Raw genomic sequence first — 111719 nt, 5'->3', positions numbered from 1 at the left:
TGATTTCGATGCCCTGCATGCGCTGCCGGGCATCGGCCGCAGCACCGCCGGCGCAATTCTCAGCCAGGCCTGGAATGATCGGTTCGCGATCCTGGATGGCAACGTCAAACGCGTGCTGACCCGCTATCACGGCATCGAGGGCTTCCCCGGCCTGCCGGCGGTCGAGAAGCAACTGTGGGCGGTCGCCGAGGCGCACGCGGCGCAGGTACCCGCGACCCGCATGGTCGATTACACCCAGGCGCAGATGGACTTGGGCGCCAGCGTCTGCAGCCGCAGCAGGCCTGCCTGCGTGATCTGTCCGCTGCAGGCGACCTGCGTCGCACGGCGCGAAGGCCGTACCGATCAGCTGCCGACACCGAAGCCGGGCAAGACCCTGCCCGAACGCGAGGCGGTGGCGCTGCTGCTGCGCGATGCGCGCGGCCGCGTGCTGCTGCAGAAGCGGCCGGACACCGGCATTTGGGCGCAGCTGTGGACCCTGCCCCAGGCTGACAGCGGCATCGCCCTGCAGGACTGGTTCGATGCGCATATCGAGGGCTCGCTGGACGATGCCGAGCCGCTGCCGGTGCTGGAGCACACCTTCAGCCACTACCGGCTGCATCTGCAGGTACTGGTGGCAACGGTTCAGGGCTTGCGACGCGAGGATGCCGGCGTACGCTGGGTCGCTGCCGAAGAGTTGGCCACGCTGGGCCTGCCCGCACCGATCCGCAAGCTGCTCCAGACCGGTGCACCGCCCGCTCAGCCCAAGCGCCGTACAATGCGGCGCGCAGCAACATCCCAAGACAACGAGTAACGCTATGCCCCGCACCGTTTTCTGCCAGTACGAACAACGCGACGCCGAAGGCCTGGACTTCGTGCCCTACCCCGGCGAGCTGGGCCAGCGCATCTTCAACCACATCGGCAAGCCGGCCTGGGCCGCGTGGCTGGCGCACCAGACCATGCTGATCAACGAGAACCGGCTGTCGCCGCGCGATCCCAAGCACCGTGCGTTCCTGGAAGAGGAACTGGTGAAATATCTGTTCAGCGGTGGCGCGGAGAAGCCGGCCGGGTTCGTTCCGGAGGCGTGACCGGGTCTGATACCGACCAACGGTCGGTATCTACCGCGAGGGTGGGGACCGCGACGTTGTCGGCGGCCGCGAGGTTCTTGGCGGCCGCGAAGTTGTTGGCGATAGCGAGGTTGTTGGCGATCGCCAGGTTGTGGCGACCGCGAGATCGCGGCGCATCCTCCATAGGCCTTGGCCGCGAGCGGCAGGCACTACCGGGTCGGCGACTGCTGGCCATCTTCGCGCTCCTGCACCTGCGCCTGGCGCAGCGCCTGTTCCGAGCTGCGCAGCGCCTTGGTATCGAGCTTGCGGATGCTGCTGATGAAGCACGGCATGTTCATCGGCCCCGGCGTGGGGTCGTGCACCAGCACCTTGTCGAAGCGGGCCGACACACGGCCGACCCGGCTGGTCAGGCCGATCGCCGGGGCGTAGTCCAGCCCCTGGCACGGCCCGGCCAGTTCCAGCAGATAGCCTTCGCTTGGGCGCGTCCACACCGCCAGCGCGCTCTCGCCCAGTTCGGTCCAGCCGGACAACGACCCGTACAACGGCATGTCCTGCTGCGGCGGACCGGCGTGCGCGCGGTACAGATCAAGCTTCTGCGCGGTGGACAGGCGGCCGGTACTGGCGCACGCGGCCAGCCCAAGGCACAGGGCCGCGATGGCAAGGGTCTGCTTCACGACGCCTCCTGCTGGGGAATGTGCGCCGATCATGCGCCGCCCGGCGTGGTCCCGGCGAGAGGAACCCGCCGGGTGTTCAGCGCTCAGGCAGGCAGCGCTGCCTGCTCAGACCTCGCTGTGGGCCAGGCTGTGCAGCCGCCCTTCGCGCAGTTCCAGCACGCGGTCCAGCTTGCGTGCCAGCGAGCGGTCGTGGGTCACCAGCACCAGGCTGGTGTGGTGCGCGCGGTTGAGCTCGAGCATCAGCTCGAACACGGTCGCGGCGGTCTTGTCGTCCAGGTTGCCGGTGGGCTCGTCGCCGAGCACGCAGGCCGGGCGGTTGACCAGGGCGCGGGCCACGGCGGCACGCTGGCGCTCACCGCCGGAGAGCTCGCCCGGCTTGTGGTCCACCCGGTGCCCCAGGCCGACCGATTCCAGCAACGCCTGCGCACGGTTGCGCGCGTCAGCCACTTCTTCGCCCCCAAGCAGCACCGGCATCATCACGTTTTCCAGCGCGGTGAATTCGGGCAGCAGGTGATGGAACTGGTAGACGAAGCCGAGGGCGCGGTTGCGCAGGCGGCCACGCTGGCTGTCGGACAGGCCGGACATGCGCTGGCCGGCCACATAGACCTCGCCCGCCGTCGGCGTATCCAGGCCACCCAGCAGGTGCAGCAGGGTGCTCTTGCCGGCGCCGGAGGCGCCGATGATGGCCACGGTGTCGCCGGCGGCCACGCGCAGGTCCAGCCCGTTGAACACCGGGGTCTGCATGCGGCCTTCGGCATAGGTCTTGGCCAGCGCTTCGGCGCGGATGACTTCCTGGCCCAGGGTGAGTGCTTCATTCATAACGCAGGGCCTCCGCCGGCTGGGTACATGCCGCGCGCCAGGCGGGATACAGGGTGGCAAGGAAGCTCATGACCAGCGCCACGGCGGTGATCATGATGATGTCCGGGGTCTGCATGTCGGTCGGCAGGCCGGTGATGTAGTACACGTCCTCCGGCAGCAGCTTGACGTTGAACAGCGTCTCGATCGCGCCGAGGATGCGCTCCAGGTTCAAGGTCAGGGTGATGCCACCGATCACGCCCAGCACGGTGCCGAAGATGCCGATCAGCGAGCCCTGCACCATGAACACCTGCATCACCCCGCCCGGGGTCAGGCCCAGGGTGCGCAGGATCGCGATGTCGGCCTGCTTGTCGGTGACCAGCATCACCTGCGAGGAGACCAGGTTGAACGCGCCCATGGCGATGATCAGCGAGAGCAGGATGCCCATCACCACCTTCTCCATGCGCAGCGAGTGGTAGAGGTTGGCGTTCTGCTGGGTCCAGTCACTGACGCGGTAGGCACCGGTCAGGTTGTGGGCCAGATCGACGCCAACGTCCAGCGCCTTGTCCATGTCGTGCAGCTTCAGGCGCACACCGGTGACGCCATCGATGCGCAGCACCTTTTCCAGATCGGCCATGTTGGCGTAGGCCACGCCGCGGTCGACCTCGTTGTAACCGGCCTCGAAGATGCCGCTCACGGTGAAGCGCTTCATGCGCGGGATCGCGCCGATCGGCGTGCCCTGCACTTCCGCCAGGGTCACCAGCACCGTATCGCCCACGCCGACGCCGAGGTAGATCGCCAGTTCCTGGCCCACCAGCAGGTTGTAGCTGCCTGCGGTCAGGCTGTCGAAGCTGCCCTTCTTGACCTTCTGGTTGATGACCGAGACGTTCGGCTCCAGCGCCGGGTCGATGCCCTGCACGATGGCGCCCTGCACGCGGGGGCCGCTGAGCATGGCCTGGATTTCGATGTACGGCGCCGCGCCGGCGACACGCGGGTCCTTTTTCGCCACCTCCACCGCATGCGCCCAATCGGCCATCGGGGCGCCGTCGGTGGTGATGGTGGTATGCGCGGTCATCTGCAGCAGCCGGTCGCGGATTTCCTTCTGGAAACCGCTCATGACCGCCAGCGTGGTGATCAGCACGGTCACGCCCAGCGCGATGCCGAGGATCGAGGCCATGGAGATGAAGGAGATGAAGCCGTTGCGGCGTTTGGCGCGCAGGTAGCGCAGGCCAATCGAGACAGGTATGGGTTTGAACATGCAGGTACGCCGGACAATTCAGGCTATGGTGCCACTGCAGGGGGTGAACGGGAAATGCAGTGTGCCCGGACGGCTAGTCGCAGTTCACGTGCCTGCGCCGCCGGAAGGGTATCGGGCCAGAACAGGCGCCAGTGGCGACGCCCTTCATACCGCCAGCGCAGCTGCAGCAGCGGGCCACGGCGACGCATCTGCAGGTCCTCGACCGCCTCGCCATCCACCTGGGCCGGTTCATCATGCAGGGGGATCAGGAAGGCGCAGCCCGGGCCGCGCGCATACCGCCACGCCTCCAGCCACGTGCCCACCATCGCCACCAGGCCCAAGGCCAGGCCCCACGGCGCCGGAAGCTCGGTGGCCCACAGGGCCCAGGGCATCAGCGCGCCCATGGCGATCAGCGCGCGGCACTGCCAGCGCGAGGGGTGCCACTCAAGCTGGCAGGGCGCGGATCCTGGCGATGAGGGCAGCGGGCGCGGCATGCGGGCATTCTTCGTAACCCATGAACCAGCGCCACAACTTATCGTCTTCGCTTTCCAGCAGGAACAGGAAAACCTCGCGCTCGTCTGTCGGTGCCTGCAGCCAGCAGCGGTCCAGGTAACGGCCGAACAGCTGATCCAGCTCGCGCATGCCGCGGCGGCAGCGCCAGCGCAGCTTTTTCAGTTCGGTTGCTTCATCCATTTTCTGCGTTTCCAGATAAGGCAAAGCCACGCATGGCGTGGCTCTACCGTTTCGATCATTTTCTGAGACGCCACGCATGGCGTGGCGCTACCGTTTCGATCCTTTGTTGCGGGGCCACGCATGGCGTGGCTCTACCGGGCACGTCTGGATCAGGCGCGACGCGCCATCATCAGCTTCTTGATCTCGGCAATGGCCAGCGCCGGGTTCAGGCCCTTCGGACAGGTCCGCGAGCAGTTCATGATGGTGTGGCAGCGGTACAGCTTGAACGGGTCTTCCAGCTCGTCCAGGCGCGCACCGGTGTCTTCATCGCGCGAGTCGACGATCCAGCGGTAGGCCTGCAGCAGGATGGCCGGGCCCAGGTAACGCTCGCCGTTCCACCAGTAGCTCGGGCAGCTGGTCGAGCAGCACGCGCACAGGATGCACTCGTACAGGCCGTCCAGCTTCTTGCGGTCTTCCGGCGACTGCAGGCGCTCGCGATCCGGCGGCGGCGGGGTCTGGGTGCGGATCCACGGCTTGATCGAGGCGTACTGCGCGTAGAAGTGGGTCAGGTCCGGCACCAGATCCTTGACCACGCTCATGTGCGGCAGCGGGTAGATCGGCACTTCGGCCTTGCCGCAGTCGGCGATGGCGCGGGTGCAGGCCAGCGTGTTGGTGCCGTCGATGTTCATCGCGCACGAACCGCAGATGCCCTCACGGCACGAACGACGGAAGGTCAGGGTCGGATCGATCTCGTTCTTGATCTTGATCAGCGCGTCCAGAACCATCGGGCCGCAGGCGTCCAGATCGATCTCGTACGTATCGGTGCGCGGGTTGCTGTCGTCGTCGGGACTCCAGCGGTAGATCTTGAAGGTGCGGGTGTTCTTCGCACCGCTCTTGGCGGGGAAGTGCTTGCCCTTTCCGATCTTGGAATTCTTGGGGAGGGAAAACTCGGCCATGGCTGTTCTCGTTGGCTCAGGCGGCTCGCGCTGCGGTGCAGGCGCGGGTAGCACGGAAGATGAGGAAGTCGACACCACCGGCCAGCGGCGCACGCGCCAAGCCACCCTTGCGGGAGACGGCGGTCGCGGGCGCTGCGTGGACGGAGGTCATGCCGCAGGTCTCTTAGTAAACGCGCGGCTTGGGCGGGACGACGTCCACGTCCTTGCTCAGCGTGTACATGTGGACCGGGCGGTAGTCGAACTCGCACTTGCCGTTCTCGTCGACGTTGACCAGCGTGTGCTTCTGCCAGTTGACGTCGTCGCGGTCCGGGAAGTCCTCATGCGCATGCGCGCCGCGGCTTTCCTTGCGCTGTTCGGCCGAGTTGATCGTCGCCACCGCGTTGAGCAGCAGGTTGTTCAGCTCGTAGGTTTCGATCAGGTCCGAGTTCCACACCAGCGAACGGTCGGAGACCTTGACGTCCTGGAAGGAGTCGAAGATCTCGGCCATCTTGGCGCAGCCCTCTTCCAGCGTCTTGCTGGTCCGGAACACCGCCGCGTCGTTCTGCATGGTGCGCTGCATGCGATCGCGGATGACCGAGGTCGGGGTGTCGCCGTTGGCGTAGCGCAGCTTGTCCAGCAGGCCCAGCGCCTTGTCGCACGCATCGGACGGCAGGGTCTTGTGCGGCGCGCCGGACTTGATGGTCTCGGCACAGCGGTTGGCCACCGCACGGCCGAACACGACCAGATCCAGCAGCGAGTTCGAGCCCAGGCGGTTGGCGCCGTGCACGGACACGCAGGCCGCTTCGCCGATGGCGTACAGGCCCGGCACGACCGCATCGGGGTTGTCGCCGACCTTGCGCACGACTTCGCCGTGGTAGTTGGTCGGGATGCCACCCATGTTGTAGTGCACGGTCGGGATGACCGGGATCGGCTGCTTGTGCACGTCCACGCCGGCGAAGATGCGGGCGCTTTCGGCGATGCCCGGCAGCTTGTCGTCGATGACGCCCGGGCCGAGGTGGGTCAGGTCGAGCAGGATGTGATCCTTGTGCTCGCCGACGCCGCGGCCTTCGCGGATCTCGATGGTCATCGAACGCGACACCACGTCGCGCGAGGCCAGATCCTTGTAGTGCGGTGCGTAGCGCTCCATGAAGCGCTCGCCGTTGCTGTTGCGCAGGATGCCGCCTTCGCCGCGCACGCCTTCGGTGATCAGGCAGCCCGCGCCGTAGATACCGGTCGGGTGGAACTGCACGAACTCCATGTCCTGCATCGGCAGGCCGGCACGCATGACCAGACCGCCGCCGTCGCCGGTGCAGGTGTGGGCCGAGGTGGCGCTGAAGTAGGCGCGGCCGTAGCCGCCGGTGGCCAGCACCACGCCGTGGGCGCGGAACAGGTGCAGCGAGCCGTCGGCCATGTCCAGCGCGAGCACGCCGCGGCAGACGCCTTCGTCATCGAAGATCAGGTCGAGCGCGAAGTACTCGATCATGAAGCGCGCGTTGTGCGCCAGCGACTGCTGGTACAGCGTGTGCAGCATGGCGTGGCCGGTACGGTCGGCGGCGGCGCAGGTGCGCTGCGCGGACGGGCCTTCGCCGTACTTGGTGGTCATGCCACCGAACGGGCGCTGGTAGATCTTGCCTTCTTCGGTACGGCTGAACGGCACACCGTAGTGTTCCAGTTCGATGATGGCCGGGATCGCTTCGCGGCACATGTACTCGATGGCGTCCTGGTCACCCAGCCAATCCGAGCCCTTGATGGTGTCGAAGAAGTGGTAGCGCCAGTCGTCTTCGCCCATGTTGCCCAGCGCGGCGGAAATACCGCCCTGCGCGGCCACGGTGTGCGAACGGGTCGGGAAGACCTTGGTCAGGCAGACCGTCTGCAGGCCCTTGGCGGCAAGACCGAACGTGGCGCGCAGGCCAGCGCCACCGGCGCCGACCACGACCATGTCGTACTTGTGTTCCGTAATCTTGTAAGCGGACATCTAATCTGGATTCCTGTCTTGGTGCCTGGACTCAGGCGACGCCGAGCGCGATGCGGGCGACCGCAAAAACACTGACGATCCCGCCGAGCACGGCGATGAACTTCACCGTGGTCTGCAGCGCCAGGGCCAGCAGCGAATTGTGGATGTAGTCTTCCAGCACGACCTGCAGGCCGAGCTGGGCATGCCAGAACATCGCGACCAGGAAGCCGACCAGCAGCACCGCGTTCCACGGCTTGGACACCGCGTCGGTCGCGGTCACGTAATCGGCGCCGATCAGGCTCAGTACGAACACCAGGAACCAGATGGTCAGGCCGACCAGCGCGGTGGCGGTCAGGCGCTGCATCACGAAGTGCTCGGTACCGGTCTTGGCAGCGCCAAGGCCACGCACGTTCTTCAGCGGGGTACGGTACTTGTTCATGCGGCCGCTCCCATGAAGACGTAGGCCCAGACCAGGGCGGTGATCACCAGGCTGGCGAAGACCGAGACCCAGCTGCTGCGCACGAAGGCGGGAATGGAGAAGCCGATCGCGAAGTCCTGCACGATATGGCGGATGCCATTGCACAGGTGGTAGGCGAAGGACCAGGTCCATGCGAACAGGAACAGCTTGCCGTACCAGCTGCCGGCATGGCCGGTGAAGCAGTTCCAGGATTCAGGACCCATCATCAGGGCGAGCAGGCCGCCGGCAATGATCAGGGCTCCAACAGACAGAAAGATGCCGGTGGCTCGATGCAGGATCGAGGTGGCCATCTGAATCTGCCAGCGATACACCTGAAGGTGCGGGGAAAGGGGACGTTCTCTGGCGGCCATTCGCTGGGCTCGTTGTCTCGGCTGGGCGGCGCAATGCCGCGTTGGCTCAATGCTGATCAGAAATCGATGCAGCGTCCGTTTTTCTCCCAATCTCCGTACCGCACCGGATCAAGTCCGCCGCGGCCGCCGATTTCCAAAGGCAATGCCGGGGTCTCGGGAAGCGGTTGCTCCTCGGGTACCAGCGTGCCTTCAGCTTCAGAATCTGGAGAGGGGGTTGTTTGGCCTATCATGGGTGGTCTCGCAACGCACAAATTTTAGACCCCGTTCACGTGCCTGACAACCTGCCCTCCGATTTCGCCGGCTTTTCGCGCCTCCCCGGTCACCAGCTGCTCAGTCTCAGCGGTGCCGATGCGGCCGCGTTCGCCCATGCCCAATTCTCCAGCGATGTCACCGCCCTGCCCCTGCGGCATTGGCAGTGGAGTGCCTGGCTGACGGCCAAGGGCCGCACCATTGCTGTGTTCCAGCTGTTGCGGCTGGACCAGGAGCGCATCGTGCTGGTGCTCGCCGATGGCGACGCCGATGCGATTGCGTCGCAGTTGCAGCGTTTTGTCTTCCGCCGCAAGGTGCGGATCGAGGTCCGCAATGATCTTGCCGTGGCGGCAAGCTTCACCGCGCCGGAATCGGCCTCCGGCGGCGCGATTGCGCAACTTGGCGGTGAAAACATCGAATTGGACCTGGGCAGCGACGCACTCCCGCGCAGCCTGCGCATCGGCGCCGCCGACGCCGTGGCGACCCACGCCGACAGCGCGGATATCGCGCTGGCCTGGCGCCAGGCCGATCTGCGCTACGGCCTGCCGCGCCTGGATGCCGATCAGCGCGAGCAGTGGACGCCGCAGCAGCTGGGCCTGGACCGCCTGAACGGGTACAGCGTCAAGAAAGGCTGCTACCCGGGCCAGGAAATCGTGGCCCGCACCCACTTCCTGGGCAAGGCCAAGCGCGCCTTGCAACTGCTGCGGGTCGTGGAGGGCACGACCAGCGGCACGCAGGTACATCAGAAGGACGCGGCGATCGGCACGGTGGCCTCGGTGGCCGGTGATCTGGCCCTGGCGGTGCTGCCGCTGGAGATCGCGCCGGAGCCGTTGAGCGTCGGCGGGGTCCAGGCCGCCCACCTGCCGTTGCTGGACGGTCTGGCGCGGTAACAGGCATCGACCGTTGGTCGATGCGGCACGCCATGAACGTTGATGGGCGTGCGTGGAGCCGGCCAGCGGCCGGCAACCCCGTAACCGTCCGCGCCTTACGCGTCGTTCAAGCGCTCGCCGGTCTGCGCATCGAAGAAATGCAGGCCCTGCGGATGGATCGCCACGCGGATCGGCTCGCCGACCGACGGCAACCCCTGCGGCGCCACGCGCATCACCAACGGCTGGCCGCCACTGGTCATGTTGACGAAAATCTCGTTGCCGACCGGCTCGATGCCATCGATCATCGCCTCGAACGCCGTCGCATCCCCGGCCGCGGCCGGCTGCAGATGCTCCGGGCGCACGCCCACGGCAATCGCCTTGCCGACCCACGCCTGATCGATCCGGGCCTGGCCCAGCGGCGCGGTCAGCCCGGTGTCCTGCACGGCATAGCCGCTGTCGGTGCGCTGCAGGGTACCGCGCAGCACATTCATCGCCGGGCTGCCGAGGAAGCCGGCCACGAACAGGTTGGCCGGGCGGTCGTACAGCGCCATCGGGGTATCGATCTGCTGGATCACGCCATCCTTGAGCACCACGATGCGCTGGCCCAGGGTCATCGCTTCCACCTGATCGTGGGTCACGTAGATCATGGTGGTGCCCAGCTTGCGGTGCAGCTGCGCGATTTCGGTCCGCACGCTGTGGCGCAGCTTGGCGTCCAGGTTGGACAGCGGCTCATCGAGCAGGAACACCGCCGGCTCGCGCACCAGCGCGCGGCCCAGCGCAACGCGCTGGCGCTGGCCGCCGGACATCGCCTTGGGCAGCTTGTCGAGCATCTCGGTCAGGCCCAGCGTTTGGGCCGCCTCACTGACCCGCTTGCTGATCGTGGCCTTGTCGTGGCCGCGCAGCTTCAGACCGAAGGCCAGGTTCTCGGCCACGGTCATGTGCGGATACAGCGCATAGCTCTGGAACACCATGGCGATGTCACGATCCTTGGGCGCCACGTCGTTGACCACGCGGTCGCCGATCGTCAGCGTGCCGCCACTGATTTCTTCCAGGCCGGCGACCATGCGCAGCAGTGTGGACTTGCCACACCCGGACGGCCCCACCAGCACCATCAATTCACCATCGGCCACTTCGAAGGTCGCGCCCTGCACGGCCACCTGACCGTTGTCGTAGACCTTGCGAACGCCCTGCAACTGCACTTTTGCCATATCACCATTCCAGTCCGCCCGGTCTCCGGGCTGTTATGCGGAACTGCCTTCGGCCCTCCCGATGGCAGGTCGATGGCGTGGTGCCGCATGACGGCGACCACTGCAATCGAATACAGTCTGCGCATTCTGCCATGTAAACGTTTTCACGTGGCACTATCCGATAGTCGGCCGTGACCTGGATGCCGGGGAGGATGCGATATCCCCCACGACACCGGGTTGGCAGGCCATCATGCCGGGCGGAATCCATGGGGCGTGCTGCACCTGCACCAAGCAGACAACGGACCCCGCCCGACCCCCGAGAACATAGACGAGAAGCGATTGACAACGATGTCACCCGGATCTGAAACTCGAGCGATGCACGACACCCTTTTCCTGTTTGGCGCCACAGGTGACCTGGCCCAGCGCTACCTGTTCCCCTCGCTGCTGCGATTGCTGGGCGACGGCCTGCTCCCCGAAGACTTCAAGGTTCGTGCGCTGGCGTTGTCGCCGCACGACACCGACGCCTTCCGCGAGATCCTGCGCCCGCGCCTGCAGCAGGCCATGCCGATGGCCAGCCAGGACGATATCCACTCGCTGCTGCAGCGCATCGATTACCGCTCGGTGGACCTGCGCAATCCCGAGTCCGTGGCCGAATCGGTCCACGACCTGGTCGACCGCAACTGCGTGAGCTACCTGGCGATCCCGCCGGGCCTGTACATCTCCACCTGCGAAGGCCTGGCCAAGGGCGGCGCGCTGGCCGCCCCGCACCGCCTGATGCTGGAAAAGCCGATCGGCAGCGACAGTGCCAGCGCCGAGGAGATCATCTCCACCATCGGCCAGTGGATCGACGAAGACCGCGTGTTCCGCCTGGACCACTACCTGGGCAAGGCCGCGGTGCAGAACCTGATCGCGCTGCGCTTCGGCAATACGCTGCTCGAGGCGGTCTGGAACCGCAACTACATCGAATCGGTGCACATCCTGGTGGCCGAGAGCGAAGGCGTGGATGGCCGCGATGCGTACTACGCCCGCTCCGGCGCGCTGCGCGACATGGTCCAGAGCCACATCCTGCAGCTGCTGTGCCTGGTCGCGATGGAACCGCCGGCGTCGCTGGAAGCCGACCGCATCCGCGACGAAAAGGTCAAAGTGCTGCGCGCCCTGCGCCCGCTCGATGCCAAGCATGCCGCGCGTGACAGCGTGCGGGGCCGCTACACCGCCGGCACCATCAACGGCCAGCCTGCGCAGGCCTACCAGCCGCCGGAAGGCAGCGATGTGGAAACCTTCGCCGGCGTCACCGCGCATATCGACAACTGGCGCTGGTCCGGCGTGCCGTTCCACCTGGTCACCGGCAAGCGCCTGGCCGAGCGCACCACCCGCGTGGTGGTCACGCTCAAGCCGGTCACGCATTGGCTGTTCGAGCGCCCGCACCGCGGCAATGCCACCCCCAACCGCATCACCTTCCAGCTGCAGCCGCAGGAAAACATCGAGCTGGGCCTGATGAGCTCGCTGGCCGGCCCGGAATGGGGCGCGCTGGAACTGCATCCGCTGGAACTGGAACTGTCCGTGCCGACCGGCCTGCACCGCCGCATCGCCTATGAACGCCTGTTCCTGGATGCCTTCAACGGCAACCATGCGCTGTTCGTGCGCGATGACGAAGTGCGCGCGGCCTGGGCGTGGATCGACAGCGTCAGCGATGCGTGGAAGGAAGCCAAGCTGCCGTTGCAGCCCTACCCGGCCGGCCAGTGGGGTCCAGAAGAAGCCGCAGGCTTCCTGCCTGCCGACGCCGATGCCGACGCAACCCGCGGTGGCCAGGCATGACGGTGTTGTCCCAGCCGGTCCTCGTCGCGGATATCGGCGGTACCAATGCACGCTTCGCCCTGGCCGACACCTCGCTCGCCGCGCCGCTGCAGCAGGACAGCATCCGCGAATTCGCGGTCGCTGACTTCCCCTCGCTCGGCGAAGCCGCACGGCACTACCTGGAGCAGATCGGCGCCGAAGCCAAGCGCGGTGTGTTCGCCGTGGCCGGCCGTGTCGACGGTGACGAGGCGCGCATCACCAATCACCCGTGGGTGATCTCGCGCATCCGCACCGCACACATGCTCGGCTTCGACGACCTGCACCTGATCAATGACTTCGCCGCCCAGGCGATGGCGATTTCGCTGCTGCAGCCGCAGGACGTGATCCAGGTCGGCGGCGCGGCGTGGGTGCCGGGCAAGCCGGGCCAGCCGCGCAACTACGCGGTGATCGGCCCGGGCACCGGGCTGGGCGTGGGCGGGCTGATCCTGCGCCATGGCCGCTGCTATCCGCTGGAAACCGAAGGTGGCCACGTCAGCTTCCCGCCGGGTACGCCGGAAGAAATCCGCATCCTGGAGATCCTGTCCGAACAGTTCGGCCGTGTCTCCAACGAACGCCTGATCTGCGGCCCCGGCCTGGTCAACATCCATCGCGCCGTGTGCGAGATGGCCGATATCGACCCGGGCCAGCTGCAGCCGGTGGACGTCACCGCGCGGGCGCTGCATGGCGACCCGCAGGCCATGCGCACCGTGGATGTGTTCTGCGCGGTGTTCGGCGCGATCGCCGGCGATCTGGTGCTGATGCAGGGCGCCTGGGATGGCGTGTTCCTGACCGGCGGGCTGGTGCCGAAGATGCTCGATTCGCTGCAGCACTCCGGTTTCCGCCAGCGCTTTGAACACAAGGGCCGCTTCTCTTCGATCATGTCCAAGGTGCCGTCACTGGCCGTGATGCACCCCAGCCCCGGCCTGCTCGGCGCGGCCGCGTATGCGGCGGATGTGGAACGCGATCTGCCGGGAGGCACTGCATGAATACCCTGGATACGTCCGAACGTTTCACCTTGATCCGGCACGGCGATGCCGATGGCTGGATCGAGGCCGTCGCCGCGGAAATGGCGGCCGAGCTGAACCGCGACATCGCCGAATTCGGCCGCGCGCGCATGCTGCTCTCCGGCGGCACCACGCCGGCACCGGTCTACCAGGCGCTGGCCGAGCTGGACGTGCAATGGGACCGGGTGGAAGTGAGCCTGGTCGATGAGCGCTGGCTGTCGCCGCAGGATCGCGACAGCAATGCCTGGCTGGTGAAGGAGAGCTTCCTGACCCGTGCCGAAGGCGCGCATTTCGATCCGCTGGTGCGGGTCGGCAAGCCGCTGCCCGAGTGCGTCTACAGCGCCAACCTGCAGGCCCAGCACAGCCAGCGGCCCTGCCTGAGCGTGCTCGGCATGGGCAACGACGGCCACACTGCGTCGCTGTTCCCGGGGTCGAAGGACCTGACCCGCGCACTGGAAAGCACCCTGCCCTACGCGGCGCTGGATGCCACCGGCTGCCCCGGTGCCAACCAGTGGCCGCTGCGCATCACCCTCACCCCGCACGGCTTGAAGCAGAGCCGCCAGCGCCTGCTGCTGCTGCGCGGCAAGCAGAAGCTGGAAGTGCTCAAGCACGCGCTGGAAAGCAACAATCCGCAGCTGTATCCCATCCTCAACGCGATCGATCTCGACGGCGCGAAACTGCGCGTCCACTGGTGTGACTGAGTTGCCCCGGTGTTGTTCCGTTCGCCTTCTCATAGCCGGTAGCCAATGAGCCTGCATCCCAAACTCCATGCCATCACCGAGCGCATCGTCCAGCGCAGCGTCGCCTCGCGCGCCGCCTACCTGGCCGGTGTCGACGCGGCGCTGCGCGACGGTCCGTTCCGTTCGCGCCTGAGCTGCGGCAACCTCGCCCACGGGTTCGCCGCGTGCGGCCCGACCGACAAGTCGCGCCTGCGCGGCGGCGTGACGCCCAACCTGGGCATCATCACCGCGTACAACGACATGCTCTCGGCGCACCAGCCGTTCGAGCACTACCCGGAGATCCTGCGCGAAACCGCGCGCGAACTCGGCGCGACCGCACAGGTGGCCGGTGGCGTGCCGGCGATGTGCGACGGCGTCACCCAGGGCCGCGGCGGCATGGAGCTGTCGCTGTTCTCGCGCGATGTGATCGCCCAGTCCACCGCGATCGGCCTGAGCCATGACATGTTCGACGCCAGCGTCTACCTCGGCGTCTGCGACAAGATCGTGCCCGGCCTGCTGATCGGCGCGCTGGCCTTCGGCCACCTGCCGGCGATCTTCCTGCCGGCCGGCCCGATGACCCCGGGCATCCCGAACAAGCAGAAGGCCGAAGTGCGCGAGCGCTATGCGGCCGGCCAGGCAACCCGCGAGGAACTGCTGGAGGCCGAGGCCGCCTCGTACCACGGCGCCGGTACCTGCACCTTCTACGGCACCGCCAACTCCAACCAGACCCTGCTCGAAGCGATGGGCGTGCAGTTGCCGGGCGCCTCGTTCGTCAACCCCGATACGCCGCTGCGCGATGCGCTGACCCGCCAGGCAGCGGTGCGTGCGCTGGAAATCAGCGCACTGGGCGATGACTTCCGTCCGCTCGGCCGGCTGATCGACGAGCGCGCGATCGTCAATGCGGTGGTCACGCTGATGGCCACCGGCGGCTCGACCAACCACACCATCCACTGGATCGCGGTGGCGCGTGCGGCCGGCATCGTGCTGACCTGGGACGACATGGACCAGCTCTCGCAGCTGATCCCGCTGCTGGCCCGCGTCTATCCGAACGGCGAAGCCGACGTGAACCGCTTCGCCGCCGCCGGTGGCACCGCGTTCGTGTTCCGCGAGTTGATGGAGGCCGGGCTGATGCACGCCGACCTGCAGACCGTGGCCGAAGGCGGCATGCACCAGTACGGCCAGGAACCGGCGCTGCGCGACGGCAAGCTGACCTACATCGATGGCGTGCGCAAGAGCGCCGATCCGGACGTGGTGCGTGGCGTGGCCGATCCGTTCGAAGCCCAGGGTGGCCTGCGCCTGCTGCGCGGCAACCTTGGCCGATCGCTGATCAAGCTGTCAGCGGTGAAGCCGCAGTTCCGCACGATCGAAGCGCCGGCCGTGGTGGTCGATGCACCGCAGGTGCTGAACAAGCTGCATGCCGCCGGTGTGCTGCCGCACGATTTCGTGGCGGTGGTGCGTTACCAGGGCCCGCGCGCCAACGGCATGCCGGAGCTGCATTCGCTGGCGCCGCTGCTGGGCCTGCTGCAGAACCAGGGCCGCCGCGTGGCGCTGGTCACCGATGGTCGCCTGTCCGGTGCCTCGGGCAAGTTCCCGGCCGCGATCCACATGACGCCGGAAGCCTCGCGCGGCGGTCCGCTGGCGCGGGTGCGCGAGGGCGACATCATCCGCCTGGATGGTGAGGCCGGCACGCTGGAACTGCTGGTGGATGCGGCGGAGTTCGCCGCACGCGAGCCGGCGCCGAACACGGCACCGGCCGCGCACGATCTGGGCCGCAATCTGTTCGCGATGAGCCGCCGCCTGGTGGGCCCGGCCGACCAGGGCGCGATGTCGATTTCGTGTGGGCCGGCCGCCGATGACGGCAGCATCTGGAATTACGATGCGGAATACGAGCTTGGGCATGATGCGGCGGCGGCGGATGCGCCGCATGAGGCGAAGGACGCCTGAGCTGACGCAAAAGCGGCGGCTGGGTGTCCTGGTTGAGGCAGCGGGATAGCCCCAACCAGGACGCGCCGTTAACCCATCCATGGGGGCTCGTCAGCGCCATCCATGGCGCTGTAACGGTCCTGGTTGGGGCTATCCCGCTGCCTCCGGACACATTTCGGCGCGTTGTGGCGTCGCACTTATTGGAAGAAGGATTGGAAACGCATGAGCATCGCCGAACATCAGAAACGCGCTGAAACCCTGTTGAAGGCTGCCGGCATTCTGCCGGTGGTGACCGTGCATACGCTGGACCAGGCCCGTGCGGTCAGTGCGGCGTTGCTGGAGGGCGGGCTGCCGGCGATCGAGCTGACGCTGCGTACGCCGGTGGCGATGGAAGCACTCGCCATGCTCAAGCGCGAGCTGCCGGATGTGGTGGTGGGTGCGGGCACGGTGTTGACCGTGGAGCAGATGCAGCAGTCCATCGATGCGGGCGCCGATTTCCTGGTCACGCCGGGTACGCCGGTGCACATGGCCGATGCGCTGGCGCAGGCGCCGCTGCCGGTGGTGCCGGGTGCGGCGTCGCCGACGGAGATGCTGGCGCTGTATGCGCGCGGCTTCCGGGTGTGCAAATTGTTCCCGGCCTCGGCCGTGGGCGGGCTGGCGATGATCAAGGGCCTGGCCGGTCCGATTCCGGATCTGAAGCTGTGCCCGACCGGCGGCATCACCGAAGACACCGCCGCCGAATACCTGGAGCAGAAGAACGTGGTCTGCATCGGTGGTTCGTGGATGGTGCCGGGGGGCTGGATCGAGCGTGGCGAGTGGGACAAGGTGCGCGAAAGCGCGGCCCAGGCCGCGAAGATCGTGGCGCGGGTCCGCGCGCACTGAACGAAAACGCCCGGGCATGCCCGGGCGTTTTTTTACGTGCATCCTGCGCGTGGATTACATCGGGCGCGCCGGATCCACCAGGCCGTACTGGCTGGCCATGCGCGCGAGCGCGATGTTGTCGTTGATGCCCATTTTCTCGAACAGGCGCGCCTTGTGCGTGTTGACGGTCTTCGCGCTCAGGCTCAAGCGTTTGGCGATGTCTTCCTGGCGCAGGCCCTGGGTCAACAGCAGCGCCACTTCCAGTTCGCGCGGGGACAGGGTGTCGAACGGCGAATGGTTGCCTTCCACATTGGACAACGCGAGGTTCTGCGCGATGCTGTTGCCGAGATAACGACGGCCGAGCGCTGCATCGCGCACGGCACGCAGCAGTTCCTGGGCATCGCAGGCCTTGCCGATGTAGCCGGAAGCACCGGCTTCGAGCAGGCGCTTGGGCATCGGCCCATCTTCAAGGACGGAGACGATCACCACGCGGGTGCCGTGGTCGCCACGGACCACGCGCTCGGTGACTTCCATGCCGCTGACGCCAGGCAGGTGCAGATCGCACAGCACGACGTCGGGCCGCAGGCGGCGGATATCCGGCAATGCATCTTCGCCACTCTCCGCCTCACCGACCACCTCGATGTCGGTCTCGTTGGAGAGGATCATCTTCATGCCCGTGCGCACCAGAGCATGATCGTCCACCAGATACACTCGAATCGTCATCCGCCAACCTCGTCAAACACTGTGAACGGGGGCAAGCCTAGCCGCGGGATGTGTCGATCACAAGGAACCGGGTTCCCCATCATCGCGTTCTGCTCCACGCATCACAGACGTGCTGTCTGCCCCTCCCCCTGTGCCTCTCATCCTCTTCTGTTCCAGTGGAACAGCCTATGGATGGCGCCCGTTTTCATGCCGCTTTCGGCTAGTTTACCGCCGTATTCGTCTCAGCGGCATGCCGCCACGGATGGCGACGGCGGAACATGACCAGGAAGCACCCTACCACCCAGACCAGGGCGGCACACCAGCCGGCCAGGATGTCGGAAGGGTAATGGACCCCGAGGTAGACCCGGGACAGGCTGACCAGCACCGCAAAGGTCACCGCGGAGAACGCGACCGGCCAGCGCCAGCGGGTGTTCCAGGCCAGCAGCACCAGGGTGACGGCCAGGGTCATCGAACCCATGGCATGGCCACTGGGGAAGCTGAAGGTGCTTTCCGGGGCGATGGATTCCCATAGGCTGGGCCGGTCACGCTGGAAGAAGCGCTTGCTGCCCAGGTTGAGCAGCGCCGAGCCGGCAAAGCAGATCGCCACGAAACTGGCCTCGCGCCAGCGTTTGCGCCAGGCCAGCAGGACCACGATCAGCACATCGGCCGGGATCAGGAACCACTCATAGCCCAGTTTGGAGAGCAGCACGAAGAACTGGTCCAGGCCCGGCGAATGCAGGCCATGCATCTTCCACAGCAGCGGCGCATCGAAATAGATCGATTCCAGCTCATGGACTTCATCGGCCAGGGCGACAAACCCGGCCAGGGGCAGCAGCACGCCCACGAACAGCAGCACGAAGCGCCAGGCGTTGCGGCCCATCCAGTGGCGGAAACCGGCCGCCGCCTCCGGGGCAGCCAGCACCGCCGGCTTATCCGAGCGTTCGGACATAGGTGCGTTCGACGTAATCGTCGATCAGCGCCACGAAGTCCTGGGCGATGTTCTCGCCGCGCAGGGTGACCGTCTTTTCACCGTCCACGAAGACCGGCGCCGCCGGCGTCTCGCCGGTCCCCGGCAGGGAGATGCCGATGTTGGCGTGGCGCGACTCGCCCGGCCCGTTGACGATGCAGCCCATGACCGCCAGGGTCATGCTTTCGGCCCCGGGGTGGTTCACCTTCCAGAGCGGCATTTTCTCGCGCACATGGTTCTGCACGACCTTGGCCAGCTCCTGGAACAACTCCGAGGTGGTCCGGCCGCAGCCCGGGCAGGCCGTGACCAGCGGCGTGAAGGCGCGCTGCCCGGTGGTCTGCAGCAGTTCCTGGGCGACGATCACCTCGGCGGTGCGCGACTGGCCCGGTTCGGGGGTCAGCGAAATGCGGATGGTGTCGCCGATGCCTTCCTGCAGCAGCACCGCCAGCGCCGCCGAGGAGGCGACGATGCCCTTGCTGCCGATGCCGGCTTCGGTCAGGCCCAGGTGCAGCGCGAAATCCGAGCGCTGGGCCAGGTCGCGGTACACCGCGATCAGCTCCTGCACCCCACTGACCTTGGCCGACAGCACGATGCGGTCGCGCGGCAGGCCCAGTTCCACGGCGGTCTCGGCCGAATCCAGCGCCGAGCGGATCAGCGCCTCACGCAGCACGCGCCCGGCGTCCCAGGGCTGCGCGCGCTGGCTGTTCTCGTCCATCAGGCGCGCCGCCAGCGACTGGTCCAGCGAGCCCCAGTTGGCGCCGATGCGGACCGGCTTGTTGTAGCGGATCGCAAATTCGATCAGCTGCGCGAACTGGGTGTCTTTCTTCTTGCCGAAGCCGACGTTGCCCGGATTGATCCGGTACTTGGCCAGGGCTTCGGCGCAGGCCGGCTCCTGGGTCAGCAACTGGTGGCCGTTGTAATGAAAGTCGCCGATCAGGGGGACATCGATCCCCATCATCTGCAGCTTTTCCACGATCCGCGGGATGGCCGCGGCCGACTCGGGATTGTTGACGGTCAGCCGCACCATCTCCGAGCCTGCGCGCCACAGTTCGGCCACCTGCTTCACGCTGGCGGCGACATCGGCGGTGTCGGTGTTGGTCATCGACTGCACCACCACGGGATGGCCGCCACCCACGACCACGCCGCCGATACGGACAGGCTGGGTCTGGCGGCGGGCCCACACGGCGGAGTCGGCGGGTTGGGTCGGTCGGGTCACGGCGTCATGCATCGGCGTATTTTAGCGCGCCCAGCGCGCACGTAGGTGCCTGTCGTTGCTCGGCGCTCATGTTCAGCCCCCGCCGCGCGGCGCCCCGCCCCGATGCGGCCGATTGTCGCAGGCAGGCGCTGTCGGGAGCGCATAGGATGTGCGGTGATGACCGGTACCGACGCCCCCTTTCTCCGCACCCTGTGCAGCCTGCGCTGGCTGGCCGTGGCCGGCCAGGCCGCCACGATCCTGGTCGCCACCTGGGTGCTGGGCCTGGAACTGCCGCAGCTGCCGCTGTGGGCCGGCGTCGCCGCGCTGACCCTGTTCAACCTGTACGCGCAGCTGCGTGTGCAAGGCCCCGATACCGCGCCGGTCACCGCCTTCGGCCACATCCTGGTGGATGTCACCGTGCTGACCTGGATGGTCGGCTGGAGTGGCGGCATCGCCAACCCCTTCGGCTCGCTGTTCCTGATCCTGATCGCCCTGGCCGCGCTTGCCCTGCCCCTGCGCTGGACCCTGGCCGTGGCGGCGGCCTGCCTGATCGGCTACGCGGTCAGCGGCGTGTTCGGCCTGCCACTGCCCAGCGGCTACTTCACCGGTGCGCAGATGCAGCAGTGGGGCGTGGTCTGCAACTTCCTGCTGTCGGCAACGGTGGTGCTGGTGTTCGCCACCCGGCTGGCGATCGCCCTGCGCCAGCGCGAGCACGAACTGGCCCTGCTGCGCGAGCGCTTCGTCCGCAACGAAGGCATCGTCGCCCTGGCCACCCACGCCGCCTCGGTGGCGCATGAACTCAATACCCCGCTGGCGACCATGACCCTGCTGGCCGACGACATCGCCGACCAGACTGAAAGCAGCGAGGTCCGTGATGACGTGGAAACCCTGCGCGAGCTGCTGGTGCAGTGCCGCGAGCGCGTGCTGGCACTGGCCCGCCCCGCCGCAGGCGATGCCCCCGGCCGCGATGCGGTGACCTTGCCGCAGGTGCTGGAGCAATGGCGGCTGGTGCGGCCGACCATCGCACTGCATCGCAATGAAGATGCCCCGCTGACCCTGCCGCTGGATCCGGGTATCGGCCATCTGTTGATGGTGCTGCTCAACAATGCCGCCGACGCTGGCGAGAAAGCCGACCGCCCGCAGGTGGATCTGTCGCTGCGCATCGAAGGCGATGACCTGATCGGCGAAGTGCGCGACTACGGCCACGGGTTCGATGCCCGCCAGGCCGTGCTGCCCGGCACCTTGTTCAACAGCGGCAAGACCGACGGCATGGGTGTCGGCCTGGCGCTGTCCCACGCCACCATCGAACGCCTGGACGGCGAGCTGTGGATGCGCCCGGCCAATGGTGCCGGCACCCGCGTCGGCTTCCGCCTGCCCTTGTCCCCACGGGAGACTTCCGCATGACCGCCTTCACCCCCGCGCCCGGTCAGGCCAGCCACGGCCTGCTGGTCGACGACGACGAACTGTATCTGCGCACGCTGCAGCGCAGCCTGGCCCGCAAGGGGCTGGAAACCGTCACCGCCAGCGACACTGCCTCGGCGCTGCTGCTGGCCCGCCAGCAGCCGCCCGCCTACGCGTTGATCGATCTCAAGCTGGGCACCGAGTCCGGCCTTGCCTTGATCCAGCCGCTGCGCGCCCTGCGCGAAGACATGCGGATCCTGCTGGTGACCGGCTACGCCAGCATCGCCACGGCGGTGGAAGCAATCAAACTCGGTGCCGACGATTACCTGCCCAAGCCGGCCACGGTGCCGATGATCCTGCGCGCCCTCGGCGAGGAAGACGATGGTCCCGCCGACGATGGCGACATGGAACCGCCGGATGCGATGACCCCGATCAGCCGGCTGCAGTGGGAACACATCCAGCAGGCGATGCATGAGACCGGCGGCAACGTCTCCGCCGCCGCGCGCCTGCTCGGCATGCACCGGCGCTCGCTGCAGCGCAAGCTGGCCAAGCGGCCCAGCCCGGAGCGCGATCCGAGCAGGTGACCGGCCCGTTGCAGCGCCGCGAATGAAAACGAAAACGGCGACCGCAAGGCCGCCGTTTTTGTTGGCCGCATGCGGGGATGCGCGGTTACCAGAACACCGTGTACAGCGCGATCAGGATCGCGATCACCGCCGTACCGCCGATGTTGAAACTCATCGGCGTGGCATAGCGCACGTCATCGGTACGGATCAGGTCCTGCCCGGTGCGCGCCGGCTTCCACAACGAAATCAGCACGGCCAGCACCAGCGCCAGCAGGAACACCAGGCCGACGCGGTCGATGAAGGGCAGCGACGGCCACGCCAGTTTCAACACGATCGACAAGGCGAACGAGCCGATGGCCGCGGCCAGTGCGCCGGCTTCGCTGGCCTTCTTCCAGAACAGGCCGAGCAGGAAGATCACGGTGATGCCCGGGGTGAAGAAGCCGGTGAATTCCTGGATGTACTGGAAGCCCTGGTCGAAGCTGCCCAGCAACGGCCGTGCCGTAGCGATCGCCACCAGCACCGACACCGTTGCTGCGATGCGCCCCACGCGCACCAGCGTGGCTTGGCTGCTCTGCGGGCGCGCCTTGGCGTAGAAATCCAGGGTGAAGATGGTCGCCACCGAATTGATCTTGGAGGCCAGCGACGCCACGATCGCCGCCACCAGCGCCGCGAAGACCAGGCCGAGGATGCCACTGGGCAGCAGGCTCATCATCGCCGGGTAGGCCCGGTCCGGCTTGCCCAGATCCGGCGCCAGCACCACCGCCGCGATCCCCGGCACCACGACCACCAACGGCACCAGCAGCTTCAGGAAGGCCGCGAACAACACGCCCTTCTGCGCCTCGCCGATGTCCTTGGCCGCCAGCGCGCGCTGGATGATGTACTGGTTGAAGCCCCAGTAACTCAGGTTCATGATCCACAGCCCGCCGATCAACACGCTCAACCCCGGCAGGTCTTTGTAGAACGGGTTGTCCGGGTGCAGGATCATCTGGAAGTGTTCCGGGTGCTGGTCCCACAGCTTCTGGAAACCACCGGGGATGCCGGCGTCGCCGCCCACCGCGTTGAGGGTGAGCGCGGTCACCAGCAGGCCACCAAGGATCAGCAGCGAAACCTGCACGATATCGGTCAGCGCCACCGCCTTGAGGCCGCCGTACAACTGGTAGAGCAGCGCGAATACGCCAATCAGCACCAGCGCCAGCATCTGGTCCATGCCGGTGACCTCGGTCACCGCGATCGAGCCCAGCCACAGGATCGAGGTCAGGTTGACGAAAACGTACAGGCCCAGCCAGAACACCGCCATCAGCGTGCGGATCCGGTTGCCGTACCGCTGCTGCAGGAACTGCGGCATCGTGTAGATGCCGTTGCGCAGGAAGATCGGCAGGAAGTACTTACCCACGATCAGCAGGGTAAGCGCAGCCATCCATTCGTAGGAGGCGATGGCCAGGCCGATCGCATAGCCGGAGCCGGACATGCCGATGATCTGTTCGGCCGAAATGTTGGCGGCAATCAGCGACGCGCCGATCGCCCACCACGGCAGCGAGCGCCCGGCCAGGAAATAGTCTTCGGCGCTCTTGCTGTGCCCGGCCTTCTCGCGCGAGACCCATTGCGCCAGCACGAAGATGCCGGCCAGGTAGGCCAGTACGATTGCCACATCGAGTGTTGCCAATCCCACGTCATGCTCCTTGTGCAGCGTTGCACCGGCCCGCGTGCCGGCAAGTGCGGCGCGCGGCGGCGATCAGCCCCTGCCCAGCGGCAGGGGCCCTGTGGCTCACCGGGTCGGACAGGCGACCACGGTCTGGGCATCATTGCCGGTGCCCAGCGCGATGCGCGATACCGACAGGTCCAGCGCGTTTGAAGACTCCAGCACCGGCAGGCGCTCGATCTTCGACAGGTCAGCACCGGCCGCGGCGAAACACTTCAACGGCACGCCGATCGTCTGCCATTCGTCCTCGCCGATCGCGCCCAACGTCGCCGCCAGATCCAGCCGACCCTCGCACCCCTGGCCGCAACCGATCGCCAGCCCCACCGGCCCGCTGATCGCGCCGCTGCGGCGCACGGTCAGCAGCAACTGCACATCGCCATTGCTCTCGCGGGTGAGGTCCAGAGGGCGCGTGGACAGCAGCGCCATGTCCGCCTTGCCACTCCCCGACCACTGCAGCCGGCGCGCGTCTTCCTGCGCCTTGTGATCGACGGCCGTCACTTTCAGGCTGGCATCGCTGAGCACGGCCGGGAAGGTCACGGCCGGCAGCTCGGACTGTTTGACCCCGCTCAAGCGCATCGCCAGGCCCGCGGCCGGCTTGCCCTTGTTGAAATACACGCCGGCATCGCCCTGCTCACCGGTGATGCCCGAGGCTTCCGGCAGTGCGGCGAGGTTGCCGTTGTCGGCATAGCGCAGGCCGAAGCCGAACGCGAACTGCGGGTCGTAGTCCTTCTGGCCGACATTGTTCTGGTACTGCACGGCGGTACGCGGCCAGGAGAAGCTGAGCGTGCCCTTGAAGTCGTGCTGCACGCTGCCGTCGGGCTTGCGCAGCAGCACGTCGGCGATGCCGGCCCCTTCCGAGCCGGGCAGCCAGGCGGCAACGAAGGCGTCGGATGCGTTGATCTCGCGGTTCACCCACAGCGGACGGCCACTGAGGAACACCGTGACCACCTTGATGCCCTCGCTCCTGAGCCGCTTGATCAGCTGCAGGTCGCTGTCATCGCCCGGCTTGTAGGCCAGCGTGGCGATGTCGCCCTGGAACTCGGCATACGGGTTCTCGCCGACCACCACCACCGCGACATCCGGTTTGGTGCGGTACCTGCCGTCGATCGCCAGCTCGGCGCTGCCACCGGCGGCGGTGACCTGCTGCTTCAGCCCATCCCAGATGCTGTCCGCATTCGGGTAGTCCGCACGCTTGGTGCCGGTGCCCTGCCAATTGAGTGTCCAGCCACCGGACTGCTTGCCCAGGTCGTCTGCGCCATCCCCGGCGACCAGCACGCGCTGTTTCGGCGCCAGCGGCAGGACGCCGTCCTGGTTCTTCAGCAGCACCAGCGATTCGCGTACCGCCTGGCGCGCGATCGCGCGGTGTTCCGGCGCGCCGAGCAGCTCGAACTTGCCGCCCAGTGGACGCGTGGAGGGCTTGCCGGCCTCGAACAGGCCCAGCCGCAGCTTGACCCGCAGGATGCGACGCACGGCCTCGTCCAGCCGTTCCATGCTGATCACGCCGGCTTTCACCGCCGCGACATTGCTCTCATAGATCCCCTTCCAGCTGTCGGGCGCCATGAGCATGTCCACGCCGGCATTGAACGAGGCCGGGCAGTTGTCATTGGTGCACCCGGCGACCTTGCCATGGCCGTTCCAGTCACCGACCACGAAGCCGCCAAAGTGCATGCGGCCCTTCAGCACGTCCGTCAACATCGGCTTGTGGCCGTGCATGGCGACGCCGTTGAAGCTGTTGAACGAGGCCATCACGGTCTGCGCGCCGGCCTGGATGGCGGGCGGGTAACCGGCCGCATGCACGTCGCGCATCACCGCTTCGCTGACCTGGGTATCGCCCTGGTCCTTGCCGTTCGTGGTGCCACCATCGCCGGCGTAGTGCTTGACCGAGGCGATCACGTGGTGCCCGTCCAGGAAGCCCGGCTGGCCGGGGATGCCCTGCAGACCTTCGACCACCTTGCCAGAGAAGCTGGCCACCAGCGCCGGCGACTCGGAATAGCCTTCGTAGGTGCGGCCCCAGCGGTCGTCCTGCGGCACCGCCACGGTGGGGGCGAAGGTCCACTCCATGCCGGTGGTGCGTGTTTCCACGGCGGTGACCTGGCCGATCTGGCGCATCAGGTCCGGGTTGCGGGTCGCGCCCAGGCCGATGTTGTGCGGAAACAGCGTGGCGCCGACGATATTGCTCTGCCCGTGCACCGCGTCGATGCCGAAGATGATCGGGATGCCGGGACCGCCACTGGCTGGATCCAGCGAGGCCTCGTAGTAGGCATCGGCAAGCGCCAGCCATGCCGACGGCGGCGCGTCATACTTGCCGCCGGGATCGGAGTTGCCGCCGGCCAGCACCGAGCCGATGTGGTACCGGCGTACGTCGTCGGGGGTCATGCTGGCGATATCGCCCTGCACGGTCTGCCCGACCTTCTGCTCCACGCTCATGCCGGCCATCAACGCATCGATACGCTTCTCCAGCGCCGGGTCCTCGGCCAGCGGCCACGCCAGCTCGGGCCAGTTCTGCGGGTGGATGGCGTCGGCCGCGGTGGCGGCCGCGGGCGATGGCGTGGTCGCGGCAGGCCGGTCACCGCCGCAAGCGGCCAGCAGCAACATCGTGGCCGACGTGGCCAGCGCGAGAGCGTGGCGGATCGACCGCCGGTTGGAACGAAGCGAAAGCAACGGCATGTACCCTCCCAGGTATCGCACAAGCAGCAGACGGATGGCGCGACTCCCCGCGCCATGACGACGTACCTTTGGTGTTGCGCGCGATGCTGTCAATCCGGCGCGTGGCTATGCCATCGACCGGCGCTGATATGGGATTGTGCTATAGCCAAACCGACGCCCCACCCTGCAATTCCGGCGGCTCACGGCATACCTCTCCGCCCTGTCAGGGTTTGCCGTGTTGCGCTGCAGTATCCCGGTCGGTGCGCACTGCGCAGATCCGGACGCGCAGCAGCAGGCCCCAGAACGCAGAACCGCCGGGCAGGCCGGCGGTTCGTGGTGATGCGGTGGGGCCGATGCTCAGCCCTTGAGCCGGCCCAGCAGTTCCAGCGTCACCGGGTCGGTGATCGCATGCGCTTCCCCCTGCAACGCCGGCAGCAACTGGCTGGCCAGCTGCTTGCCCAGCTCCACGCCGAACTGGTCGAACGCGTTGATGTTCCAGATCAGCGACTGCACGTACACGGCGTGTTCGTACATGGCGATCAGCGCACCGAGCGACTGTGGGGTCAGTGCATCGAGCAGGATCAGGGTGCTCGGGCGGCCGCCGGGATACTCGCGGTGCGGATCTTCGCTGCCCTGGCCATTGGCCAGCGCCTCGGTCTGCGCCAGCAGGTTGGCCATCAGCGCCTGGTGGTTGACCACGTAGGGATCATCGTTGCGCACGCAGCCGATGAAATCGGCCGGGATCACGCTCGTGCCCTGGTGCAGCGCCTGGAAGAAGCTGTGCTGCACATCGGTGCCCGCCCCGCCCCACCACACCGGCACGGTGTCGCTGGCGACCGGGCTGCCATCGAGCTGCACGCGCTTGCCCAGGCTCTCCATCACCAGTTGCTGCAGGTAGGCCGGCAGCAGCGCCAGGCGCTGGTCGTAGGTCATCACCGCATGCGTGGCGTGGCCAAGCAGGTTGCGGTTCCAGATATCGGTCAGCGCATGCAGCACCGGAAGGTTCTGCGGCAGCGGCGCGGTCAGCGCGTGTTCGTCCATCTGCGCAGCGCCCTCGAGCAGCTGCTCGAAGCGGCTGAAGCCGATCGCCAGCGCGATCGGGAAGCCAACCGCCGACCACAGCGAATAGCGCCCGCCCACCCAGTCCCACATCGGCAGGACGCGGCCGGCGGCGATCGAGAAGGCCTTGGCCGCACGCTCCGGGTTGGCACTGACCGCATACAGGCGCTCGCTGCCGCCCAGCCAGTCGTGCAGGATCTGCCCGTTGAGCAGGGTTTCCTGGGTGCCGAAGGTCTTGGAGATCAGGATGCCGGCGGTGGTGGCCGGGTCCAGCGTGGCGAGCGTGCGCTGCATCGCGGCGCCATCGACGTTGGAAACGAAATGCACACGGAAACGCGCGCCGGTGACCGGGCGCAGTGCATCGGCCACCAGACGCGGGCCGAGGTCCGAGCCGCCGATGCCGACGCTGACGATATCGGTGATGTCGGTCGCTTCCAGTGCGGCGATCAGCTCGCCCATCTGCTGGCGCACCTGGGCGGCGGTGGCAAACGCCTCGCCAGCCACGGGCGCACCGCTGGCATCGCCGCGCAACGCGGTGTGCAGCGCGGCACGGCCCTCGGTCACGTTGACCGTTTCACCGCGGAACAGGCGCTGGAACCCGCCGGCGACATCGCGCTCGGCAGCCAGCTGCAGCAGTGCGTCCAAGGCCGCGCGGTCGTACTTCTGCCGCGCGAAATTGACATACAACGGACCGACCCGCACGCCCAGCGATTGTGCGCGGCCCGGTTCGGCGGCGATCAACGAAGGGATGCTCGCGCCGCGCAGGCGCTGGGCATGGGAATGAAGCGGGTCGAATCCGTTGTGCTGTGTCATGCGGCCTGTGTCGGGATCGTGTCGTTGGTATGGGAGATCTGGTTCTTGCCGTCCACATATACCAACTTCGGCTTGAAGCTGTCAGCTTCTTCTTCGCTCATGCTGGCGAAGGCTGCGATGATGATGATGTCGCCCACCTGCACGTGGCGCGCGGCGCCGCCGTTGAGCGACACCACGCCGCTGCCGGCTTCGGCGCGGATGGCATAGGTGGAGAAACGCGCACCGTTGGTCACGTCCCAGATATGCACCTGCTCGAACTCACGGATGCCGGTCGCAGCCAGCAGGTTGTCATCGATGGCGATGGACCCTTCGTAGTTCAGCTCGGAGTGAGTGACGGTGGCGCGGTGGATCTTGGTCTTCAGCAGGGACAGGTGCATGGCAACGGGACAACGGTAAAGGAAAGGGAAATTCTAGCACCCGGGGGCCCGGCGGCAGGGCGCCCGGCGCCGGTCGCGGGAGGGGGCTGCCCACCGTTCAGCATCTTCAGGCCGCCCCGCCGCCCCGGTAGGGCCACCCCATGGCTGGCTGCACGTCCGGCATCGCCCGGCAGCCACCCATGGGGTGGCCCTACCCGGCGGGGCGCAGCCCTCAGAACTCCAGGTTGTCGATCAACCGGGTATTGCCGATCCGGGCGGCGATCAGGGCCACGCGGGTGCCGTCGTTGGCATCGGCCGGCTCGGACAGGTCCGGCAGGCGGACCACGGCATAGTCGACCTGGAAGCCGGCCGCCTGCAGCGCGGCGGCCGCTTCGGCCTCGATGAGGGTGCGGCTCTTGCCGGCAATGAAGCCCTCGCGCATGCCCAGCAGCACCTGGTGGATGGTGGTGGAGACCGGGCGCTGCTCGGCGTTGAGGTACTGGTTGCGCGAACTCATCGCCAGGCCGTCGTCTTCGCGCACGATGTCGCCGCCGACGATCTGGATCGGGAAGGCCAGGTCTTCCACCATCTGACGGATCACCGCCAGCTGCTGGAAGTCCTTCTTGCCGAAGGCCGCCACGTCCGGCTGGACCTGGTTGAACAGGCGCGAGACCACGGTGCAGACGCCATCGAAATGACCCGGTCGGTGTGCGCCTTCCAGCAGCCCGCTGATGCCCGGCACGTTGACGCTGGCCGCCAGCTCGACGCCGAACGGGTACATCGATTCAACGGTGGGCAGCCACAGCACATCGCAGCCGGCCTGCTCCAACCCGGTGGTGTCGGCTTCGGGCGTGCGCGGGTAACGGGTGAAATCTTCGTTCGGGCCGAACTGGGTCGGGTTGACGAAGACACTGGAGACCACGCGGTCGGCGTACTGCCGCGCCAGCGTGACCAGCGAATAATGCCCTGCATGCAGGTTGCCCATGGTCGGGACCAGCGCGACGCGCAGGCCCTCGCGCTTCCAGCCGTTGACGACGGCGCGCAGACGGGACAGTTCGGTGACGGTTTCGATCATGAGGCGTAGGCGTGTTCTGCGTCGGGGAAGGAGCCGTCGCGCACGGCGTCGGCGTAGGCACGGACCGCACCGGCAACCGACCCGCCTTCGGCAAGGAAATCCTTGACGAACTTGGGACGGCGATGGCCGCTGTCCAGACCGAGGAAATCATGCAATACCAGGACCTGGCCATCGCACTGCGGGCCGGCACCGATGCCGATGGTGGGCACGCTGACCTCGGCGGTGACCAGGCCGGCGACCGGCGTGGGCACGCATTCCAGGACGATCAGGCTGGCACCGGCGGCGACCACGGCCTTGGCATCATCGCGCAGCTGCTGGGCGGCGTCGCCACGGCCCTGCACGCGATAACCGCCCAGGCGCAGCACCGACTGCGGGGTCAGGCCCAGGTGCGAGCAGACCGGAATCTCGCGCTCGACCAGATAACGGATGATGTCCAGCTTGAAGCCGGCACCTTCGATCTTGACCATTTCCGCACCGGCCTGCAGCAGGCGCAACGAGGCGTCCAGCGCGCGCTCGGGGGTGGCATCGGCGCCGAACGGCAGATCGGCCACCAGCAGCGCGCGCTCCAGCACGCGGGCCACGGCGCGGGTGTGGTAGACCATGTCGTCGGTGGTCACCGGCAAGGTCGAGTCGTGCCCCTGCACCACCATGCCCAGGGAGTCGCCGATCAGGATCAGGTCCACGCCATTGGCGTCGAAGCTGCGCGCGAAGCCGGCATCGTAGGCGGTCAACATCACCAGCTTCTGCCCCGTGCGCTTGGCCTCCGCCAATGCGGGGACGGTCCAGGGCTTGCTGTCTGCGTGGGTACTCATGAGCTGATAACCGGTGGCGATAAGCCCCGCATTATCCTCCTATTGAAGCGATCCCGCAGGCCTCGACCCGCACCACAGCATCCCGCACGCGGCCGTGACCGGGAATGAGGGCCTCCGGCGCGATCTCGGCCAGCGGCAGCAGTGCGAACGCGCGCGCGTGCAGATACGGGTGCGGCACCTGCAGCTGCGGCAGATCGATGACGTCTTCGCCATACAGCAGCACGTCCAGGTCCAACGCGCGAGGGCCCCAGTGCACCGCCGGGTCACGCACACGCCCGAAGCGGCGCTCGATCTCCAGCAAGGCCTCCAGCAGCGCCGGCGCAGGCAGGGTGGTGTCCAGCACGGCGGCGGCGTTGACGAACGCCGGCTGGTCTTCGTTGCCCCAGGCCGGCGTGCTGTACAGCTGCGAGCGCGCCTGCAGCGTGGTCTGCGGCAGCGCCGCCAGCGCCTGGAACGCCTCGCGCAGGGTCTGCGCAGCGTCGCCGAGGTTGGCACCCAGTCCGATACAGGCCAGGGTCACGGCTTACTCGCCTGCCGCTCCACCGGGACGACGACGACGGCGGCGGCGCTTGCGCGGCGCACCGTCTTCGCCCTCGCCGTCGGCCTGGGCGGCATCCAGCGCCGAATCCAGCTCCGTGCCGGACTGCAGCTGCGCTTCGCGCCAGAACGCGACATCGGCTTCGTGCTCGCTGGAGGCGACCTGGCGCAGGACCAGGAAGTCGTAGGCTGCACGGAAGCGCGGATGGGTCAGCGTGCGGATCACCCGCTTGCGCTGGCGCGAGCCGAAACGCCCCTGCAGCAGCCAGATCTCCTGCATCGGCAGCGAGAAGCGGCGCGGCAGCGCGATCGTGGTCAGCTGGTGCAGGGTCACGCGGTCGGCGGCGCGGCGCTGGGCTTCTTCCAGCGCGACACCCTGCTTCTGCAGGCTGGCCAGGGCGCGGCAGAAGGCCGGCCACAGCAGCAGCGCGAACAGGAACGACGGCGACACCGGCTCGTCATTGGCCACGCGCAGATCGGTGTTGTGCAGGCCTTCGATGACCATCCGGCGCAACGCGCCACTGCGGTTGCTGCGCAGCGCCGCGGCGCTTTCCGGGAACATGACGTCGAGCAGGCCATAGCGCTCCAGGCCTTCGAAGCTGGCCACGCCGTGCCCGGACAGGAACAGCTTGAGCACTTCTTCGAACAGGCGCGCCGGGGCGGCCTCGGCCAGGAGGTTGGCCAGGCGCGGCAGCGGCTCGGCAGTCGCCTCTTCGATCTGGAAGCCCAGTTTGGCCGCCAGGCGGACCGCGCGCAGCATGCGCACCGGGTCTTCGCGGTAGCGCTGCTCGGGGTCGCCGATCAGCTTCATCAGGCGGGCCTGCACGTCTTCAAAGCCGCCGGTGTAATCGCGCACCGAGAAATCCTCGATCGCGTAGTACAGGGCGTTGCAGGTGAAGTCGCGGCGGATCGCGTCGTCTTCGATGCTGCCGTACACGTTGTCGCGCACGAGCATGCCGTTTTCCATCTCACGGTCGCCGCTGCCATCGTCGATGTTGGCGCGGAAGGTGGCGACCTCGATGATCTCGCGGCCGAACACCACATGCGCCAGGCGGAAGCGGCGGCCGATAAGCCGGCAGTTGCGGAACAACTGCTTGACCTGCTCGGGCGTCGCGTCGGTGGCAACGTCGAAATCCTTGGGGTGGCCGTTCACCAGCAGATCGCGGACGGCGCCGCCGACCAGGTAACCGGCAAACCCGGAATCACGCAGCCGGTACAGAACGCGCAGGGCGTTGGGGCTGATGTCCTTGCGGGAGATGTTGTGCTGATCGCGCGGGATCACGCGCAGGCTGAACGGTGATGTAGCAGAGGAATTGATGTTGGCGCTTCCGGTTGAGTTTTCGGGATTGCCCAATGGCATCTAGGTCCATATACTAGCGCGCTGCGCAGTTCGCGACAAAGCCTGCTCCCTTCGTCTAGAGGTTAGGACGTGGCCCTCTCAAGGCTAAAACAGGGGTTCGAGTCCCCTAGGGAGCACCAGTCGCGGTGCAGATAGCCAAAAACCCCGCCACGGCGGGGTTTTTTGCGTTCAGGGTCCAGGCTGGCGGCGTGCACCGCGACAGGCACGGGCCGGGGAGCGCCCTCCCCGGCCAGGCTTCCTGACGCTTCCGGCCACCTCCGAAGGGGTTCAGCCTTCCATCTGCTCCAGTTCCTTGCCCTTGGTCTCCTTCACGAAGCGCAGCACGAAGAACACCGAGATCACCGCCGCGACCGTATAGATGCCGTACGCCCCGGCCAGGCCGATGCTGCCCAGCAGGACCGGGAAGGACACGGTGATCGCGAAATTGGAGGTCCACTGCGCGGCACCGGCCACCGCCAGCCCCGAACCACGGATCTGGTTGGGGAACATCTCGCCCAGCATCACCCACATGACCGGGCCCCACGACATGTTGAAGAAGATCACGTAGAGATTGGCCGCCACCAGCGCCAGCACGCCCATGTTGTCGGTCAGCTGCAGCTTGCCGGCGGTATCCAGCGAGCCGCTGGCAAAGGCGATGGTGACCAGCGCCAGGGAGATCGCCATGCCGACCGAGCCGACCCACAGCAAGGGCTTGCGGCCGATGCGATCGATCAGGACCACGGTGATCAGGCAGGCGCCGATGCTGAGCGCGCCGGACAGCACATTGATCAGCAGCGCGTCATTCTCCGAGAAGCCCACTGCCTGCCACAGCACCGCGCCGTAATAGAAGACGACATTGATGCCGACCAGCTGCTGGAACACGGCCAGGCCGATACCGATCCAGACGATCGGGCGCAGCTTGCCGGTGGTCCTGCTGATCAGGTCAGAGAAGGTTGGCCGGTGCTGGTCCTGGGACAGCGAGCCTTCGATCTCGGTGATCTTGGCCTGCGCCTCGGCCGGTCCATACAGGCGGGTCAGCACCGCCAGCGCCTGGTTACGTCGCCCTTTGACCACCAGAAAGCGCGGGCTCTCCGGGATCACCAGCAGCAGGCCCAGGAACAACAGCGAGGGAATGGCCTGCATCCAGAACATCCAGCGCCATGCCGCCTGGCCCAGCCAGAGTTCCTGGGTGGAGGCCCCGGCCGCCTTGGCCAGCAGGTAGTTGCTCAGGAAGGCACAGAACAGGCCGCTGATGATCGCGATCTGCTGCACCGTGGCCAGCCGCCCGCGGTAACGGGCCGATGCCACCTCGGCGATGTAGGCCGGCGACATCACGCTGGCCGCGCCGACCGCGAAGCCGCCGATCACCCGGGCGATGATGAACACCGTGGAGCTGTGCGCCGCGCCCGCGCCAAGCGCGGAGAACAGGAACATCACCGCGGCGATGATCAGTACCCCCCGGCGGCCGAGCCGGTCGCCGAGGCGCCCGGCGAAAAACGCACCGATGGCACAACCGAGGAGCATCGAGGCGACCTCGAAACCGATCCCGGCCGAACTGGACTGGAAGGTGTCCTTGAGGCCATCGACGGTGCCATTGATCACGCCGCTGTCGAACCCGAACAGGAAGCCACCGATGGTGGCCACGCAGCTGATCAGGACGATGAAGCCGGTGTTCTCGCCGCTGCCGGCGCGGGTACTGCTGAGCGAAGCACTGGACATGGTGATACCTGGGTCGGAAGGGGACGGCGGGTCAGCGCAGGAGGTATTGGTTGATCAGGTTCTCATACCTTTCCTGGCGGCCGCTGCGCTGCTGCGGTTCCCCCTGGGCCAGCGCCAGGCTGCGCAGCGCATCCAGGCTGCTGCGACCGGCAGCGAACTCGGCACCGGCGCCGCTGCTGAAACTGGCGTAGCGATCCTGGCGCCAGCCTTCCAGCGGCGAGGTCTCGATCAGGGCATGCGCCACCTCCAGGCCGCGTGCGAACGCATCCATGCCGCCGATGTGGGCCTCGAACAGATCTTCCGGCGCGGACGACTCGCGCCGCACCTTGGCATCGAAGTTGAACCCGCCCGGGGCCAGGCCACCCTGGCGCAGCACGACCAGCATCGCCCCGACGGTGTCGTACAGGTCGGTCGGGAACTGATCGGTGTCCCAGCCGTTCTGTGGGTTGCCGCGGTTGGCGTCGATGCTGCCGAGCAGGCCGGCATCGGAGGCGACCTGCAGGTCATGGGCGAAGGTATGCCCGGACAACGTGGCATGGTTGGCCTCGATGTTGAGCTTGAAATCCTTGTCCAGGCCGTGCTCGCGCAGGAAGCCCACCACCGTGGCACTGTCGAAATCGTACTGGTGGTTCATCGGCTCCATCGGCTTGGGCTCGATCAGGAAATTGCCGGTGAAGCCGATGCTGCGCCCATGGTCACGGGCCAGCGTAAGGAAGCGCGCCATGTTGTCCTTCTCGCGCTTCATGTCCGTGTTGTACAGGCAGGCATAGCCTTCGCGGCCGCCCCAGAACACGTAATTCTCACCGCCCAGGGCCACGGTGGCCTCCAGTGCGGCCTTGACCTGCACCGCGGCGCGGGCAACCACGGCGAAGTCCGGATTGGTCGAGGCGCCATTCATGTAGCGCGGGTGCGAGAACAGGTTGGCGGTGCCCCACAGCAGCTTGACCCCGGTCGCCTTCTGGCGCTCGCCGGCAATGCCGACCATGTGCTGCAGGTTGGCCTCGTACTCGGCGATATCGTCGGCGTCCGGCGCCAGATCGATGTCATGGAAGCAGTAGTACGGCACGCCCAGCTTGGTGATGAATTCGAACGCGGCATCGGCCTTGGCCTCGGCGCGCGCCAGCGGGGTATTGCCCGCGTCCCACGGATACACCCGGGTGCCCGGGCCGAACGGGTCATGCCCGGTCGCGCAGAAGCTGTGCCAGTACGCCACCGCGAAGCGCAGGTGCTCGGCCATGGTCTTGCCGCCCACGCGCTTGTCCGCGTCATACACCTTGTAGGCCAGCGGATTGTCCGAGTCGCGTCCCTCGAACGGGATGCGGCCGATGCCGGGGAAGTATTCCTTTGCGCCGATGTAAACGGAGGTGCTCATTGCTCGGATCCTTGCGGTGGTGACGGGTCGGTGCGCAGCAGCGGACCAACCTCGGAAAGATGGTGGAGGAAACGCCGGTAGTGTTCTGCGTAACGCGGCACAGTGTGCGGATCCGGGGTGGCCGACAGCGCCGCATCGAAACGCACATGCGCATCGACGGTTGCGGCCAGGCTGTCGCTTCCGCCCTGCCCGCGCTGCGAGGCCCACAGCGCCTGCAGCGCCGCGCCGAAGGCCGCGCCTTCAGCCTGGGTCGGCACCTTCACCGGCAGATCGAACACATCGGCGATCAATTGCCGCCATGCGGCACTGTTGCTGCCGCCGCCGGTGAGCAGCACGGTGTCGAAGGACAGGCCCGCGCTGGTGAAGGCGTCATAGCCGTTGCGCAGGCTGTAGGTGGCGCCTTCCATCGCCGCGCGATAGAAATGCGCCGGCGTGGTGTTGTGCAGGTCCATGCCATGCAGGCAGGCGCGCGCGTTGGGCAGGTCGGGCGTGCGCTCGCCGTTGAAGTACGGCAGCATCACCAGCCCGCCGGCGCCGGGTTCGGTCTGCGCCATCAGCGCCTCGCTACCGCCGCGCGGGAGGTTGAACAGCGCCGCCATGCGCTCGGTGGCGACAGTGCAGTTCATGGTGCAGATCAGCGGCAACCAACCGCCACTGGAGGAGCAGAACGCAGCCCAGCGTCCGGCGTCGTCGACCACCGGGTGGTCGGCATACGCGAACAGCGTGCCGGACGTGCCCAGGCTCATGGTCAGCCGCCCTGCTGCAACATTGCCGGTGCCCAGCGCCGCCATCATGTTGTCGCCGCCCCCGGTGGAGACCTGCACGTCGGCCGGCAGGCCCAGCAGTGCGGCGATCCGCGGCGCCAGGGGGAAGGTTGTTTCCAGGGGAACCAGCGGCGGCAGCAGCGCGGCCAGGTCGCGCTGCGGGTCGATCGCCTGCAGCAGTTCGGGTGACCAGCGCCGCTGGCGCACGTCCAGCCAGCCGGTGCCGGATGCATCACCGTACTCGGCGTAACGCTGCCCGGTCAGCCAGAAGTTGATGTAGTCGTGCGGCAGCAGGATGCCGTCCAGTTCCGCATAGGCCTGCGCACGATGGCGGCGCGTCCAGGGCAGCTTGGAGGCGGTGTAACCGGCGAGGATGGGGTTGCCGGCCAGCGCGATGCAGGCGGCGGTGCCGCCCACGGCCGCCATGATCGGCTCGCAGTCCGCCGCGGTACTGGTGTCGCACCACAGCTTCACCGGGGCGATCACCTCGCCACGTGCGTTGATCGGGACGAAGCCGTGCTGCTGGCCGGAAACGCCGATCGCCCGGATGCGGCCACGCTGCGCGGCGGTGAGCTCGGCGAAGCAGGCGATGATGCCATCGATCCACCACTGCGCCTGCTGCTCGCGGGTGCCATCGTCGTGGCTGACCAGCTGCATCGGCCGGGCGACCGTGGCCACCACCTCGCCCAGCGCCGGGTCATAGGCCAGCAGCTTGACGCTCTGGGTGCCGACATCCAGCCCTGCATACAGACTCATTGCTTCACCAGTTGATTGCCGCGCAGGCCGATGCGCTGCTGGCCGCCGGCGCGCAGCGCCACAGTCAGCGTGCTGTCGCCATGCACGAGTTGATAGGTGCCCCCCCGCTCACTGCGCAGCAGGGCCGATTGCAGCCGGCCAGCGCGCCAGTGCAGGTCCACGCCGGCCGCGTTGCGCACGCGCAGGCCACGCACCTGGCCGTCGGGCCAGGCCTGCGGCAAGGCAGGCAGCAGGAAGATCGACCCGCCCCAGCTCTGCAGCAGCATTTCGGTGATGCCGGCCGTGCCACCGAAATTGCCGTCGATCTGGAACGGCGGATGCGCGTCGAACAGGTTCGGGTAGGTGCGCTCGGGCGAGAGCAGCATCTTCAGGATCTGCAGCGCATGCTCGCCGTCGCCCAGCCGCGCCCACAGGTTGAGCCGCCAGCCGATGCCCCAGCCCGTCGCCTCGTCGCCGCGGATCTGCAGCGAACGCTTGGCCGCAGCCGCCAGTGCGGGGGTGTCGCGGATGTTGATCTGGCTGGAGGGATGCAGCGCGTACAGATGCGAGACATGCCGATGGTGCATTTCCGGCGCCTCCATGTCCCAGTCCTGCTGCCACTCCTGCAGCTGCCCGGCCTTGCCGATCCGGTCGGCGGGCAACTGCGCGCGCAGCGTCTTCAACTGCGCAGCGAAGGCCGTATCGACACCGAGGGCTGCACTGATCTGGATGCACTGCGCGAACAGATCGCGCAGCAGCTGCGCGTCCATCGCCGGGCCGGCGCATATCGCCGCCCCGAACGGATGCTGGTTCTCAGGCGAGATCGAGGGATTGGTGACCATCGCGCCGGTGTTCGGGTCGCGCTGCAGGGTGGCCACGAAAAACTCGGCCGCACCCTTGAACAGCGGATGGATCCGGCGCAGATAGGCTGGATCGCGGCCGTAATCCCAACGGTCCCACAGCTGCTGCAGCAGCCAGACACCGCCCATCGGCCACAGGCTCCACTGCGCGCCGTCGATCGGGCCCGCCTGGCGCCACAGGTCGGTGTTGTTGTGCACCACCCAGCCCGGGGCATCGTAGATGCGCCGCGCCGTGACCGCGCCGGTGCGGGCCAGGTCGAACAGCATCTCCTCCAGCGGCTGCACGCATTCGTGCAGCGCATTGGCCTCGCTGGGCCAGTAGTTCATTTCGGTATTGATGTTGATCGTGTACTTGCTCTCCCACGGCGGTGCCATGAGGTCGTTCCACACGCCCTGCAGGTTGGCCGGCTGCGAGCCGGGCCGCGAACTGCAGATCAACAGGTAGCGTCCGTACTGGTGATATAGGGCCGCCAGCGCCGGATCGTTGCCGCTGGCGAAGGCGTGCACGCGCTGATCGGTCGGCAGCTGCGCGGCCGGCGTGCTGCCCAGATCGATCGACACGCGCCGGAACAGTGCCTGATGCGCGGCAAGATGCCGCGCCAGCAGCGTCGGATAATCATGGGCATCAGCCTGCGCCTGGTGCGCCGCGGTGAGCGCCTGCGGATCCCCACTGACGTCGTCGAAACGGCGGAAGCTGGTGGCGGCCGTCAGCACCAGCACCAGTTCGTCGGCACCTTCCACCTGCAGGCGATCGCGTGCGACCCGCAGCGTGCCACCGCGCAGTCGCGGCCTCACCCGCAGCGCAAAACGCAGCTTGCCTTCGATACCGGCGAAGCTTGCATTGTGCCCGTGGAACAGCAGACCGCCCTCGTCGGCGGCTACCTCGCCCGCCTGCGGGCTGTCCACGCCCAGCCGCAGCGAAATCCGCCCCGGCAGGTCGGCGCTGAGCCGCACCACGATGCACTGGTCCGGTTCGGACACGAACACCTCGCGTCGGTGCCAGGCGCCGCCGCTGCGGAATTCGGTGGTCGCCACGGCCGTGTCCAGATCCAGCGACCGGCGATACCCGTCGATATGATCGGCACGGTCGAAATCCAGCAGCAGATCGGCCAGCGGCTGATACGGCATCTGCTTGGCCGGCCGCGACAGCAGCTTGGCGTCGGCCAATGCTTCGGCCTCGGCGTAACGCCCGGCGAAGACCAGCGCGCGCACCTGCGGCAGGGCTGCCAAGGCCTCCGGACTGGTCGCATCGTAGGGCCCCCCGGCATACAGGGTGTCCTCGTTGAGGCCGATCCGTTCGTGCGCGACTCCGCCCCAGACCATCGCGCCCAATCGACCGTTGCCGGTCGGCAGCGCCTGCACCCACTCGGTGGCGGGCGCGCGGTACCAGAGCTGCAGGCCGTCGCCTGTCGCCCCAGCGGCGTCGCCCCGCGCTACAGCCCCTGGCACCGCACCGGCCTGCGCCGACCACCCGGTCGCGGACAGGGTCAGCCCGGCCCCGAGCGCTTTGAACAGACCGCGACGGCTCAGTTCCACGGCATCACCCTGCTCTGCATTGGCTTGCCCGCGCTGCCTGCTGCCACTTCAACGCCCTCCAAGGCGAAATGTCCACCGGTAGTCATCCGCATCGTAGGCGATCAGCGCGCGGCTGCCATCTTGCGCTGCGGCACGACCACCGCCTTGCCGTCGTAGCGCACGGTCTGGTCGATGGCCGGGGCCAGCGCACCGGCATCGGCACGTGGTCCGTCCACGAAGCGGACCTGGATCGTGCGCTGCGCCTGCATGCCCTTCCACTGGCCTTCGCGCTTGCCGATGCGCAGTTCGCGCGTGGCCTCGTTCCACTGCAGCGGGATGCGGCTGAACTGCCCCTTCTCATAGCCATAGCTGCGGCCGTCGTCCTCATACAGCGAGAAGGTACCGTCCGCACCGGTGTAGACCACCACCGTCAGCGGCGCATCCGGCTGCTCGTCCACGTACTGCTGCACCGGGCCGGTTGGAATGATCGCGCCAGCGCGCACGTACAGCGGGATGCGTTCCAGTGGCGCGGCGGCCTCGATGGTCTGGCCACCCTGCAGGCGCTGGCCGGTGTAGTAATCCAGCCAGGTGGTGCCGGCCGGCAGGTACACCTTGCGCGAGGTCGCGCCGAACGTGGTGACCGGGGCGACCAGAAGCGACGGCCCGAACAGGTACTGGTCGTTGATGTCCCGGACCGCCGGATCCGACGGGAAATCCATCGGCAGGCCGCGCATGATGCTGCCGTCGCGGTGCCACGTGTCCGCGGCCAGGGTGTAGATGTAGGGCAGCAGCGTGTAACGCAGGCGGCTGTAGTACACCATGCTGTCGTAGTACGGCGTGCCTTCCGGCGCGATGTTCCAGATTTCGCGGAACGGGTACTGCCCATGCGAGCGGAACAACGGCACGAACGCACCGAACTGGAACCAGCGGGTGTTGAGTTCGCGCCACTCGGGCAGGTGCGCCGGATCCTCTTCGGAATACCGCTTCTCGGTGGAGAAGCCGCCGATGTCGAAGGTCCAGTTGGGCAGGCCGGACATGGCGGTATTCACGCCGGCCGAGACCTGCTCGAGCATGTCATCCCAGCGCGACACGATATCCCCGCTCCAGACCGCCACGGCGTTGCGCTGGGTGCCGGCATAGCCCTTGCGCGAGAGGATGAAGACACGCTTGCCATCGGCGGCGCGGTCCCCTTCATACACGCCCTGGGTGTGGGGCAGCGGATACGAATTGAAGAACTCGGTGGACGGGCCATGCGCGGTCGGCGTGGTACGTGCCTTGCGCTCACCGATATCCAGGTTGGAGTGCACGTCCGGTTCGTCGGCGTCCATCCACCAGGCATCGAAGCCCTTGCTGTTCAACTTCTCGTTGATCTGGCGCCAGTAGATCTGCTGCGCCTTGGCCGCATACGGATCATAGAACGAGTTCTTGTAGCCCTTGCCGATCCAGTCCAGCTCGCCCACCTCGACGTTGCGCTGGTACATGAAGCCGGCCGCGTCCAGTTCCTTGTAGTTGGCCGTGGTCGGGTAGAACTTCGGCCACACCGAAATCATGACCTGCGCGTGCTGGTCATGGATGTGCTTGACCATGCCATCCGGATCGGGGAAGTGGGTGGGATCGAAGTCATGCGAGCCCCAGGCATCTTCGGGCCAGTACGACCAGTCCAGTACGATGTTGTCGATCGGCAGCTTGCGGCGGCGGTACTCGTCCAGTACGCCGAGGAGTTCATCCTGGCTCTTGTAACGCTCGCGGCTCTGCCAGAAGCCGTACGCCCACTTGGGCAGCATCACGGCCTTGCCGGTGAGTTCGCGATAGCCGGCGATCACCTGATCGGCATTGCCGCCGGCGACCACGTAGTAGTCGACCATCTGCCCGGCTTCGGACCACAGCGAGAGATCGGCCGCTTCGGCCTGCGGCAGCGGATCACGATGCAGCAGCGCGATGTAGCTGGGGTCGATCAGGTCCCACTCGACCTTGATCTGGTGGCGGGTGCCGGGCGTGAGTTCGAGCGCGAACTCGTGATGCCACGGGTTCCAGTTCTGGCGCCAGCGATCGATCACCAGCTTGCCGTCCACATACAGCTTGATGTATTCGCTGCCGTACAGGGAGAAGGTATGGCGACCGGCGGTCTTCGCCTCGATCGCGCCGTCCCAGACCACCTGCGAGCGCCCACCCTCAGCCGCGTTCCTGCCCTTGGCCGGGAACGCGGTGAGGTCCTTGATGTACTGGTAGTTCACCTCCGGCTCGCGGCGCTCGACGCGGGTTTTGCCATCGACGATGTAGCGGGCGGTCAAGGCACCGGCCTTGCCCTTGGCATCGAACACCTGAAGGGAAGACTGCAGCGGCTGCAGCCCACGCGGGTCGCCCAGCCGGGTGATCGCATTGTTGTCCCAGAGCAGACCGTAATTGCGGCTGGAGACGATGAACGGCACCGCCATGTCGATGTTGCCCTGGAGCAGCTCGACGTCGCGCCCCTTCTGGTTCATCCAGCCCTGCTGGTGCTGGCCGAACCCGTAGATCGCCTCATCGCTGGGTGACTCGAAGCGCTGGCGCACGCTGTAGTACGCCTTGCCTTCCACGCTGAGCGGGCTGAAGCTGCGGCCACCGGCGCGCTCGGCCAGCAGCGGCTTGCCTTCGGCATCGCGGAAGCTGACATGGCCATCGGCTTCGGAGATCTCCGCGCTGATGCCGGCGGCAACCAGGCGCACGTTGCCGCCGCCCTGCTCCACCGTGAAGCGCGGCTTCCCCTGCACGGGGACACGCATCAGGCTGGGAGTGCGCTTGAAGTCGCCATCCGGATCGGCGCTGACCCGCACGATGTTGTCGTCCACCAGTTCCAGCCGGACCTGGGCCGCGCCGGCCTGGGCCGGCACCACCACCACACCGTTGTCCAGCACGCGATGGCTCTGGGCCGTCGCCGGTGACGCCAGCAATGCCAGCAGCGGCACGCTCAGTACGCTCATGTAACGCATTCAGTGCTCCCTTCTCATTCGTTGCGCGGGTGCGGGCACCCCCGGTTCAATACGTCGCCAGCGTGACCTTGAGCAGCTGCGGCGCAGTGGTGAAGTTCAAGCCGTAATCGGTCTGGTCGCCGTTCCAGTTGCGCTGGAACTGCCACTGGCCATCCTTGTAGAACCCTTCCTCGACACGATCGAGCACCATGTTCGCGGTGGCCTCTCCGGCCGGGTGCAGGGTGACCCGCGCGTGCTGGGCGGTGATCAGGAATTCGTCCGGGCCAAGTTCGGCGATCAGCGCACTGCCGATCGGCTCGGGATTGCCCGGCGGCTGGCCCTGGAACCAGAACTGCGGCACGCCATAGGTGACGGTGGCGCGCCAGCGCGCATTGAGCGGCACGTCCTGCACGGCCTGGCCGGCTTCTTCGGCCACGCCATGCAGCTTGCCTTCGGCCGAGGCCTTGGCGAACTGGCGCATGCCCAGGCTGACCAGCTGGAAGCCCGTGGCGAACGGCGCCAATGTTGCCTCGTCCACCTTCTTCGCGCCCAGCGGATAGTTGCTGTAGTGGCTGAAATCGATGCCGAACGTGGACCAGCCGATGCCGTCATGGCCCAGCGTCGGGAACAGGTAGCGTGCATACGGTGGCGCGTTGCCGGTCTCGGCGACGAACAGCGCATTGTCCGGCCGCGCATAGCGCGCCAGCACCGTGGTGTACATGCGGTACTCGGGCATGTAGATGTCCGGGGCCAGGAAATCGATATGGGGCCCCGCGGCCTTCCACACATCGAGCACGTTGTCGGTCGGGCCGCCACTGGCGTACTGGCCCGGCTGGCCGGGGTTGAACGGCCCGCGCAATGCGCCGTTGACGTACATCGGCAACGGATACACCGCCTTGCCCGCTTCGGTGACCTGGTCGATGAAGCGCCCGATCGACCAGGCATGGAAGAACTCATCGGCATCGGCACCGAACACCTGTGCCCATGTGCCGGGTGACTTGCCGAGCTTGCGCAGCAGTTCGGCCGGCACCGGGCCGTCGAACAGTTGCTGCGCCATCGGCGAGAAATCGCGGACGCTGCCATAGGTGCCCGGCTCGTTCTCCGGCTGCACCATGATCACCGTGCGCTGTGGATCGGCCGCCTTGAGATGCTGCATGAAGGCAACGAAGGCCCTGCGATCCGCCTCCAGCGTGGCCGGGGCGTGCGGCGACAGCGAACCGATGCTGCGCCCGTCGCGGGTGATCACGCGGGGGAAGCGGGTGTTATCGGTCTTCACCCAGCGCGGCGCGTAGGCCGGGCCGTTGTTCTTCCAGGTGGCAAACCACAGCAGCACCAAGCGCACGTCGTGTTCACGCGCCTGCTGCAGCAGCGTATCGACGAAGGTGAAATCGAACTTTCCTTCCTCCGGCTCGATCTGCTCCCAGGCGATCGGCACCTGCACCGTGTTGGCCCCGATGATCTTCACCGCCGGCCACACCGCCTCCAGCGCCGCCCCGTAGTTGCTGGAGTTGTTGACCTGCGCGCCCAGCACCAGGAACGGCTCGCCATCCACCAGCAGCGCGTGCTTGCCATCCTTACTGGTGAACTGCGGGATGGGTACCTGCCTGGCATCGTCGGGCGTCCCCGGTTTGCCTGCCGCGGAAGGCTGTGCAGCCGTGGCGCCAGCGGCCGGTGTCGGCGTCGGTGCCTGCTCACAGGCCGCAAGCAGGCAGAGCAAGGCAGCCGGCAGCAGCAGGCGGCGCGGGAACAGCGGAAGCGGGTATGTGGTCGGAGACATGCACGGGGTCCTTGTGGTCACCAGGTATCGCTGCGGAACGGCGACGCCGGCAGCTGTTGCGAATTGATCAGGTTGGCGTCGGCGGGGTTCTCCCGCCAGGCATAGCGCACTGCCACCGGCGTGGCGACCGCCTCGCTGTGGACAATCACGCGATCACCATCGATTCGCGCCTGTGCAGGGTGGAACCGGCGGTCGGCACCGGCCACGGTGAAGCCCTGTACCTGCATTCCACCGCCGCGCACCGCCAGCGCACTGCCCATCGGATCGAAGGTGATGACGGCCTGGCCGCGATCGAAGCGAACGGCGCGCTGCACCGGGCCGCTGTACGTCAGCGTTTCGCCATACGCCGCGTGCCGGGCGGCCAGCGCCAGGCGTGCGCCGACATCGCGCTTGTTGCGCGGATGGATATCCGTCGCATTACCCAGGTCGATGCTCACCACCTGTGCGGTATGCGGCAGCGACAGCGCCGCCGACTGCGACTCGCGCAGCAACGCCCACGGGCTCTGCTCACCGTGATCGGCGCCCGCGCCGAAGCTGGCCAGCTGCACCCAGACGAACGGCAGCGCCGGTGCGTTCCAGTCCTGCCGCCACTGCTGGATCAAGGCCTTGAACTGATCCCGATAGGCCAGCGCTCCGGCATCGGTGGCATTGCTCTCGCCCTGGTACCAGATCACCCCCTTGATCGGGAATGGCGGCAACGGGTGGATCATGCGGTTGTACAGCAGCGTCGGGATCTGGTTCTTGTCATCGTCCAGGGCGACCGTCACCTTGCCGGGACGGAAACGCCAGCCTTGCAGCGGCACCTGGCTGCCATCGGCCAGGCGCACGAACAGTTCGGACGGCTCACCGTGGATGCCACCACCACCGCCCAGGTCCTCGACCCGCACCGCGACCACGTTACGGCCGGCCTGCAGTTGGCCGGCGGGCAGCGGATACACACGGGGTGTGTTCCAGGCCATCGTCGTCGCGCCGACCTGCACGCCATTGACGAAGGTGCGGTCCGAATCATCGATCCGCCCCACTCCAAGGGTGCCGGCCTGCGCAGCCTGCGCCGCGCTCAAGGTGAATTCGGCACGGTACCAGCCGATCCCGTCCATGCCGGCATAGCCGCCGGTTTCCCATAGCCCCGGGAGCGTGGCGGCTTCCCAGTCGCGGTCGTCGAACCGGGCTGCGGCCCACTGCGGGTGCTCGTCAAAGGTGTGCCACTGCGCAAGGCGTTGGCGCACCTTGGCCAGGGTGCGTACATCCGTCTCGCGTTGCGCCTGCATGCGCGTGGCCAGCGCGCCTGCATCAATGTCCTGCAGCGCGGCAGGCATCCAGGCTTCGATGGTGCTGCCGCCCCAGGTGCTGTCGATGATGCCGATCGGTACCCCGGCGTGCTGCCGCAGGTCGCGCGCGAAGTAGTACGCGACCGCGGAGAAGCTCCCCGCGTTGGCGGGGGACGCCGGCAGCCAGCGGCCACCGGCCAGTGTTGTTTCCGGCTGCCCGGACCAGGATTTGGGAATCTTGAAATGACGCAGCTGCGCGTCGCTCGCAGCGGCGACGGCGGCCGCCGCGCCCTGCGTATCGTGCAGCGGCCATTCCATGTTGGACTGGCCGCTGGCCAGCCAGACATCGCCGAACAGGACATCGCGCACCTGCAGCGCGCGCCCGTCGCCCGTGATCTCCAGCTGGAACGGGCCACCGGCCGCGTGCTGCGGCAGCACGACCTTCCAGCTACCGTCCGTACCGACCGTGGTACTGGCACGTTCGCCGTCGATGCCGACCTGCAGGCGTGCGCCGGGCGTGGCCGTACCCCACACCGGCAGCGGCTGGTCACGCTGCAGCACCATGCCGTCGGCAAACAGCCGGGGCAAGACCGGCTCGGCCTGCACGGTCGCGGTGAACATCGACAGCGATACCGCCAGCGCACACGCTCGTTTCATTGTGGATCTCCATAGACGATGCCGCGCCCACCGGTGGCGAAGTAGACGCGCCCATGCAGGCGCGGATCCCCGGTGACGCGTTGAATCTGACCGAACTGGTGCGCGGCGTCATCGATGCGCAGCCACCGGGCACCGCCGTCATCGGAACGGAAGAGCCCATGGACGCCCTCGACGGTGCCCGCAACGAACACGCTGGCAACGTCACGACCCGGGGCACCCTTGCCGACGCCGAGGCTGTGAACCGCCTCCACCCCCGCCACGCGCTGCAGATCACCAGCGCGCCAGCGCAGCAGCCCCTGCGGACCGGCACCGACATACACCAGCCCACCCTGCTGTGGATCGGCGCGCAGCTCGGCCGTCAGCACCGGGGCCGGCGCCAGGCGTACGCGGTCGGCGACGAACGAGGCGCCACCATCGTCGCTGCGCAGCAACGCGCCGCTGGCGGCGTCGTACCCATACCAGTACGCAGGCGAGCGGGTGTCCGCGACCACCACGGCAGTGTTGGGCAGGCCGCGCACGGCCTGCCAATGCCGGCCATGGTCATCGGTGTACCAATGGCTGCCGCGCAGCGTGTGCCACAGCACACGGCCGCCATCGCTGCCGATGCGGATGCGGCCCGCGCCCTCGCCGTCCGGCGGTTCGCTGACGAACGCCTGCCACGTACGCCCACCATCGTTCGACCAGGCCGCACGTACCTCGTCATGCAGGCGATGGCGCACGGTGCCGCTGCGCACCACGTGGGAAGGTGACTGCGCGGCAGCGTCGATGCTCTCGCTGTTGGTCAGGCGCGGACCGGCGTACTGCAGCGGCGACACGCCCAGGTCATCGTGCCGAAAGCCATCGATGTCGCCGAGTGCGCTGAGCAGGTGTGCGCCCTGCCCCGGGCTGACCAGGTCCAGCGGGACCGTTTCTTCCAACCCATCATTCTGGAACCACCACTGCACGGGCTGGCCGTGATCGGCCGCGCGGACATCGCGGCTCGCCCACAGGCCGTAGCCGGTGACGAACAGCACCCGGCGCGGATCGAACGGATCGATCTGCACATCGGCGATCCAGTGCGGGGAGGCGTGCGCGGTCCATGGCGCGTTGCCGTGGTCGAACCTCGCGCCCGCGATGACCGGGGTCCAGCTACGACCGCCATCGGTACTGCGGAAGATATCGTCGTGCGGTCCGAAACGGTTGAAGGTGCTGGCCATCACCACGTCCGGGTTGTCGGCCTCCACCGCGACCGCGCCCCAGCCGAAGCCATCGCCCTGGGTGTCGCTGGATTGCGGCACCGGGCTGATGTCCTGCCACCGAGCCTGCTTGATGTCGAAACGCCACAGCGCCCCGTTGCCCATGCGGTCCGGGCCGGGCAGATCCGCATAGGCGATGTAGAGGCGGCCGTCGCTGCCCTGCGCCATGCGGGTGGGACGCAGGCCGGTCGGTTGCCCGGGCAGCGGCTGCCAGGCGCGTCCACCATCCGTGGAGCGGAAAATCGCCGGGCCCGTCGTCGTCGATACGCCAGCGTAGATCACCGGTGTAGGGCTGCCAGCGCGGCCGCTGCGCGCATCGAACTGCACGAACACGATGCCGATCTGCTGGCTGCCGTTCCAGGCCGGCGCGCTGGCCTGCGCGCTGCGCGCGATCGCCGGGAAGGTCGTCACTTCCTGCCAGTGCGCACCATGGTCGTCACTGCGCCACAGGCCATTGCTGCGTGAGCCGAGCAGAAGAATGCCGCCTTGATGGGGGTCCACGGCCAGTCGCTCGCCATTGCCGCGCGAAAGCTCGTTGCCACCGAGTTTGAAGGGAAGATCGGTGCGCGCGAACGTGGCCCCCCGGTCGGACGAACGCAGGATCGCGCCATTGCCCACGCGGGGGTTGGTATAGGTGCCTGCGGCCAGATAGACGCGCTGCGGGTCGCGCGGGTCCACGGCCAGGCTTTCGATACCGGTGAGATTGGCATCGTCACGACCGAGCCAGTCGGTCAACGCGCTCCAGCGGCCGGTGGCCTGATCCCAACGGTAGGCACCGCCGACATCGGTGCGCGCGTACAGCAGGTCCGGTTCGGCCGGATGGAAGACCAGCCCGGTCACGAAGCCACCACCACCGATGGCCACGTTGCGCCACTGGTAGGGCGCCGCGGTGGCGAGAAGCGGAACCACGGCCAGCAGCAGCACCAGCCACCCTGCCCGGCAGTAACCTGGGCGGACCGGGGCGCGCACGGTCCAGATCAGCCAATCGGCGGGGGTCATGCACGGGCCTCCCGGTGGAGCGGCATGCGGCCCAATGGCCACACGCCTGGAACAGAAGCTGCGGTCCTCCCTGCTTCGTGCTGGGGAGGTGCCACGAAGCAGGAAGGCCCGCAGACGGTCACGCGTTACAGGCTGGCGCGCAGGGTGATGCCGTAGCGACGATCGTTGATCACGAAGTCGCGGTAGCGCGTGGTGTAGCCCAGGTAGCTTTCGTTGCGGGTATCGAGCAGGTTCATGCCGTCCAGCGACACCGACCACACCTCGTTGATGTTGAACCGCAGCGAGGCGTCCAGCTGGCCAAAGCCCTTGTTGTAGACAGGCAGGTTGCCGGTGCCGTTGCCGGCCGTGGTGATCAGCCAGTCGCTGCGCCAGTTGTAGGCCGCGCGCGCCTGGAAGCGCGGGACTTCATAGCTGAGGATGACGTTGTAGCTGTTCTTGGACAGCCCCTCCAGCGGCACCACCAACTGGCTGCCATTGGTATCGGTGGCATTCGGGCTGGGCGCCTTGGAGTCGACATAGGTGTAGTTGGTCTGCAGGCCGAAATGGCTCATCCAGCCCGGCAGGAAGTCGAAGAACTGGGTGTAGCCCACCTCCACGCCCTTGATCTTGCCGTCATCGCCATTCACCGGGCGGGTGATCTCCCAGTTCTCGCCGGCGTAGACCTCGTTGAACACCGCGTTGGCAATGAACCCATCGACCTTTTTGTAGAAGGCGGTGCCGTACATCATCGAGCCTTGCCCGAAGTACCACTCCAGCGACGTATCGAACTGGGTAGCCTCCATCGGCTTGAGGTTGGGATTGCCGGCCGAACCGGTGCGCCGGGTCACGCCCCCCCCGGCATCGGCCGCGCTCAGGCTCAGGTTCGGGTTGAGCTTGTCGAAGCCCGGCCGCGAAATGCCCTTGGAGGCGGCAAAGCGCAGCTGCAGCTGGTCGGTGAACATCCAGCGCAGGTTGAGGCTGGGCAGCACATCGGTGTAGGACTGCTCGACATTGACCGGCAGCAGGCCACCGCCTTCGATGTCGGTGCCGGTACGCACGCCGTCGGAGGTCACCTCGGTCCGCACCACGCGCACGCCGATGTTGCCATCGAACGGGACGCCCCAGTCATCCGCACCGAAGCGAAGGACGCCGTACGCGGCGTAGGTCTTTTCGCGCTGGTTGTTGATGTTGTTCGGCGAGAATTCCAGCGGATCGGCACCGAACGCGGCCAGGGTCTGCTCGTAATTCTCCACCGCGGCATCGGAGGCACTCAGGGTCGGCCCGAAGGTGTAGCTTTTGCCGCGGAAGAAGTCGGTGATCGGGTTCGGCACCAGGCCCACGTTCGGGAAATCGGCGAACGGCGCGCCCAGCCACATGAAGCGCCAGACATTGCCCTGGTTCTCGGCCTTGCGATCGGTGTAGCGCACGCCGGCCTTGAAGCTGCGGGCGAAGCCATCCTCGAACGCCAGGTCCATGTCCGAGCGCCACGCGAACTCGGTGCCCTTGTTGTCGTCCTTGTTGTCCAGGTGGAACTTCCAGCCGACGTAGTTGGCCGGATCGGTGAGATACCCCTGGTTGCCGACTGCATCGGTCACCGCCAGGTACGGCAGGTCGCCACTGAGGTCGATCGTGTAGAACGGCGTGGCGTTCATGCCGGTGCCCACGATGTAGCGCGTCCCCTTGGTGGTGGCATCGACGTACTGGACATCGGTGCTCAGGGTCAGGCTCGGGCTCACCGTCCACTTCGCGCCCAGCGAGTAGTCGGTGGTGATCGACTTGCGCTGGGTCAGGCTGGTGTTGGAATCGGCCGGGGTATTCTGGAATACGCCACTGACCAGTTCGTTGCGGTCGTTGACCACGATATCGCGCGCGCCCTGCATGGCATCGCCGCCGCTGTAGGCGAAGAAGGAATAGTCCTGCCAGCGGAAATCGTAGTCCGAGCGCAACACCTGCGCCTGCACCTCGATGTCATCGCGCGGGCGCCACTGCAGCGCCACCGCGCCGGTGCGGCGCTTGCGCTCACCCACGGTGGTATTGACGCCGGCACCATGCGGGACGAATACCTCGGTCCCTTCGAAGCCGGGCAGGTCCGTCTGCGAATACCAGGGCTCCAGCGAGATCGTGTCCTGGCGGAACGGGCTGGTCTGCTGCGAGTAGTTCACCAGCAGGCCGACTTCGCCGATGCCGGTCTGCCAGCGGTCGCTGAACATGCCCGAGAACGCGGGCTTGCTGTCATCGGCCAGATCGTAATGGTTGTACTGCAGGCTGCCGGCGATTTTGCGGCCCTCGTAATCGAAGGGCAGCCGCGTACGCAGGTCGACGGTGCCACCAAGGCCACCTTCGATCATTTCCGCCGACGGATTCTTGTAGACGTTGACGCCACCGAGCAGCTCGGCCGACACATCCTCGAAGCTCAGGCCGCGACCGTCATTGGCGGTGAAGATGTCACGCCCGTTGAGCTCGGTGCGCACCTGGGTCAGGCCACGGATGGCGATCGTGCTGCCCTCGCCGTAGTTGCGGGTGATCTGGATACCGGAGATGCGCTGCAGTGCCTCGGCGACATTGTTGTCGGGCAGCTTGCCGATGTCCTCGGCCACGATCGAATCCACGATCTGCTCGGCATTCTGTTTGATCTGCTGGGCACGGGTCACGCTGCTGCGGGTGCCGGTCACCTGGACGGTGTCCAGCTGGGTCGCCGCGGTGGTGTCCTGGATATCACTCTGTTGCGCCATGGCCTGGCCGGCAACCAGCATCGAAACGCAGACCGCCAGCGCGCGGCGGCGCACAGCGGTGGGGGTGCGTGCAGGCACGGACGCGCCTGTCGCCCCACGGCAACAACGTACTGACATGATGTTTCCCTCCCAGGACACATGTGCTGACGGTGGACAGCGCTGCGAAGGCGGCGCTGCCTGTAACAATCAGGTTTTAAGGTGACCCCGACACCGGTGGAACCGACCCGGGGATCATCGCGGCCACCCTCGTGAGGGGTGGTAGCTGGCGGGCAGCTTAGGCAGCGGGAGCCATTCCATGCCAATAAAATATTGGGCCGGATGTATTCCTTCGGAGAATACCATTCACGGTGCCTATACCAGCAGGGGCCCCGCCCGTGTCAGCCGCTCCCGCGGAGCCCCGGATACAGCCAGCGCGCGGTGGTACGCAGGGCCAACAGCATGCGTTCGGCGGCGGGCGGCAGCACGTGGCCGCGCCGGTAGATGATCCCGAACGATTCCATGCGGACGCCCACATCGATCGGCAGCACGGTCAGCAGCTTGGCCTGGATGTAGGGCGCCACCGATTCCACCGGCAGCGCGGCGAGCAGATCGCTGCCGCGCAGCAGGCTGGTCATCACCGGCAATGAACTGGTCTCGATGATGTTCTGCGGGATCGGCAGGCCCTGCTCCAGGAACAGCGCGTCCAGCCGCGCGCGCAGCACGCTGTCGGCCGGGGGCAGGATCCAGCCATGCCGGGCCAGATCGGCATGGTGCAGATCATCGCGGTTGGCCAGCGGATGGCCGGCACGGGCGATCACCGAATGCGGTTCATCGGCCAGCGCTTCGAAGGCCAGGTCCGCCGCACCCTCCGGCCCGAGGATCCGGCCGATCACCAGGTCCAGCTGGCCGTCCAGCAGACGGGCCACCAGGGGCCGGCTGTAGTCCATCTCGACCCGGATCAGGATGTCCGGGTACTCGCGCTTCACCTCGGCGATCGCCTGTGGCACCAGGTTGGTGCCCGGGTTGACCACGGTGCCGATCGACACCTGGCCCCGATGCCCGCTGCGCAGCGCGGCGATCTCCTCCGTGGCCCGCCCGATCTCGGACATTGCCGAGCGTGCGCGCCGGATCAGCACGTGGCCGTACCAGGTCGGCTCCACGCCGCGGGCATGGCGCTCGAACAGTTTCACCCCGAGCATGTCTTCCATCTCCGCCAGCAGCTTGGACGCGGCCGGCTGGGTCATGGCGGCGGCCTCGGCCGCGCGCAGGACCGAACCATGTTCATGCAGGTGCAGCAACAACATCAAATGCCGGGTCTTGAGCCGGGAGGCATTTGTCCAGGGGCCAGGCGCGGTCGTCATCACACATCCGTTCTGCGTTGATCGCCGCATTGAATCACGGTATTCGACGGGGGAATAGATATCCCGAAAAATTTCATTTGATAAGAATACCTTCGCACGCAACCCTGATCGTATGGTTGCGCCGCCGCCGGCTGCCAGCCCGCCAGCGCCCCCCGCGCCCGCCGATTCCTGGAGCCTGCTTTGTCCGTCCCCGCTTTGTCGTACCGTCTGCCGTTGGCTCCCCTGGACACACTGTTCGATGAGTAAACGACTGCAGGACAAGATCGCGCTGGTGACCGGCGCGGCCAGCGGCATCGGTGCGGCCACCGCCGCGCTGTTCGCCGAGCACGGCGCCCGGGTGATCGGACTGGATCTCAATCCACCGCATGCCGTGGATGCCCGGATCGACCACCGCCTGGCCGACATCACCGATGCCGCCGCCGTGGGTGCCCTGGTAGAGGCCATCCGCGCCGAGCACGGCCGCGTGGACGTACTGGTCAACAATGCCGGGGCCGATGTCTTCGCCGACCCGCTGCAGCTGGAAGACGCACAGTGGGAGCGCTGCCTGGACCTCAACCTCAAAGGTGCCTGGAACGTGTGCCGCGCAGTGCTGCCGGCGATGCTGGCGCAGCAGGCCGGTTCCATCGTCAACATCGCCTCGGTACATGGCCACCGCATCATCCCGCACGCCTTCCCCTACCCGGTCGCCAAGCATGGGCTGATCGGGCTGAGCAAAGCGCTGGGCATCGAGTATGCGGCGCAGGGCATCCGGGTGAACTCGATTTCGCCGGGGCTGATCCTGGTGCCGCGGATCGAAGCCTGGTTCGCCAACAGCGCCGACCCGGCCGCCACGCGCCACGCGCAGGAGCAGCTGCTGCCCTGCAAGCGCATCGGCGAGCCCGGCGAGGTGGCGCATACCGCGCTGTTCCTGGCCAGTGACGAAGCCCGCTTCATCAATGCCACCGACATCCTGATCGACGGTGGCCGTTCCCAGCTTTACCACGAGTAATCATGACCGCACCGACCTTCCATCTGCCGCTTGTCGCGATCCTGCGCGGCATCACCCCCGAAGACACCCTCGCTCACGTCGGCGCACTGGTGGATGCCGGCTTCGATGCGATCGAAGTCCCGCTGAACTCGCCACGCTGGGAAGACAGCATCGCCGGCGCGCAGCGCGCGTTCGGTGCACAGGCCTGGATCGGGGGCGGCACCGTGCTGCGCGAACAGCAGGTGGACGCATTGGTGGAGATCGGCGCACGCTTCATCGTCACCCCCAACACGCGGCCGGCGCTGATCCGCCACGCGGTGGATCGCGGCCTGCAGGTGATGGCCGGGTTCGCCACCGCCAGCGAGGCATTCGATGCGATCGATGCCGGTGCGCAGATGCTCAAGCTGTTCCCTGCGGCCACCTATGGCCCGGGCCACGTGCGCGCCCTGCGCTCGGTATTGCCGCGCGAGCTGCCGTTGTACGTGGTCGGCGGCGTGACCCCGGACTCCCTCGCCAGCTACCTTGCCGCCGGTGCGGTCGGTGCCGGGATCGGGGGCGATCTCTATCAACCCGCCCAGCCGCTGCAGCGTACCCGCGAGCAGGCCCAGGCGTTCCTCCAGGCCTACCGGACTACGCACGGATGAAGATCACCCGACTGGTTACCTATCACGCCGCACCGCGTTGGCTGTTCCTGAAGATCGAGACCGACGAGGGCATCGTCGGCTGGGGCGAACCGGTGATCGAAGGCCGCGCACGCACGGTGGACGCCGCCGTGCATGAGCTGTCGGCGTATCTGATCGGCAAGGACCCGACCCGGATCAACGACCTGTGGCAGACGATGTACCGCGGCGGCTTCTACCGCGGCGGCGCGATCCTGATGAGCGCCATCGCCGGCATCGACCAGGCGCTGTGGGACATCAAGGGCAAGGCGCTCGGCGTGCCGGTCTACCAGTTGCTGGGGGGCCTGGTGCGCGATCGGATGAAGACCTACCGCTGGGTGGGCGGCGACCGGCCGGCCGATCTGGTCGAGCAGGTACATCGGTACCGCGCGCTCGGCTTTGATACGTTCAAGTTCAACGGCACTGAAGAGATGCAGCTGCTGGACAGCCCCCGCCGCGTGGATGCCGCCATCGCCAAGGTCGCCGCGCTGCGCGATGCATTCGGCGACAGCATCGATTTCGGCGTGGATTTCCATGGCCGGGTGGGTGCACCGATGGCCCGGGTCCTGCTCAAGGAACTGGAGCCATACCGGCCACTGTTCGTTGAAGAGCCGGTCCTTCCGGAGCAGGCCGAGTACTACCCGCGCCTGGCCGCGGCCACCTCGATTCCACTGGCGGCCGGTGAGCGCATGTACTCGCGCTTCGAATTCAAGCAGGTCCTCGCCAACGGCGGTCTGTCGTTGCTGCAACCGGATCTCTCGCATGCCGGTGGCCTCACCGAGTGCCTGAAGATCGCGGCGATGGCCGAAGCCTACGATGTCGCGCTCGCGCCGCACTGCCCGCTGGGCCCGGTCGCGCTCGCGGCCTGCCTGCAGTTGGATTTCGTCTCGCACAACGCGGTGCTGCAGGAACAGAGCATCGGCATCCACTACAACCAGGGCGCCGATCTGCTTGATTACGTGTTGAACAAGGATGACTTCCACTGCGACCATGGCAGCATCGCCGCCCTGCCCAAACCCGGGCTGGGCGTGGAAATCGATGAGGAGCGCCTGCGCCATGCCCATGAAAACCCGCCTGACTGGCGCAACCCGATCTGGCGCCACAGCGACGGCTCCGTTGCCGAATGGTGAGTGGCGATGAGCGTTGAGCTGGCCCCGGCCACGTTGGTGGTGGACAGCCGCTGCACCCATGGCGAAGGCGTGCTCTGGTGCGAACAGCGGCAGAGCGTGTTGTGGATCGACATCGCCGAGCGCCGGCTGTGGGAGCACCACCCCGCGCGCGGCACCCACCGCTACTGGGTGCTGCCTGACCGCCCTGGCTGCATCGGCCTGTTCGACGACGGCACCTTGCTGGTGGCGTTGGTCAGCTCGCTGCACCGCGCAGATCTTGCCCGCGCCACCGACGACACCCTGCCCCTGCAGTGGCTTGCCGATGTGGAGCCCTACAAGCCCTATACCCGCAGCAATGATGGCCGCGCCGATCGTCACGGCAATTTCGTGTTCGGCACCATGAACGAGCACCCCGAGCGCGCTGCCGATGGCCGCTTCTACCAGTACTCCCCCCGCCACGGCCTGCGCGAGCTGCCGCTGCCGGGCATCGTGATTTCCAACGCGATCAGCTTCAGCCTGGATGGCCGCACGATGTACTGGTGCGACTCGGTATCGCCGCGGATCATGGCCTGCGATTACGACCCCGAGCAGGCCAGCACCCGTAACGTGCGCGAATTCACCGCCCTGGCCGATACGGCGGCAGAACCGGATGGCTCGGCCGTCGATGCGGCCGGACGGGTCTGGAACGCGCAATGGCGCGCGCGCCAGGTCAGCTGCTATGCACCCGATGGCACCCTGTTGCAGGTCCAGCCGGTGCCGGTCAAACACCCCACCTGCGTGGCCTTCGGCGGCAATGACCTGCGTACCTTGTACGTGATCAGCTCGCGGCTGGACCACACGCCGGAGGAATTGGCCGCAAGCACGCACGCCGGCAGCCTGTTCAGCGCGCGCCAGGCGCAGCCTGGCCTGCCCGAGAGCCGGATCCGCGGATGATCGCCGTTGACTGGGGCAGCAGCAGCCTGCGCGGCTACCGGCTGGATCAGCACGGTGCCACCCTTGAGCAGCGCGCCAGTGCGCGCGGAATACTGCACTGCGATGGCAACTACGCCGACGTGCTGGCCGGGCTGGTCGATGGCTGGCCGGACAGCACGATCCTGCTCAGTGGGATGATCGGCAGCCGCAATGGCTGGATCGAGCAGGCCTACCTGCCCTGCCCGGCCGGACTGGCCGATCTCGCCGCAGCGCTGCAGTTGCACCACGATGCACGGCTGCCCGGCCGTGATCTCTGGTTCGTGCCTGGCGTGGCCGTCCAGGCAGCGGGCGGGACGCCGGATGTGATGCGTGGCGAAGAAACCCAATTATTCGGCCTGGACAGCCGCGCAGGCCATGCCCATGTCTGCCTGCCTGGTACGCACAGCAAGTGGGCAACGCTGCACGATGGGGCGATCACCGGTTTTGCGACCGCCATGACCGGCGAGGTGTTCGCGCTGCTGCGCCAGCACAGCCTGCTCGGCCGCCTGATGGACGACGGCGATGGTTTGGATGCCATCGCCTTCGCCCAAGGCGTGCAGCGCAGCGGCGATGCCGGTGGCCTGCTGCACCACCTGTTCGGCGTGCGTGCGTTGGGCCTGTTCGAGCGTCTCGCGCCTTCGGCCGCCCCCTCCTATCTCTCCGGTCTGTTGCTCGGCCATGAAATCCGCGACTTGGCCGCGCCCGGGGCCGAGGTGCACCTGGTGGGCAGTTCCACGCTGACCACGCGCTATGCCCACGCGCTGAAGGTGCTCGACAGGACCCCCGTCGATGCGCCTGAAAGCCTTGCGGCGCGGGGCCTGTACCGTCTTGCACGGCAGCGCGGCCTGCTCGGCTGAGCGCACGGCCCCAGCATTCAGGCACAACCTGTTCTAGAATTGGTCGGCTTAACGCCGGATTTCCCCATGCCTTTCGTCGTCACTGAAAACTGCATCAAGTGCAAACACACCGATTGCGTGGAAGTGTGCCCCGTGGATTGCTTCCACGAAGGCCCCAACTTCCTGGTGATCGACCCGGATGAGTGCATCGACTGCACCCTGTGCGAACCGGAGTGCCCGGTCAACGCGATCTTCCCCGAAGACGACGTGCCCGCCGGGCAGGAAGTGTTCGTCGCCCTGAACGCCGAACTGGCCCAGGCCTGGCCGGTGCTGACCGTGCGCAAGGACCCGCCTGCCGACGCCGGCGAATGGGACGGCAAGCCGGACAAGCTGAAGCTGCTGGAACGCTGAGCTTCCGGCGCTGGCAGCAACAAAAAGGGCGCCGAGGGCGCCCTTTTTGTTTGTCTGACCCGCAGCTTCGGTAGTGCCGGCCGCTAGCGCTTTTACGGAGCCAGCTTCGCCTTCAGCTCACCCAGCAGCTTGGTCGGTGCGGCAGCGGTCGCCGGCAGGCCACGCGGATCCACGGCCGACACATAGGCGCCGGCATCGACGGCCACCACGCGGACCAGGAAGTCGCTGCCTTCGAAGGCCACGTCATAGGAACCCAGCAGCTGTGCCTTGCTGGCGATCTTCACGCCTTCAACGGACTCCAGCGCGGTGCCGACCTTGGCGAACACCTCTTCCTTGGTGCCCGGCACGGTGAATCCGGCATTGTTGGCCGGTGCCTGGGTCGAGGACGGCGCCGGACGCGCAGACTGCGAGGCCAGCGTGGAGCTGGTGGCGGCGGTGGCGGCGGCCTGGCCGGCCGGGACGTTCAGATCCGGCGGCACTTCCAGCGGACGCACTTCCGGGGCCAGGGCGTAGTCGCCCTTGGCACCGCGCTTGAAGCAACCGGTGGTGCCGACGAGGGTGGCGGTAGCCAGGATCGCGAAGGACAGCACGCGGATGGCGGAAACGGATTGACGCATGGGAATCTCCTGGGTGACCACTGTGGTCAGTGGTTGGATAGTGCTTCCAGCGCACCGATATCGGTGGCCAGGTGTTCGGCAGCGGCGTGGTGGGCCGCGGACAGGGGCAGCAGCGGCAGGCGCAGGCCGTCACCAATGCCGATCCGGCGCAGCAGGTCCTTCACCGGGATCGGGTTGGGCTCCACGCCGCAGAATTCATGGAAGGGCTCCAGACGGGCATCCCACGACTCGGTCGCCTCGCGCTCACCGGCCGCTGCCAGGTCGCACATCCGCCGGTAGGCACCCGGCAAGGCGTTGGAACCGACCGAGATCAGGCCGTCCACGCCGGACAGGATCGAGCGCGCGGCCGTGCCGTCGTCACCACTGAGGATGGCGAAATCCGGCGAACGCAGGGCCAGCAGGGCATGCACGCGGCCGATATCGCCCACCGCTTCCTTGATGCCGACGATGTTCGGGTGGCTGGCCAGCTCGGCCACGGTCGCGGGCAGCATGTCGCAGCCGGTGCGGCCGGGCACGTTGTACAGGATGACCGGCAGGCCGCCCTGGTCGGCCACCGCGCGGTAATGCGCGATCAGGCCTTCCTGGGTGGGGCGCACGTACGGCGGGGTCACCACCAGCGCGTGCGTGGCGCCATTGGCGGCCGCCCGGCGGGTCTGCTCGATCGTTTTGGCCGTCCCGGACAGGCCGGTGCCGGCCAATACCGGGATGCGCCCGGCGACGGTTTTGACCGCACTGCGCAGCAACTGGTCGTATTCGTCGTCGGACAGGGCCGCGGCTTCACCGGTCGAACCGGCCACCACCACCCCGTGAACACCACCCTCCAGTTGCAGATGCAGCAGGCGCTGCCAACCGTCGGGATCCAATGCGCCGTTCGCCTGGAAGGGCGTCGCCAGCGCGGTGATGAGACCGGAAAGGGACAAGGACATCGTGCTCGGAAGAAAGGGGGCACCGTGCCTGCGTAAACGCCGGCCAGATGTACGTTGCATGTTACTTGCGGGTCGAAAGCGCGGGCAAGTATGCTGGACTCCGGCGAACGTGCCGTCGTCCGGCCGTTCAGACTCACCTTGCATCACCCGGAACCATCTTGACCGACACCACGCCGCGGCCTGCGCCGACCGAAAACCACCTCCTGATCAACGCCTATACGACGCATCCGGAGTCCCCCCTGCTGCCTGTGACCCGGCGTATCGCCGACAGTGGCTGCAATCTGGTCGATGCCCGCCTGGCCACGGTCGGCCGCGACGTCTCCGTCACCGCCCTGGCCACCGGCTCGTGGGACTCGGTGGCCAAGCTGGAGGCGATGCTGACCCGGCTGGAGCGTGAGGAAGGCCTGAAGCTGGTCTGGTACCGCACCGGTGCCAAGCAGGCCCAGTCCAACCTGCTGCCCTACATCGTGGAAGTGATCGCCGCCGACAAGCCGGGGATCCTGTTCCAGCTGGCCGATTTCTTCGACCGCCAGGGCATCACCATCGAAAACCTGCAGAGCACGCGTTACCGCGCGATGCAGACCGGTGCGGAAATGTTCTCCGCGCAGGTCACGATCGGTGTGCCGGCCAACATGCACATCGCCGCGCTGCGCGATGATTTCCTCGAGTTCTGCGATCACCTCAACCTCGATGCGATCATGGACCCGATGAAGTTCTGATGTTTCGCGCGCTCGTCACGGGCGCGCGGGGTTTCATGCAGTTGTAGTAGATCCACCCCAGGATCCGGAAAGGAACCCATGAACGACGGCGACACCCTGGACAGCACCACCCTCGCACTGCCGCTGGCGTTGTCCGGCGGCGAGACCACCACCCTCGGCGATCTGGCCGGCCAGTGGCTGGTACTGTACTTCTACCCCAAGGACAGCACCCCGGGCTGCACCACCGAGGGCATCGATTTCAACGCACTGCTCCCGCAGTTCACCCAGGCCGGCGCCCGCGTGTTCGGCGTTTCCCGCGATTCGGTCAAATCCCACGACAACTTCTGCGCCAAGCAGGGCTTCGCCTTCCCGCTGATCAGCGATGGCGATGAAGCGCTGTGCACCGCGTTCGACGTGATCAAGCTGAAGAACATGTACGGCAAGCAGGTGCGCGGCATCGAGCGCAGCACCTTCCTCATTTCGCCGGACAGTCGTATCGTGCAGGCGTGGCGCAAGGTCAAAGTGGCCGGCCACGCAGACACCGTCCTTGAAGCCCTGAAGGCCGCGAAAACCCAGTGACCACCCCGGCACCCCCAATGGCCATCACCCTGCCCCGCAGGTCGTGATGGCTTGTCCCTGTTCTGCCACCAGGAATTGACGATGACCCGAGGCAAGCGCATCTACGTACTGGATACCAACGTGCTCATGCACGATCCGACCGCGCTGTTCAAGTTCGAGGAGCATGATGTCTACCTGCCGATGCAGGTGATCGAAGAGCTGGACAACGGCAAGAAGGGCACCACCGAGGCCAGCCGCAACGCGCGCCAGGTCAGCCGTTTCCTCAATGAACTGGTGCAGGCGTCGGGCCTGGAGAACCTGGCCGACGGCATTCCACTGCAGCGCCCGAACGGGCTGCAGCTGCGCGGCAAGCAGAGCGTGGGCCTGCTGCGCTTCCAGACCAGCCACTTCGACGCCGGCAAGAGCTTCGGCGCGGTCATTCCCGATAACGCCATCCTCGGCGCGATCCTGGCCCTGAAGGAGCAGGTGCCGGAGATTCCGGTGGTGTTCGTTTCCAAGGACATCAACCTGCGGATCAAGGCGGCCATTGCCGGCATCGTCTCCGAAGACTACGAAAACGACCGCGCGCTCGACGATTTCAGCCTGCTCTACACCGGTGCCACCGAGCTGCCGGAAGACTTCTGGAAGAAGCACACCGACAACCTGCGCAGCTGGAGCGACAAGGGTCGCACCAGTTACGAAATCATCGCCAGCGAAGACGAGAACTGGCATCCCAACCAGTACGCCTACCTGCCCGGCGATGATGAAGTCGAACTGCGCGTGGCCAAGGTAGACGGTGAGAAGATCACGCTGTCGCTGGTCAACGATTTCCGCCATGGCAGCCACGCGGTCTGGGGCATCAGCGCGCGCAACCGCGAGCAGAACTTCGCGCTCAACGCGCTGATGGACCCGGAGATCGATTTCGTCACCCTGCTCGGCACCGCCGGTACCGGCAAGACGCTGCTCGCGCTGGCCGCCGGCCTGGCCCAGACCATGGACCAGCAGCGCTACCGCGAGATCATCATGACCCGCGCCACGGTCAGCGTTGGCGAGGACATCGGCTTCCTGCCCGGTACCGAGGAAGAAAAGATGACGCCGTGGATGGGCGCGCTGACCGACAACCTGGAAGTGCTCACGCATACCCAGGAAGGCGGCGCGTGGGGCCGGGCGGCGACCAACGACCTGATCGCCAGCCGGATCAAGATCCGCTCGCTGAACTTCATGCGTGGCCGCACCTTCCTGTCGCGTTATCTGATCCTGGATGAAGCGCAGAACCTCACTCCCAAGCAGATGAAGACCATGATCACCCGTGCCGGCCCCGGCACCAAGATCGTCTGCCTGGGCAACGTGGAACAGATCGATACCCCGTACCTGACCGAGACCACCTCGGGCCTGACCTACGCGGTGGACCGCTTCAAGAACTGGCCGCACAGCGCGCACATCACGCTGCGCCGTGGCGAGCGTTCGCGCCTGGCCGATTACGCTTCGGAGGTGTTGTGAGCCGTTTCCTGTCCCGTGCTGTCCTGCCGCTGGCGCTTGCTGCGCTGGCGGCCGCCTGCACGCCTGCCAATACACGGCCGGGCGCCAGCGTCCCGACCGCGGTCAAGACCGGCCAGTCCTGGGTGGTGACGCGACCGGTCGTCGCCGCCCAGGTCCTGGATACCTGCTCACGCTCCAGCCCCGGCCGCGAGCCGGGGCGCGTCACCGGCTACTGGGCCCCCAGCCGCCAACAGGTCGAACAGCTGGAAGCCCAGTTGCCGTCGCTGGAGGCGCAGGTGCCCAAGGCGGCCGATTTCGACCGCCAATACGTGGGCATCGAAATGGACGGCCGCCAGCTGATCTATCTCAACGCCTTCCATCTGCCCGACGATGCCGATATCGACCCGGCGCGCGATGCGATCCGGGTCTGCGATGGCGGCGCGCAGTTCTGGGGCGCGGTGTTCGATCCGGCCAGCGGCAGTTTCTCGGATGTGCAGTTCAACGGCCCGCCTGCGGGTCGTTGATCGTGCCGTGACCCCGACCACACGCGCCGGATGAGCATCCGGCTGCCCACCTGGGTCTGGATCGGCGCGATCGCGCTGTCCTGCGTGGCCGGAATGGTCAACGTGGTCGGCTTCCTCGGCTTCGAGCACCAGGCGGTCAGCCACATGACCGGCACCACCAGCCAGCTCGGCATGGCGCTGGCCCAGCGCGACTGGCGCGTGGTCGGGCATCTGTGGGGACTGCTGATCGCCTTCTGCATGGGTGCCACGCTCAGCGGCGTGATCATCCAGGACAGCGGCCTGCAGCTGGGCCGCCGCTATGGCGTGGTGCTGGCGCTGGAATCGCTGTTGCTGCTGATCGCGATCCCGCTGTTCAAACAGCAGCAGATCTGGGGCGCGCTCGCGGCGGCGATGGCCTGCGGCCTGCAGAACGCGATGGCGACCACGTTCAGCGGGGCGGTGGTGCGCACGACCCATCTCAGCGGCATGTTCACCGACCTGGGCATCGGCCTGGGTCACCTGCTGCGCGGCCTGCCGCTGCCGATCCGGCGGCTGACCCTGAGCGGCCTGATCGTCAGCGGTTTCCTGGCCGGCGGCGTGATCGGCGCCGGGTTGTTCCTGCGCTTCGGTTACGACGCGCTGCTGGCGCCTGCCCTGCTGACCGGCGGCACCGGGCTGGGCTACGTGCTGTACCGGCAGTGGGCGCTGCTGCGGGCGCGCTGACGGCGCGGCAGCAATACGGCGGCAAACATTGCACAATCCAGGCATGACGCCTTCCAGCCCCGTTTCCGCCCTGACCATCGCCGGCTCCGATTCCGGCGGTGGCGCAGGCATCCAGGCCGACCTGAAGGCCTTCGCCGCCCATCGCGTACATGGCCTTTCGGCGATTGCCGCGCTGACCGCACAGAACACCCGCGGCGTCACCGCCGTGCACGTGCCGCCACTGGAGTTCCTGCAGGCGCAGATCGACGCCTGCTTCGCCGATTTCGATATCCATGCGGTGAAGCTGGGCATGCTCGCCAATGCCGAGGTGATCGGCCTGGTGGCCGACGCGCTGGAAAAGCACCGCCCGCCGCACGTCGTGCTGGATCCGGTGATGGTCGCCACCAGCGGTGCCAAACTGCTTGAAGACGCCGCCCTGGAGGCCATGCGCACGCGCCTGGTTCCACTGGCCACGCTGCTCACGCCCAACACGCCGGAAGCCGAGCTGCTGCTCGGCCGCCGCATCGTCACCGCCGAAGACGCCGAAGATGCCGCCGACGCGCTGCTCGAGCTGGGTGCCGGCGCGGTACTGCTCAAGGGCGGCCATCTGGATGAAGGCAGTCGCGTGATCGATCGCTACTTCGACGGCGTCACCCGCGACGAGTTCATCCACGCCCGGTTGCCGGTGGATGCGCACGGCACCGGCTGCACGTTGGCCTCGGCGATCGCCGCGCAGCTGTGCCAGGGGTTGTCGTTGCCGAACGCCTGCGAAGCGGCCATCGACTACGTCGCGCGTGGCCTGCAGAGCGGTTACTACCCGGGCCGCAGCGAGGTGCTGGTGATCGACCACTTCGGCGCGGCACGCCCGGCATGATCGACGCCTCTCCCCTGCCCGTGCAGACCGGCGATGGCCATCGCTTCGAACTGCTGGCACGCGTGCCGACGCAGCCACGCGCACGCCTGCTCTGGTTGCCGGCGCTGGGCGTCGCCGCGCGCCACTACCTGCCCTTCGCCGAGGCGCTCGCGGCGCGTGGCATCGCGGTGTACCTGCATGAGTGGCGCGGCAACGGCAGCAGCCGCCTGCGGCCGTCGCGCACGCAGGATTGGGGGTATCGCGAGATCCTCGAACACGACCTGCCGGCCAGCCTGGCCCAGATGCCCGAAGACGCGGTAACGCCCCTGATCATCGGCGGCCACAGCCTCGGCGGTCAGCTGGCCTGCTGCTTCGGCGGGTTGCACCCGCAGCGCTTCGCACGGGTGTGGCTGGTCGCCAGCGGCACGCCGTACTGGCGCACCTTCCCCGCCCCGCGCGGCTGGGCGCTGCCGCTCGTGTACCGCTTCCTGCCCTGGCTGGCCCAGCGCCAAGGGGTCCTGCACGGCAAGAGGCTCGGCTTCGGCGGCACGGAAGCGCGCGGCCTGATCCGCGACTGGTCACGCGTGGGCCTCAACAATCACTATGCGGCGGTGGGCATGGCGACCGATCTGGAGGCCGGCATGCGCACCCTGCAGGGCCAGGCCACTGCCGTGGTGATGGATCACGACTGGCTGGCACCGCCTTCCTCGATGCAGGCCCTGCTGGCCAAGATGCCCGGCATGCGTGCGCAGCTCAGCGTGTTGAGTGCGCAGGCGCTGGGCACGCGTGCCGATCACTTCGCCTGGATGAAAACGCCGGAAGCCGTGGTGGAGCGCCTTTTTCATTCATTTGAATGAAGACCTTCACAAAAACCGTTGACGAATGCGACGCCGATCCGCATAATTCCGCTCCTGTTGACGCGCCCGTAGCTCAGTTGGATAGAGTACCTGGCTACGAACCAGGCGGTCGGGAGTTCGAATCTCTCCGGGCGCACCATCAACAGGGTATCGATTTCGCCGTCGGTATCAGTAATGAAAATTCGATGTAAATGCGCCCGTAGCTCAGTTGGATAGAGTACCTGGCTACGAACCAGGCGGTCGGGAGTTCGAATCTCTCCGGGCGCACCATTACATCGAATGGCAGGCTTGCCTGCCTTCCCGTCGAACGTGGCAACACGCGCGGCAGGACACACAACCAGACAATGCAAATGCGCCCGTAGCTCAGTTGGATAGAGTACCTGGCTACGAACCAGGCGGTCGGGAGTTCGAATCTCTCCGGGCGCACCATTGCATCGACGAAGACAGCAGCCATCGGTTGCTGTTTTTTTTTGCGTTGTCGCCGGCTGCCATTCGACAGTGACGGGTAGTGCCGGCCGCTGGCCGGCTCTCATGAATGTTGGACGATCACCTGGAGCCGGCCAGCGGCCGGCACTACCGGGAGGTCAACCCTGCGGTGCGGGTGCCCGGGCCGCCTGCATCGCCATCAGGTCGGCTTCACCCGGCAGCTCCGGCGCGGGGCACGCCCCACCGGCGTGGCCATCATGCGCCAGCCAGTCATCCACCACACTGCCCAGCAGATCCACGCGCAGCGGCAGCGTGATGTGGTCTTCGCCACGCAGCTCGATGTAGTGCACGCGCGGGCTGGCGGCCGCCAGGCGGCGCCCCTGCCCGACCGGCACGTGCTGGTCGTCCTGGCCATGCAGCAGCAGCACGCAGGCGCGGCTGTCGGCCAGCGCGCGGGTGACATCGACGCGGTCCAGATCCAGGTCCAGCCGCTGGCTGGCGGCGGCGATCACCTGGTCGATATCCTGACCGCCATAGCGCCAACGTCCGTATGCGGCCATCGCCTGCGCTTTCCATGCCGTCGGCTGCAGTGACATCAGGTGCGGGATCATGCTGCGGATGGCATCGCCGGCATTGGCGAAAGACTCCATCGCCACCACGCCGGTGACCTGGTCGCCGAGCTTGTCCGCGGTGAACAGCGCAGTGGCAGCGCCATAGGACACCCCGAACAGGTACAACGGCCCGACCACTTCACCACGCGCCTTCAGCGCCGCGATGACATCGACCACGTCATCCGATTCGAAGGTGCCGTAGCCCGACGGTCCCGCACCCGAATGGCCGTGGTTGCGCAGGTCGATGGTGACCACGCGGTAGCCGGACTGCGCCAGCTGCAGCGACCACGGCAGCATCGCATCACCGTTCATCATCCAGCCGTGCAGCAGCACCACCGTGCCGCGCGGTGCCTGCGCCCGGAACGGGTGCGGCAGGTCCAGCGCCATGCCGGTGCGCAGCGGCTCGCCATTGTCGTGCTGCTGGGCCAGGTACTGGTAATGCAGCCCGTACTGACCGGGGTCGAACGCACGCCAGAAGATCGGCACGCCCGCGCGCCCGGTCACCCGGCCATGCCGGTTGGGCACGCTCTCCACCGCTTCGGCGATGCGCGGCATGTCCAGCAGCGTGGATACGCCGCCGGGCGCGATCAGGCGATCACTCAACGAGGTCGAGGCAGCGGTGGAGGTCAAGGAAGAGCAGGCAGCCAGCCACAGGCCAGCCCCGGCCAGCAGCAACAGCAGCAAGCGCTTCATGGGCGGAATCGGAAAAACCAGACGAGTCGCGCAGGGTACCGATCACGCCGGCGCCGCTCTATCGCATCCAGATGACCATCCGATGACAGCCAAGCCAACATTCAGCTTGAACGGGACGGGCAGCGGCATCGGCGCAGGCCCCTGCCCGGCCTGCGATCAGCCCAGCCAGCCTTCCATGGTGGGCCACCAGCCCGCCAGCACCTCCGGGCGCTGCATCCGCTCCCGCCACCAGCGTAATGCGGCCCCCTCCTCGCCGGTGCGCCAGGCCAGCCAGAACGTCTCGTCCGGTTTGGGTTCCTCGACCTGTTTGATCACCAGCCGGCCGTCCCGCACCGCCTGCTGCACATACGGCTCGGGCAGGAAACCGAAACCGAGCCCGGCGCACTGCAGGCGGAACTTGCTGACCATGTCCGGCACGGTGACCGTTTCCTGCCCCATCAGCAGGCCCACCGTACGCGGCAGCAGCCGCCGTGCCGAATCGGCCACGGCGATCGCGCAGTGGGTGGCCAGCTGCTCACGGCCCAACGGTTCGGGCGCGGCCGCCAATGGATGTGAGGGCGAGACGGCGAACACGAAGCGCACCACGCCCATCGGCTCGACTACATAGCCGCCGCCACTGGGCCCCTCACCCGCCGCGCCGACCAGCAGGTCCGCGCGCCGGTCCAGCAATGCCTCCCACGTGCCCGAGAGCGATTCAGTGATCAGCCGCATCCGGGTCTGTTCGGCCACCGCATTGAAGGCTCGTACGTCCTCGGCCAGCAGCGCCGGTACGAACATCGAATCGACCGCCACGGTCAGCTCGGCTTCCCAGCCGGAGGCGACGCGCCGCACCCGCATCTCCAGCTCGCGGGCGGCCCGCAGCAGATGGCGCCCCTCTTCCAGCAGCGCCTCCCCGGCCGGGGTCAGGTGCGCGCGCGGCCCAACCCGGTCGAACAGCTGCACGCCCAGGTCTTCTTCCAGTTTGGCGACCGTGTAGGAGATGGTCGAGGGCACCTTGTGCAGGGCCTTGCCGGCCGCGGCGAACGAGCCACGGCGGTCGATGGCATCCAGGATCTGCAGGGCGTCGAGGCTGAGCTTGAGCATTCGAAATTTTCGATGATGGCTTGCGAAACTATCCGTTTTTCAAGCGGCCGGAGCAAGCGGATACTGGCCGCAACAGGAAAGGGAACGGCAGCGACCACCCCGGACCGCCATCGAAACCATCGAACACCCAGGAGATTCCCATGCTGCAGATCCGCAAGAGCAACACCCGTGGCAAGGCCGACCATGGCTGGCTGAACTCCATGCACACCTTCTCCTTCGCCAACTACTACGACCCGCGCTACGTCAGCTTCGGGCCGCTGCGGGTGATCAACGAAGACCGCGTGCAGGGCGGCCAGGGTTTCGGCACCCACAGCCACAGCAACATGGAGATCGTCTCCTACGTGCTCGGCGGCGCGCTGGAGCACAAGGACTCGATGGGTACCGGTTCGGTGCTGCGCTACGGCGATGTGCAGCGCATGAGCGCCGGCAGCGGCGTCAGCCACAGCGAGTTCAACCACTCGGCCGACGAGGCGGTGCACTTCCTGCAGATCTGGCTGTTCCCCGATCAGGAGAACATCACCCCGAGCTACCAGGAGACCCACTTCGCGCCGGAGACCAAGCGCGGCCAGCTGCGCCTGATCGCTTCGCGCGATGGCCGTGACGGCTCGCTGTTGATCCACCAGGACGCGAACCTCTACGCCACGATCCTGGACGGTGACGACCGCGTCCACCTGCCGCTGGCCCCGGGCCGCGGCGCCTATGTACAGGTGGCCCGCGGGCAGCTGCAGGTCAACGGCATCACCCTGGAAACCGGCGATGCGCTGCAGGTCAGCGACGAGGCGCAGCTGACGCTGGAGAACGCCAATGATGCGGAAGTCATCGTGTTCGACGTCGCGCTGTAATCACCAGGCGCGGAAAACGCAGACACCCCGGTTGCCCGGGGTGTCGTTCGTTGCGCGGATCAGTCGTTGCGTGGATCAGAATCTGTAGTTCAGCGTCAGCCGGACGTTGCGCGGCTCACCCCAGGTGTAGGTGCTGTACCAGCTGAAGATCGTGTAGTAGTGCTTGTCCAGCAGGTTGTTGACGTTGAGCGTCGCCGAGAGCTGGTCATTGAACTGGTAACGCGCCATGGCATCGAGCAGCCAATAGGGCTCGGTGCGATGGACCTGGCTTCCGCCGGTGGCCGGGTTGGTGATGGTGCCGAAGGTGCTGCCCTGCCAGCGCGCGCCACCGCCGAGGCTCCAGCCATCGGCCGCACCGGTGAGCCGGTAGCTGGTGTGCACGCTGAACTGGTCTTCCGGCTCCAGCGTGGAGACCTTGGTGGACTGCTGGCGCGCGATCTTGTGCGCGTAGCCGCCCTGGACCTGCCAGCCCGGCGCCAGCTGACCGGACACCTCCAGCTCGTAGCCCTTGGTGCGCACCCCCATCAGGCCTTCATAGGCGATCCCGCCACTCGGCGTCCTGCCGCCGGTCGGCTGCGCGTAGTTGTCCTGTTCCAGCTGGAACACCGCCGCACTGGCGTTGAGTCGGCCGTCGTAGAACTCCGCTTTCAGGCCGGCCTCGTAGCTGCGCCCTTCCAGCGGATCCAGCACCCGGCCCTGCTCGTCCTGGTTGCCCTGCGGTTTGAAGATGGTGCTGTAGCTGGCGAACACCGAGACGTTGCGATTGAGGTCGTACACCAGGCCGGCATACGGCACGACCACGCCGCTCTCGTCGGTATCCGGAGACTTGTAGTTGGCGATACGGCTGCCGAGGATCAGCTTGAGCGGATCGGCCAGGTCGAAACGGCCCACCACGTAGGCACCGCTTTCGCGGGTGACCTGGTTGTCACCGTAGCCCCACTGCCAATCCGGCTCGGGCACATCGCCGGCCCAGGCGTAGTAGTCGGCAACGCTGCTGACATAGCCCGGCTGCGGCGAGTAGCCGTTGTTGACCCAGCGCTTGCGCGACACGCTGCCACCGACCACCAGCTCATGCTGCCGGCCGAACCACTCGAACTTGCCGCTGACGTACAGATCGGCCGCGTTGCTGGTGGTCTTGCCGATGTACTGGCCCAGCCACATGCTCACGCCCTCACCGGTGACCGGATCGGGATTGCCACCGGCCGCCGCGCCCAGCGAGGCGTCATACCCGTTGACCTGGTGATTGAGCTGCAACTTGGCGACCCAGTCATTGGCGAAGGTGTGCTCCAGCGTGGCGAAGCCGGTACGGGCGTACTGGCCCCAGCGGCTCCAGCGTGCGCCGTTGTTGAACGAGCGCGGCATCCTGTTGAAGTTGCCCTCGCTGTCCAGCAGCGGAATGCCACCCCAGCTGGACCCTTCCGGATCGCTGTCCTGGTAATCGGCACCGACAGTCAGCAGGGTGCTCTCGCCGATGTCGGCCTCGAGAATGCCGTAGAAGACTTCATTGCTGCGCTGGTAGTGGTCGGCATTGGAATGCTTGTCCTGGTAGGCGCCCACGACGCGGCCGCGCACGCGGCCACTTTCAGTGAGCGGCCCGCCGACATCGACCTCGGCGCGATAGCTGTCCCACGAGCCCACGCCCAGCGTTGCGCTGCCAGCCAGTTCGCGGGTTGGCTTCTTGCGCACCAGGTTGATGGTCGCGCCCGGATCGCCCATGCCGGTCAGCAGGCCAGTGGCGCCCTTGAGCACTTCGACGCGGTCATAGATGGCCATGTCGCTGAGCGTGTTGCCGGCCGAGTAGGCCGAGTCGCGCGCCATCGGGATGCCGTCGTACTGGAAGTTCTGTACCGCAAAGCCCCGCGCGTAATACTCGGTGCGCTCGCTGTCGTAGGTAACGATGCTCACGCCGGGCGTGACCTTCATGACGTCATCGATGCCGTTGAGGCCGAAGTCGTTCATTTCCTGCCGGGTGATCACGCTGATCGACTGCGGCGTCTGGCGCGGACTGAGCACCAGGCGAGTCGCAGTGGCGATCGTGCCGGGCGTGTACGAATCACTGCCCTCGGTCACGGTGCCGAGCTGGTTGGCGGTGACCTGCACGGTCTGCAGGGTCTGTGCGCCGTCCTTGGCAGGTGCCTCGCCCGCCGGCGCCTCGTCGGCCTGCACGGCAGACGCGGACAGGGCCAGGCCCAGCACGCAGCCCATCGCCTGCATCAGCGGGGAGATCGAGGGAACAGCACGACGGCGACCCGAATGGATCGGGGCAACACGGAACGGAACGACGGACACGGCAATGCCTCCAGGCAGGACGGGATTCCTCTGGCGGCGGCTGGAGGGAACGAATGGGCGGCATGATGCCGCATCCGGGCCTATAGCGAAAGGCTATCGCAGCAAGCGAGCGGGTGGAGAGCCCCGCAGACAGGCGACGCTCCGGCTGCAGCCGGGGCGCCACAGGTCATTGGCCGGTAGCAATCACGTCAGGTGATCCGCCGGTCCACCCACCGGATCAACCACGCGGCACCGGCGCATCCGAGGCAATCAGCTTTTCCTGCTTGAGCTCTGCCCAGAAGGCGCCCGGCACCGCCACGGACATGGAAGCGACGTTGGCCAGCACCTGTTCGGGCGTGCGCGCGCCCGGAATGACCGCCGATACCACCTCGGGTGCATCGGCGAACTGCAGCGCCGCCGTGCGCAGGTCCACACCATGGCGATCGCAGATAGCCTGCACCCTGGCACGCTTTTCCGGCGCCCAGGACGGCACCTTGCCGTCATAGAGATACCGGTCCCGCCCGGCCAGGTAGCCCGCCAACAGCGGCGACCCGACTACGACCGACGCGCCATGCGCGGCGATCTTCGGGAAGGTGTCATGCAAGGCCTGCTCGTGATCCAGCAGCGAGTACTGGCAGGCCAGCAGGAAGATATCCGGGTCGGCCTCGGCCACCGCACGCAGCGCCGGCTCGGGGCGATTGACGCCGAACCCCCAGGCTTTGATAAGCCCCTCCTCGCGCATACGGGTCAGCGCCGGCATCGCGCCTTTCGCGGCCTCTGCGAAGCGCTGCTCCCACGGCATGCCGAGGTCTTTCTCGTTGTCCGGCGACAGGTCATGAATGAAGACCACGTCCAGCTGCGACACCCCGAACCGGTTGAGGCTGTCCTCTACCGAGCGCCGCGTGCCATCGGCGGAGTAGTCATAGCGGTAATGGAACGGCGAGGGATCCTTCCACATCACCTCCTGCAGTTCACCGGCGGTCGCGGTCAGCAACCGGCCAACCTTGGTTGACAGCGTGTACTCGCGCGCCGGGTGGTTGTGCAGGTGATGGCCGTAGCGGCGCTCGCTCAGGCCGAGCCCGTACCAGGGTGACGTGTCGTAATAGCGCACGCCTGCCGCATACGCCGCTGCCAGCGTGGCTTCACTCTGTGCGTCGCTGGCGGCCGCGAAGCCATTGCCTATCGCGACACCGCCCAGGCCCAGGCGGGTCTGCGGACGATAGCGCCTGCCCTGCTGCGCCGGATTGCCGGCCAAGGGTTTCGTCGAGGCCTGGCCGCGGGTGGGCAGGACGCTGCCCGGGCCGGACGACTGCGCCATCAACGGTGAAGCGGCGAAGGCGGCGGTGCCGGCGGCGGCAACGGAGAGGAAGTGGCGACGTGCGTTCACGGCGACTCCTGATTCTGCGGGGGAAGCGCACAGCGTCGCAGAACGGTGGTGCAGAGCATGCCGTTGCCGCGTCAAGGCAGCGGCAACATTGCTCCCCACCCCGCCGTGCGGATGCTCAGCCCTGGGCAGCGCCGGCGGCGAGAAGCAGCGTCTCGATCGCGCGGTACCCGCGCTGGCGTGCATGCTGCAGCGGGCTCACGCCGTCACCGTCGGGCAGGTTCACATCCGCGCCCGCCGCGATGAGCTGACGGACGATCTCGACATGCCGCGGGCCGCCATCGGCGAGGATGATCGCCTCCAGCAGCGCGGTCCACCGCAGGTTGTTGACATGATCCACCTCCACGCCGGCAGCGATCAGCGTCGCCACGGTCTCCACGTGCCCGCGTTCGGCCGCCGGAATGAGTGCAGTGCCACCGTAGCGGTTGGTGCTTTTCAGGTCGGCACCGGCCGCCAGGGTCGCGCGCAGGATCTCGAGATGCCCGCGGGCACCGGCGTAGAGATAGGGGCTGTCCTGGATCGCATCTTTGGCATTGACGTCGGCACCCGCCTGGATCAGCGCAAGCGCGGCCTCCACGTGATTGTGGTGGGTCGCAACCAGCAACGGTGTCGCCTTCGCCACGCCGCGCGCATCCACCCTGGCGCCCTGCCCCAGCAGCGTACGCACTGCAGTGGCATCGCCCTTCTCCGCCGCCCGATGCAGCCGCTCATCCAACGAAGCGGCACCGGCCGGCATGACCATGCCCATCAGCAGGCTCATGACCACCCAGCCGCGTAGCGACCTCCTTCCCATCGACATGTTCCTGCTCCTTCCACGGGGGCGCCCGGTGGGCGCCGCTGGAGAACGACCGTAGCCGAGCCGCCGCGCCGGCACCAATGAAGATTGGGGATCGAGTGCATTCGCCATCCGAATGCGTCGGCCGACGCGCGTTCCGCCGGTTTCATGCGTATGGCGATCACTACTACGCCGCCTTCCTGATCGACCCGGACGGGCATCGCATCGAAGCGGTCTGCAAGTCGGTGGAGTGAACCAGATCGCGCAACCGGATCGCACAAAGAAAAAGGCCTCCGTACTTGCGTACGAAGGCCTTTTCTACAACTGGCGGAGCGGGAGGGATTCGAACCCTCGATAGAGTTTTAAGCCCTATACTCCCTTAGCAGGGGAGCCCCTTCAGCCACTCGGGCACCGCTCCAGTGTTCTTGGTCCGCCGCTGCGATGAATCATCTCAGCGGGGGCGCGAATAATAACGTTTTCCGCGCCCTCAGGTAAAGCCTTAATCCGAAGAATTTTCACTTCCGGATGCATTCGGCTCATCACCGCGCTGGATGCGCTGGTAAATCTCTTCGCGGTGCACGGCCACGTCCTTCGGAGCGGTGATACCGATACGCACCTGGTTGCCCTTGACGCCGAGCACGGTCACGCTGACCGAGTCACCGATCATCAGGGTTTCGCCTACGCGGCGAGTCAGGATCAACATTTGTTCAAGTCTCCAGGGAACCGGTGGTGGCATTTCCCCACCGGCTTGGCGCCCCGGCAAGAGCGCCCCACGACAACGGGAAAAGATTCGCCATAGTACCGTCAGGGCTCCCGCCCCTTCAAGGAGCAGGAACCGTCAGGTTGTTCAGATACGGGGGGTGACCCAGTCGACGACGGCGGCCAGTGCAGAAGCAAGGGCGGGCCCGTCCTCACCACCACCCTGGGCGAGGTCCGGGCGGCCGCCGCCCTTGCCCCCGATCTGACTGGCGATATGGGCCAACAGTTCCCCGGCCTTGACCTTGCCCATTGCGCTGCCGTTCACGCCCGCGACCAGGGCGGCCTTGCCGTCCTGGGTGCCGGCCAGCACGATCACCGCATCACCGAGCTGCTGCTTGAGGCGGTCGATGGCATCGCGCAGGGCCTTGGCGTCGAAGCCTTCCAGGCGCGCGGCCAGGATCTTGACGCCCTTGACCTCCACTGCGCCGGCGCCAAGATCGGCGGTCGCGCCGGCGGCCTGTTTGGCCTTGAGTGCGTCGAGTTCGCGCTCGAGCTTCTTCTGGCGCTCGCCGAGCTGGCGGATCTTGTCGACCACGTCACCGGCGTTACCGCCGAGCAGTGCGGCCGCTTCACTCAGCTGGGCTTCTTCATGGGCCACGTAATCCAGGGCGCCCTGCCCGGTGACCGCTTCGATACGGCGCACGCCCGAGGACACGCCGCCTTCGGAGGTGATCTTGAACAGACCGATGTCGCCGGTGCGCGAGACATGCGTACCGCCACACAGTTCGGTGGAGTAGTCGCCCATCTTCAGCACGCGCACGTGCTCGCCGTACTTCTCGCCGAACAGTGCCATCGCGCCGAAGTCGAGCGCTTCCTGCATGCCCATGTTGTGGACTTCGGCCGCGTTGTTGGCACGCACCTGTTCGTTGACCTTGCGCTCGATGATCGCCAGGTCCTCGGCGCTGATCGGCGCGAAGTGCGAGAAGTCGAAGCGCAGGCGATCAGGCGCGACCAGCGAGCCCTTCTGCTGCACGTGGGTGCCCAGCACTTCGCGCAGGGCGGCATGCAGCAGGTGGGTGGCCGAGTGGTTGAGGATGGTGGCGCCGCGGCGCTGGCCATCGACCTGGCCGGACAGCACGTCGCCCACCTTCAGGCTTCCCTGGGTGAGCGTGCCCACATGGCCATGGAACTGGCCGGCGAACTTCTGCGTGTCGCGGATGTCCACCTGCACGCCCGCGCCGGTCAGGGTGCCGTTGTCGCCGACCTGGCCGCCGGATTCGGCGTAGAAGGGGGTCTGGTTGGTCAGCACGATGACGTCGTCACCGGCCTGGGCCGTCTGCGCCGGGCGGCCGTCCTTGAGGATGGCGACCACGGTGAGGTCGTCGGCCTGCAGGCGGTCGTAGCCGAGGAACACGGTCGGCTTGAGCGTGGCGACCAGATCGGCCGACAGGGTCACGCCGCCGCCGAACTTGCCGGCCGCGCGCGCGGTCTCGCGCTGGGTCTCCATCGCGGCGTTGAAGCCGTCGATGTCCACGGTCAGGTCACGCTCGCGCGCGATGTCCTGGGTGAGATCGAGCGGGAAGCCGTAGGTGTCGTACAGGCGGAACGCATCCACGCCCGGAATCACGCCGTTGCTGACCTTGGCCGCGACGTCGTCGAAGATCTTCATGCCCGAATCCAGCGTTTCAGCGAAACGCTCTTCCTCGGCCTGCAGGGCGCGCACGACGGTGTCGACCTGGGCCGGCAGTTCCGGATAGGCCACGCCCATCTGCTCGACCAGGGTCGGCACCAGCTTGCTGAAGAACGGCTGGCGCACGCCGAGCATCCAGCCATGGCGCAGCGCGCGGCGGATGATACGGCGCAGCACGTAGCCGCGGCCTTCGTTGGACGGCAGCACGCCATCGACGATCAGGAACGAACACGCGCGGATGTGATCGGCGATCACGCGCAGCGACTTGTTCTCCAGATCGGCCATGCCGGTCAGCTCGCTGGCCTTGCGGATCAGCGCCTGGAACAGGTCGATTTCATAATTGGTATGGACGTGCTGCAGGATCGCGGCCAGACGCTCCAGGCCCATGCCGGTATCCACGCACGGCGCCGGCAGCGGCACCAGGGTGCCGTCGGGCTGGCGGTCGAACTGCATGAAGACCAGGTTCCAGATCTCGATGAAGCGATCGCCGTCTTCGTCGGGCGAGCCCGGGGGGCCGCCGGCGATGTGGTCGCCGTGGTCGTAGAAGATCTCGGTGCACGGACCGCACGGGCCGGTCTCGGCCATCTGCCAGAAGTTGTCCGAGGCGAACGGCGCACCCTTGTTGTCGCCGATGCGCACGATGCGCGATTCCGGAATGCCGACCATGTCGCGCCACAGCGCGTAGGCCTCGTCATCGGTCTGGTAGACGGTGACCAGCAGGCGCTCGGCCGGCAGCTTCCAGACCTGGGTCAGCAGCTCCCATGCCCAGGCGATGGCATCCTTCTTGAAGTAATCGCCGAAGGACCAGTTGCCCAGCATTTCAAAGAAGGTGTGATGGCGCGCGGTGTAACCGACCTGGTCCAGGTCGTTGTGCTTGCCACCGGCGCGCAGGCAGCGCTGGACGTCGGCCGCGCGCACGTAGCTGCGCTTCTCGGCGCCAAGGAACACGTCCTTGAACTGCACCATGCCGGAATTGGTGAACAGCAGGGTCGGATCATTGCCCGGCACCAACGGCGCCGACGGCACGATCGTATGACCCTTGCCCTTGAAGAACTCAAGGAAATCGCTGCGGATCTGGGAGGTAGTGAATTTGACGGATGCGTTCATGGGGGGCTGGCTTTGTGCGGGCCGGTCAGTCCCTGGCACGCAGCCCCAATGGCCGGGTGTCAACTGCAGGACCGCCGAAACCACAAAGGGTATCAGGCCCGGGCCGCTCAGTCCTCAGGGTCGTAACGGGTGGCCTGGCGGATGCTGTCGCCGGGGAAGCCGCGGCGGGCCAGCAGATCGGCCGCTTTGCGCCGCTGTGGCAGTTCCTGCGGGCCGGCCTCGCCGAAACGGCGGCAGACCAGGTCGCGGGCGTTCTCGGTCCAGTCGCCTTCGAAAGTATCCATGGCGGCAGCGATCTGATCACTATCCAGGCCATGCGTGCCCAGTTCGGCGCGGATGTGGATCGGCCCATAGCCGGTATTGGCCCGGATCCGGACCAGATTCTCGGCAAAGCGGGTGTCGTCCTGCCAGCCGGCCTCGGCCAGCTTGCTGACGGCCGCTTCGGCGGCCTCGTTCTCGATGCCCCGGGCCTGCAGCTTGCGGGTCAGCTCTTTGCGCGAATGCTCGCGGCGCACCAGCAACCCCAACGCCCGCTGGACCGGCGTCTGTTCCTGGACACGGCGCTTGCGCCGGGGTGCGGGGGGATCGGAATCGTGCATGGCCGCCTATCATTACAGTGCGCCATCCTTGGCGCCATCCCGTCGGGGATTCGTGGAACTGCGGGCCAGGGCAGGCGTCACTGACGGCGCCGCCCTGCCCCGCAGGAAACTCACTCGGCGTCGTCTTCGGCGTCGTCGCCGCCTTCACGCACGGCTTCTTCCGGCTGGAACTTCTCGCGCAGCTCGGCTTCCAGACGCTGGGCAACCTGCGGGTTGTCGCGCAGATAGCCGCGGGCGTTGTCCTTGCCCTGGCCGATGCGCTCTTCGCCGTAGCTGTACCAGGCGCCTGCCTTCTCGACGAGCTTGGCTTCCACGCCCATGTCGATCAGCTCGCCTTCGCGGCTGATGCCTTCGCCGTACAGAATTTCGGTGATCACCTGCTTGAACGGCGGCGCCAGCTTGTTCTTGACCACCTTGATCTTGGTCTGGTTGCCGATGATCTCGTCGCCCTTCTTGATCGCGCCGATACGGCGGATGTCCAGGCGGACCGAGGCGTAGAACTTCAGCGCGTTGCCGCCGGTGGTCACTTCCGGGCTCTGGCCCGGCATCATCACGCCGATCTTCATGCGCAGCTGGTTGATGAAGACCACCAGGGTGTTGGAGCGCTTGATGTTGCCGGTCAGCTTGCGCAGCGCCTGGCTCATCAGGCGGGCCTGCAGGCCCGGCAGCTGGTCGCCCATTTCGCCTTCGATTTCAGCCTTCGGGGTCAGCGCGGCGACCGAGTCGACCACCACGATGTCCACCGAGCTGGAGCGCACCAGCATGTCGGCGATTTCCAGCGCCTGCTCACCGGTATCCGGCTGCGACAGCAGCAGGTCGTCCACGTTGACGCCCAGCTTGGCGGCGTAGATCGGGTCCAGCGCGTGCTCGGCATCGATGAAGGCGGCGGTACCGCCCTTCTTCTGGCATTCGGCGATCGCCTGCAGGGTCAGGGTGGTCTTGCCCGACGATTCCGGACCGTAGATCTCCACCACACGGCCCTTGGGCAGGCCGCCGATGCCGAGTGCGATATCCAGCATCAGCGAACCGGTAGGGATGACCTCGACCGCCTCGACGACACGGTCGCCCATGCGCATCACGGCGCCCTTGCCGAACTGCTTTTCGATCTGGCTCAGCGCGGCGGTGAGGGCGCGCTTTTTGTTTTCGTCCATCGGAGTGGTCCTTGCAGAGGTCGTATCGGTGGAGGTGCTGTCTTTGGAAGTCTTCTTGGCCATGGGTTCACTTTAAGGCTGGCGTATCGCACGGGCTGAGATTCTGCCCGGCGTTCGGAAAAAAATTATCGGACATCCGTACCAACCTCAGCAAAACCAGAGATGTGCCACAAAAGACCGCGCGTGATTCAGGGGGAACAGGGTCAGCGGTTGGGCCGCAGCAACCCGCAATAGAGGCCTTCGATCGCGAAGTCCTTGTCCGGCAGCACTTCGATCGGTTTGTAATCGGGATTGCGTGGCAGCAGGCGGATCCGGTCCTTGCCCATCTTCAGCAGCTTGACCGTGATCTCGTCATCGATGCGGGCCACCACGATCTGGCCGGAGCGCGCGTCACGGGTGCGGTGCACGCCGATCAGGTCGCCGTCGAAGATGCCCTCGTCGATCATCGAATCGCCCTGCACTTTCAGCAGGTAGTCGGGCGCGGGCGAGAAGAACACCCGGTCCAGGACCACGAAGTCATCCGAGCCGATGTCCGCACCGATCGGCAGACCGGCCGCGACCCGGCCCAGCACCGGCAGGCGCAGGACGTGGTCCGGCAGCGCCGAGGCGGGCAGCGATTCGGGCAGGCCGCTCTGCAGCGCCGGTGCCTGGACCAGGCGGATGCCGCGGGCCTGGCCCGGAATGCGGCGGATCGCCCCGGCCTGCTCCAGCGCTTCCAGATGGTACTGGGCCGCGCGGACGCCCTTGAAGCCGAACGCGCGGGCGATTTCCGTCTGCGACGGCGGTGCGCCATCGGTCTCTATACGCTCGGCGATCAACTGCAGGATCGCCTGCTGGGTATCGGTCAGGTCCATGGTTAGTAGTATTACTACTAACGATACGGGCACGCAAGTGCCCGCAGAGCAAGAGCCATTACAAAGGACAGCGGTCCGGGCCCCGGCCGAAGCCGCCAGCAACGCCTGTAGCCAGCGACCGTTGGTCGGTGACCGCGCGCAGCGCGGCCATGCCTGACGCTGCGGACGCGTGCCGCTTGCGGCCATCCTTCCGGCGTTGAGCCTCTGCCATCTCGTGGGTCGGGCATTCCTGGCGCGGGATGGGGAGCAGCCACGCATGGCGTGGCACTACCTGGGGCAAACAGAAGAAGACACGCATGGCGTGGCACTACGTGGCAAACAGAAGAAGACACGCATGGCGGGGCGCTACCCGGGGCAAACGATGACCGGCCCAGCCAGCTAACCCGCCAAGAGCAGCCGACCAATGGTCGGCTCTACGCGCAATGTGCGGCGTTGGCGGCACGTTGCGGGGATCCTGCGGATCCCAGCGGCAAGAACCCTAGGGGTTCTTGCCGCTGCGCCAGATCGAGAACAGTATCCACACGCCGCAGAAGCCGGCACCGATGAACCCGGCTACGCCCAGCGCCAGCAGCCAGCGGCTGGAGACGCCGCCGACACTGTGCATGACGATGGAGGAGCCGATGATCAGCGCAGCGGTCACGATGCCCATCACCAGCCGATTGGCGGCGCGGTTGACCTGGTCGCCGAAGCCCTGCAGTGCGGTGGTCTCGACCTTGAGCTGGAGCCGCCCGCGGCGCGCCATCTGCAGCAGTCGGCGGACATCGCGCGGCAGGTCGCCGACCAGGTCCATCACCCCCACCAGGCTGCGCTTGCCGCGCTTGAGCATGGCGCCGGGCGAGTAACGCTGCCACATCACCCGTTCCAGGTAAGGACGCGCGGCACTGGCCATGTCGAACTGCGGGTCAAGCTGGCGGCCCATCCCTTCCAGGGTCAGGAAGGTCTTGATCATCAGGGCCAGATCGGCCGGCAGGGTCAGCGCGTACTGGCGCAGCAGCTGGGTGATGTTGCCCAGCATCAGGCCCATGTGCAGGTCCTTGAGCGGCACCCCGCGGTACTGGTCGACGAAGGTGCTGATGTCCTGCTGCAGCCGCGATTCGTCCACCTCCACGCCACCGGCCCAGTCCAGCAGGACGTCGGCCACCTGCTCGGGCTCCTGCGTGACCAGGCCGTGCAGGAGCTGGGCGACCTGGAAGCGGCGCTGTTCGGAAATCGCGCCGACCATGCCGAAATCGATCACGCCGATCCGGCCGTCGCGCAGGTAGATGATGTTGCCCGGGTGCGGGTCGGCGTGGAAACAGCCATCCTCGAGCACCATCTTGAGCACGATGCGCGCCCCGGTCCGGGCCAGCTGCACGCGGTCCAGGCCGGCTGCATCGACACCGGCCAGGTCGCGGCCGGGAATGCCATCGACGAAGTCCTGCACGTTGAGGCTTTCGCAGGTCCACTGCCAGTGCACGTTGGGAATCAGGATGTCGTTGCGGCCCTGGAAGTTGCGCGCGATCCGTTCGGCGTTGCGGCATTCGGCAGCGAAATCCAGCTCGCGGCGCAGTGACACCTGGAACTGCTGCACCACCTCGGCCGGCCGGTAGCGCTGGAGATCGGGCAGCCGCGCCTCGACGATCTCGGCCAGCCGCGCCAGCAGGCGCAGGTCGGCTTCAATCACGTCGCGGATGCCGGGGCGGCGGATCTTCAGCACCACGGCAGTGCCGTCATGCAGGGTCGCGCGATGGGCCTGTGCCAGCGAGGCGGCGGCCATCGGGGTTTCATCCAGCCACGCGAACACCTCCGTCGCCGGCGCGCCCAGGTCGCGCTCCAGCTGGTCGCGCACCTGCGCGTACGGCAGCGCCGGTACCGCGTTCTGGAGTTCGGAAAATTCAGCGATCCAGTCCGGCGGGAACAGGTCCACGCGGGTGGCCAGCACCTGGCCGAGTTTGACGAAGGTCGGACCCAGATCCTCCATCGCGCGGCGCACGCGCACCGGCGCGGTCATCCGCAGCATCTGCTGGGTGTCGTTCCAGTGCAGCAGGCGGCCGGCACGCTCAAGCACATCGGCCAGGCCGATCCGGCGCACCAGGTCGCCGAAGCCATAGCGGATCAGGACCGACGCGATTTCCTGCAATCGCCCCAGGTCACGCACGGTACCCAGCGTTTCCCACATCGGCCCACTCTCCTGTCAGCACACGCGGTCAGGATGTCACAACAGGGGGAAGATTCCCGTCAGCGCCTGCTGTACGGTCTGCCGCCGTATGGCTTCGCGGTCGCCGTCGAACTGGAACAACTGCGCACGGGCGTAGCCGCCCCGACCCTTCCAGCCGATCCAGACGCTGCCGACCGGCTTGTCCTCGCTGCCGCCGCCCGGCCCGGCGATCCCGGTCACCGCCACGGCGATGCCCGCCCCGGAATTGATCAACGCGCCGGAGACCATCTCCAGCACGGTCTCGCGGCTGACCGCGCCGAACTGCTCCAGCGTCTGCGCACGCACGCCAAGCAGACGCTGCTTGGCTTCGTAGCTGTACACCACCATGCCGCAGTCGAAGAACGCCGAGGAACCGGCGATATCCGTCATCGCCTTGGCGATCCAGCCGCCACTGCAGCTCTCGGCGGTCACCAGTTGCAGCGAGGCCTGCTGCAGCCGCTGCCCCACGTCACTGGCGAGGGCGCCGAGCTCGGCGTCGGAAGGAACGGTCATGGGGAATCCTGGATCAACGGGGGAACGAACGCCCCCAGTTTTAGCCGAAATCGTGGGTGATGTCGTGTGTCGCCGGGTGCGACGTAGGGTCGCGCACCCTCAGCATCATGGGATGCCGGCCAGCGGCCGGCACTACCTCAGGATCGCGGGCGCCGGCCAGCGGCCGGCGCACCCCTCACCACTCCGGAAGTTTTTCCGGGAGCATGGCGCGGATCGGTGCGCCGTCCTCGCCGGCCGCCAGCTTCTCGGCCTCGGCGATCGGAATCTCAACCTGCAGCAGCCAACCGTCTTCATCGGTTGCTTCGCTGCGCACGACCTCCAGCTGGTGCAGACGCGACCGCAGGCGACCGGCACTTGGCGGCAGCCGCAGCTCGCCACTGACGTGCTGCAGGCCCAGGCGCTTGCCCAGCACGGACTGCAGCAGCGGCAGGCCCACGTTGTCGCGAGCGGAAATCCAGACCCGTTCGCGACGGGCGCTGTCGGGGATGCCGTCCTGGCCATCGTGGCGCACCTCGGCCCCGTCGATGCGGTCGATCTTGTTGAACACCAGCAGCTGCGGCAGATCGCCCGCGCCGATGGCAGTCAGCACCTCATCGACCTGCGCGATGCGCTCCTCACGGTGCGGATCGGCGGCATCGACCAGGTGCAGCAGGAAGTCCGCTTCGCGGGCTTCAGACAAGGTCGAGCGGAACGCCGCCACCAGGTCATGCGGCAGGTCGCGGACGAAGCCGACGGTATCGGCAAGCACGACGCTGCCACCGGGCAGCGCGATGCGGCGCACCGTCGGGTCCAGCGTCGCGAACAGCTGGTCCGCCGCGTAGGCCTCGGCGCCGGTCAATGCGTTGAACAGGGTCGACTTGCCGGCGTTGGTGTAACCCACCAGGGCGACGCGCGGCAGTTCGCTGCGCAGGCGGGCACGGCGCATCTGGGTGCGCTGCACTTCCACCTTTTCCAGTTTCTTCTGCAGCTGCTCCACCCGCTTCTGCAGCAGGCGGCGATCGGTTTCCAGCTGGGTTTCACCCGGGCCACGCAGGCCGATGGAACCACCGCGCTGGCGCTCCAGATGGGTCCAGCCGCGGACCAGCCGCGTGGACATGTGGCGCAGCTGCGCCAGTTCCACCTGCAGCTTGCCTTCATGGCTGCGCGCACGCTGGGCGAAGATATCCAGGATCAGCCCGGTGCGGTCGATCACGCGCCGCTCCAGGAACCGCTCCAGGTTGCGCTCCTGCCCCGGCGACAGGGCGTGGTTGACCAGGATCAGGTCAGCGCCGGTGGCCTCGGCCGCGGCCTTGACCTCGTCCAGCTTGCCGCTGCCGATCAGGATCGACGGATTGGGCCGATCGATGCGCGCGGTCAACGTGGCCGCGATGCTGGCCCCGGCGGAGCGGGCCAGATCGGTGAACTCTTCAAGCACGTCATCTTCGAGCCGGCCGGCATGCGGCTGGATCAGGAGTGCGTGTTCGCCTCGCTTGGAACGGTCAAACACGCAGTTCTCCAGAATTTTTCACACTGTCACTCAACGTCGTCATCACCTTGGACGCCTTCGGCGCCATCGTTGGACTGCACATAGCCACCACCGGGCCCGACCTTCACATTGCGCGCCGGTACCACGGTCGAAATGGCGTGCTTGTACACCATCTGGCTCACCGTGTTACGCAGCAGCACCACGAACTGGTCGAACGATTCAATCGTCCCCTGCAGCTTGATGCCATTGACCAGATACACCGACACCGGCACACGTTCGCGCCGAAGTGCATTCAGAAACGGATCCTGCAGCGATTGCCCCTTGGACATTGCACACTCCTGATTATTGTTTTTATGGTCTTCCGGCAGTTGCCACGGCCCCCGCCGCCCGCCGGAACCCTTGATGGTACACGGGGCGGGTGGGTGGCGGCGTGGACTCAGCGTGCGACGAAGGTCGACACCGCATCCGCCAGGGAAGCCTTCTCTAAATGGGGATCGAACCAGCGCGCATCAAGCTCCCCGCGCAACCAGGTCAGCTGCCGCTTGGCCAGCTGCCGGGTGGCCTGGATACCCCGCTCACGGAACTCGGCGGCCGTCCCCTGCCCGTCCAGGTATTCCCATGCCTGCCGGTACCCGACCGCGCGTACGGCCGGCAGATCCAGCGGCGCGGCCACCCCGGCCATGGCCGGCAGGGCGCGCAGCGCGCGGACTTCGTCCAGGAAACCGTGATCCAGCATCGCGTCGAACCGGGTTTCGATGCGCTGGTGCAGCACCTTGCGCTCGCGGGGCGCCAACACCAGCTTGAGCGCCCGCACCGGCAGCCGGTCCACACCAGGCAGCTTCTGCCATTCGCTGATCGGGGTGCCGGTCAGGCGATGGACTTCCAGCGCCCGCTGGATGCGCTGTGGATCGGTCGCGTGAATGCGCTTCGCCGCTGCCGGATCGATGCCGGCGAGCTGGGCGTGCATCGCCGCCCAGCCCTGCCCGGCCGCCTCGGCCGCGATCTGCGCGCGCACCGCCGGATCGGCTTCAGGCATCGGCGACAGGCCCTGCAGCAGGGCACGAAAGTACAGCCCGGTGCCACCGGCCAGAATCGGCATGCGGCCGCGCGCAATGATGTCGCGCACGGCCCGGGCGGCGTCGCCGGCGAACTCTGCCGCCGAATAGGTCTGCCACGGGTCGCGCACATCGAGCAGATGATGCGGGGCCTGGGCGCGCTCGGCGGCGTCGGGTTTGGCCGAACCGATATCCAGGCCGCGGTAGACCAGGGCCGAATCGACGCTGACGATCTCACCGTCCAACTGCTGGGCCAGCGCGATCGCGGTGGCGGTCTTGCCCGACGCGGTCGGCCCCATCACCGCGATCGCAAGCGGGCGTTGGTCGACGGCCATCAGTCCTCGTCCGGCCAGCGCGGCATCGCCGGTGCGCCCGAGACCCGCGGCATCGGCACGGCATCCACCGCCGCCCACACCTTCAGGGCATCGACCGTGGCCGCGACATCGTGCACGCGCAGCAGCATTGCGCCGCGCTGGGCGGCGATCAGGTGCGCGGCGACCGAACCGGCCACGCGGTCACGCGGCTGTTCACGACCGGTCAGCTCACCGATGCTGCGCTTGCGCGACAGACCCGCCAGCATCGGGACACCGAGTTCAAGGAAACGGTCCGAGCGCGCCAGCAGGATCATGTTGTGTTCGGTGGTCTTGCCGAAGCCGAAGCCCAGATCGATGACCAGGTGCTTCTTGGCGACGCCGGCCATCTCGGCCTGGAACATGCGCTCGGTCAGGAAACGATGCACCTCGGCGAGGACATCGTCGTAGTGCGGGGTGTCCTGCATGCTGCCCGGCTCGCCCTGCATGTGCATCAACACCACCGGCACGCCGAGCTCGGCGGCAGCCTCCAGCGCACCCGGCTGGCGCAGCGCATGGATGTCATTGATCAGGCCGGCACCGGCGGCGACGGCGGCACGCATCACCTCGGGTTTGAAAGTGTCGATGCTGATCGGCACGGAAGTCTCGCGCGCCAGGCGCTCGATCACCGGGATGACCCGGCGCAGTTCTTCGTCCAGCGGCACCGGCGCACTGCCAGGCCGCGTCGACTCGCCGCCGATGTCGAGCAGGTCCGCACCTTCGGCCACCAGCTGCAGGCCGTGTGCGACCGCGGCCTCGACGCTGTCGTGCTCACCGCCGTCGGAGAACGAATCCGGGGTGACATTGACGATGCCCATGACCCGCGGGCGATCCAGCCGCAGCAAGCGGCCGCCGCAATCGAGCTGGGGAGAAATGTCGAACATGGGCAGATCCACGAAGTACGCCAGCGCGTAGTTTACGCTGGCGCACCGGACCGGCCGTCAGAGGTCGCCGAGGCGGGCCCCATCGACCGGCTTGGCCAGCCAGATCGCCAGATCGCTGCCGATCGCATTGACCGTGCGCTCAAGCACATCGCACGAGCCCTTGAAGCCGGCAAACGCGCCACCGCGCGACACGCGGCGTGCGGTGACCGTGGCCACCTGCTGGCCGTTCTCGAACAGCACGCCGCGCACGGCTGCCGACTTGAAGTGGCCGGTGAACGCATTGCCGGCACTCTGCGCCTCCACAAGCTCCAGCTTCAACGCGTGTCCGCTGCCGGTGTTCACCGGGTCACTGCCGAAGACGATGGTATTGCCATGCGCCGGGGCATTCTTGCCCAGCGCGGTCGCCAGCTGCGCGCCCATCCGGCACTCGGCCTTGATGTTCTCGGCGATGATCGCCGACTCGTTGAACGGCACCGGATCCTGCACGTGGATCTCGGCGGCCATGACCGGCGTGGCACAGCACAACAGCGCAGCAGCGGCTGCGCGCATCGAATGACGCATGAACGTCCCCCTGGAAAGTGTGTCGGCCGATCCCCCGGCCATGCCCGGCCGCGGCATGCGGCGCGGGCAAGCGCATCCTGCCCACTGCCGCCCGCGCGCGCAAGCCCTCAGCGCTGGCGGCGCTTGCGCTCCACGTAGACCGTCTTGGCGATGCTCATCAGCACGCCGACGGCGATGCCGATGCCGGCGCCGAGCAGGAAGTTGTCGCGGGTCAGGCCGATGGCCACGCCAATGATCGTGGCGATCACCATTTCAGTGGTGTGCGAGATCGGCTGCGGTGGGGGTGCGGACATGGCGACTCCAGAACGGGAACGAAAACAGAGCCACATTATGACCTGCCGGAAACGACGAAGGCCGGGTTTCCCCGGCCTTCACCACTTACGTGGGCAACACTCAGATCTGTTCGGCAGGGCCGGCGATCGGGGCGACCGGACGGGCATCGCCGCCCTTGTCGTTGTTGCCGCCATCCTTGTTGCTGGCCGACTTGCCCCAGCCCGCCGGCGGCGGCGGATCGCGCCCTTCCATCACGGCGTTGATCTGCGGCGCATCGATGGTCTCGTACTGCAGCAGCAGCTGGGACATCGTGTGCAGCTTGTCGAGGTTGGCGGTCAGCAGCTCGGTGGTACGGGCGTAGGCCTTGTCCAGGATGCTGCGAACCACTTCGTCGATGCGGCGCGCGGTGTCGTCGGACACGCTCTTGTGCTGCGTCACCGAACGGCCGAGGAACACTTCATCGTCCTCTTCACCGTAGGCGATCGGGCCGAGCTCGTCGGACAGGCCCCACTTGGTGACCATGTTGCGGGCCATCTTGGTGGCGCGCTCGATGTCGTTGGAGGCACCGGTGGTGACCTTGTCGGTGCCGAAGATCAGCTCTTCGGCGACGCGGCCGCCATACAGCGAGCACAGCTGCGATTCGATCGCCACGCGGTTCATCGAGTACTTGTCGCCTTCCGGCAGGTACATCGTCACACCCAGCGCGCGGCCGCGCGGAATGATGGTGACCTTGTAGACCGGATCGTGCTCGGGCACCAGGCGGCCGACGATGGCATGGCCGGCTTCGTGATACGCGGTGAGCGTCTTTTCTTCTTCGCTCATCGCCATCGAACGGCGCTCGGCACCCATCAGGATCTTGTCGCGGGCACGGTCGAAGTGGTCCATGCGGACTTCCTTCTCACCGCCACGTGCGGCAAACAGCGCTGCTTCGTTGGCCAGGTTGGCCAGGTCCGCACCGGAGAAGCCCGGGGTACCGCGCGCGATCACCATCGGCTCGACATCGTCGGCCAGCGGCAGCTTGCGCATGTGCACCTTGAGGATCTGCTCGCGGCCCTTGACGTCCGGCAGGCCGACCACGACCTGGCGGTCGAAACGGCCCGGGCGCAGCAGCGCCGGATCCAGCACGTCCGGACGGTTGGTGGCGGCGATGACGATCACGCCCTCGCCTCCCTCGAAACCGTCCATTTCGACCAGCAGCTGGTTCAGGGTCTGCTCGCGCTCGTCGTGACCGCCGCCCAGGCCGGCACCACGGTGACGACCGACGGCGTCGATTTCATCAATGAAGATGATGCACGGAGCCTGCTTCTTGGCCTGCTCGAACATGTCGCGCACGCGGCTGGCGCCGACGCCGACGAACATTTCCACGAAATCCGAACCGGAGATCGAGAAGAACGGGACCTTGGCCTCACCCGCAATGGCGCGGGCCAGCAGGGTCTTGCCGGTACCCGGCGGGCCGACCATCAGCACGCCGCGCGGAATCTTGCCGCCCAGCTTGGTGAACTTGGTCGGGTCACGCAGGAAGTCGACCAGTTCGCCGACCTCTTCCTTGGCCTCGTCGCAGCCGGCGACATCGGCGAAGGTGACCTTGATCTGGTCTTCGCCCTGCAGCTTGGCGCGCGACTTGCCGAAGGACATCGCGCCCTTGGCCCCGCCGCCACCGCCCTGCATCTGGCGCATGATGAAGATCCAGAAGCCGATGATCAGGATCACCGGGAGGAAGTTCATCAGGATCGCGCCCAGCGAGATGCCGCTGGAGGGCGGCGCCTGCTCGAATTCCACCTTCTTGCCGCGCAGCACGTTGATCAGGTCACGATCGTAGGGCGCGGTGATGGTGCTGGTCTGGCCGCTGCGGGTGGTGTAGGTCACATCATTGGCACCGCCGCGCATTTCGCCCAGCACTACTTTCTGGATGTTGCCGCTGTCCACCTGGTCGAGGAACTGCGAATACGTCGCACCCTGCGCGCCGGCTCCGCTGCTCTTCGGCGAGAAGCTCTGGAAGACCACCATCAGCACGACGGCGACGACCACCCATAGCAGGAGGTTCTTGGTCAAGTCGTTCATCCTCATTGGCTCCGGTGTTCCTCTAATTCCTGACGCGATTCGTATGGTTGAGCTTACTTGATCTGCGCGCGTTTTCCCTGCCCCAAGGCGTACACCTCGGGCGAGCGCTTACGGGACGCTTCAGGCTTGCGGATCACCACTTTGTCGTACCGGCGGCGCATTTCGCGCACGTAGTCGTCAAAGCCCACGCCCTGGAACAGCTTGATCAGGAACGCGCCACCGGGCTTGAGATGGTTGTCGGCAAACTCCAACGCCAACTCCGCCAGGTGCATCATCCGCGGTTGGTCCACCGCGTCCATTCCACTCTTATTGGGGGCCATATCCGAGAGCACAAGGTCTACCGGCTGATCCCCCAGCATGGCTTCGAACTCCGATAGGACGGCCTGTTCCCTGAAGTCACCGTGAAGGAACTCCACGCCGGCCAGCGGCGGCATCTCCAGGATGTCCAGCGCCAGGACCCGCCCGGTGTCGCCGATCTGACGGCGGACCTGCTGGGACCAGCCGCCCGGGGCGGCCCCCAGGTCGACCACGACCATGTGCGGCTTCAGCAGCCGATCCCGCTCCAGCAGCTCCTCCAGTTTGTAGGCCGCGCGCGAGCGCATGCCCTCGGCCTGGGCCTTCTTCACGAAGGGGTCGGCGAAGTGCTCTTTCAACCAACGTTGACTGCTTTTGCTGCGGGTTGCCATTGAGATGCGGGTCCGATGGGGAGGTCATGATACCCTGATCGCCCCAGTTAACCGCTTGTTCCTGAATGGCTATCGCCCTGACGTCTTCCCAAACCCGTTTCCTCCGCGGCCACGCGCATGATCTGAAAGCCCTGCTCCAGATCGGCGGCAAGGGGGTGACACCGGCCTTCCTGGCTGAACTGGAAGAGGTGCTGGAACGCCACGAGCTGATCAAGGTCAAGGTCGCCGCCGAAGACCGCGAGGCCCGCGACGCCCTCATCGCCGAGCTGGTCAGTGCCAGTGAAAGCGCGCTGGTGCAGCGCATCGGCCACGTGGCCGTGCTGTACCGCCCGAGCAAGGAACAGCGCCAGATCGTCCTGCCGCGCGGCTGATCCCGGAACGCCCATGCAGCTGAGCCACGAAATCCCCGATTACGCCTACGCCCTGCGTGCCGCCGATGGCCGCAGCGCGAAGGTGAATGACCGGACCCTGGCCGCCAGTTTCATCCTGGCCCCGGACACGCTGATCGAAGCCTGGCCAGTGGCCGATATCGCCCGCCTGACCCCGGAAGACCTGGCGCCGGTGCTGGCGCTGAACCCCGCACTGGTGGTGCTGGGCACCGGCGATACCCAGGTGTTCCCGCCCGCTGCGGTCATGGCCGCATGCCTGACCCGGGGGATCGGCCTGGAAGTGATGAACAACCCGGCGGCCGCACGGACCTTCAACATCCTCGCCAGCGAGGGTCGCAAGGTGGCGGCGGCGTTCATCCTGAAGGGGTGAGACCGGAATTTCCGTTCAGAAAAGGCCGCCCCTGGGGCGGCCTTTTTTGTGCCTGCGTCCCGGTCCTCGACAGCGACGCATGGCGTCCTCTACCACCCGGTTACGAGCTGTGCGGGGTAGAGCCGACCGTTGGTCGGCTGCATTGATTACCGCGGCGGCAGGTACAGCAGCGGATCGACCGGCTTGCCGTTGTAGCGGATCTCGAAGTGCAGCATGTCGCGCGCAGCGCCGGTGCGGCCCATTTCGGCGATCTGCTCGCCGGCCTTCACGCTCTGCCCTTCGCTGACCAGGCGCTTGCGGTTGTGGCCATACGCCGACAGCCACTGGTCGCTGTGCTTGATGATGATCAGCTCGCCGAAACCGACCAGGCCGGCACCGGAGTACACCACCACGCCGGCGGCGGTCGCACGGACCGGCTGGCCGCTGGTGCCGGCGATGTCCACGCCCTGCTTGGTCGCCTCGCCGGCGACGAAGCGGCCAACGATTGCGCCATCGGCCGGCCAGCGCCAGCTGATGTTGCTCTTGATGGCGGTGGTCGGGGCCGGGGTGGCCGCCGGCGCGGTGCTGCCCGGACGCGGCGCGGTGACCACGGTGGTCGGGGCGCGGCCGGGGCTGCCACTGCCGCCCGGGTACAGGCGTAGCGACTGGCCGGGATAGATCGTGTACGGCTCGGCCAGCCCGTTCCAGGCAGCCAGATCACGCGGGGTGATGTTGTGGATGCGGGCCAGTGCATACAGCGTGTCGCCACGACGGACGACCGCAGTCTGGCCGGGCTTGGCCACCGAGGTCTGCGGCGTGCTGTGGGCCACGCCGCCGCCCGAGCCCGAGGGCCGCACCACGGTGGCAGTGCCGCAGGCGCTCAGCGCCGACACCACCAACAGCAGCGCGCCGCTGCGCACTCCCTTGCTCAAACGATCAGCACTCATGCGAACTTCGACCTCCATACAAGCCAGGCGACCAGCACGACCACCAGCGCGGTCGCGATCCAGCCCAGCGGTTCAATCCAACGGCGCAGCGCAGCTTCCGCGCGCGGCCCGCCAATACGAATGACCGCTGCCAGCACGTACACGCGCTTGCCACGGCCGATCAACATGCTCAGGAAATACTGCGGCAACGGCACGCCGACGATACCCGATGCCCATGTGAAGACCTTCATCGGGATCGGCATGAAGCCGCCCAGCACCAGGAAGGTGAACACTGCCCACGGCGACTCGGCCATCTTGGCCTGCACGATGGCGATGCCCCCCTCGATGCTGCCCAGCATGCCCAGCGCGGCGAACACCGGCTTGAGCGCTTCAAAGGCGAAGTGGCCCAGCGCATAGCCGACCAGCGCACCGACCATCGAGCCGGCCAGGCTGAGCGTGGCGAACCACCAGCCGCGCTTGGGCTGGGCCACGCACATCGGCGCCAGCATCACCTCGGGCATCACCGGGAAGATGATCGCTTCGATGAAGCTCAACACCGTCAGATAGGTCGGGGCGCGCTCGTGCGCGGCCCACTTCATTGCCCGCTCGTACAGCGGACCAAAAATCTTCATGACGCAACGCTCCTTGGAATCAGTCCAGCATGCCAGACAGCAGCGGTACGAACGTGACCGGTGCCAGTACCTGCTGTTCGACACTGCCGTCATCGCGACGGGTCAACTGGATCAGCGACTGCGCGCCCGGGCCGCCCACCGGCGCCACCAGGCGCCCACCCACGGCCAGCTGCTCGACCAGCGCATCGACCAGCGCCGGTGCCGCCGCCGTCACCACGATTGCATCGTAAGGGCCGTGTTCGGCCCAGCCGACGCGCCCGTCGTCATGCTTGCTGCGGATGTTCATGCCCAGCGCTCGGAAGCGCTTGCGCGCCTGGCGCAGCAGATCGCCGATGCGCTCGACCGTGTAGACCTCCAGCCCGATCGCCCCCAGCACGGCGGCCTGGTAACCCGAGCCGGTGCCGACTTCCAGCACCTTCGTCGGCGCCGACTGCAGCACCGCTTCGGTCATGCGCGCAACCACCCAGGGTTGCGAAATGGTCTGGCCGTGGCCGATCGGCAGGGCGGTGTCTTCGTAGGCACGCGAGGCCAGTGCTTCATCGATGAACAGATGGCGCGGCACCACGCGGATGGCATTGAGGGTGGCTTCGTCGGCGATGCCGGCATCGCGCAGGCGGTCGACCAGGCGGTCGCGGACGCGCTGGGAGGTCATGCCGATGCCGACCGCTTCGGGCTGCAGGCGCAGGCGTGGGCTCATGCCGGCCGATCCAGCGCGGCGGTCAGCCCGCCGACCCAGCTGGCCACCTTCTCCAGCGCCTGGTAGCGGGTGAGGTCGACCTGGATCGGGGTGATCGAGATATAGCCGTTGCGCACCGCGTGGAAATCCGTGCCGGGGCCGGAGTCCTGTTCGCGCCCGGCCGGGCCGATCCAGTACACCTGGTTGCCGCGCGGGTCGCGCTGGGCAATGCAGCCTTCGGCGCGGTGACGGTTGCCCAGGCGGGTCACTTCGAAGCCGCGCACTTCGCTCCACGGCAGGTCCGGCACGTTGACGTTGAGGATGGTGTCGGCGGGCAGCGGATCGGCCTTGAGCCGGGTGACGATCTCCACCGCAGCGCGAGCGGCCGTTTCGAAGTTGCGTGGCTCGTGGTTGTGCGTGACCAGCGACATCGCCACGGCGGGCAGACCCAGGAAGCGCCCTTCCATCGCCGCCGAGACGGTGCCGGAATAGATCACGTCGTCGCCGAGGTTGGCCGCGTTGTTGATGCCCGAGACGACGATATCCGGCTCGTACTCGAGCATGCCGGTGAGGGCCAGATGCACGCAGTCGGTCGGCGTGCCGGCCACCGAGCAGGTGTAGTGGTCGACGCGCTTCATGCGGATCGGCAGGTCCAGGGTCAGCGAATTGCTGGCGCCTGAGCGATCGCGATCGGGGGCGACCACGGTCACTTCATGACCTGCGTCACGCAATACCGTGGCGAGCATCTTGATGCCCGGCGCATCGACACCGTCGTCGTTGCTGACCAGAATCCGCATCTGCGATTTAACCGCTTGATTTTTCAAGACTTCGATTCCATCACTTCCCACTGTTGGCGGCGGTGGCCCTGCCCCTTCCGGAGCGCGACGACCGCGCAAGTGCGTCAGCTATTGTGCCGCAAGCGGACAGATCGTCCTACCCCGATATCGGTAGGCATCGCCCCTCCCGCCCATTAGGCTGTACGCATGTCACATTCTGAAGACGAAGATCCCGCGGCCCTGTTCCGGGCCGCCATCGGCGAGGTCAAGCCGCTGCGCAAGGTGGTCACCCCGCCGCCGGCCACGCCGCGGCCCAAGCCGCGTGCGCGCATGGCCGAACAGGATGAACAGGAGGCCCGCGGGGAATTCGCCCGGCTGCTGCGCGACAGCAGCCCACTGGAGGCCGGCGATACCGCCAGCTACCGGCGCGAGAATCTGCCGCCGCGGATGTTCCAGCGGCTCAAGCGCGGGCAGTACTCCGTGCAGGACGAACTGGACCTGCATGGCGCGACGGTGGCCCAGGCCGAGACACTGGTGCGCCAGTTCCTGGTGGAAGCGCATGCCCACGAGTACGGCTGCGTGCGCATCATCCACGGCAAGGGGCTGCAATCCGATGGTGGCGCACCGGTGCTGAAGAATCTGGTCGATCGTCTGCTGCGCCTGCGCAACGACGTGCTCGCATTTCATTCCGCGCCCGCCGGCCAGGGCGGCACCGGCGCAGTGCTGGTGCTGCTGAGCAACCGGTAACGCCGGCCCTGGAATTCCCCCGCCGCACGCGCACGGGGTAGAGCCGACCGGTGGTCGGCTGAGCTAGGCAGCCGACCAACGGTCGGCTCTACGCAATTTGCGGTGCCTGGACGGACGGCAGCCGACCAACGGTCGGCTCTACGTAATTTGTGGTGCCTGGACGGACGGCAGCCGACCAACGGTCGGCTCTACGCGGACTGGCTTGCGTCTTCTACCGGCCCCAGCTCATGCAGCACCGCGGTGGCGTAGCAGCCGGGCGGCAGCGCGAAGCTCAGTTCCAGCACCTCGGGAGCCAGCCACTGGTGCTGCAGCATCGCCGGGCGCAGGCGCAGCGCGCGGCGCTCCTGCTTCAGGCGGGCGCTTTCCAGGCCGGCGCGCAGTGCGAGCGATTGCGCATCGGCAACCGCGCCCAGCTCCAGCTCGGCAGCGGCACCGGTGCTGCGCAGTTCGCCCTCGCCCCACAACGGGCCGCTGGGATGAATGTCGAAGCGGCCGAGACGATCGGCCAGCAGATCCGTCCACGGCTCCGGGCCGAACACGCTGCGGCTGCCATCGAGCATCCAGACTTCGCCGTCCAGCGGCGCGTCCCAGTTGCCCTGCTCCACGCGCGCCGCCAACACCTGGTTGAACAGCGCCGAACGGGCGGCCGAGAGCAGCAGCGAGCGCTGGTCCGGACGCATGCGGCGGCCACCGAACATCGCCAGCGCCGCCGGCACATTGCCGCCATCGCGACCGAAACGCTGCTCACCGAACCAGTTCGGCAGGCCGCGCGAGGCGATATGGGAAAGTCGCTCTTCGATGGCCGCAGCATCCCCCTGCACATCGCGCAGGACCAGCTTGAAGCGGTTGCCGGCCAACGCACCGCGCTGCAGCTTGCGGTTGTGCCAGGTCGACTCGACCACCTCGATCTCATCGGAAGCCAGCAGCGCCGGATCCGGCGCCACGCGCTTGGGCAGGTGCACGCTGAAGCGCTGCGTGGTGACCGCATGGCGGTCTTTCATGCCGGCGTAGCTGACCGCCATGTCCGGCAGCCCGGCCCATTTGGCCAGCACCTTGGCGACGTGCACGGTGTTCGCGCCACGCTTGCGGATCGTCAGCAGCAGGTGCTCGCCCTCGCCGCTCGGCTCGAATGCCGGCAGTTCGTCGACCTGGAAATCCTCGGGCGTGGTGCGGATCTTCGCGGTGAGCAACGGCGCGCCGAACGCCAGCGGCAACGGGATCACAGCGCCACCAGCAGTACGCTGGCCTGGGCGGCGATGCCCTCGCTGCGGCCGGTGAAGCCCAGTTTTTCCGACGTGGTCGCCTTGACGCTCACGCAGTCCAGCGCGATGCCCAGCACGGTGGCGATGCGCTCACGCATGGCCAAGGCGTGCGGGCCGACCTTCGGCCGCTCGCAGATCACGGTGATGTCGGTGTTGCCGACCTGCCAGCCGCGCTCGCGCAGCAGGCCGTTGCAATGCGCAAGCAGGTGCGCGCTGTCCGCGCCCTTCCAGCGCATGTCCGTCGGCGGGAAATGCACGCCGATGTCACCCAGCGCCAGCGCGCCGAGCATCGCATCACACAGGGCGTGCAGGATCACATCGCCATCGCTGTGCGCAAGCACGCCACAGCTGTGTTCGACCCGGATGCCACCGAGCATGATGTGGTCGCCCTCGCCGAAGGCATGGACGTCGTAGCCCTGTCCGATGCGGAAGGGAGGGAACTGTGGCGTGGTCATTGCAAGAACCTGCGGTTGGGTGTGGCGCGTGCGGACGTCAGGGTTCGCGACGCGACAACACGAATTCAAAACGGGACAGATCAGCCGGGGTGGTGACCTTGAAGTTGTCTTCGCTGCCTTCCACCAGCAGCGGGCGCAGCCCCTGGCGCTCCATGGCCATGGCCTCGTCGGTGACCTCCACGCCGGCATCGGTCGCCTCCTGCAGCGCGCGCGCCAGCTGGTGGCGGCGGAACAGCTGCGGGGTCAGCGCGCGCCACAGGCGCTCACGCGGCTCGGTGGCATCGATGCCACCGTCGTCGCCGGCACGCTTGAGGGTGTCGCGCACGGGGGCGGCCAGGATCGCGCCGACCGGGTCGGCACGCCCCACTTCCAGCAGGCGGCCCAGATCGGCAGCGGCCAGGTTGGGGCGGGCGGCATCGTGGACCAGCACGAAATCATCGGCCCGCACGTCATCGGGCAAGGCATGCAGGCCGGCCAGTACCGAGCCGGCACGGGTCGCCCCGCCGACGCAGGTCAGGATGGGTTTGTCCGCCAGCGACTGCCAGCCCGGCCAGTCGGCGTCATCCTCGGCGACCACCACCATCACCCCGGCCACGACCGGGTGCGAGAGCAGCGCCTGGAGGGTATGGGCCAGCAACACGCGGTCGCCGGCCAGCAGATACTGCTTGGGCGTGGGCCCGCCGAAGCGGGTGCCACGTCCAGCGGCGGGCACCACCGCCCAGATGCCGGCCATCAGGGCACGTCCTGGTGCGGCGCGTCCGGATCGGGAACGGCCGTCGGTGCACGCGGCGGCGGCACCGGCGCGTCTTCGACCACGCGGTAGAACTTCTCGCCGGGCTTGATCATGCCCAGCTCGCTGCGCGCGCGTTCTTCGATGGCCGCCTCGCCTTCCTTGAGGTCCTTGACCTCGGCAGCCAGCGCGTCATTGCGCTGCTGCAGGCCGGCGTTGTCCCGCTTCTGGTTCTCGACCTGGGCTTCGAGCATCATCACCTCGCCCGAGTTGCCCGGTCCAAACCAGAAGCGGTACTGCAGCCACGCGAGCAGCAGCGCGAGCACCAGCAGCAGCCAGCGCCAGTTGCGCATGCGATCAGCGCTTCAGCGACACGAACGCGTCACGACCAGCGTAACGCGCGCCGGCACCGAGGGCTTCCTCGATCCGCAGCAGCTGGTTGTACTTGGCCACGCGATCGCTGCGGCACAGCGAGCCGGTCTTGATCTGGGTGGCGGTGGTGGCCACGGCGATGTCGGCGATGGTGGTGTCTTCGGTTTCGCCCGAACGGTGCGAGACGATCGAGGCGTAGTTGGCCGCGTGCGCCATGGCGATCGCTTCCAGGGTCTCGGTCAGGGTGCCGATCTGGTTGACCTTGATCAGGATCGCGTTGGCGGTGCCGGACTCGATGCCTTCCTTGAAGATCTTCGGGTTGGTGACGAACAGATCGTCACCGACCAGCTGCACCTTGTTGCCGATGCGGTCGGTCAGCAGCTTCCAGCCGGCCCAGTCGTTCTCGGCCAGGCCGTCTTCGATGGTGATGATCGGGTACTGCGCGGCCCAGTCGGCCAGGAAGTCGACGAACTGCTCGGAGGTCAGGCGCTTGTTCTCGCCGACCAGGTTGTACTTGCCGTTCTCGTAGAACTCGCTGGAGGCCACGTCCAGGCCCAGCAGCACGTCTTCACCGGCGGTGTAGCCGGCCTTGCCGATGGCTTCCAGGATGGTGTCCAGCGCTTCGACGTTGCTGCGGAAGTCCGGTGCGAAGCCGCCTTCATCGCCCACCGCCGTGCTCAGGCCATGGCCCTTGAGCACCGACTTGAGCGAATGGAAGATTTCGGTACCGGCACGCAGCGACTCGGAGAACGAGGTGAAGCCGACCGGCAGCACCATGAACTCCTGGAAGTCGACGTTGTTGTCGGCATGTGCGCCGCCGTTGATGATGTTCATCATCGGGACCGGCAGGGTCACGTCGCGGCCATTGGCCAGGTGCTGCCACAGCGCCTGCTTCTTCGAGGCGGCCACGGCGTGGGCATTGGCCAGCGAAACCCCCAGCAGCGCGTTCGCGCCCAGGCGGCCCTTGTTCTCGGTGCCGTCCAGATCGATCAGGCGGCGGTCCAGGCCTTCCTGGTCGGCGGCGTCGAAGCCCTTCAGTGCGGTGGCGATCGTGGTGTTGACGTTGGACACGGCGTTGCGCACGCCCTTGCCCAGGTAACGGGTCTTGTCGCCGTCACGCAGTTCCACGGCTTCCTTGGTGCCGGTCGAGGCGCCCGAGGGCACGGCGGCACGACCGAACGAGCCGTCCTCGAAGATGACTTCGGCTTCCAGCGTGGGGTTGCCACGGCTGTCGAGGATTTCACGGGCGTGGATGCTGCGGATCGTGGTCATAGCGGGCCGGTTACCAGTCAGAAAGGGGAGGCGCCGCCAATGCAGCGCCGAAAAAAACATGCCGCGTGATTATCCCTGCACACCCGTCACTTGCCAAATCGGCGTGGCCGACGGCAGCACCCCGGCCACGGTGGCCTGGCGCGAGACCAGCGATGGGATCAACAACACCAGCATCAATAGGGCCAGCAGGAGCAGTGCGCCACCGCCGCCAGCCGCCTGCCGGCGCAGCCGGAATGCGAGCACGCTGGCAGTGACACAGACCAGCGCGACGGTCCCGGTCAGCGACAGCGTCACCAGCAGCAGCGGGCGCACCGAGCGCAGCGCGTTGTCGCCATCGCCCGGCGAGCCGACGCTGGCGAATACCAGCAGCACCAGCACGAACACACCGCCCCAGGCGGTCATCGCCGCACCCAGCGCGATCCAGCCCCAGGCCCAACCACGCCAGCCGCGGCGCACCGCGGGTGACGCCGGCACGTCGGCCATCATGCGAAGCGCGAGAACCCGTGCTTCTTGGTGACCGCGTCGAGTTCCATCAGGGTTTCAAGCAGTTCTTCCATGCGATCCAGCGGCCACGCGTTGGGGCCATCGGACAACGCCTTGGACGGATCCGGATGGGTCTCGGCGAACAGGCCCGAGACGCCCACAGCGACCGCCGCACGCGCCAGCACCGGCACGAACTCGCGCTGGCCACCGGAGCTGTTGCCCTGCCCGCCCGGCAGCTGTACCGAATGGGTGGCATCGAACACGACCGGGCAACCGGTATCGCGCATCACCGACAGCGAACGCATGTCGCTGACCAGGTTGTTGTAGCCGAAGCTGGCGCCGCGCTCGCAGACCATGATGTCCTGGTTGCCGGTGGCCTTGGCCTTCTCCACGACAGGCTTCATGTCCCACGGCGACAGGAACTGACCCTTCTTGATGTTGACCGGCTTGCCGGCCGCACACACCTTGGTGATGAAATCGGTCTGACGCACCAGGAACGCCGGCGTCTGCAGCACGTCCACCACCGAGGCCACTTCGTCCATCGGGGTGTATTCGTGCACGTCGGTCAGCACCGGCACGCCGATCTGCTTCTTCACCTCAGCCAGGACCTTCAGGCCCTCTTCCATGCCCGGGCCGCGGAAGGCGGTACCCGAGGTGCGGTTGGCTTTGTCGAAGCTCGACTTGAAGATGAAGTTGATGCCGAGGCGATCGGTGATTTCCTTCAACTTGCCAGCCACGTCCAGCTGCAGCTGCATCGACTCGATCACACACGGGCCGGCGATCAGGAACAGGGGCTGGTCCAGCCCGACGTCGAATCCACACAGTTTCATGGCGTTTCCTTGTTGTCCGGCGAACACTGGCCAGGCCAGCCGCCGTGGGTGATTAGCGCTCTGCAATGGGGGCACGCGGCCCCCACTGCAAGTGCGGCATGCCGATCAGGCGGCCGCGTCCTGGGCCAGCTTGCCACCGGCCTTGCGCTCGCGCGCGGCACGGATGAAGCCGATGAACAGCGGGTGGCCGTCGCGCGGGGTCGACAGGAACTCCGGGTGCGCCTGGCAGGCCAGGAACCACGGGTGCTGGTCGCGCGGCAGCTCGATGACTTCCACCAGGGTGTCATCCATCGATTTGCCGGCGATCACCAGGCCGGCATCTTCCAGCTGGGTGCGGTAACGGTTGTTGAACTCGTAACGGTGGCGGTGACGCTCGGCGACCACGTCCTTGCCGTACAGCTCGCGGGCCAGCGTGCCCGGCTTCAGGCGCTGCTCCTGCAGGCCCAGGCGCATGGTGCCGCCCAGGTCGCTCTTGTCGTCACGCTTCTCGACATCGCCGGTGGCGGTGCGCCATTCGGTGATCAGGCCGATCACCGGGTTCGGCGACTGGCGATCGTTCTCGGTGCTGTTGGCACCTTCCAGGCCGGCCACGTGGCGGGCGAAATCGACCACCGCGGCCTGCATGCCGTAGCAGATGCCGAAGTACGGCACCTGCTGCTCACGGGCGAACTGCGAGCTCAGCACCTTGCCTTCGAAACCACGGTCGCCGAAGCCGCCCGGCACCAGGATGCCGTCGACATCCTTCAGCGCGGCCAGGTCGCTGTCTTCCAGCTCCTGCGCTTCGAGCCACTTCAGGTTGACCTTGGTGCGCTGGCGCAGGCCGCCGTGCTTGAGCGCTTCGCCGACCGACTTGTAGGCGTCCTGGTGGTCGACGTACTTGCCGACCACCGCGATGGTGACCTCGTCCAGCGGGTGCAGGGTGGCGTCCACCGCCGCTTCCCACTCATGCAGGTCAGCCGGGCCGGCCTTGTCGCCGAGCTTGAGCTGGTTGATGACGATGTCATCCAGGCCCTGCGCGTGCAGGCCCATCGGAATGCGGTACAGCACGTCCACGTCCGGCACGCTGATCACGGCGCGCTCGGAGACGTTGGTGAACTGGGCGATCTTGCGGCGCTCCGAATCCGGCACGACCTGCTCGGAACGGCACAGCAGCACGTCCGGCTGGATGCCGATCGAGCGCAGCTCCTTGACCGAGTGCTGGGTCGGCTTGGTCTTCAGCTCGCCGGCGGCGGCGATGTACGGCACCAGGGTCAGGTGCATGAACAGCGCCTTCTCCGGGCCGCGCTCGGTGCGCACCTGGCGGATCGCCTCCAGGAACGGCAGCGACTCGATGTCGCCCACCGTACCGCCGATCTCCACCAGCGCCACGTCGAAGCCTTCGGTGGCCTCGTCCATGCAGCGGCGGATCTCATCGGTGATGTGCGGAATGACCTGCACGGTGGCGCCCAGGTAGTCGCCGCGGCGCTCCTTGCGGATCACGTTCTCGTAGATGCGGCCGGTGGTGACCGAGTTCTTGCGGCTCAGGCGGGTGCGCACGAAGCGCTCGTAATGGCCCAGGTCCAGATCGGTCTCGGCGCCGTCATCGGTGACGTAGACCTCACCGTGCTGGAACGGGCTCATGGTGCCCGGGTCGACGTTGATGTACGGATCGAGCTTCATCATCGTCACCCGCAGGCCGCGGGCCTCGAGGATGGCGGCAAGCGACGCGGCGGCAATGCCTTTGCCGAGCGAGGACACTACGCCGCCGGTTACGAAGATCAAGGGAGTCATGGCTGGGGGTGTCCTGTCAGGAAGGGGGAAACGGCGCCGGCGCGCGGGGCGACGGACGACGTAAAGGGGGAAATCGGGACGATCCGGCTGGCGGCGGCATCTTCACGCGCCAGGAACGGGATCAGGGGGGATACGGTGCGGGAGTGGGTCAGCGACGTCGGGTCAGCCGTGCCGGCCGCTGTCTGGACCGTCACCTCCTGCCTACCCTGCTGGCGATCGCGCACGATCAGGCCAGTCCATTCGCTGATGGATGACACGCACTACTCCCGGAAAGCCATAGTTTACAGATTGACGGCCTCCAGCCCAAGGGGCGGATGACGGCCTTCACATAAAAAGAAGAGCCCCGGCGCGATACCGGGGCTCATGTTGACTACTTTTCAGATCCCCAGGTCTCTCTGGTGGAGAGCCCCCTTGGAGTTCAAGGGGGCGCGCCGACAGGCGCGGGGATGTGGAAGAGAGGGTGAGCGGGGCCCACGGTTTGCCGCGCAAACCGTAGGGAAGCGTCAGCGCGAAGCGCTTATCGCTTCTTCCGCGCTTCTTCTTCCTCTTCCTTCTGCGGGGCCTGCTCGCCCCTGGCCTTCATTTCGGCCGTGGCGGCCGCGCGGCGCTTGGCCTTGGCGTCCGCCTCGGCCTGCGCCCTGTCGGCCTGTTCGCCCTGCTGCGGCGTGGGCTGGCCCTGTCCGGCGTTCTGGGCCAGTGCCATGGGCACGGCCACCACGGCGGCGGCGATGGCAACGATGGTCAGCAACTTCTTCATGGGGTGCTCCTCGCGGTATGGCATGGAATGGGGCGCCGGAGGCTCCGGTTTCCCATCCAGCACAGTCTATCGCGCCCCGGTCGGCCGCCCCCTGAACGTGTGGCGTGCAAAAAAGCCGTCCAGACCGCAAACTTCGCCGTCGCATTGCGCTTTATGAAGACAGATGAACGCCCGCTATAACGCCGCCGATATTGAAGTCCTGTCCGGCCTGGACCCGGTCAAGCGCCGCCCCGGCATGTACACCGACACCGCGCGCCCGAACCATCTGGCGCAGGAAGTCATCGACAATGCCGTCGACGAAGCCCTGGCCGGGCATGCCCACACGGTCGAAGTCACGCTGTTCAAGGACGGCAGCTGCGAGGTCAGCGATGACGGCCGCGGCATGCCCGTGGACATCCACCCCGAGGAGAAGATCCCCGGCGTCGAACTGATCCTGACCCGCCTGCACGCGGGCGGCAAGTTCAACAACAAGAACTACACCTTCTCCGGCGGCCTGCATGGCGTTGGCGTGAGCGTGGTCAACGCGTTGTCCACCCTGGTCGAAGTGCATATCAAGCGCGACGGCAGCGAACACCGCATCACCTTCCGCAACGGCGACCGCGCCACCCCGCTGGAAGTGGTCGGCAGCGTCGGCAAGAAGAACACCGGTACCCGCGTGCGCTTCTGGGCCGACCCGAAGTACTTCGACACGCCCAAGTACAACCTGCGCGCGCTGCGCCACCTGCTGCGTGCCAAGGCCGTGCTGTGCCCGGGCCTGACCGTGAAGCTCCACGACGAAGCCACTGGCGAGCAGGACACCTGGTACTACGAAGACGGCCTGAGCGATTACCTCAAGGCCGAGCTCGGCGAGCGCGAGATGCTGCCGGCCGACCTGTTCGTGGGCCACCTGAAGAAAGAAAACGAGGTGGTGGACTGGGCCCTGGCCTGGATCCCCGAAGGCGAGCTGGTCCAGGAAAGCTACGTCAACCTGATCCCGACCGCCCAGCACGGCACCCACGCCAACGGCCTGCGCACCGGCCTGACCGAGGCGCTGCGCGAGTTCTGCGACTTCCGCAACCTGCTGCCTCGTGGCGTCAAGCTGGCCCCGGAAGACGTCTGGGACCGCGTGTCGTTCGTGCTGTCGCTGAAGATGACCGACCCGCAGTTCAGCGGCCAGACCAAGGAACGCCTGTCCTCGCGCCAGGCCGCCGGCTTCGTTGAAGGCGCCGCGCACGATGCCTTCAGCCTGCTGCTGAACCAGAACGTCGCATTGGGCGAGCAGATCGCCCAGCTGGCCATCGAGCGCGCCAGTGCGCGCCTGAAGACCGAGAAGCTGGTGACCCGCAAGAAGGTCACCCAGGGGCCTGCCCTGCCCGGCAAGCTGGCCGACTGCATCAGCCAGGACCTGTCGCGCACCGAGCTGTTCCTGGTCGAAGGCGACTCCGCCGGCGGCAGTGCCAAGCAGGCCCGCGACAAGGACTTCCAGGCGATCCTGCCGCTGCGCGGCAAGATCCTCAACACCTGGGAAGTGTCCTCGGGCAGCGTGCTGGCCTCCGAGGAAGTGCACAACCTGGCCATCGCGATCGGCTGCGACCCGGGCAAGGAAGACATCGCCGGGCTGCGCTACGGCAAGGTCGTCATCCTGGCCGACGCCGACTCGGACGGCCTGCACATCGCGACCCTGCTGACCGCGCTGTTCCTCAAGCACTTCCCGGCACTGGTCGATGCCGGCCACGTGTTCGTGGCGATGCCGCCGCTGTTCCGTGTCGACGTGGGCAAGCAGGTGTTCTACGCCCTGGACGAGGAAGAGAAGCGCACGATGCTGGACAAGATCGAGCGCGAGAAGATCAAGGGCCAGGTCAGCGTGACCCGCTTCAAGGGCCTGGGTGAAATGAACCCGCAGCAGCTGCGCGAGTCCACCATCCATCCCGATACCCGTCGCCTGGTGCAGCTGACCATCGATGATGGCGAGCAGACCCATTCGCTGATGGACATGCTGCTGGCCAAGAAGCGCGCCAGCGACCGCAAGGGCTGGCTGGAAAAGAAGGGCGACCTGGCTTCGCTGGAGGTCTGATCCGCCTCGAGTGGCACTGAAAGAACCCGCCTTCCGGCGGGTTTTTTCTTGCCTGTGCCACCAGGCATGGATGCATGCAGCGGGAAGGATTACCGTGGCGTCACCGCCTTGGCAGGAACCCGCATGCCGTTCGACCCGACCCTGATGCTGGAAACCACGCGCCTGGTGCTGACACCGATCCGCGCCACGGACGCGCAGGCCTTGTTCGTGATCCAGTCCGACCGTGCGGGCATGCGCTACTGGAACCATCCGGCGTGGACCGACCTCAAGCAGGCCTACGTACAGATCCTCGACGATCTCGCCGCGCTGGAGGCAGGCACGCAACTGAAACTGGCGATCCGTGAGCACGTGGACGGACCGCTGCTGGGCATCGTGGTCGTGTTCGCGATCGACGAGACGTCCAGGCGCGCGGAGATCGGGTATCACCTGGCGCCGTCGGCACAGGGCAAGGGCTACATGCACGAGGCGCTGTCACGGTTCGCGGCCTACCTGTTCGATGAACTGCGCATGCGTCGGCTGGAAGCGGAGATCGATCCGCGCAACGCCCCTTCGGCGAAGGTGCTGGAGCGGATCGGGTTCCAGCGCGAAGGATTGCTGCGGGAGCGCTGGCGGGTTGCCGGCGAGGTCTCCGATTCAGCCGTCTACGGCCTGCTGGCACGCGAGTGGCAGGATCGGGCCGACCCGGCGCCGCGTTAGAACCGGCGCGGCGCCATCCTGCGTGTATCGGCCTCGCCTCACCCTGTCGGGCACGCGCCCTCCCACGAAAAAGCCCGCCTTGCGGCGGGCTTTTCGATGTTCAACCGTGCGGACCGGTCAGGCCCAGCCGAACAGTTCGAACAGGCGCAGGATCAGGTACGCACAGCCGCCGGCGGCCGGGATCGTCAGGATCCACGCCCACACGATGCGCTCGATCACGCCGAAGCGCAGCGAACGCGGGTTCTTGGCAAAGCCCACGCCCATGATCGCGGTGGAGATGCTGTGGGTGGTCGAGACCGGCATGCCGAAGTGCGCGGCCAGGGTCAGGATGGTGGCCGAGCTGGTTTCCGCGGCGAAGCCGTGGATCGGGTGCAGCTTGACCATCTTGTGGCCCAGGGTCTTGATGATCTTCCAGCCGCCCGAGGCGGTACCGGCGGCCATCACCACGGCGCAGGTCAGCACGATCCACATCGCGATGCCGTCGCCGGCGCTCGCGTCCGGGTGCATGAAGGCCAGCCAGGACGGCAGGTCGTTCAGGGCACCGGTGGCTTCGGCACCGATCAGCGTCATGGCGATGATGCCCATGGTCTTCTGCGCATCGTTGTGGCCGTGGGCGAAGCCCATGTAGGCCGCCGAGGCGATCTGGGCCTTGCCGAAGAACGCATTGACGATGCGCGGGCGCGCCAGCCGGCCGATGAACCCGCCCACCTTGGCCATGCCCGCGATGATCGCCCACAGCAGCAGCATCACCGCGATGCCGAGCAGGAAGCCGGCGATCGGCGAGGTGATCATCGGCAGGAACACCTTCCACAGCAGGCCCTTGTTCTGGGCCCAGGTGCCGATGCGCTCGGACCAGATCAGCGCGTCCCAGTTGTTATGGGCAGCGGCCAGGCCGGCGCCGCACAGGCCGCCGATCAGGGCGTGCGAGGACGAGGACGGCAGCCCCTTCCACCACGTGATCAGGTTCCAGATGATGCCGCCCAGCAGCGCGCACAGGATCACCTGCGGGGTCACATCGACCACGTTGGTGTTGAGCAGGCCCGAGGCGATGGTCAGCGCGACGGCGGTGCCGGTCAGGGCACCGATGAGGTTCATGAAGGCCGCCAGCATCACCGCCCAGCCGGGCGAGAGCACTTTGGTCGCCACCACGGTGGCGATGGAGTTGGCGGTATCGTGGAAGCCGTTGATGAACTCGAAGACGAGCGCGGCCAGGATCACCACCAGAACAAGGGTCAGCATGCTGTGGCGTCCGTCAGCTGTTCTTCAAGACGATCTGGTAGGCGACCACGCCGGCCTCGCGGCAACGATCGATGGCCTTTTCCAGGATCTCGAAGAACTCCTTGAGCAGGAACATCTGCAGGCTGTCCAGGCGGCCGGAATAGATGTCGCGGTACAGCTCGAGCATCAGGCGGTCGGCTTCGTTCTCCAGCGAGCGCAGCTTCTCGTTGAGCGCGGTCATCCGGTCCAGGTTCATGTGGCGCAGGTCGCCCACCATCTCCACCACCACGCTGGCGGCCTGCTCCAGCATCGCCGCGCGGGGCGCGAAATCGATGTGTTCCAGGTGCTGGGTGGCCAGCGAATAGCGATCGGCGAACTTCTCGATCTGCTTGGGAATCTTGTACAGCGCCGAGCCCAGCGCTTCGATGTCTTCGCGCTCGATCGGGGTCATGAAGCTGTCGACCAGCGCCTGGCTGATCTTGTCCGAGGCGGCGCGCTCGCGCAGGCGGGCCAGCTTGAAGGCGTCCAGCGCCGGCTGGCGGTCCGCTTCGCGCAGCATCGCGTGCAGCGCCTTGGCGCTGTCCTGGGCGGCCTGGGCAGCCTCGTCCAGCAGGGTGTAGAACTGTTTGCCGGAGCCAAAAATGGTCTGCAGAGAGAACATTGAGAAACCTATTCGCCGTCGAGGAAGGACGGCACCGGGCGGAATTATGACGGTTTGATGTCCAATCCGGGTACTCCCTGTCATCTTCACGCTCCCACGGCCCTGCCTGAACGACCCTGATTGCATCCCTGCCCCGGCCTTTTGTTAAGATGCGCGGGCACCTTCGGGTGCACTCTATGGACGACGACCCTTACCCCCCGCCGCACCGCCGCGCTTACGCGCCCTCCGGTAGCCGACATCGCTTGAACACGCCCTCCCTGCCACCAACCGGGGATGAAGCCCGTGTTTGAACTGCTTATCGTCCTTGCCCTGATCCTGCTCAACGGCTTCTTCGCCATGTCCGAAATGTCGGTCATGACTTCGCGCAAGAGCCGCCTCAAGCAGATGGCCGCCACCAGCAAACGCGCCGAGCGCGCGCTTGAACTGTCTGAAAAGCCCGAGAGCTTCCTGTCCACGGTCCAGATCGGCATCACCCTGATCGGCATCCTGACCGGTGTGTTCGGCGGTGAGGCGATCGGCCTGGCCATCGCCGAGTGGCTGCACGGCATCGTCCCGGCCTTCGCCTACTCCAGTGAAGTGGGCAAGGCGCTGGCGGTTGCCCTGATCACCTTCCTGACGCTGATCTTCGGTGAACTGGTCCCCAAACGACTGGCCATCACCCGTTCGGAAGACATCGCCGGGCTGGTCGCCTGGCCGATGGGCTGGCTGTCCCGGATCGCTTTCCCGTTCGTGTGGCTGCTCTCGCACAGCACCCGGCTGGTGCTGCGCGTGCTCGGCCTGGGCAAGGATGAGGCCGCCTCGGTCACCGAAGAAGAGATCCGCATGCTGGTGGCCGAGAGCCACGAAGCCGGCGTGATCGACGCCCACGAGCGCGACATGATGAACCGCGTCATGCGCCTGGGCGACCGCACCGCCGACAGCCTGATGACCCCGCGCAACCGGATCGCCTGGCTGGATACGCAGGCCGCGCCGGAGAAGAACATCGCCACCATGCGCGAGAACGAGTTCTCCCGTTACCCGGTGTTCCGCGACAACGACCAGGACATCGTCGGGGTACTGGAAGTCAAAAGCCTGGTGACGCGCCTGGTGCGCGATGACCATTCGCTGTTCCAGAACCTGCGCGAGCCGCTGTACGTCTCCGAGTCCACCCACGCGATGAAGCTGCTGGAGATCTTCCGCGAGGAGCAGCAGTCGATGGCGCTGGTGGTGGACGAGTACGGCGAGATCCAGGGCCTGGTCACCATCAGCGACCTGATGGGCGCGGTGGTCGGCCGCCTGCAGTCGGTGGAGAACGTGGACGAGGACGCACTGGTCGTGACCCGTGAGGACGGCTCGTTCCTGGTCGATGGCTCGCTGTCGATCGAGGACCTGCGCGAACTGATGGGCAACGCCGAGCTGCCCGATGCCGACGATGGCGATTACTACACGCTGGCCGGCATGTGCATCCATTATTTCGGCCGCATCCCGCATGCGGGCGAGTACTTCGATTGGGCCGGCTGGCGCATCGAGATCGTCGATCTCGACGGGGCCCGTGTCGACAAGCTGCTGCTGCGCACCCTGAGCGAAGACGAAACCGATGACATCACCGGCTGAGCCGACGCCGCCGGATCCGACGCGGCCGCAGTACCGCAACGAGGGGATCCGTACCCTCCTGGCGATGTTCGACCACGGTGACCCGGAGGAACGGCTGCTGCTGGGCCAGATCCTGCAGGATCTGCAGCAGAGCGCGTTCGGCGTGTTCCTGTTCGTGGCGATCCTGCCGGCCTTCATTCCGATTCCCGGGATCGGCGGCGCGGTCAGTGGGCCGCTGGTGGTCCTGATCGGTGCGCAGATGCTGTGCGGCATGCGCCGGCCGTGGCTGCCGGGCTTCATCCGCAACCGTGGGCCCAAGCGCGGCACCATGCATCGCTTCCTGGAGCGCATCGACGGCCCACTGCGGCGCTTGGACCGCCTGCTAAAACCGCGGATGGCCGGACTGCTGGTGCCGCTGCCCGCCCATGCATTCAGCGGCCTGCTGCTGATCCTGATCGGCGTGCTGTTGTCGCTGCCGATCCCGCTCACCAACTATCTGTTCGGCTTCCAGTTGCTGCTGTTCGCGCTGGCGCTGCTGGAACGCGACGGCGTGCTGATGCTGGTCAACTGGGTCGGGGCGGTGGCTGCCGTGCTGTTCTTCGGCTTCAGTTCGGGCCACCTGGTGGGCTACACGGTGGACCTGTTCCAACGCTGGTTCGGCTGAGGCCGGCCCCCCCTTCACGCGATGCGCCATGAAAAAAGCCGACCCCGCGGCCGGCTTCAGCACCACAATGGCCGGCGCAGGGCCGGCCCTGTGAGCCCGGTTACGCGCCGGGCTTGAGATCCACCGTGCCGGTGTCGGACATCGCGCCCGGGTCATCGGTGACGGCCGACAGCACGAAATACAGGGCCTTGCCGAGCAGGCCACCCGGGCCATCCCAGTATTCGGCCGATTCGGCGCTGACGTGGATCAGGCGCAGGTTCGGGTCGTCCTTGCCGCCCGGGAAGAAGATCTTCATCGCCGGCGACCAGAGTTCGTCGATCTTGGCCCGATCGTTCACGACACGGGCGATGCCCGAGACCGAGACATAGGTATTGCCCGAGGGCGAGGCGTAGGCCACGTTGACGCGCGGGTTGGCGGTGATTTCCGCGATCTTCGGGCTGTCGGCGCCGGTGGCGAACCACAGGTCGCCATCGAACTCGACTTCCTGCGTGCCCAGCGGACGACTGAACAAGCGTCCGTCCGCACCGACCGTGGTGAACATCGCGATATCGACGCCGCGGATCAGTTCGGCCAGTTGTTTGATGTGCTGCTGACGATCGTGTTCGGCCATGGGGTGGCTCCTGCAAGGGGAGCCACCATCACAGCCGATCGGCGGCTACGGCGACGTGAACCGCGCGGTCACACCTTCTTCGCATGCGCCGTGTGGATTACACCTGCAGTGCGCGCCATGCCTGCATCGCCAGGCCGAACGAGTGCTTGCGCGCGGCATGGTCGTAGATGTTGGCGGTGACCAGCACTTCGTCAGGCTTGTGCCGCGCCACGAACGCGGCCAGCCCTTCCTGCACCTGCTTCACGTCACCGACCACTGCGCAGGCCAGCGCGTTCTGCACGCCGGCCTTTTCGTGCGGCTGCCAGAACGCTTCGATGTCGTCGATCGGCGGCGGAATCAGGCCCGGCAGGCCACGGCGCAGATTGACGAAACTCTGCTGCTGGGTAGTGAACAGCCGCTTGGCGTCAGCTTCCGAATCGCTGGCCACCACGTTCAGGCCCAGCACCGCATACGGCGCCTGCAGATACTGCGAGGCACGGAATTCGCGGCGGTAGACCGCCAAGGCTTCATCCATCGCGTCGGGGGCGAAGTGCGAGGCGAAGGCGAACGGCAGGCCCATCGCCGCCGACAGGCGCGCACTGAACAGGCTCGAGCCCAGCAGCCACACCGGCACCGGAATGCCGGCGCCGGGCACGGCGCGCACGGCCTGGCCCTTCTGGGCCGGTTCGAAGTAATGCAGCAGCTCGCGCACGTCCTGCGGGAACTGGTCGGCGCTGTCGAAGTAGCGGCGCAGCGCGCGCGCGGTCGGCTGGTCGGTGCCGGGCGCGCGGCCCAGGCCCAGATCGATGCGGTCCGGGTACAGCGAAGCCAGCGTGCCGAACTGCTCGGCCACCTGCAGCGGCGAGTGGTTGGGCAGCATGATGCCGCCGGCACCGACACGGATGCGCTTGGTGCCCCCGGCCACATGGCCGATCAGCACGGCAGTGGCGGCGCTGGCGATGCCGGGCATGTTGTGGTGCTCGGCCAGCCAATAGCGGTGGAAACCCCAGCCTTCGGCGTGCTGGGCCAGGTCCAGCATGTTGGCGAAGGCCTGCGTGGTGTCGCTGCCTTCGCAGACCGGCGCCAGATCAAGAATCGACAGCTGCATCATGAATGCTCGTTCCAACCAGGAGATATCTCACTGAGATGGGGCTGTCCGCGCGGTTTGCCACCGCCCACAAGGCACGGGTGGCAAGACGCTGATTTCCGTCCCGCGACGATTCAGGACAATCAACGCCGTGAAGGCGGCTCAGGCGGCGTCGGCGTCCTGGTCCACGAGCGGCTGCAGGGCCGCGTCCAGCGCCACGCGCTCGTCGAAGACGAAGCAGCGGCCGTCATAGCCCTCGCCGCCCACGGCCTCGAAATAGCCCAGGATGCCGCCGTCCAGCTGAAGCACGTTGTCCATGCCGTCATTGCGCATCCACAGGGCCGCCTTCTCGCAGCGGATGCCGCCGGTGCAGAAGCTGACCACGGTGCTGTCCTTGAGCGCCTCACGGTGCGGGGCCAGCGCATCGGGCAGATCGGTGAACTTGGTGATCGGCAGCACCAGCGCGTCCTGGAAGGTGCCGTACTCGATCTCCTGGGTGTTGCGGGTGTCCAGCATCACCACCGGCTTGCCGGCGTCGTCATGCCCCTGGCGCAGCCAGCGCTGCACCGTGGCCGGGTCGATCGACGGGGCGCGCGGGTAGGCCAGCGGCTGGCCGTCGTCGATGCGGAAGCTGATGATCTCCGGCTTGACCTTGGCCTTGAGCCGGGCAAAGGGCTGCATGTGGCTGTAGCTGGTCTTTACCCGCAGCCCGGCAAACCGGGCATCGGCCCGCAGGGCGGTGTAGAAGCCATCGATTGCCTGCTCTGCCCCGGCCAGGAACAGGTTGATGCCCTCGCCCGCTACCAGGATCGTGCCGCGCAGCTGCGCGGCGGTGGCCCGCTCCAGCAGGGTCGCGCACAGCGCGTCCGGGTCGGCGACGGGGGTGAAGTGGTAGGCGGCGGTATTGGCGATCATCCCGTTATTTTAGCCGCTGGGCGGCCGCGACGCCTGAGCCGCGCCGGAATCAGCCGCGCAGCAGCACGAACGGCAGCAGCACCAAGGCGGCGGCGACGGCCATCCCGACCAGCACCGTGACCACGAACACCGGGCGGCGCCGGATCAGGCTGCCGAAGGTCTCGGCCGTGCCCTCGCGCAGCGCGGCCTCACGCTCGCCGCGCACGCGCTCACCGCGCGCCTGCTGGTAGTCGGCCATCAAGGCCTTGGCCCGCGGGTGATCCTCGTTGTCGCGCACCCAGATGCCGCCGAAGGAGATGCCCCACGGGCTGGGCTCGGTGCGGTAATGGGCAATGCCCGCCTTGTCCAGCAGGGCGGTGACATCCTGGATTTCATCGTCCGCGACATTGCGCAGGTTGAGCAGCAGTTTCGACATGCGCCCATGATAGCGCCCGGCGATGCGCTACCCTTGCGTCCCCGTTTTTTGGATCCGGAGCCCGCCCATGCGCCGTCTGCCGCGTTACCTGCTCGCCCCCCTGATGCTGTCGCTGCTGGCCGCCTGCACCCCGCCCGGCCCGCCGCCCGGTGGCAGCATCGCGCAGTTCGAGAAGATCGACACCCAGCCGGGCACCGGCGCCGAGGCCACGCCGGGCAGCAAGGTCACGGTGCACTACACCGGGTGGATCTACGACGAGCGCACCGCCGACAAGCACGGTGACAAGTTCGACAGCTCGGTGGACCGTGGCGAGCCCTTCAGCTTCGACCTGGGCCAGGGCCAGGTCATCAAGGGCTGGGACGAAGGCTTCGCCGGCATGAAGGTGGGCGGCAAGCGCACGCTGATGATTCCGGCCGAGTACGGCTATGGCGCCCGTCGCGCCGGCCCGATCGCGCCGAACTCCTCGCTGGTGTTCGATGTCGAGCTGCTCGACGTCAAGCCGCGTTGATCCTGCCTGCATGAGCACTGCCCTGACCACCCCACGCCGGGTCGCGATCATCGGCGGCGGCCCCGCCGGCCTGATGGCGGCTGAAACCGTGCGCGCTGCCGGCCACGCCGTCGATCTGTACGAGGCCAAGGGCTCGCCCGGTCGCAAGTTCCTGATCGCCGGCAAAGGCGGCCTCAACCTGACCCACTCCGACGCGCCTGACGTGTTCGTTTCGCGCTACCGCGAGCGCGCGGAGGCGGTGGGCGGGTGGCTGGCCGATTTCAATGCCGAGGCGCTGCGCGCCTGGGCGTTGGACTTCGGCGTGGAGACCTACGTGGGCAGTTCCGGCCGTGTGTTCCCGGTGGACCGCAAGGCCGCGCCGCTGCTGCGCGGCTGGGTGCGCCGGCTGAAGGAACAGGGCGTGCGCTTCCACGTGCAGCATCGCTGGACCGGCTGGGATGACGCGGGCGCGCTGCGCTTCCAGACGCCCGATGGCGAAACGACGGTGACGGCCGACGCGGTAGTGTTCGCGCTCGGCGGCGGCAGCTGGCCGGAACTGGGCTCGGATGGCGCGTGGGTGGCGCCGATGGTCGCCACCGGCATCGACATCGCCCCGCTGCAGCCAGCCAACTGTGGCTTCGACATCGGTTGGACGCCCTACTTCAGCGAACGCCGGGCCGGCGCCCCGCTCAAGCCGGTGGTGGCGCACTGGACCGACCTGAAGGGCGAACCGCGCTCACTGCAGGGCGAGTGCGTG

Annotated in this window: 109 protein-coding genes and 5 tRNA genes (2 of these 114 only partly in view); 38 read left to right on the top strand and 76 right to left on the bottom strand. The window is 67.0% G+C overall.

The window, feature by feature from the left end; genetic code table 11:
* Together mutY and OC373_RS07570 are read left to right on the top strand one after the other, a co-directional pair.
* Positions 1–790, top strand: partial view of an A/G-specific adenine glycosylase gene (mutY, locus tag OC373_RS07575; RefSeq protein ID WP_261997390.1) — the 3' portion only. It extends 350 nt beyond the left edge of the window; 790 of the gene's 1140 nt are visible here — the last part of the coding sequence; the start codon falls outside the window, past its left edge; the stop codon is at positions 788–790.
* Between the two features lie 4 nt (positions 791–794).
* Positions 795–1064, top strand: a complete 270-nt coding sequence (locus OC373_RS07570) for an oxidative damage protection protein (RefSeq protein WP_019183247.1) — start codon at positions 795–797, stop codon at positions 1062–1064.
* 188 nt (positions 1065–1252) lie between these two features.
* Here the strand turns inward: OC373_RS07570 and OC373_RS07565 are convergent, their stop codons facing one another.
* The 11 genes from OC373_RS07565 to OC373_RS07515 all read right to left on the bottom strand — a co-directional run bounded on the left by OC373_RS07565 (position 1253) and on the right by OC373_RS07515 (position 8368).
* Complete coding sequence (locus OC373_RS07565; RefSeq protein ID WP_261997389.1) at positions 1253–1717, bottom strand: DUF6491 family protein; 465 nt, start codon at positions 1715–1717, stop codon at positions 1253–1255.
* Positions 1718–1822: 105 nt separating this feature from the next.
* On the bottom strand, positions 1823–2536 hold the full coding sequence (gene lolD, locus OC373_RS07560; RefSeq protein WP_261997388.1) for a lipoprotein-releasing ABC transporter ATP-binding protein LolD: 714 nt from the start codon (positions 2534–2536) through the stop codon (positions 1823–1825).
* Positions 2529–3770, bottom strand: coding sequence for a lipoprotein-releasing ABC transporter permease subunit (locus OC373_RS07555; RefSeq protein ID WP_261997387.1), 1242 nt, complete (start codon positions 3768–3770; stop codon positions 2529–2531). Before OC373_RS07555 ends, lolD begins: the two co-directional genes overlap by 8 nt.
* A 23-nt stretch (positions 3771–3793) precedes the next feature.
* On the bottom strand, positions 3794–4243 hold the full coding sequence (locus OC373_RS07550; RefSeq protein WP_261997386.1) for a hypothetical protein: 450 nt from the start codon (positions 4241–4243) through the stop codon (positions 3794–3796).
* Positions 4194–4442, bottom strand: coding sequence for a succinate dehydrogenase assembly factor 2 (locus tag OC373_RS07545; protein WP_019183252.1), 249 nt, complete (start codon positions 4440–4442; stop codon positions 4194–4196). The genes OC373_RS07550 and OC373_RS07545 overlap by 50 nt, the downstream gene beginning before the upstream one ends.
* Positions 4443–4591: 149 nt before the next feature.
* Complete coding sequence (locus tag OC373_RS07540) at positions 4592–5377, bottom strand: succinate dehydrogenase iron-sulfur subunit (protein ID WP_019183253.1); 786 nt, start codon at positions 5375–5377, stop codon at positions 4592–4594.
* Positions 5378–5393: 16 nt separating this feature from the next.
* On the bottom strand, positions 5394–5528 hold the full coding sequence (locus OC373_RS07535; RefSeq protein ID WP_261997385.1) for a hypothetical protein: 135 nt from the start codon (positions 5526–5528) through the stop codon (positions 5394–5396).
* 12 nt (positions 5529–5540) lie between these two features.
* Complete coding sequence (sdhA, locus tag OC373_RS07530; protein WP_019183254.1) at positions 5541–7331, bottom strand: succinate dehydrogenase flavoprotein subunit; 1791 nt, start codon at positions 7329–7331, stop codon at positions 5541–5543.
* 31 nt (positions 7332–7362) lie between these two features.
* On the bottom strand, positions 7363–7749 hold the full coding sequence (gene sdhD / locus OC373_RS07525; RefSeq protein WP_019183255.1) for a succinate dehydrogenase, hydrophobic membrane anchor protein: 387 nt from the start codon (positions 7747–7749) through the stop codon (positions 7363–7365).
* The gene (sdhC, locus tag OC373_RS07520) at positions 7746–8138 is read right to left on the bottom strand and encodes a succinate dehydrogenase, cytochrome b556 subunit (protein ID WP_019183256.1); all 393 of its coding nucleotides are present in this window, start codon (positions 8136–8138) and stop codon (positions 7746–7748) included. The genes sdhD and sdhC overlap by 4 nt, the downstream gene beginning before the upstream one ends.
* Before the next feature lie 56 nt (positions 8139–8194).
* Complete coding sequence (locus OC373_RS07515; RefSeq protein WP_080114829.1) at positions 8195–8368, bottom strand: DUF1674 domain-containing protein; 174 nt, start codon at positions 8366–8368, stop codon at positions 8195–8197.
* A 39-nt stretch (positions 8369–8407) separates the two neighbouring features.
* Here OC373_RS07515 and OC373_RS07510 point away from each other — a divergent pair, with 39 nt between their 5' ends.
* Complete coding sequence (locus tag OC373_RS07510; RefSeq protein ID WP_261997384.1) at positions 8408–9277, top strand: folate-binding protein; 870 nt, start codon at positions 8408–8410, stop codon at positions 9275–9277.
* Between the two features lie 95 nt (positions 9278–9372).
* On the opposite strand, the gene ugpC is transcribed toward OC373_RS07510, so the two are convergent.
* Positions 9373–10464 (bottom strand): sn-glycerol-3-phosphate ABC transporter ATP-binding protein UgpC, encoded by a 1092-nt coding sequence (gene ugpC, locus OC373_RS07505; RefSeq protein WP_070427124.1) that lies wholly within the window; start codon positions 10462–10464, stop codon positions 9373–9375.
* 354 nt (positions 10465–10818) lie between these two features.
* Here ugpC and zwf point away from each other — a divergent pair, with 354 nt between their 5' ends.
* The 5 genes from zwf (at position 10819) to OC373_RS07480 (ending at position 16804) form a co-directional block, all read left to right on the top strand.
* The gene (gene zwf, locus OC373_RS07500; protein WP_019183260.1) at positions 10819–12258 is read left to right on the top strand and encodes a glucose-6-phosphate dehydrogenase; all 1440 of its coding nucleotides are present in this window, start codon (positions 10819–10821) and stop codon (positions 12256–12258) included.
* The gene (glk, locus tag OC373_RS07495) at positions 12255–13262 is read left to right on the top strand and encodes a glucokinase (RefSeq protein WP_019183261.1); all 1008 of its coding nucleotides are present in this window, start codon (positions 12255–12257) and stop codon (positions 13260–13262) included. Before zwf ends, glk begins: the two co-directional genes overlap by 4 nt.
* On the top strand, positions 13259–13981 hold the full coding sequence (gene pgl, locus OC373_RS07490; RefSeq protein WP_019183262.1) for a 6-phosphogluconolactonase: 723 nt from the start codon (positions 13259–13261) through the stop codon (positions 13979–13981). Before glk ends, pgl begins: the two co-directional genes overlap by 4 nt.
* Before the next feature lie 45 nt (positions 13982–14026).
* Positions 14027–15943, top strand: coding sequence for a phosphogluconate dehydratase (gene edd / locus OC373_RS07485; RefSeq protein ID WP_261997383.1), 1917 nt, complete (start codon positions 14027–14029; stop codon positions 15941–15943).
* Positions 15944–16144: 201 nt separating this feature from the next.
* Positions 16145–16804 (top strand): bifunctional 4-hydroxy-2-oxoglutarate aldolase/2-dehydro-3-deoxy-phosphogluconate aldolase, encoded by a 660-nt coding sequence (locus OC373_RS07480; protein WP_070427122.1) that lies wholly within the window; start codon positions 16145–16147, stop codon positions 16802–16804.
* Between the two features lie 54 nt (positions 16805–16858).
* Here the strand turns inward: OC373_RS07480 and OC373_RS07475 are convergent, their stop codons facing one another.
* The 3 genes from OC373_RS07475 to ispG all read right to left on the bottom strand — a co-directional run bounded on the left by OC373_RS07475 (position 16859) and on the right by ispG (position 19680).
* On the bottom strand, positions 16859–17506 hold the full coding sequence (locus OC373_RS07475; RefSeq protein ID WP_019183265.1) for a response regulator: 648 nt from the start codon (positions 17504–17506) through the stop codon (positions 16859–16861).
* Between the two features lie 199 nt (positions 17507–17705).
* A complete protein-coding gene (locus OC373_RS07470; protein WP_070470587.1) occupies positions 17706–18434 on the bottom strand; it encodes a phosphatase PAP2 family protein in 729 nt (242 codons plus the stop codon).
* Positions 18415–19680 carry a flavodoxin-dependent (E)-4-hydroxy-3-methylbut-2-enyl-diphosphate synthase gene (gene ispG, locus OC373_RS07465; RefSeq protein ID WP_261997382.1) on the bottom strand — a complete coding sequence of 422 codons (1266 nt, stop codon included), beginning with the start codon at positions 19678–19680 and terminating at the stop codon, positions 18415–18417. Before ispG ends, OC373_RS07470 begins: the two co-directional genes overlap by 20 nt.
* Positions 19681–19824: 144 nt before the next feature.
* Here ispG and OC373_RS07460 point away from each other — a divergent pair, with 144 nt between their 5' ends.
* Entirely contained in the window at positions 19825–21051 is a 1227-nt protein-coding gene (locus tag OC373_RS07460; protein WP_019183268.1) for an ATP-binding protein, read from the top strand.
* Positions 21048–21632: a response regulator transcription factor gene (locus OC373_RS07455; RefSeq protein WP_019183269.1), complete on the top strand. Its 585-nt coding sequence runs from the start codon at positions 21048–21050 to the stop codon at positions 21630–21632. Before OC373_RS07460 ends, OC373_RS07455 begins: the two co-directional genes overlap by 4 nt.
* An 85-nt stretch (positions 21633–21717) precedes the next feature.
* On the opposite strand, the gene OC373_RS07450 is transcribed toward OC373_RS07455, so the two are convergent.
* The 8 genes from OC373_RS07450 to pcnB form a co-directional block, all read right to left on the bottom strand.
* Positions 21718–23280 carry a sodium/sugar symporter gene (locus tag OC373_RS07450; RefSeq protein ID WP_261997381.1) on the bottom strand — a complete coding sequence of 521 codons (1563 nt, stop codon included), beginning with the start codon at positions 23278–23280 and terminating at the stop codon, positions 21718–21720.
* 96 nt (positions 23281–23376) lie between these two features.
* Positions 23377–25977, bottom strand: coding sequence for an exo 1,3/1,4-beta-D-glucan glucohydrolase (locus tag OC373_RS07445; RefSeq protein WP_261997380.1), 2601 nt, complete (start codon positions 25975–25977; stop codon positions 23377–23379).
* A gap of 336 nt (positions 25978–26313) precedes the next feature.
* Entirely contained in the window at positions 26314–27828 is a 1515-nt protein-coding gene (gene pgi / locus OC373_RS07440; protein ID WP_046273611.1) for a glucose-6-phosphate isomerase, read from the bottom strand.
* Positions 27825–28205 carry an aspartate 1-decarboxylase gene (gene panD / locus OC373_RS07435; RefSeq protein ID WP_019183273.1) on the bottom strand — a complete coding sequence of 127 codons (381 nt, stop codon included), beginning with the start codon at positions 28203–28205 and terminating at the stop codon, positions 27825–27827. Before panD ends, pgi begins: the two co-directional genes overlap by 4 nt.
* A gap of 211 nt (positions 28206–28416) precedes the next feature.
* Positions 28417–29259 carry a pantoate--beta-alanine ligase gene (gene panC, locus OC373_RS07430; RefSeq protein ID WP_261997379.1) on the bottom strand — a complete coding sequence of 281 codons (843 nt, stop codon included), beginning with the start codon at positions 29257–29259 and terminating at the stop codon, positions 28417–28419.
* On the bottom strand, positions 29256–30071 hold the full coding sequence (panB, locus tag OC373_RS07425) for a 3-methyl-2-oxobutanoate hydroxymethyltransferase (protein WP_019183275.1): 816 nt from the start codon (positions 30069–30071) through the stop codon (positions 29256–29258). The genes panC and panB overlap by 4 nt, the downstream gene beginning before the upstream one ends.
* A gap of 31 nt (positions 30072–30102) precedes the next feature.
* Complete coding sequence (gene folK, locus OC373_RS07420) at positions 30103–30591, bottom strand: 2-amino-4-hydroxy-6-hydroxymethyldihydropteridine diphosphokinase (protein ID WP_070427116.1); 489 nt, start codon at positions 30589–30591, stop codon at positions 30103–30105.
* A gap of 3 nt (positions 30592–30594) precedes the next feature.
* Positions 30595–31962 carry a polynucleotide adenylyltransferase PcnB gene (gene pcnB / locus OC373_RS07415; protein ID WP_026069788.1) on the bottom strand — a complete coding sequence of 456 codons (1368 nt, stop codon included), beginning with the start codon at positions 31960–31962 and terminating at the stop codon, positions 30595–30597.
* 50 nt (positions 31963–32012) lie between these two features.
* On the opposite strand from pcnB, the gene OC373_RS07410 reads away from it, so the two are divergent.
* Positions 32013–32087: transfer RNA gene (locus OC373_RS07410), tRNA-Glu, on the top strand.
* A 148-nt stretch (positions 32088–32235) separates the two neighbouring features.
* Here the strand turns inward: OC373_RS07410 and OC373_RS07405 are convergent.
* The 10 genes from OC373_RS07405 to OC373_RS07360 form a co-directional block, all read right to left on the bottom strand.
* Entirely contained in the window at positions 32236–33666 is a 1431-nt protein-coding gene (locus tag OC373_RS07405) for a sugar porter family MFS transporter (RefSeq protein ID WP_261997378.1), read from the bottom strand.
* A 31-nt stretch (positions 33667–33697) separates the two neighbouring features.
* On the bottom strand, positions 33698–35038 hold the full coding sequence (gene xylA / locus OC373_RS07400) for a xylose isomerase (RefSeq protein ID WP_261997377.1): 1341 nt from the start codon (positions 35036–35038) through the stop codon (positions 33698–33700).
* Entirely contained in the window at positions 35035–36558 is a 1524-nt protein-coding gene (xylB, locus tag OC373_RS07395; protein WP_261997376.1) for a xylulokinase, read from the bottom strand. The genes xylA and xylB overlap by 4 nt, the downstream gene beginning before the upstream one ends.
* Positions 36555–38933, bottom strand: a complete 2379-nt coding sequence (locus OC373_RS07390) for a glycoside hydrolase family 95 protein (protein ID WP_261997375.1) — start codon at positions 38931–38933, stop codon at positions 36555–36557. Before OC373_RS07390 ends, xylB begins: the two co-directional genes overlap by 4 nt.
* A 101-nt stretch (positions 38934–39034) precedes the next feature.
* On the bottom strand, positions 39035–41881 hold the full coding sequence (locus tag OC373_RS07385) for a TIM-barrel domain-containing protein (protein ID WP_261997374.1): 2847 nt from the start codon (positions 41879–41881) through the stop codon (positions 39035–39037).
* Positions 41882–41927: 46 nt separating this feature from the next.
* Complete coding sequence (locus tag OC373_RS07380; protein WP_070427110.1) at positions 41928–43637, bottom strand: DUF5597 domain-containing protein; 1710 nt, start codon at positions 43635–43637, stop codon at positions 41928–41930.
* A gap of 17 nt (positions 43638–43654) precedes the next feature.
* Positions 43655–45562, bottom strand: a complete 1908-nt coding sequence (locus OC373_RS07375) for a sialate O-acetylesterase (protein ID WP_261997373.1) — start codon at positions 45560–45562, stop codon at positions 43655–43657.
* Complete coding sequence (locus OC373_RS07370) at positions 45559–47796, bottom strand: cellulase (protein ID WP_261997372.1); 2238 nt, start codon at positions 47794–47796, stop codon at positions 45559–45561. The genes OC373_RS07375 and OC373_RS07370 overlap by 4 nt, the downstream gene beginning before the upstream one ends.
* Positions 47797–47921: 125 nt before the next feature.
* On the bottom strand, positions 47922–50528 hold the full coding sequence (locus OC373_RS07365; protein WP_261997556.1) for a TonB-dependent receptor: 2607 nt from the start codon (positions 50526–50528) through the stop codon (positions 47922–47924).
* 356 nt (positions 50529–50884) lie between these two features.
* Positions 50885–51847: a LysR substrate-binding domain-containing protein gene (locus OC373_RS07360; RefSeq protein WP_261997371.1), complete on the bottom strand. Its 963-nt coding sequence runs from the start codon at positions 51845–51847 to the stop codon at positions 50885–50887.
* A 238-nt stretch (positions 51848–52085) separates the two neighbouring features.
* Here OC373_RS07360 and OC373_RS07355 point away from each other — a divergent pair, with 238 nt between their 5' ends.
* The 6 genes from OC373_RS07355 (at position 52086) to fdxA (ending at position 56780) form a co-directional block, all read left to right on the top strand.
* Entirely contained in the window at positions 52086–52835 is a 750-nt protein-coding gene (locus OC373_RS07355; RefSeq protein WP_070427107.1) for an SDR family oxidoreductase, read from the top strand.
* A 2-nt stretch (positions 52836–52837) separates the two neighbouring features.
* Positions 52838–53458 (top strand): 2-dehydro-3-deoxy-6-phosphogalactonate aldolase, encoded by a 621-nt coding sequence (locus tag OC373_RS07350; protein WP_019183289.1) that lies wholly within the window; start codon positions 52838–52840, stop codon positions 53456–53458.
* Positions 53455–54603, top strand: coding sequence for a galactonate dehydratase (dgoD, locus tag OC373_RS07345; RefSeq protein ID WP_261997370.1), 1149 nt, complete (start codon positions 53455–53457; stop codon positions 54601–54603). Before OC373_RS07350 ends, dgoD begins: the two co-directional genes overlap by 4 nt.
* A gap of 6 nt (positions 54604–54609) precedes the next feature.
* The gene (locus OC373_RS07340; protein WP_261997369.1) at positions 54610–55515 is read left to right on the top strand and encodes an SMP-30/gluconolactonase/LRE family protein; all 906 of its coding nucleotides are present in this window, start codon (positions 54610–54612) and stop codon (positions 55513–55515) included.
* On the top strand, positions 55512–56390 hold the full coding sequence (locus tag OC373_RS07335) for a 2-dehydro-3-deoxygalactonokinase (protein ID WP_261997368.1): 879 nt from the start codon (positions 55512–55514) through the stop codon (positions 56388–56390). The genes OC373_RS07340 and OC373_RS07335 overlap by 4 nt, the downstream gene beginning before the upstream one ends.
* Positions 56391–56456: 66 nt before the next feature.
* A complete protein-coding gene (gene fdxA, locus OC373_RS07330; RefSeq protein ID WP_019183294.1) occupies positions 56457–56780 on the top strand; it encodes a ferredoxin FdxA in 324 nt (107 codons plus the stop codon).
* Between the two features lie 92 nt (positions 56781–56872).
* On the opposite strand, the gene OC373_RS07325 is transcribed toward fdxA, so the two are convergent.
* Together OC373_RS07325 and dapA are read right to left on the bottom strand one after the other, a co-directional pair.
* Entirely contained in the window at positions 56873–57397 is a 525-nt protein-coding gene (locus OC373_RS07325; RefSeq protein ID WP_019183295.1) for a hypothetical protein, read from the bottom strand.
* 26 nt (positions 57398–57423) lie between these two features.
* Positions 57424–58317: a 4-hydroxy-tetrahydrodipicolinate synthase gene (dapA, locus tag OC373_RS07320; RefSeq protein WP_261997555.1), complete on the bottom strand. Its 894-nt coding sequence runs from the start codon at positions 58315–58317 to the stop codon at positions 57424–57426.
* Positions 58318–58481: 164 nt separating this feature from the next.
* On the opposite strand from dapA, the gene OC373_RS07315 reads away from it, so the two are divergent.
* The 10 genes from OC373_RS07315 to OC373_RS07270 all read left to right on the top strand — a co-directional run bounded on the left by OC373_RS07315 (position 58482) and on the right by OC373_RS07270 (position 64402).
* On the top strand, positions 58482–59042 hold the full coding sequence (locus OC373_RS07315) for a glycine cleavage system protein R (RefSeq protein ID WP_019183297.1): 561 nt from the start codon (positions 58482–58484) through the stop codon (positions 59040–59042).
* A 78-nt stretch (positions 59043–59120) separates the two neighbouring features.
* Positions 59121–59600 carry a peroxiredoxin gene (locus OC373_RS07310; RefSeq protein WP_019183298.1) on the top strand — a complete coding sequence of 160 codons (480 nt, stop codon included), beginning with the start codon at positions 59121–59123 and terminating at the stop codon, positions 59598–59600.
* Between the two features lie 81 nt (positions 59601–59681).
* A complete protein-coding gene (locus OC373_RS07305; RefSeq protein ID WP_261997367.1) occupies positions 59682–61079 on the top strand; it encodes a PhoH family protein in 1398 nt (465 codons plus the stop codon).
* Between the two features lie 23 nt (positions 61080–61102).
* Positions 61103–61582, top strand: a complete 480-nt coding sequence (locus OC373_RS07300; RefSeq protein WP_046273637.1) for a hypothetical protein — start codon at positions 61103–61105, stop codon at positions 61580–61582.
* 30 nt (positions 61583–61612) lie between these two features.
* Positions 61613–62284: a YoaK family protein gene (locus OC373_RS07295; RefSeq protein ID WP_261997366.1), complete on the top strand. Its 672-nt coding sequence runs from the start codon at positions 61613–61615 to the stop codon at positions 62282–62284.
* 43 nt (positions 62285–62327) lie between these two features.
* The gene (thiD, locus tag OC373_RS07290) at positions 62328–63137 is read left to right on the top strand and encodes a bifunctional hydroxymethylpyrimidine kinase/phosphomethylpyrimidine kinase (protein WP_019183302.1); all 810 of its coding nucleotides are present in this window, start codon (positions 62328–62330) and stop codon (positions 63135–63137) included.
* Positions 63134–63973: an alpha/beta fold hydrolase gene (locus tag OC373_RS07285; protein WP_261997365.1), complete on the top strand. Its 840-nt coding sequence runs from the start codon at positions 63134–63136 to the stop codon at positions 63971–63973. Before thiD ends, OC373_RS07285 begins: the two co-directional genes overlap by 4 nt.
* A gap of 62 nt (positions 63974–64035) precedes the next feature.
* Positions 64036–64112: transfer RNA gene (locus OC373_RS07280), tRNA-Arg, on the top strand.
* Positions 64113–64166: 54 nt separating this feature from the next.
* Positions 64167–64243 (top strand) — tRNA-Arg (locus tag OC373_RS07275).
* Between the two features lie 82 nt (positions 64244–64325).
* A tRNA-Arg gene (locus tag OC373_RS07270) sits at positions 64326–64402 on the top strand.
* Positions 64403–64557: 155 nt separating this feature from the next.
* Here OC373_RS07270 and OC373_RS07265 read toward each other — a convergent pair.
* Complete coding sequence (locus tag OC373_RS07265) at positions 64558–65703, bottom strand: alpha/beta hydrolase (protein WP_261997364.1); 1146 nt, start codon at positions 65701–65703, stop codon at positions 64558–64560.
* Positions 65704–65859: 156 nt separating this feature from the next.
* Positions 65860–66786 (bottom strand): LysR family transcriptional regulator, encoded by a 927-nt coding sequence (locus tag OC373_RS07260; protein ID WP_070427100.1) that lies wholly within the window; start codon positions 66784–66786, stop codon positions 65860–65862.
* Between the two features lie 140 nt (positions 66787–66926).
* On the opposite strand from OC373_RS07260, the gene OC373_RS07255 reads away from it, so the two are divergent.
* Positions 66927–67628 carry a pirin family protein gene (locus tag OC373_RS07255; RefSeq protein WP_070427099.1) on the top strand — a complete coding sequence of 234 codons (702 nt, stop codon included), beginning with the start codon at positions 66927–66929 and terminating at the stop codon, positions 67626–67628.
* A gap of 75 nt (positions 67629–67703) precedes the next feature.
* On the opposite strand, the gene OC373_RS07250 is transcribed toward OC373_RS07255, so the two are convergent.
* From OC373_RS07250 to OC373_RS07240, 3 genes are all read right to left on the bottom strand, one after another.
* On the bottom strand, positions 67704–69842 hold the full coding sequence (locus OC373_RS07250; protein WP_156785822.1) for a TonB-dependent siderophore receptor: 2139 nt from the start codon (positions 69840–69842) through the stop codon (positions 67704–67706).
* A 292-nt stretch (positions 69843–70134) separates the two neighbouring features.
* Positions 70135–71283: an aldo/keto reductase gene (locus tag OC373_RS07245; RefSeq protein ID WP_070427097.1), complete on the bottom strand. Its 1149-nt coding sequence runs from the start codon at positions 71281–71283 to the stop codon at positions 70135–70137.
* 115 nt (positions 71284–71398) lie between these two features.
* A complete protein-coding gene (locus tag OC373_RS07240) occupies positions 71399–72040 on the bottom strand; it encodes an ankyrin repeat domain-containing protein (protein WP_083279887.1) in 642 nt (213 codons plus the stop codon).
* 134 nt (positions 72041–72174) lie between these two features.
* Between OC373_RS07240 and OC373_RS07235 the strand changes: the two genes are divergently transcribed.
* Positions 72175–72309, top strand: coding sequence for a hypothetical protein (locus tag OC373_RS07235; protein WP_261997363.1), 135 nt, complete (start codon positions 72175–72177; stop codon positions 72307–72309).
* A 71-nt stretch (positions 72310–72380) separates the two neighbouring features.
* Here OC373_RS07235 and OC373_RS07230 read toward each other — a convergent pair.
* From OC373_RS07230 to rlmE, 16 genes are all read right to left on the bottom strand, one after another.
* Positions 72381–72473, bottom strand: a tRNA-Ser gene (locus OC373_RS07230).
* An 81-nt stretch (positions 72474–72554) separates the two neighbouring features.
* Positions 72555–72758 (bottom strand): carbon storage regulator CsrA, encoded by a 204-nt coding sequence (csrA, locus tag OC373_RS07225; protein ID WP_019183311.1) that lies wholly within the window; start codon positions 72756–72758, stop codon positions 72555–72557.
* A 144-nt stretch (positions 72759–72902) separates the two neighbouring features.
* Entirely contained in the window at positions 72903–75551 is a 2649-nt protein-coding gene (gene alaS / locus OC373_RS07220) for an alanine--tRNA ligase (RefSeq protein ID WP_070427095.1), read from the bottom strand.
* A gap of 107 nt (positions 75552–75658) precedes the next feature.
* Positions 75659–76150: a recombination regulator RecX gene (gene recX, locus OC373_RS07215; protein WP_019183313.1), complete on the bottom strand. Its 492-nt coding sequence runs from the start codon at positions 76148–76150 to the stop codon at positions 75659–75661.
* Positions 76151–76260: 110 nt separating this feature from the next.
* Positions 76261–77301 (bottom strand): recombinase RecA, encoded by a 1041-nt coding sequence (gene recA, locus OC373_RS07210; protein WP_026069798.1) that lies wholly within the window; start codon positions 77299–77301, stop codon positions 76261–76263.
* Between the two features lie 203 nt (positions 77302–77504).
* Positions 77505–78155 (bottom strand): transcriptional repressor LexA, encoded by a 651-nt coding sequence (lexA, locus tag OC373_RS07205; protein ID WP_261997362.1) that lies wholly within the window; start codon positions 78153–78155, stop codon positions 77505–77507.
* Positions 78156–78633: 478 nt separating this feature from the next.
* Complete coding sequence (gene ubiB, locus OC373_RS07200; RefSeq protein ID WP_019183316.1) at positions 78634–80313, bottom strand: 2-polyprenylphenol 6-hydroxylase; 1680 nt, start codon at positions 80311–80313, stop codon at positions 78634–78636.
* Positions 80314–80349: 36 nt separating this feature from the next.
* The gene (locus tag OC373_RS07195; protein WP_019183317.1) at positions 80350–80844 is read right to left on the bottom strand and encodes a CinA family protein; all 495 of its coding nucleotides are present in this window, start codon (positions 80842–80844) and stop codon (positions 80350–80352) included.
* Between the two features lie 175 nt (positions 80845–81019).
* On the bottom strand, positions 81020–82330 hold the full coding sequence (gene hflX / locus OC373_RS07190; protein ID WP_070427094.1) for a ribosome rescue GTPase HflX: 1311 nt from the start codon (positions 82328–82330) through the stop codon (positions 81020–81022).
* Between the two features lie 26 nt (positions 82331–82356).
* Positions 82357–82638, bottom strand: a complete 282-nt coding sequence (hfq, locus tag OC373_RS07185; protein WP_019183319.1) for an RNA chaperone Hfq — start codon at positions 82636–82638, stop codon at positions 82357–82359.
* 107 nt (positions 82639–82745) lie between these two features.
* Complete coding sequence (miaA, locus tag OC373_RS07180; protein WP_261997361.1) at positions 82746–83699, bottom strand: tRNA (adenosine(37)-N6)-dimethylallyltransferase MiaA; 954 nt, start codon at positions 83697–83699, stop codon at positions 82746–82748.
* The gene (folP, locus tag OC373_RS07175; RefSeq protein WP_261997360.1) at positions 83699–84598 is read right to left on the bottom strand and encodes a dihydropteroate synthase; all 900 of its coding nucleotides are present in this window, start codon (positions 84596–84598) and stop codon (positions 83699–83701) included. Before folP ends, miaA begins: the two co-directional genes overlap by 1 nt.
* Positions 84599–84655: 57 nt before the next feature.
* The gene (locus tag OC373_RS07170; RefSeq protein WP_156785769.1) at positions 84656–85159 is read right to left on the bottom strand and encodes a hypothetical protein; all 504 of its coding nucleotides are present in this window, start codon (positions 85157–85159) and stop codon (positions 84656–84658) included.
* Between the two features lie 107 nt (positions 85160–85266).
* Positions 85267–85452, bottom strand: coding sequence for a hypothetical protein (locus OC373_RS07165; RefSeq protein WP_019183322.1), 186 nt, complete (start codon positions 85450–85452; stop codon positions 85267–85269).
* A gap of 100 nt (positions 85453–85552) precedes the next feature.
* Entirely contained in the window at positions 85553–87493 is a 1941-nt protein-coding gene (gene ftsH, locus OC373_RS07160) for an ATP-dependent zinc metalloprotease FtsH (protein WP_019183323.1), read from the bottom strand.
* Between the two features lie 53 nt (positions 87494–87546).
* On the bottom strand, positions 87547–88179 hold the full coding sequence (gene rlmE, locus OC373_RS07155) for a 23S rRNA (uridine(2552)-2'-O)-methyltransferase RlmE (RefSeq protein WP_019183324.1): 633 nt from the start codon (positions 88177–88179) through the stop codon (positions 87547–87549).
* A gap of 65 nt (positions 88180–88244) precedes the next feature.
* On the opposite strand from rlmE, the gene yhbY reads away from it, so the two are divergent.
* Together yhbY and OC373_RS07145 are read left to right on the top strand one after the other, a co-directional pair.
* Positions 88245–88550: a ribosome assembly RNA-binding protein YhbY gene (gene yhbY / locus OC373_RS07150; RefSeq protein ID WP_019183325.1), complete on the top strand. Its 306-nt coding sequence runs from the start codon at positions 88245–88247 to the stop codon at positions 88548–88550.
* Between the two features lie 13 nt (positions 88551–88563).
* Positions 88564–88938: an MTH938/NDUFAF3 family protein gene (locus tag OC373_RS07145; protein ID WP_019183326.1), complete on the top strand. Its 375-nt coding sequence runs from the start codon at positions 88564–88566 to the stop codon at positions 88936–88938.
* 146 nt (positions 88939–89084) lie between these two features.
* Here the strand turns inward: OC373_RS07145 and OC373_RS07140 are convergent, their stop codons facing one another.
* The 4 genes from OC373_RS07140 to surE are packed head-to-tail and all read right to left on the bottom strand — an operon-like array spanning position 89085 to position 91948.
* Complete coding sequence (locus OC373_RS07140) at positions 89085–89864, bottom strand: peptidoglycan DD-metalloendopeptidase family protein (RefSeq protein ID WP_070427090.1); 780 nt, start codon at positions 89862–89864, stop codon at positions 89085–89087.
* A complete protein-coding gene (locus OC373_RS07135) occupies positions 89861–90475 on the bottom strand; it encodes a YqaA family protein (RefSeq protein ID WP_070427089.1) in 615 nt (204 codons plus the stop codon). Before OC373_RS07135 ends, OC373_RS07140 begins: the two co-directional genes overlap by 4 nt.
* 19 nt (positions 90476–90494) lie before the next feature.
* Positions 90495–91172: a protein-L-isoaspartate(D-aspartate) O-methyltransferase gene (locus OC373_RS07130; RefSeq protein WP_070427088.1), complete on the bottom strand. Its 678-nt coding sequence runs from the start codon at positions 91170–91172 to the stop codon at positions 90495–90497.
* The gene (gene surE / locus OC373_RS07125; RefSeq protein ID WP_261997359.1) at positions 91169–91948 is read right to left on the bottom strand and encodes a 5'/3'-nucleotidase SurE; all 780 of its coding nucleotides are present in this window, start codon (positions 91946–91948) and stop codon (positions 91169–91171) included. Before surE ends, OC373_RS07130 begins: the two co-directional genes overlap by 4 nt.
* Positions 91949–92134: 186 nt before the next feature.
* On the opposite strand from surE, the gene OC373_RS07120 reads away from it, so the two are divergent.
* Positions 92135–92674: a Smr/MutS family protein gene (locus OC373_RS07120; RefSeq protein ID WP_070427087.1), complete on the top strand. Its 540-nt coding sequence runs from the start codon at positions 92135–92137 to the stop codon at positions 92672–92674.
* 188 nt (positions 92675–92862) lie between these two features.
* Here OC373_RS07120 and truD read toward each other — a convergent pair whose 3' ends face one another.
* From truD to OC373_RS07070, 10 genes are all read right to left on the bottom strand, one after another.
* Complete coding sequence (gene truD, locus OC373_RS07115; RefSeq protein ID WP_261997358.1) at positions 92863–93897, bottom strand: tRNA pseudouridine(13) synthase TruD; 1035 nt, start codon at positions 93895–93897, stop codon at positions 92863–92865.
* On the bottom strand, positions 93894–94391 hold the full coding sequence (gene ispF / locus OC373_RS07110; protein WP_019183333.1) for a 2-C-methyl-D-erythritol 2,4-cyclodiphosphate synthase: 498 nt from the start codon (positions 94389–94391) through the stop codon (positions 93894–93896). Before ispF ends, truD begins: the two co-directional genes overlap by 4 nt.
* Positions 94392–94428: 37 nt before the next feature.
* Positions 94429–95127 carry a 2-C-methyl-D-erythritol 4-phosphate cytidylyltransferase gene (ispD, locus tag OC373_RS07105; protein WP_261997554.1) on the bottom strand — a complete coding sequence of 233 codons (699 nt, stop codon included), beginning with the start codon at positions 95125–95127 and terminating at the stop codon, positions 94429–94431.
* Positions 95124–95474 (bottom strand): cell division protein FtsB, encoded by a 351-nt coding sequence (ftsB, locus tag OC373_RS07100; RefSeq protein ID WP_019183335.1) that lies wholly within the window; start codon positions 95472–95474, stop codon positions 95124–95126. The genes ispD and ftsB overlap by 4 nt, the downstream gene beginning before the upstream one ends.
* A gap of 4 nt (positions 95475–95478) precedes the next feature.
* Positions 95479–96765: a phosphopyruvate hydratase gene (gene eno / locus OC373_RS07095; RefSeq protein WP_261997357.1), complete on the bottom strand. Its 1287-nt coding sequence runs from the start codon at positions 96763–96765 to the stop codon at positions 95479–95481.
* 69 nt (positions 96766–96834) lie between these two features.
* The gene (locus OC373_RS07090) at positions 96835–97239 is read right to left on the bottom strand and encodes a hypothetical protein (protein WP_237740293.1); all 405 of its coding nucleotides are present in this window, start codon (positions 97237–97239) and stop codon (positions 96835–96837) included.
* Between the two features lie 8 nt (positions 97240–97247).
* Positions 97248–98078, bottom strand: coding sequence for a 3-deoxy-8-phosphooctulonate synthase (gene kdsA, locus OC373_RS07085; protein ID WP_019183338.1), 831 nt, complete (start codon positions 98076–98078; stop codon positions 97248–97250).
* Between the two features lie 105 nt (positions 98079–98183).
* Positions 98184–99848 (bottom strand): CTP synthase, encoded by a 1665-nt coding sequence (locus OC373_RS07080; protein WP_070427084.1) that lies wholly within the window; start codon positions 99846–99848, stop codon positions 98184–98186.
* On the bottom strand, positions 99845–100105 hold the full coding sequence (locus OC373_RS07075; RefSeq protein ID WP_261997356.1) for a hypothetical protein: 261 nt from the start codon (positions 100103–100105) through the stop codon (positions 99845–99847). The genes OC373_RS07080 and OC373_RS07075 overlap by 4 nt, the downstream gene beginning before the upstream one ends.
* Positions 100106–100365: 260 nt before the next feature.
* Positions 100366–100605, bottom strand: a complete 240-nt coding sequence (locus tag OC373_RS07070; RefSeq protein ID WP_070427082.1) for a hypothetical protein — start codon at positions 100603–100605, stop codon at positions 100366–100368.
* 163 nt (positions 100606–100768) lie between these two features.
* Here OC373_RS07070 and parE point away from each other — a divergent pair, with 163 nt between their 5' ends.
* Both parE and OC373_RS07060 read left to right on the top strand, forming a co-directional pair.
* Entirely contained in the window at positions 100769–102658 is a 1890-nt protein-coding gene (gene parE, locus OC373_RS07065; protein WP_046273688.1) for a DNA topoisomerase IV subunit B, read from the top strand.
* A 123-nt stretch (positions 102659–102781) separates the two neighbouring features.
* Complete coding sequence (locus OC373_RS07060; protein ID WP_261997355.1) at positions 102782–103354, top strand: GNAT family protein; 573 nt, start codon at positions 102782–102784, stop codon at positions 103352–103354.
* A 117-nt stretch (positions 103355–103471) separates the two neighbouring features.
* Here OC373_RS07060 and OC373_RS07055 read toward each other — a convergent pair whose 3' ends face one another.
* Complete coding sequence (locus OC373_RS07055) at positions 103472–104593, bottom strand: inorganic phosphate transporter (RefSeq protein WP_019183344.1); 1122 nt, start codon at positions 104591–104593, stop codon at positions 103472–103474.
* A 13-nt stretch (positions 104594–104606) separates the two neighbouring features.
* Positions 104607–105233 carry a DUF47 family protein gene (locus tag OC373_RS07050; protein WP_019183345.1) on the bottom strand — a complete coding sequence of 209 codons (627 nt, stop codon included), beginning with the start codon at positions 105231–105233 and terminating at the stop codon, positions 104607–104609.
* Between the two features lie 282 nt (positions 105234–105515).
* Here OC373_RS07050 and OC373_RS07045 point away from each other — a divergent pair, with 282 nt between their 5' ends.
* Together OC373_RS07045 and OC373_RS07040 are read left to right on the top strand one after the other, a co-directional pair.
* Positions 105516–106826 carry a hemolysin family protein gene (locus tag OC373_RS07045; RefSeq protein ID WP_026069803.1) on the top strand — a complete coding sequence of 437 codons (1311 nt, stop codon included), beginning with the start codon at positions 105516–105518 and terminating at the stop codon, positions 106824–106826.
* Complete coding sequence (locus OC373_RS07040) at positions 106810–107469, top strand: exopolysaccharide biosynthesis protein (RefSeq protein WP_019183347.1); 660 nt, start codon at positions 106810–106812, stop codon at positions 107467–107469. The genes OC373_RS07045 and OC373_RS07040 overlap by 17 nt, the downstream gene beginning before the upstream one ends.
* A 100-nt stretch (positions 107470–107569) precedes the next feature.
* Here OC373_RS07040 and OC373_RS07035 read toward each other — a convergent pair whose 3' ends face one another.
* The 4 genes from OC373_RS07035 to OC373_RS07020 all read right to left on the bottom strand — a co-directional run bounded on the left by OC373_RS07035 (position 107570) and on the right by OC373_RS07020 (position 110475).
* Complete coding sequence (locus tag OC373_RS07035; RefSeq protein ID WP_261997354.1) at positions 107570–108079, bottom strand: pyridoxamine 5'-phosphate oxidase family protein; 510 nt, start codon at positions 108077–108079, stop codon at positions 107570–107572.
* 97 nt (positions 108080–108176) lie between these two features.
* The gene (locus OC373_RS07030; protein WP_261997353.1) at positions 108177–109169 is read right to left on the bottom strand and encodes an LLM class flavin-dependent oxidoreductase; all 993 of its coding nucleotides are present in this window, start codon (positions 109167–109169) and stop codon (positions 108177–108179) included.
* Between the two features lie 138 nt (positions 109170–109307).
* Positions 109308–110060: a sulfurtransferase gene (locus OC373_RS07025; RefSeq protein WP_046273691.1), complete on the bottom strand. Its 753-nt coding sequence runs from the start codon at positions 110058–110060 to the stop codon at positions 109308–109310.
* Positions 110061–110109: 49 nt separating this feature from the next.
* Positions 110110–110475: a DUF6164 family protein gene (locus OC373_RS07020; protein ID WP_019183351.1), complete on the bottom strand. Its 366-nt coding sequence runs from the start codon at positions 110473–110475 to the stop codon at positions 110110–110112.
* Between the two features lie 67 nt (positions 110476–110542).
* Between OC373_RS07020 and OC373_RS07015 the strand changes: the two genes are divergently transcribed.
* Together OC373_RS07015 and OC373_RS07010 are read left to right on the top strand one after the other, a co-directional pair.
* The gene (locus tag OC373_RS07015) at positions 110543–110983 is read left to right on the top strand and encodes an FKBP-type peptidyl-prolyl cis-trans isomerase (RefSeq protein ID WP_019183352.1); all 441 of its coding nucleotides are present in this window, start codon (positions 110543–110545) and stop codon (positions 110981–110983) included.
* 10 nt (positions 110984–110993) lie between these two features.
* Positions 110994–111719, top strand: partial view of a TIGR03862 family flavoprotein gene (locus OC373_RS07010; protein WP_261997352.1) — the 5' portion only. Its footprint extends 522 nt past the window's final position; 726 of the gene's 1248 nt are visible here — the first part of the coding sequence; its start codon is at positions 110994–110996; its stop codon lies off the right edge, out of view.

Origin of the sequence: Stenotrophomonas sp. Ste96 (assembly GCF_024519495.1) — a bacterium.
GTDB lineage: Bacteria > Pseudomonadota > Gammaproteobacteria > Xanthomonadales > Xanthomonadaceae > Stenotrophomonas > Stenotrophomonas bentonitica_A.
This window is presented reverse-complemented; position numbering and strand designations above follow the sequence as displayed.

Excerpts from the sequence above, each read along its gene's own strand:
- surE (WP_261997359.1), bottom strand. The coding sequence starts at position 91,948 with ATGCGGATTCTGGTCAGCAACGACGACGGTGTCGATGCGCCGGGCATC.
- OC373_RS07570 (WP_019183247.1), top strand. The coding sequence starts at position 795 with ATGCCCCGCACCGTTTTCTGCCAGTACGAACAACGCGACGCCGAAGGC.
- OC373_RS07140 (WP_070427090.1), bottom strand. The coding sequence starts at position 89,864 with ATGAGTGCTGATCGTTTGAGCAAGGGAGTGCGCAGCGGCGCGCTGCTG.
- OC373_RS07265 (WP_261997364.1), bottom strand. The coding sequence starts at position 65,703 with ATGAAGCGCTTGCTGCTGTTGCTGCTGGCCGGGGCTGGCCTGTGGCTG.
- ftsH (WP_019183323.1), bottom strand. The coding sequence starts at position 87,493 with ATGAACGACTTGACCAAGAACCTCCTGCTATGGGTGGTCGTCGCCGTC.
- OC373_RS07455 (WP_019183269.1), top strand. The coding sequence starts at position 21,048 with ATGACCGCCTTCACCCCCGCGCCCGGTCAGGCCAGCCACGGCCTGCTG.
- panC (WP_261997379.1), bottom strand. The coding sequence starts at position 29,259 with ATGATCGAAACCGTCACCGAACTGTCCCGTCTGCGCGCCGTCGTCAAC.
- OC373_RS07350 (WP_019183289.1), top strand. The coding sequence starts at position 52,838 with ATGACCGCACCGACCTTCCATCTGCCGCTTGTCGCGATCCTGCGCGGC.
- OC373_RS07310 (WP_019183298.1), top strand. The coding sequence starts at position 59,121 with ATGAACGACGGCGACACCCTGGACAGCACCACCCTCGCACTGCCGCTG.
- recX (WP_019183313.1), bottom strand. The coding sequence starts at position 76,150 with ATGCACGATTCCGATCCCCCCGCACCCCGGCGCAAGCGCCGTGTCCAG.
- kdsA (WP_019183338.1), bottom strand. The coding sequence starts at position 98,078 with ATGAAACTGTGTGGATTCGACGTCGGGCTGGACCAGCCCCTGTTCCTG.
- recA (WP_026069798.1), bottom strand. The coding sequence starts at position 77,301 with ATGGACGAAAACAAAAAGCGCGCCCTCACCGCCGCGCTGAGCCAGATC.
- OC373_RS07070 (WP_070427082.1), bottom strand. The coding sequence starts at position 100,605 with ATGAAGAAGTTGCTGACCATCGTTGCCATCGCCGCCGCCGTGGTGGCC.
- OC373_RS07170 (WP_156785769.1), bottom strand. The coding sequence starts at position 85,159 with ATGCGTCATTCGATGCGCGCAGCCGCTGCTGCGCTGTTGTGCTGTGCC.
- glk (WP_019183261.1), top strand. The coding sequence starts at position 12,255 with ATGACGGTGTTGTCCCAGCCGGTCCTCGTCGCGGATATCGGCGGTACC.
- pgl (WP_019183262.1), top strand. The coding sequence starts at position 13,259 with ATGAATACCCTGGATACGTCCGAACGTTTCACCTTGATCCGGCACGGC.
- sdhC (WP_019183256.1), bottom strand. The coding sequence starts at position 8,138 with ATGGCCGCCAGAGAACGTCCCCTTTCCCCGCACCTTCAGGTGTATCGC.
- OC373_RS07050 (WP_019183345.1), bottom strand. The coding sequence starts at position 105,233 with ATGTTCTCTCTGCAGACCATTTTTGGCTCCGGCAAACAGTTCTACACC.
- OC373_RS07195 (WP_019183317.1), bottom strand. The coding sequence starts at position 80,844 with ATGACCGTTCCTTCCGACGCCGAGCTCGGCGCCCTCGCCAGTGACGTG.
- OC373_RS07040 (WP_019183347.1), top strand. The coding sequence starts at position 106,810 with ATGACATCACCGGCTGAGCCGACGCCGCCGGATCCGACGCGGCCGCAG.
- alaS (WP_070427095.1), bottom strand. The coding sequence starts at position 75,551 with ATGAACGCATCCGTCAAATTCACTACCTCCCAGATCCGCAGCGATTTC.
- OC373_RS07460 (WP_019183268.1), top strand. The coding sequence starts at position 19,825 with ATGACCGGTACCGACGCCCCCTTTCTCCGCACCCTGTGCAGCCTGCGC.
- OC373_RS07535 (WP_261997385.1), bottom strand. The coding sequence starts at position 5,528 with ATGACCTCCGTCCACGCAGCGCCCGCGACCGCCGTCTCCCGCAAGGGT.
- OC373_RS07120 (WP_070427087.1), top strand. The coding sequence starts at position 92,135 with ATGTCACATTCTGAAGACGAAGATCCCGCGGCCCTGTTCCGGGCCGCC.
- OC373_RS07020 (WP_019183351.1), bottom strand. The coding sequence starts at position 110,475 with ATGTCGAAACTGCTGCTCAACCTGCGCAATGTCGCGGACGATGAAATC.
- csrA (WP_019183311.1), bottom strand. The coding sequence starts at position 72,758 with ATGTTGATCCTGACTCGCCGCGTAGGCGAAACCCTGATGATCGGTGAC.
- OC373_RS07370 (WP_261997372.1), bottom strand. The coding sequence starts at position 47,796 with ATGACCCCCGCCGATTGGCTGATCTGGACCGTGCGCGCCCCGGTCCGC.
- OC373_RS07145 (WP_019183326.1), top strand. The coding sequence starts at position 88,564 with ATGCAGCTGAGCCACGAAATCCCCGATTACGCCTACGCCCTGCGTGCC.
- ftsB (WP_019183335.1), bottom strand. The coding sequence starts at position 95,474 with ATGCGCAACTGGCGCTGGCTGCTGCTGGTGCTCGCGCTGCTGCTCGCG.
- OC373_RS07515 (WP_080114829.1), bottom strand. The coding sequence starts at position 8,368 with ATGATAGGCCAAACAACCCCCTCTCCAGATTCTGAAGCTGAAGGCACG.
- miaA (WP_261997361.1), bottom strand. The coding sequence starts at position 83,699 with ATGGCCGTCGACCAACGCCCGCTTGCGATCGCGGTGATGGGGCCGACC.
- lexA (WP_261997362.1), bottom strand. The coding sequence starts at position 78,155 with ATGGACCTGACCGATACCCAGCAGGCGATCCTGCAGTTGATCGCCGAG.
- OC373_RS07540 (WP_019183253.1), bottom strand. The coding sequence starts at position 5,377 with ATGGCCGAGTTTTCCCTCCCCAAGAATTCCAAGATCGGAAAGGGCAAG.
- OC373_RS07250 (WP_156785822.1), bottom strand. The coding sequence starts at position 69,842 with ATGCAGGCGATGGGCTGCGTGCTGGGCCTGGCCCTGTCCGCGTCTGCC.
- OC373_RS07480 (WP_070427122.1), top strand. The coding sequence starts at position 16,145 with ATGAGCATCGCCGAACATCAGAAACGCGCTGAAACCCTGTTGAAGGCT.
- OC373_RS07340 (WP_261997369.1), top strand. The coding sequence starts at position 54,610 with ATGAGCGTTGAGCTGGCCCCGGCCACGTTGGTGGTGGACAGCCGCTGC.
- OC373_RS07305 (WP_261997367.1), top strand. The coding sequence starts at position 59,682 with ATGACCCGAGGCAAGCGCATCTACGTACTGGATACCAACGTGCTCATG.
- OC373_RS07555 (WP_261997387.1), bottom strand. The coding sequence starts at position 3,770 with ATGTTCAAACCCATACCTGTCTCGATTGGCCTGCGCTACCTGCGCGCC.
- OC373_RS07060 (WP_261997355.1), top strand. The coding sequence starts at position 102,782 with ATGCCGTTCGACCCGACCCTGATGCTGGAAACCACGCGCCTGGTGCTG.
- fdxA (WP_019183294.1), top strand. The coding sequence starts at position 56,457 with ATGCCTTTCGTCGTCACTGAAAACTGCATCAAGTGCAAACACACCGAT.
- sdhA (WP_019183254.1), bottom strand. The coding sequence starts at position 7,331 with ATGTCCGCTTACAAGATTACGGAACACAAGTACGACATGGTCGTGGTC.
- OC373_RS07385 (WP_261997374.1), bottom strand. The coding sequence starts at position 41,881 with ATGCGTTACATGAGCGTACTGAGCGTGCCGCTGCTGGCATTGCTGGCG.
- OC373_RS07025 (WP_046273691.1), bottom strand. The coding sequence starts at position 110,060 with ATGATCGCCAATACCGCCGCCTACCACTTCACCCCCGTCGCCGACCCG.
- ugpC (WP_070427124.1), bottom strand. The coding sequence starts at position 10,464 with ATGGCAAAAGTGCAGTTGCAGGGCGTTCGCAAGGTCTACGACAACGGT.
- OC373_RS07240 (WP_083279887.1), bottom strand. The coding sequence starts at position 72,040 with ATGAGCCTGCTGATGGGCATGGTCATGCCGGCCGGTGCCGCTTCGTTG.
- OC373_RS07365 (WP_261997556.1), bottom strand. The coding sequence starts at position 50,528 with ATGCTGGTTGCCGGCCAGGCCATGGCGCAACAGAGTGATATCCAGGAC.
- OC373_RS07470 (WP_070470587.1), bottom strand. The coding sequence starts at position 18,434 with ATGTCCGAACGCTCGGATAAGCCGGCGGTGCTGGCTGCCCCGGAGGCG.
- OC373_RS07445 (WP_261997380.1), bottom strand. The coding sequence starts at position 25,977 with ATGCCGTTGCTTTCGCTTCGTTCCAACCGGCGGTCGATCCGCCACGCT.
- OC373_RS07135 (WP_070427089.1), bottom strand. The coding sequence starts at position 90,475 with ATGAAGATTTTTGGTCCGCTGTACGAGCGGGCAATGAAGTGGGCCGCG.
- hfq (WP_019183319.1), bottom strand. The coding sequence starts at position 82,638 with ATGTCCAAGGGGCAATCGCTGCAGGATCCGTTTCTGAATGCACTTCGG.
- parE (WP_046273688.1), top strand. The coding sequence starts at position 100,769 with ATGAACGCCCGCTATAACGCCGCCGATATTGAAGTCCTGTCCGGCCTG.
- OC373_RS07035 (WP_261997354.1), bottom strand. The coding sequence starts at position 108,079 with ATGGCCGAACACGATCGTCAGCAGCACATCAAACAACTGGCCGAACTG.
- OC373_RS07380 (WP_070427110.1), bottom strand. The coding sequence starts at position 43,637 with ATGTCTCCGACCACATACCCGCTTCCGCTGTTCCCGCGCCGCCTGCTG.
- OC373_RS07360 (WP_261997371.1), bottom strand. The coding sequence starts at position 51,847 with ATGACGACCGCGCCTGGCCCCTGGACAAATGCCTCCCGGCTCAAGACC.
- pgi (WP_046273611.1), bottom strand. The coding sequence starts at position 27,828 with ATGACACAGCACAACGGATTCGACCCGCTTCATTCCCATGCCCAGCGC.
- edd (WP_261997383.1), top strand. The coding sequence starts at position 14,027 with ATGAGCCTGCATCCCAAACTCCATGCCATCACCGAGCGCATCGTCCAG.
- OC373_RS07355 (WP_070427107.1), top strand. The coding sequence starts at position 52,086 with ATGAGTAAACGACTGCAGGACAAGATCGCGCTGGTGACCGGCGCGGCC.
- OC373_RS07545 (WP_019183252.1), bottom strand. The coding sequence starts at position 4,442 with ATGGATGAAGCAACCGAACTGAAAAAGCTGCGCTGGCGCTGCCGCCGC.
- OC373_RS07550 (WP_261997386.1), bottom strand. The coding sequence starts at position 4,243 with ATGCCGCGCCCGCTGCCCTCATCGCCAGGATCCGCGCCCTGCCAGCTT.
- dgoD (WP_261997370.1), top strand. The coding sequence starts at position 53,455 with ATGAAGATCACCCGACTGGTTACCTATCACGCCGCACCGCGTTGGCTG.
- ubiB (WP_019183316.1), bottom strand. The coding sequence starts at position 80,313 with ATGTGGGAAACGCTGGGTACCGTGCGTGACCTGGGGCGATTGCAGGAA.
- ispF (WP_019183333.1), bottom strand. The coding sequence starts at position 94,391 with ATGACCACGCCACAGTTCCCTCCCTTCCGCATCGGACAGGGCTACGAC.
- lolD (WP_261997388.1), bottom strand. The coding sequence starts at position 2,536 with ATGAATGAAGCACTCACCCTGGGCCAGGAAGTCATCCGCGCCGAAGCG.
- rlmE (WP_019183324.1), bottom strand. The coding sequence starts at position 88,179 with ATGGCAACCCGCAGCAAAAGCAGTCAACGTTGGTTGAAAGAGCACTTC.
- OC373_RS07295 (WP_261997366.1), top strand. The coding sequence starts at position 61,613 with ATGAGCATCCGGCTGCCCACCTGGGTCTGGATCGGCGCGATCGCGCTG.
- OC373_RS07080 (WP_070427084.1), bottom strand. The coding sequence starts at position 99,848 with ATGACTCCCTTGATCTTCGTAACCGGCGGCGTAGTGTCCTCGCTCGGC.
- OC373_RS07165 (WP_019183322.1), bottom strand. The coding sequence starts at position 85,452 with ATGTCCGCACCCCCACCGCAGCCGATCTCGCACACCACTGAAATGGTG.
- OC373_RS07335 (WP_261997368.1), top strand. The coding sequence starts at position 55,512 with ATGATCGCCGTTGACTGGGGCAGCAGCAGCCTGCGCGGCTACCGGCTG.
- panB (WP_019183275.1), bottom strand. The coding sequence starts at position 30,071 with ATGAGTACCCACGCAGACAGCAAGCCCTGGACCGTCCCCGCATTGGCG.
- zwf (WP_019183260.1), top strand. The coding sequence starts at position 10,819 with ATGCACGACACCCTTTTCCTGTTTGGCGCCACAGGTGACCTGGCCCAG.
- OC373_RS07285 (WP_261997365.1), top strand. The coding sequence starts at position 63,134 with ATGATCGACGCCTCTCCCCTGCCCGTGCAGACCGGCGATGGCCATCGC.
- xylA (WP_261997377.1), bottom strand. The coding sequence starts at position 35,038 with ATGAGCACCTCCGTTTACATCGGCGCAAAGGAATACTTCCCCGGCATC.
- OC373_RS07130 (WP_070427088.1), bottom strand. The coding sequence starts at position 91,172 with ATGAGCCCACGCCTGCGCCTGCAGCCCGAAGCGGTCGGCATCGGCATG.
- OC373_RS07325 (WP_019183295.1), bottom strand. The coding sequence starts at position 57,397 with ATGCGTCAATCCGTTTCCGCCATCCGCGTGCTGTCCTTCGCGATCCTG.
- folP (WP_261997360.1), bottom strand. The coding sequence starts at position 84,598 with ATGTTCGACATTTCTCCCCAGCTCGATTGCGGCGGCCGCTTGCTGCGG.
- eno (WP_261997357.1), bottom strand. The coding sequence starts at position 96,765 with ATGACCACGATCCGCAGCATCCACGCCCGTGAAATCCTCGACAGCCGT.
- OC373_RS07255 (WP_070427099.1), top strand. The coding sequence starts at position 66,927 with ATGCTGCAGATCCGCAAGAGCAACACCCGTGGCAAGGCCGACCATGGC.
- OC373_RS07375 (WP_261997373.1), bottom strand. The coding sequence starts at position 45,562 with ATGAAACGAGCGTGTGCGCTGGCGGTATCGCTGTCGATGTTCACCGCG.
- panD (WP_019183273.1), bottom strand. The coding sequence starts at position 28,205 with ATGCACCTGTCCCTGCTGAAGACCAAGATCCACCGCGCCACCGTCACT.
- thiD (WP_019183302.1), top strand. The coding sequence starts at position 62,328 with ATGACGCCTTCCAGCCCCGTTTCCGCCCTGACCATCGCCGGCTCCGAT.
- OC373_RS07475 (WP_019183265.1), bottom strand. The coding sequence starts at position 17,506 with ATGACGATTCGAGTGTATCTGGTGGACGATCATGCTCTGGTGCGCACG.
- ispG (WP_261997382.1), bottom strand. The coding sequence starts at position 19,680 with ATGCATGACGCCGTGACCCGACCGACCCAACCCGCCGACTCCGCCGTG.
- OC373_RS07260 (WP_070427100.1), bottom strand. The coding sequence starts at position 66,786 with ATGCTCAAGCTCAGCCTCGACGCCCTGCAGATCCTGGATGCCATCGAC.
- yhbY (WP_019183325.1), top strand. The coding sequence starts at position 88,245 with ATGGCTATCGCCCTGACGTCTTCCCAAACCCGTTTCCTCCGCGGCCAC.
- OC373_RS07015 (WP_019183352.1), top strand. The coding sequence starts at position 110,543 with ATGCGCCGTCTGCCGCGTTACCTGCTCGCCCCCCTGATGCTGTCGCTG.
- OC373_RS07405 (WP_261997378.1), bottom strand. The coding sequence starts at position 33,666 with ATGTCCAGTGCTTCGCTCAGCAGTACCCGCGCCGGCAGCGGCGAGAAC.
- sdhD (WP_019183255.1), bottom strand. The coding sequence starts at position 7,749 with ATGAACAAGTACCGTACCCCGCTGAAGAACGTGCGTGGCCTTGGCGCT.
- xylB (WP_261997376.1), bottom strand. The coding sequence starts at position 36,558 with ATGAGTCTGTATGCAGGGCTGGATGTCGGCACCCAGAGCGTCAAGCTG.
- OC373_RS07055 (WP_019183344.1), bottom strand. The coding sequence starts at position 104,593 with ATGCTGACCCTTGTTCTGGTGGTGATCCTGGCCGCGCTCGTCTTCGAG.
- OC373_RS07030 (WP_261997353.1), bottom strand. The coding sequence starts at position 109,169 with ATGATGCAGCTGTCGATTCTTGATCTGGCGCCGGTCTGCGAAGGCAGC.